Source organism: Mesorhizobium sp. PL10 (assembly GCF_053714315.1).
The window spans coordinates 115,344-229,381 of sequence record NZ_JBSKBR010000012.1; the positions used below are offsets into that span (position 1 = coordinate 115,344).

The 114,038-nt window shown below is 63.1% G+C and carries 105 protein-coding genes, 1 tRNA gene and 1 other RNA gene (2 of these 107 cut by a window edge); 46 read left to right on the forward strand and 61 right to left on the reverse strand.

All coding sequences use genetic code 11. The annotated features are described in order from the left end of the window. Positions 1-618 carry the 5' portion of a ribosome maturation factor RimP gene (gene rimP, locus ACWGTO_RS20355; protein ID WP_454576590.1) on the reverse strand. The gene continues 15 nt to the left of window position 1, outside the view, so only the first 618 of its 633 coding nucleotides appear in the window; it begins with the start codon at positions 616-618; its stop codon lies off the left edge, out of view. 350 nt (positions 619-968) lie between these two features. Between rimP and ACWGTO_RS20360 the strand changes: the two genes are divergently transcribed. After that, entirely contained in the window at positions 969-1,133 is a 165-nt protein-coding gene (locus tag ACWGTO_RS20360; RefSeq protein WP_454576591.1) for a hypothetical protein, read from the forward strand. Positions 1,134-1,177: 44 nt separating this feature from the next. On the opposite strand, the gene ACWGTO_RS20365 is transcribed toward ACWGTO_RS20360, so the two are convergent. From ACWGTO_RS20365 to ACWGTO_RS20460, 20 genes are all read right to left on the reverse strand, one after another. After that, positions 1,178-1,687, reverse strand: coding sequence for a GNAT family N-acetyltransferase (locus tag ACWGTO_RS20365; protein ID WP_454576592.1), 510 nt, complete (start codon positions 1,685-1,687; stop codon positions 1,178-1,180). Positions 1,688-1,690: 3 nt separating this feature from the next. After that, positions 1,691-1,990: a type II toxin-antitoxin system TacA family antitoxin gene (locus tag ACWGTO_RS20370; protein WP_454576593.1), complete on the reverse strand. Its 300-nt coding sequence runs from the start codon at positions 1,988-1,990 to the stop codon at positions 1,691-1,693. Positions 1,991-2,053: 63 nt separating this feature from the next. After that, complete coding sequence (gene trmB / locus ACWGTO_RS20375) at positions 2,054-2,755, reverse strand: tRNA (guanine(46)-N(7))-methyltransferase TrmB (RefSeq protein ID WP_454576594.1); 702 nt, start codon at positions 2,753-2,755, stop codon at positions 2,054-2,056. A gap of 20 nt (positions 2,756-2,775) precedes the next feature. Next, positions 2,776-4,041: a methionine adenosyltransferase gene (metK, locus tag ACWGTO_RS20380; RefSeq protein ID WP_454576595.1), complete on the reverse strand. Its 1,266-nt coding sequence runs from the start codon at positions 4,039-4,041 to the stop codon at positions 2,776-2,778. Between the two features lie 203 nt (positions 4,042-4,244). After that, positions 4,245-4,664 (reverse strand): helix-turn-helix domain-containing protein, encoded by a 420-nt coding sequence (locus ACWGTO_RS20385; RefSeq protein ID WP_112566421.1) that lies wholly within the window; start codon positions 4,662-4,664, stop codon positions 4,245-4,247. Positions 4,665-4,801: 137 nt separating this feature from the next. Next, entirely contained in the window at positions 4,802-6,394 is a 1,593-nt protein-coding gene (gene lnt, locus ACWGTO_RS20390; protein ID WP_454576596.1) for an apolipoprotein N-acyltransferase, read from the reverse strand. Positions 6,395-6,481: 87 nt separating this feature from the next. Continuing rightward, positions 6,482-6,952 carry a VOC family protein gene (locus ACWGTO_RS20395; RefSeq protein WP_454576597.1) on the reverse strand — a complete coding sequence of 157 codons (471 nt, stop codon included), beginning with the start codon at positions 6,950-6,952 and terminating at the stop codon, positions 6,482-6,484. An 11-nt stretch (positions 6,953-6,963) separates the two neighbouring features. Then, a complete protein-coding gene (locus ACWGTO_RS20400) occupies positions 6,964-8,055 on the reverse strand; it encodes a hemolysin family protein (RefSeq protein WP_454576598.1) in 1,092 nt (363 codons plus the stop codon). 28 nt (positions 8,056-8,083) lie between these two features. After that, the gene (gene ybeY, locus ACWGTO_RS20405) at positions 8,084-8,590 is read right to left on the reverse strand and encodes an rRNA maturation RNase YbeY (protein ID WP_454576599.1); all 507 of its coding nucleotides are present in this window, start codon (positions 8,588-8,590) and stop codon (positions 8,084-8,086) included. 18 nt (positions 8,591-8,608) lie between these two features. Further along, entirely contained in the window at positions 8,609-9,601 is a 993-nt protein-coding gene (locus ACWGTO_RS20410) for a PhoH family protein (protein ID WP_235984004.1), read from the reverse strand. A gap of 83 nt (positions 9,602-9,684) precedes the next feature. Next, entirely contained in the window at positions 9,685-11,094 is a 1,410-nt protein-coding gene (gene miaB, locus ACWGTO_RS20415) for a tRNA (N6-isopentenyl adenosine(37)-C2)-methylthiotransferase MiaB (protein ID WP_454576600.1), read from the reverse strand. A 73-nt stretch (positions 11,095-11,167) separates the two neighbouring features. Beyond that, positions 11,168-11,968, reverse strand: a complete 801-nt coding sequence (locus tag ACWGTO_RS20420) for a lysophospholipid acyltransferase family protein (protein ID WP_454576601.1) — start codon at positions 11,966-11,968, stop codon at positions 11,168-11,170. 29 nt (positions 11,969-11,997) lie between these two features. Continuing rightward, positions 11,998-12,492: a ribosomal protein S18-alanine N-acetyltransferase gene (gene rimI, locus ACWGTO_RS20425; RefSeq protein WP_454576602.1), complete on the reverse strand. Its 495-nt coding sequence runs from the start codon at positions 12,490-12,492 to the stop codon at positions 11,998-12,000. Continuing rightward, positions 12,492-13,169, reverse strand: a complete 678-nt coding sequence (gene tsaB, locus ACWGTO_RS20430) for a tRNA (adenosine(37)-N6)-threonylcarbamoyltransferase complex dimerization subunit type 1 TsaB (RefSeq protein WP_454576603.1) — start codon at positions 13,167-13,169, stop codon at positions 12,492-12,494. Before tsaB ends, rimI begins: the two co-directional genes overlap by 1 nt. Before the next feature lie 95 nt (positions 13,170-13,264). Next, complete coding sequence (locus tag ACWGTO_RS20435) at positions 13,265-14,371, reverse strand: DUF1513 domain-containing protein (RefSeq protein WP_454576604.1); 1,107 nt, start codon at positions 14,369-14,371, stop codon at positions 13,265-13,267. Between the two features lie 295 nt (positions 14,372-14,666). Then, on the reverse strand, positions 14,667-15,740 hold the full coding sequence (locus ACWGTO_RS20440) for an imelysin family protein (protein WP_454576605.1): 1,074 nt from the start codon (positions 15,738-15,740) through the stop codon (positions 14,667-14,669). Continuing rightward, entirely contained in the window at positions 15,740-17,341 is a 1,602-nt protein-coding gene (locus ACWGTO_RS20445; protein WP_454576606.1) for a di-heme oxidoreductase family protein, read from the reverse strand. The genes ACWGTO_RS20440 and ACWGTO_RS20445 overlap by 1 nt, the downstream gene beginning before the upstream one ends. A 12-nt stretch (positions 17,342-17,353) precedes the next feature. After that, positions 17,354-17,839: a bacterioferritin gene (gene bfr / locus ACWGTO_RS20450; protein WP_454576607.1), complete on the reverse strand. Its 486-nt coding sequence runs from the start codon at positions 17,837-17,839 to the stop codon at positions 17,354-17,356. After that, complete coding sequence (locus tag ACWGTO_RS20455; protein ID WP_454576608.1) at positions 17,805-18,116, reverse strand: (2Fe-2S)-binding protein; 312 nt, start codon at positions 18,114-18,116, stop codon at positions 17,805-17,807. The genes bfr and ACWGTO_RS20455 overlap by 35 nt, the downstream gene beginning before the upstream one ends. 61 nt (positions 18,117-18,177) lie before the next feature. Then, positions 18,178-19,470, reverse strand: coding sequence for an imelysin family protein (locus ACWGTO_RS20460; RefSeq protein ID WP_454576609.1), 1,293 nt, complete (start codon positions 19,468-19,470; stop codon positions 18,178-18,180). A gap of 492 nt (positions 19,471-19,962) precedes the next feature. Here ACWGTO_RS20460 and ACWGTO_RS20465 point away from each other — a divergent pair, with 492 nt between their 5' ends. The 3 genes from ACWGTO_RS20465 (at position 19,963) to ACWGTO_RS20475 (ending at position 21,917) form a co-directional block, all read left to right on the forward strand. Continuing rightward, positions 19,963-21,216 (forward strand): NAD(P)/FAD-dependent oxidoreductase, encoded by a 1,254-nt coding sequence (locus ACWGTO_RS20465; protein WP_454576610.1) that lies wholly within the window; start codon positions 19,963-19,965, stop codon positions 21,214-21,216. 132 nt (positions 21,217-21,348) lie between these two features. Then, complete coding sequence (locus ACWGTO_RS20470; RefSeq protein ID WP_454576611.1) at positions 21,349-21,606, forward strand: type II toxin-antitoxin system ParD family antitoxin; 258 nt, start codon at positions 21,349-21,351, stop codon at positions 21,604-21,606. Then, positions 21,606-21,917 (forward strand): type II toxin-antitoxin system RelE/ParE family toxin, encoded by a 312-nt coding sequence (locus ACWGTO_RS20475; RefSeq protein ID WP_454576612.1) that lies wholly within the window; start codon positions 21,606-21,608, stop codon positions 21,915-21,917. Before ACWGTO_RS20470 ends, ACWGTO_RS20475 begins: the two co-directional genes overlap by 1 nt. 13 nt (positions 21,918-21,930) lie before the next feature. Here the strand turns inward: ACWGTO_RS20475 and ACWGTO_RS20480 are convergent, their stop codons facing one another. Next, complete coding sequence (locus tag ACWGTO_RS20480) at positions 21,931-23,208, reverse strand: 4-aminobutyrate--2-oxoglutarate transaminase (protein WP_454576613.1); 1,278 nt, start codon at positions 23,206-23,208, stop codon at positions 21,931-21,933. Positions 23,209-23,465: 257 nt separating this feature from the next. Between ACWGTO_RS20480 and ACWGTO_RS20485 the strand changes: the two genes are divergently transcribed. From ACWGTO_RS20485 to ACWGTO_RS20495, 3 genes are read left to right on the forward strand one after another with little or no spacing between them, the layout of a single operon-like run. Next, on the forward strand, positions 23,466-24,596 hold the full coding sequence (locus ACWGTO_RS20485) for an efflux RND transporter periplasmic adaptor subunit (protein ID WP_454576614.1): 1,131 nt from the start codon (positions 23,466-23,468) through the stop codon (positions 24,594-24,596). Then, positions 24,593-25,678 (forward strand): efflux RND transporter periplasmic adaptor subunit, encoded by a 1,086-nt coding sequence (locus ACWGTO_RS20490; RefSeq protein WP_454576615.1) that lies wholly within the window; start codon positions 24,593-24,595, stop codon positions 25,676-25,678. Before ACWGTO_RS20485 ends, ACWGTO_RS20490 begins: the two co-directional genes overlap by 4 nt. Further along, positions 25,675-28,764, forward strand: a complete 3,090-nt coding sequence (locus tag ACWGTO_RS20495; protein ID WP_454576616.1) for an efflux RND transporter permease subunit — start codon at positions 25,675-25,677, stop codon at positions 28,762-28,764. The genes ACWGTO_RS20490 and ACWGTO_RS20495 overlap by 4 nt, the downstream gene beginning before the upstream one ends. A gap of 32 nt (positions 28,765-28,796) precedes the next feature. Here the strand turns inward: ACWGTO_RS20495 and ACWGTO_RS20500 are convergent, their stop codons facing one another. The 8 genes from ACWGTO_RS20500 to ACWGTO_RS20535 all read right to left on the reverse strand — a co-directional run bounded on the left by ACWGTO_RS20500 (position 28,797) and on the right by ACWGTO_RS20535 (position 36,217). Further along, entirely contained in the window at positions 28,797-29,015 is a 219-nt protein-coding gene (locus tag ACWGTO_RS20500) for a hypothetical protein (protein ID WP_454576617.1), read from the reverse strand. Between the two features lie 105 nt (positions 29,016-29,120). Further along, positions 29,121-29,435: a hypothetical protein gene (locus ACWGTO_RS20505; RefSeq protein ID WP_454576618.1), complete on the reverse strand. Its 315-nt coding sequence runs from the start codon at positions 29,433-29,435 to the stop codon at positions 29,121-29,123. 34 nt (positions 29,436-29,469) lie between these two features. Then, positions 29,470-30,219: an ABC transporter ATP-binding protein gene (locus ACWGTO_RS20510; protein WP_454576619.1), complete on the reverse strand. Its 750-nt coding sequence runs from the start codon at positions 30,217-30,219 to the stop codon at positions 29,470-29,472. Continuing rightward, on the reverse strand, positions 30,216-31,064 hold the full coding sequence (locus tag ACWGTO_RS20515) for an ABC transporter ATP-binding protein (protein ID WP_454576620.1): 849 nt from the start codon (positions 31,062-31,064) through the stop codon (positions 30,216-30,218). Before ACWGTO_RS20515 ends, ACWGTO_RS20510 begins: the two co-directional genes overlap by 4 nt. Then, positions 31,061-31,981 carry a nickel transporter permease gene (gene nikC, locus ACWGTO_RS20520; RefSeq protein ID WP_454576621.1) on the reverse strand — a complete coding sequence of 307 codons (921 nt, stop codon included), beginning with the start codon at positions 31,979-31,981 and terminating at the stop codon, positions 31,061-31,063. Before nikC ends, ACWGTO_RS20515 begins: the two co-directional genes overlap by 4 nt. Next, entirely contained in the window at positions 31,978-33,039 is a 1,062-nt protein-coding gene (locus ACWGTO_RS20525) for an ABC transporter permease (protein ID WP_454576622.1), read from the reverse strand. The genes nikC and ACWGTO_RS20525 overlap by 4 nt, the downstream gene beginning before the upstream one ends. Before the next feature lie 18 nt (positions 33,040-33,057). Continuing rightward, positions 33,058-34,695, reverse strand: coding sequence for an ABC transporter substrate-binding protein (locus ACWGTO_RS20530; protein WP_454576623.1), 1,638 nt, complete (start codon positions 34,693-34,695; stop codon positions 33,058-33,060). A 247-nt stretch (positions 34,696-34,942) separates the two neighbouring features. Continuing rightward, complete coding sequence (locus ACWGTO_RS20535; protein WP_454576624.1) at positions 34,943-36,217, reverse strand: lytic murein transglycosylase; 1,275 nt, start codon at positions 36,215-36,217, stop codon at positions 34,943-34,945. Between ACWGTO_RS20535 and ACWGTO_RS20540 the strand changes: the two genes are divergently transcribed. Beyond that, complete coding sequence (locus ACWGTO_RS20540; protein WP_454576703.1) at positions 36,144-36,305, forward strand: hypothetical protein; 162 nt, start codon at positions 36,144-36,146, stop codon at positions 36,303-36,305. The two genes, ACWGTO_RS20535 and ACWGTO_RS20540, sit on opposite strands and share 74 nt — an antisense overlap. A gap of 87 nt (positions 36,306-36,392) precedes the next feature. Here ACWGTO_RS20540 and recR read toward each other — a convergent pair whose 3' ends face one another. The 5 genes from recR to ffs all read right to left on the reverse strand — a co-directional run bounded on the left by recR (position 36,393) and on the right by ffs (position 40,774). Next, on the reverse strand, positions 36,393-36,998 hold the full coding sequence (recR, locus tag ACWGTO_RS20545; protein ID WP_454576625.1) for a recombination mediator RecR: 606 nt from the start codon (positions 36,996-36,998) through the stop codon (positions 36,393-36,395). 103 nt (positions 36,999-37,101) lie between these two features. Continuing rightward, the gene (locus ACWGTO_RS20550; protein WP_454576626.1) at positions 37,102-38,070 is read right to left on the reverse strand and encodes a cell wall hydrolase; all 969 of its coding nucleotides are present in this window, start codon (positions 38,068-38,070) and stop codon (positions 37,102-37,104) included. Positions 38,071-38,286: 216 nt separating this feature from the next. Continuing rightward, positions 38,287-38,610, reverse strand: a complete 324-nt coding sequence (locus tag ACWGTO_RS20555) for a YbaB/EbfC family nucleoid-associated protein (protein WP_454576627.1) — start codon at positions 38,608-38,610, stop codon at positions 38,287-38,289. Positions 38,611-38,640: 30 nt separating this feature from the next. Beyond that, complete coding sequence (locus tag ACWGTO_RS20560; RefSeq protein WP_454576628.1) at positions 38,641-40,473, reverse strand: DNA polymerase III subunit gamma/tau; 1,833 nt, start codon at positions 40,471-40,473, stop codon at positions 38,641-38,643. 204 nt (positions 40,474-40,677) lie between these two features. Further along, positions 40,678-40,774: signal recognition particle sRNA small type (gene ffs, locus ACWGTO_RS20565), an RNA gene on the reverse strand. Between the two features lie 157 nt (positions 40,775-40,931). Here ffs and ACWGTO_RS20570 point away from each other — a divergent pair. The 3 genes from ACWGTO_RS20570 (at position 40,932) to ACWGTO_RS20580 (ending at position 42,771) form a co-directional block, all read left to right on the forward strand. Beyond that, a complete protein-coding gene (locus tag ACWGTO_RS20570) occupies positions 40,932-41,351 on the forward strand; it encodes an HIT domain-containing protein (protein ID WP_454576629.1) in 420 nt (139 codons plus the stop codon). 150 nt (positions 41,352-41,501) lie between these two features. Further along, a complete protein-coding gene (nudC, locus tag ACWGTO_RS20575; RefSeq protein WP_454576630.1) occupies positions 41,502-42,443 on the forward strand; it encodes an NAD(+) diphosphatase in 942 nt (313 codons plus the stop codon). A gap of 22 nt (positions 42,444-42,465) precedes the next feature. Beyond that, positions 42,466-42,771, forward strand: coding sequence for a Dabb family protein (locus ACWGTO_RS20580; protein ID WP_454576631.1), 306 nt, complete (start codon positions 42,466-42,468; stop codon positions 42,769-42,771). Here ACWGTO_RS20580 and ACWGTO_RS20585 read toward each other — a convergent pair. Together ACWGTO_RS20585 and ACWGTO_RS20590 are read right to left on the reverse strand one after the other, a co-directional pair. After that, entirely contained in the window at positions 42,768-43,631 is an 864-nt protein-coding gene (locus ACWGTO_RS20585) for a prephenate dehydratase (protein ID WP_112560690.1), read from the reverse strand. The two genes, ACWGTO_RS20580 and ACWGTO_RS20585, sit on opposite strands and share 4 nt — an antisense overlap. Before the next feature lie 25 nt (positions 43,632-43,656). After that, entirely contained in the window at positions 43,657-44,382 is a 726-nt protein-coding gene (locus tag ACWGTO_RS20590; RefSeq protein ID WP_454576632.1) for a 3-deoxy-manno-octulosonate cytidylyltransferase, read from the reverse strand. 191 nt (positions 44,383-44,573) lie between these two features. Between ACWGTO_RS20590 and ACWGTO_RS20595 the strand changes: the two genes are divergently transcribed. The 7 genes from ACWGTO_RS20595 to ACWGTO_RS20625 all read left to right on the forward strand — a co-directional run bounded on the left by ACWGTO_RS20595 (position 44,574) and on the right by ACWGTO_RS20625 (position 54,045). After that, the gene (locus tag ACWGTO_RS20595) at positions 44,574-45,221 is read left to right on the forward strand and encodes a c-type cytochrome (RefSeq protein ID WP_454576633.1); all 648 of its coding nucleotides are present in this window, start codon (positions 44,574-44,576) and stop codon (positions 45,219-45,221) included. Between the two features lie 152 nt (positions 45,222-45,373). Next, entirely contained in the window at positions 45,374-47,251 is a 1,878-nt protein-coding gene (locus ACWGTO_RS20600) for an extracellular solute-binding protein (protein ID WP_454576634.1), read from the forward strand. Further along, a complete protein-coding gene (locus ACWGTO_RS20605; RefSeq protein WP_454576635.1) occupies positions 47,251-49,119 on the forward strand; it encodes an extracellular solute-binding protein in 1,869 nt (622 codons plus the stop codon). The genes ACWGTO_RS20600 and ACWGTO_RS20605 overlap by 1 nt, the downstream gene beginning before the upstream one ends. 30 nt (positions 49,120-49,149) lie before the next feature. Next, positions 49,150-50,247: a microcin C ABC transporter permease YejB gene (locus ACWGTO_RS20610; protein ID WP_454576636.1), complete on the forward strand. Its 1,098-nt coding sequence runs from the start codon at positions 49,150-49,152 to the stop codon at positions 50,245-50,247. Beyond that, a complete protein-coding gene (locus tag ACWGTO_RS20615) occupies positions 50,247-51,386 on the forward strand; it encodes an ABC transporter permease (RefSeq protein WP_454576637.1) in 1,140 nt (379 codons plus the stop codon). Before ACWGTO_RS20610 ends, ACWGTO_RS20615 begins: the two co-directional genes overlap by 1 nt. Then, positions 51,383-53,011, forward strand: coding sequence for an ABC transporter ATP-binding protein (locus tag ACWGTO_RS20620; RefSeq protein ID WP_454576638.1), 1,629 nt, complete (start codon positions 51,383-51,385; stop codon positions 53,009-53,011). Before ACWGTO_RS20615 ends, ACWGTO_RS20620 begins: the two co-directional genes overlap by 4 nt. Positions 53,012-53,103: 92 nt before the next feature. Further along, complete coding sequence (locus tag ACWGTO_RS20625; RefSeq protein ID WP_454576639.1) at positions 53,104-54,045, forward strand: 2-hydroxyacid dehydrogenase; 942 nt, start codon at positions 53,104-53,106, stop codon at positions 54,043-54,045. 15 nt (positions 54,046-54,060) lie between these two features. Here the strand turns inward: ACWGTO_RS20625 and ACWGTO_RS20630 are convergent, their stop codons facing one another. Then, entirely contained in the window at positions 54,061-54,420 is a 360-nt protein-coding gene (locus tag ACWGTO_RS20630; protein WP_454576640.1) for a hypothetical protein, read from the reverse strand. 108 nt (positions 54,421-54,528) lie between these two features. Continuing rightward, positions 54,529-55,461 carry a methyltransferase domain-containing protein gene (locus tag ACWGTO_RS20635; RefSeq protein ID WP_454576695.1) on the reverse strand — a complete coding sequence of 311 codons (933 nt, stop codon included), beginning with the start codon at positions 55,459-55,461 and terminating at the stop codon, positions 54,529-54,531. A 105-nt stretch (positions 55,462-55,566) separates the two neighbouring features. On the opposite strand from ACWGTO_RS20635, the gene ACWGTO_RS20640 reads away from it, so the two are divergent. Next, positions 55,567-56,577 (forward strand): ligase-associated DNA damage response exonuclease, encoded by a 1,011-nt coding sequence (locus ACWGTO_RS20640; RefSeq protein ID WP_454576696.1) that lies wholly within the window; start codon positions 55,567-55,569, stop codon positions 56,575-56,577. A gap of 1 nt (position 56,578) precedes the next feature. Then, a complete protein-coding gene (locus ACWGTO_RS20645) occupies positions 56,579-58,177 on the forward strand; it encodes a cisplatin damage response ATP-dependent DNA ligase (RefSeq protein WP_454576641.1) in 1,599 nt (532 codons plus the stop codon). A 103-nt stretch (positions 58,178-58,280) separates the two neighbouring features. Here the strand turns inward: ACWGTO_RS20645 and ACWGTO_RS20650 are convergent, their stop codons facing one another. Further along, positions 58,281-59,510 (reverse strand): hypothetical protein, encoded by a 1,230-nt coding sequence (locus tag ACWGTO_RS20650; RefSeq protein WP_454576642.1) that lies wholly within the window; start codon positions 59,508-59,510, stop codon positions 58,281-58,283. A 353-nt stretch (positions 59,511-59,863) separates the two neighbouring features. On the opposite strand from ACWGTO_RS20650, the gene ACWGTO_RS20655 reads away from it, so the two are divergent. The 6 genes from ACWGTO_RS20655 to ACWGTO_RS20680 all read left to right on the forward strand — a co-directional run bounded on the left by ACWGTO_RS20655 (position 59,864) and on the right by ACWGTO_RS20680 (position 66,825). Then, positions 59,864-59,939 (forward strand) — tRNA-Thr (locus ACWGTO_RS20655). A 319-nt stretch (positions 59,940-60,258) separates the two neighbouring features. After that, entirely contained in the window at positions 60,259-60,474 is a 216-nt protein-coding gene (locus ACWGTO_RS20660) for a hypothetical protein (RefSeq protein ID WP_454576643.1), read from the forward strand. A 1,227-nt stretch (positions 60,475-61,701) separates the two neighbouring features. Then, on the forward strand, positions 61,702-62,877 hold the full coding sequence (locus ACWGTO_RS20665; protein WP_454576644.1) for an acyltransferase family protein: 1,176 nt from the start codon (positions 61,702-61,704) through the stop codon (positions 62,875-62,877). Beyond that, entirely contained in the window at positions 62,874-63,986 is a 1,113-nt protein-coding gene (locus tag ACWGTO_RS20670; protein WP_454576645.1) for a glycosyltransferase family 2 protein, read from the forward strand. The genes ACWGTO_RS20665 and ACWGTO_RS20670 overlap by 4 nt, the downstream gene beginning before the upstream one ends. Next, positions 63,983-65,029, forward strand: a complete 1,047-nt coding sequence (locus tag ACWGTO_RS20675) for a glycosyltransferase family 2 protein (protein WP_454576646.1) — start codon at positions 63,983-63,985, stop codon at positions 65,027-65,029. The genes ACWGTO_RS20670 and ACWGTO_RS20675 overlap by 4 nt, the downstream gene beginning before the upstream one ends. Then, the gene (locus ACWGTO_RS20680) at positions 65,029-66,825 is read left to right on the forward strand and encodes an ABC transporter ATP-binding protein (RefSeq protein WP_454576647.1); all 1,797 of its coding nucleotides are present in this window, start codon (positions 65,029-65,031) and stop codon (positions 66,823-66,825) included. Before ACWGTO_RS20675 ends, ACWGTO_RS20680 begins: the two co-directional genes overlap by 1 nt. A 121-nt stretch (positions 66,826-66,946) precedes the next feature. On the opposite strand, the gene ACWGTO_RS20685 is transcribed toward ACWGTO_RS20680, so the two are convergent. From ACWGTO_RS20685 to ACWGTO_RS20705, 5 genes are read right to left on the reverse strand one after another with little or no spacing between them, the layout of a single operon-like run. Then, the gene (locus ACWGTO_RS20685) at positions 66,947-67,777 is read right to left on the reverse strand and encodes a dipeptide ABC transporter ATP-binding protein (protein WP_454576648.1); all 831 of its coding nucleotides are present in this window, start codon (positions 67,775-67,777) and stop codon (positions 66,947-66,949) included. After that, entirely contained in the window at positions 67,777-68,622 is an 846-nt protein-coding gene (locus tag ACWGTO_RS20690; protein ID WP_454576649.1) for an ABC transporter ATP-binding protein, read from the reverse strand. The genes ACWGTO_RS20685 and ACWGTO_RS20690 overlap by 1 nt, the downstream gene beginning before the upstream one ends. Further along, positions 68,622-69,506, reverse strand: a complete 885-nt coding sequence (locus ACWGTO_RS20695) for an ABC transporter permease subunit (RefSeq protein WP_454576697.1) — start codon at positions 69,504-69,506, stop codon at positions 68,622-68,624. The genes ACWGTO_RS20690 and ACWGTO_RS20695 overlap by 1 nt, the downstream gene beginning before the upstream one ends. A 26-nt stretch (positions 69,507-69,532) precedes the next feature. Next, a complete protein-coding gene (locus tag ACWGTO_RS20700; protein WP_454576650.1) occupies positions 69,533-70,540 on the reverse strand; it encodes an ABC transporter permease subunit in 1,008 nt (335 codons plus the stop codon). Between the two features lie 47 nt (positions 70,541-70,587). Then, positions 70,588-72,186: an ABC transporter substrate-binding protein gene (locus ACWGTO_RS20705; protein ID WP_454576651.1), complete on the reverse strand. Its 1,599-nt coding sequence runs from the start codon at positions 72,184-72,186 to the stop codon at positions 70,588-70,590. Positions 72,187-72,665: 479 nt separating this feature from the next. On the opposite strand from ACWGTO_RS20705, the gene ACWGTO_RS20710 reads away from it, so the two are divergent. From ACWGTO_RS20710 to ACWGTO_RS20720, 3 genes are all read left to right on the forward strand, one after another. Next, a complete protein-coding gene (locus ACWGTO_RS20710; RefSeq protein ID WP_454576652.1) occupies positions 72,666-74,654 on the forward strand; it encodes a long-chain-fatty-acid--CoA ligase in 1,989 nt (662 codons plus the stop codon). 38 nt (positions 74,655-74,692) lie between these two features. Continuing rightward, a complete protein-coding gene (locus ACWGTO_RS20715; RefSeq protein ID WP_454576653.1) occupies positions 74,693-75,403 on the forward strand; it encodes a class I SAM-dependent methyltransferase in 711 nt (236 codons plus the stop codon). 321 nt (positions 75,404-75,724) lie between these two features. Continuing rightward, positions 75,725-77,650, forward strand: a complete 1,926-nt coding sequence (locus ACWGTO_RS20720; protein WP_454576654.1) for a TPR end-of-group domain-containing protein — start codon at positions 75,725-75,727, stop codon at positions 77,648-77,650. Between the two features lie 178 nt (positions 77,651-77,828). On the opposite strand, the gene ACWGTO_RS20725 is transcribed toward ACWGTO_RS20720, so the two are convergent. Both ACWGTO_RS20725 and pgi read right to left on the reverse strand, forming a co-directional pair. Continuing rightward, entirely contained in the window at positions 77,829-78,560 is a 732-nt protein-coding gene (locus tag ACWGTO_RS20725; protein ID WP_454576655.1) for an HAD family hydrolase, read from the reverse strand. Continuing rightward, the gene (gene pgi, locus ACWGTO_RS20730; RefSeq protein ID WP_454576656.1) at positions 78,557-80,200 is read right to left on the reverse strand and encodes a glucose-6-phosphate isomerase; all 1,644 of its coding nucleotides are present in this window, start codon (positions 80,198-80,200) and stop codon (positions 78,557-78,559) included. Before pgi ends, ACWGTO_RS20725 begins: the two co-directional genes overlap by 4 nt. Before the next feature lie 380 nt (positions 80,201-80,580). Between pgi and pdxR the strand changes: the two genes are divergently transcribed. Continuing rightward, a complete protein-coding gene (pdxR, locus tag ACWGTO_RS20735; protein ID WP_454576657.1) occupies positions 80,581-82,074 on the forward strand; it encodes a MocR-like pyridoxine biosynthesis transcription factor PdxR in 1,494 nt (497 codons plus the stop codon). A 216-nt stretch (positions 82,075-82,290) separates the two neighbouring features. Beyond that, positions 82,291-83,892: a trimethylamine methyltransferase family protein gene (locus ACWGTO_RS20740; RefSeq protein ID WP_454576658.1), complete on the forward strand. Its 1,602-nt coding sequence runs from the start codon at positions 82,291-82,293 to the stop codon at positions 83,890-83,892. An 18-nt stretch (positions 83,893-83,910) separates the two neighbouring features. Here ACWGTO_RS20740 and ACWGTO_RS20745 read toward each other — a convergent pair whose 3' ends face one another. Further along, complete coding sequence (locus ACWGTO_RS20745; RefSeq protein ID WP_454576659.1) at positions 83,911-84,309, reverse strand: hypothetical protein; 399 nt, start codon at positions 84,307-84,309, stop codon at positions 83,911-83,913. A 144-nt stretch (positions 84,310-84,453) separates the two neighbouring features. Next, positions 84,454-86,256 (reverse strand): IlvD/Edd family dehydratase, encoded by a 1,803-nt coding sequence (locus ACWGTO_RS20750; RefSeq protein ID WP_454576660.1) that lies wholly within the window; start codon positions 86,254-86,256, stop codon positions 84,454-84,456. Between the two features lie 147 nt (positions 86,257-86,403). On the opposite strand from ACWGTO_RS20750, the gene ACWGTO_RS20755 reads away from it, so the two are divergent. After that, on the forward strand, positions 86,404-86,853 hold the full coding sequence (locus ACWGTO_RS20755; protein ID WP_454576661.1) for an SRPBCC family protein: 450 nt from the start codon (positions 86,404-86,406) through the stop codon (positions 86,851-86,853). A 4-nt stretch (positions 86,854-86,857) separates the two neighbouring features. Here the strand turns inward: ACWGTO_RS20755 and ACWGTO_RS20760 are convergent, their stop codons facing one another. Then, on the reverse strand, positions 86,858-88,027 hold the full coding sequence (locus ACWGTO_RS20760) for an Mrp/NBP35 family ATP-binding protein (protein ID WP_454576698.1): 1,170 nt from the start codon (positions 88,025-88,027) through the stop codon (positions 86,858-86,860). Between the two features lie 173 nt (positions 88,028-88,200). On the opposite strand from ACWGTO_RS20760, the gene ACWGTO_RS20765 reads away from it, so the two are divergent. The 11 genes from ACWGTO_RS20765 (at position 88,201) to ACWGTO_RS20815 (ending at position 98,937) form a co-directional block, all read left to right on the forward strand. After that, entirely contained in the window at positions 88,201-88,578 is a 378-nt protein-coding gene (locus tag ACWGTO_RS20765; protein ID WP_454576662.1) for a VOC family protein, read from the forward strand. 95 nt (positions 88,579-88,673) lie between these two features. Further along, on the forward strand, positions 88,674-89,573 hold the full coding sequence (locus ACWGTO_RS20770; protein WP_454576663.1) for a LysR family transcriptional regulator: 900 nt from the start codon (positions 88,674-88,676) through the stop codon (positions 89,571-89,573). A gap of 192 nt (positions 89,574-89,765) precedes the next feature. After that, on the forward strand, positions 89,766-90,245 hold the full coding sequence (locus ACWGTO_RS20775) for a formate dehydrogenase subunit gamma (RefSeq protein WP_454576664.1): 480 nt from the start codon (positions 89,766-89,768) through the stop codon (positions 90,243-90,245). Continuing rightward, positions 90,242-91,798 carry a formate dehydrogenase beta subunit gene (locus ACWGTO_RS20780; protein ID WP_454576665.1) on the forward strand — a complete coding sequence of 519 codons (1,557 nt, stop codon included), beginning with the start codon at positions 90,242-90,244 and terminating at the stop codon, positions 91,796-91,798. Before ACWGTO_RS20775 ends, ACWGTO_RS20780 begins: the two co-directional genes overlap by 4 nt. Positions 91,799-91,808: 10 nt before the next feature. Beyond that, complete coding sequence (gene fdhF / locus ACWGTO_RS20785) at positions 91,809-94,721, forward strand: formate dehydrogenase subunit alpha (RefSeq protein WP_454576666.1); 2,913 nt, start codon at positions 91,809-91,811, stop codon at positions 94,719-94,721. 2 nt (positions 94,722-94,723) lie between these two features. Further along, entirely contained in the window at positions 94,724-95,554 is an 831-nt protein-coding gene (gene fdhD / locus ACWGTO_RS20790) for a formate dehydrogenase accessory sulfurtransferase FdhD (protein WP_454576667.1), read from the forward strand. Continuing rightward, positions 95,544-95,858, forward strand: a complete 315-nt coding sequence (locus ACWGTO_RS20795; protein ID WP_454576668.1) for a formate dehydrogenase subunit delta — start codon at positions 95,544-95,546, stop codon at positions 95,856-95,858. The genes fdhD and ACWGTO_RS20795 overlap by 11 nt, the downstream gene beginning before the upstream one ends. A gap of 138 nt (positions 95,859-95,996) precedes the next feature. Then, positions 95,997-97,550, forward strand: coding sequence for an alpha/beta fold hydrolase (locus ACWGTO_RS20800; RefSeq protein WP_454576669.1), 1,554 nt, complete (start codon positions 95,997-95,999; stop codon positions 97,548-97,550). A gap of 109 nt (positions 97,551-97,659) precedes the next feature. Further along, the gene (locus tag ACWGTO_RS20805; protein ID WP_454576670.1) at positions 97,660-98,139 is read left to right on the forward strand and encodes a carboxymuconolactone decarboxylase family protein; all 480 of its coding nucleotides are present in this window, start codon (positions 97,660-97,662) and stop codon (positions 98,137-98,139) included. A gap of 76 nt (positions 98,140-98,215) precedes the next feature. After that, entirely contained in the window at positions 98,216-98,578 is a 363-nt protein-coding gene (locus ACWGTO_RS20810; protein WP_454576671.1) for a nuclear transport factor 2 family protein, read from the forward strand. Between the two features lie 44 nt (positions 98,579-98,622). After that, positions 98,623-98,937, forward strand: a complete 315-nt coding sequence (locus tag ACWGTO_RS20815; RefSeq protein WP_454576672.1) for a hypothetical protein — start codon at positions 98,623-98,625, stop codon at positions 98,935-98,937. Positions 98,938-99,009: 72 nt separating this feature from the next. Here the strand turns inward: ACWGTO_RS20815 and ACWGTO_RS20820 are convergent, their stop codons facing one another. The 10 genes from ACWGTO_RS20820 to ACWGTO_RS20865 all read right to left on the reverse strand — a co-directional run bounded on the left by ACWGTO_RS20820 (position 99,010) and on the right by ACWGTO_RS20865 (position 108,879). After that, positions 99,010-99,708 (reverse strand): hypothetical protein, encoded by a 699-nt coding sequence (locus ACWGTO_RS20820; protein WP_454576673.1) that lies wholly within the window; start codon positions 99,706-99,708, stop codon positions 99,010-99,012. A 152-nt stretch (positions 99,709-99,860) separates the two neighbouring features. After that, positions 99,861-101,288 (reverse strand): gamma-aminobutyraldehyde dehydrogenase, encoded by a 1,428-nt coding sequence (locus ACWGTO_RS20825; RefSeq protein ID WP_454576674.1) that lies wholly within the window; start codon positions 101,286-101,288, stop codon positions 99,861-99,863. Between the two features lie 104 nt (positions 101,289-101,392). Continuing rightward, positions 101,393-102,208: an ABC transporter permease gene (locus ACWGTO_RS20830; RefSeq protein WP_454576675.1), complete on the reverse strand. Its 816-nt coding sequence runs from the start codon at positions 102,206-102,208 to the stop codon at positions 101,393-101,395. Then, positions 102,198-103,166, reverse strand: a complete 969-nt coding sequence (locus ACWGTO_RS20835; protein WP_454576676.1) for an ABC transporter permease — start codon at positions 103,164-103,166, stop codon at positions 102,198-102,200. Before ACWGTO_RS20835 ends, ACWGTO_RS20830 begins: the two co-directional genes overlap by 11 nt. Beyond that, positions 103,163-104,161, reverse strand: coding sequence for an ABC transporter ATP-binding protein (locus ACWGTO_RS20840; RefSeq protein ID WP_454576677.1), 999 nt, complete (start codon positions 104,159-104,161; stop codon positions 103,163-103,165). The genes ACWGTO_RS20835 and ACWGTO_RS20840 overlap by 4 nt, the downstream gene beginning before the upstream one ends. A 175-nt stretch (positions 104,162-104,336) precedes the next feature. Then, complete coding sequence (locus tag ACWGTO_RS20845) at positions 104,337-105,491, reverse strand: ABC transporter substrate-binding protein (RefSeq protein ID WP_454576678.1); 1,155 nt, start codon at positions 105,489-105,491, stop codon at positions 104,337-104,339. 276 nt (positions 105,492-105,767) lie between these two features. Further along, the gene (locus ACWGTO_RS20850) at positions 105,768-106,679 is read right to left on the reverse strand and encodes a LysR family transcriptional regulator (protein ID WP_454576699.1); all 912 of its coding nucleotides are present in this window, start codon (positions 106,677-106,679) and stop codon (positions 105,768-105,770) included. A gap of 81 nt (positions 106,680-106,760) precedes the next feature. Then, complete coding sequence (locus ACWGTO_RS20855; RefSeq protein WP_454576679.1) at positions 106,761-107,372, reverse strand: DedA family protein; 612 nt, start codon at positions 107,370-107,372, stop codon at positions 106,761-106,763. A 12-nt stretch (positions 107,373-107,384) separates the two neighbouring features. Next, positions 107,385-107,837, reverse strand: coding sequence for a class I SAM-dependent methyltransferase (locus ACWGTO_RS20860; RefSeq protein WP_454576680.1), 453 nt, complete (start codon positions 107,835-107,837; stop codon positions 107,385-107,387). 277 nt (positions 107,838-108,114) lie between these two features. Next, a complete protein-coding gene (locus tag ACWGTO_RS20865) occupies positions 108,115-108,879 on the reverse strand; it encodes a DeoR/GlpR family DNA-binding transcription regulator (protein ID WP_454576681.1) in 765 nt (254 codons plus the stop codon). Between the two features lie 413 nt (positions 108,880-109,292). Between ACWGTO_RS20865 and ACWGTO_RS20870 the strand changes: the two genes are divergently transcribed. After that, the gene (locus ACWGTO_RS20870) at positions 109,293-110,177 is read left to right on the forward strand and encodes a phosphotransferase (protein ID WP_454576700.1); all 885 of its coding nucleotides are present in this window, start codon (positions 109,293-109,295) and stop codon (positions 110,175-110,177) included. Next, the gene (locus ACWGTO_RS20875) at positions 110,174-112,627 is read left to right on the forward strand and encodes a GcvT family protein (protein ID WP_454576682.1); all 2,454 of its coding nucleotides are present in this window, start codon (positions 110,174-110,176) and stop codon (positions 112,625-112,627) included. Before ACWGTO_RS20870 ends, ACWGTO_RS20875 begins: the two co-directional genes overlap by 4 nt. 8 nt (positions 112,628-112,635) lie before the next feature. Here the strand turns inward: ACWGTO_RS20875 and ACWGTO_RS20880 are convergent, their stop codons facing one another. After that, entirely contained in the window at positions 112,636-113,268 is a 633-nt protein-coding gene (locus ACWGTO_RS20880) for a class I SAM-dependent DNA methyltransferase (RefSeq protein WP_454576683.1), read from the reverse strand. A 104-nt stretch (positions 113,269-113,372) separates the two neighbouring features. Here ACWGTO_RS20880 and ACWGTO_RS20885 point away from each other — a divergent pair, with 104 nt between their 5' ends. Beyond that, positions 113,373-114,038, forward strand: partial view of a phosphotransferase gene (locus ACWGTO_RS20885; RefSeq protein ID WP_454576684.1) — the 5' portion only. The gene runs 237 nt beyond the window's last position; the window shows 666 of its 903 coding nt (coding positions 1-666); it begins with the start codon at positions 113,373-113,375; the stop codon falls past the right edge of the window.

The window sequence follows — 114,038 nt, forward strand, 5'->3', positions numbered from 1 at the left end:
TTCTTCCGTGGCGTCTTCGGAAACATCGTCTTCCGGCTCGCCGCGGCGTTTCTTGGCTTCCTTGCGCTCCCGATTGTCCTTTGACAGCGCGTCTCGGATGAGGTCGTCGGTGAGGATCAGCCGCACATCGGCGATCGCGTCATAGGGAACACGCACCGTCGGCTCTTCGCCATAGGCGGCCTTGTCCCGCTCGATCAGCACATCGTCTTCGGCGGCTTCGGCGATCTTGCCCTTGAAGCGCTTGCGGTCGGCGACCAGCACCGAGGTCTCCATCTTCACCAGATGGCCGGTCCAGGTGACGAAATCCGACTTGCGCACCAGCGGCCGGTCAATGCCTGGCGACGACACTTCGAGATGATAGGCCTTCTCGATCGGATCGTCGACATCGAGCGCCGGCGACACCGCGCGGCTGACCTCTTCGCAATCCTCGACGGTCATGGTGCCGTCATCGCGCTCGGCCATGATCTGCAGCGTCAGGCCGTTCTGGCCCGACAGATGCACACGCACGAGGCGAAAGCCGATGCCGCGCAACACCGGCTGAACGATCAGCGCGATGCGCGCATCGATGCCGCTTTCGCGGATGATGCGGTCGTCGGCTTCGCTTGCCGTTGCAGTCATGAGGTTCCTGTCGTTGCTTGCCGGAGCATGATCTTTTCCGAAAACCGGGTCCCACTTTTCGGGATCATGCTCTGATACTGACCGGCAGGTAATAAAAAAGAGCGGGACCGGGTGGACCCACTCTTCGTCATACCGACCAAGAATTTGAGGCTGATATAGACGATCCCGGCCGGTGTTTCAAGTCTGTTAACGGGGCGGGCAAAGCACGGCCGAAGGCAGCCAGGCCAGGATTGCACCGAGCGCATGCAGCCCATGCGGTAACGGCACTGTGATTCCCGGCATGGCGTCCCTATCTATGTTGCAGCGCACAAACAGAGATAGCGCGCGGTGGCGCGCGAAAGGTCAAGACAATGAACAACCGCAATGTGTTTTCCGCCATAGGCGATGCCTTCGCCCTGTTCGGCAGCGCCGTTGCCGCCTCGCGCGCCGTCGAAGCCGGCCGCAAGCCGCGCCGCAGCGACCTGAGAAAGCTTGGTATCGATCCGACGGCTTTCGATCGGATCGGCCACTTCTAGCCACATAGGGAAGCCCTTCCGCCACCGTCGTCGAATGGTGACGCTTACCTTTGGGCCTCAACGAGCGAGGCCGCTATTGCCGCGATTGATCGAAACAAGACAAGCGGATCGTCCCTTGTCGGGAGAAATCCGCGCCGCTGCCAGAACTGCGCCGCTTCCGCATCGACTGCATTGACCATCAGCGCGCGCCCTCCGATCAGTTCCGACGCCTGAACACACCGCTGAAGGGCATGCTTTAGCAAGCCGGTACCGATGCCGAGCCCAGCGCGTCCGATATCGGTCGCAAGCTGGCCGAGCAGCAGGCACGGCACCGGGTCGGGCGGTTGCCCAGTACGGATTGACCGAGGCAGCATCGACGGCACAACGGCCGTCGGGGCCAAGCCATAGTATCCAGCCACTCGGCCGGCTTCGTGGACAACGAGAACTACCGTAAAGCCCTTTTCCTGATTGGAAAGTGCGCGGGTTTTCAGCCAGTGATCAAGCGAAGGCTTCCCGCAGGAAAATCCCGACACGTCGTGAGCAGCGGTAAGCAGTTCGGGGGCTGACAACGCCACTGGTTAGCGCTTCGTCGTGTAACCAGCTTCCCAGGGAGCGGGCCGCTTCGCCAGCTCCACCATGTCGGGAACCGGAGCGGCCGGAGCTGACAGGACCTCGATGAACTCCGCGAATCCTTCCGGGCTCATGCGGACAAGACGGTTATCCATCAGCACATCCTCGGCTGCGCGCACGGCGGCATCGCGCACGAAATCCGTTCGGGACCGGCCGCGCAGAGTGGCGGCGCGGTCAATCATCGCCACGTCCGCTTCCGGCAGGCGCATCGAGATCGGGTATTCCTTGCGTTCGACCTGGGCGGCCATAGCTGTCTCCTTACCGGTGATATAACGATCTGTAGCGCCAAATGCAATACAAAGATCCGCAGGCTATTTCCGGATAAAGGTGAGATAGGCTGGCCGCCGGCCTTCGCGAATGGCTTTGGCCTCGTAGCGCGTGCCCGGCCAGCCTTCATAGGGCCGATGCCAGTCGGCCGCGTCTTGCGCCTGCCATACGAGCGCGCCATGCGCCCGGCAGCGCAACAAGGTCCAGTTCACATAGGTATCGATGTCGGACGCGAAGCGGAATTTTCCGCCTGGCTTCAGGACGCGTGCGAACCGGTCGAGATTGAGCCGACTGACGAAACGCCGCTTCCAGTGCTTCTTCTTCGGCCAGGGATCGGGATAGAGCAGGTCGATGCCGTCGAGCGAGGCCTGCGGCAACCAGTCGAGCAGGCGCGTGGCGTCGTCATTGTGAACGCGCAGATTGGCGAGCGGCTTTTCCCGCACCGCCATCATCAGCTTGGCCATGCCGTTGACGAACGGCTCGACGCCGATGAAGCCGGCCGCCGGGTCCTCCGTGGCGCGATGCAGCAGATGCTCACCGCCGCCGAAGCCGATTTCCAGCCGAACCGTTGAAACATCCGCGGCAAACAGCGTGCGCAACTCTGCCGGTGCTTCCGTGGAGAGGTCGAGGCCATAGGTCCCAAGGCCGCTTTCCAGCGCTGCCGCCTGCTGCGGGCGAATGGTCTTGCCGTGCCGGCGGCCGAAGAACCCTTCGGTCGCGCGGCTCCGCCTGTCCTGTGGATCCATGGCCGGGTCGCGCGCCGCCCTCAGGCGGCTACCGCGTCCTTGAGCGCCTTGGCCAGATCGGTCTTCTCCCAGGAGAAAGACCCGTCGCGACCGGCCTTGCGGCCGAAATGGCCATAGGACGAGGTCTTGGCGTAGATCGGCTTGTTGAGGTCGAGATGACGGCGAATGCCGGACGGCGACAGGTCCATCACGGTGCGCAGCGCATCCTCGAGCTTGGACTCATCCACCTTTCCGGTGCCGTGCAGGTCGACATAGACCGACAGCGGCTGGGCGACGCCGATGGCATAGGAAAGCTGGATGGTGCAGCGGTCGGCGAGCTTGGCCGCCACGACATTCTTGGCGAGGTAGCGCGCCGCATAGGCGGCGGAGCGGTCGACCTTGGTGGTGTCCTTGCCGGAGAAAGCGCCGCCGCCATGCGGGGCCGCGCCGCCATAGGTGTCGACGATGATCTTGCGGCCGGTCAGGCCGGCGTCGCCGTCCGGGCCACCGATGACGAACTTGCCGGTCGGGTTGATGTACCACATGCAATCGTCGGCGATCTTGAGGTCGCCGAGCGCCTCGCGGATGTAAGGTTCGACGACCTTGCGGACCTTCTTGGAATCCCAGGACGAATCAAGATGCTGCGTCGACAGCACGATCTGTGTCGCTTCGGCCGCCTTGCCATCGATGTAGCGGACGGTGACCTGGCTCTTGGCGTCGGGGCCGAGCTTGCCGGCCTCGCCGTTGTTTTCGTGACGGGCGGCGGCGAGAAGTTCGAGGATCTTGTGGCTGTAATAGATCGGCGCCGGCATCAGGTCCGGCGTCTCGCGGCAGGCATAGCCGAACATGATGCCCTGGTCGCCGGCACCTTCTTCGCCCTGGCGGTCGGCGGCATTGTCGACGCCCTGGCCGATGTCGGGCGACTGGCCGTGCAGGAGAACCTCGATCTTTGCCGTCTTCCAGTGGAAGCCGGCCTGCTCGTAGCCGATTTCGCGAATCGCCTTGCGGGCGACCGACTTGAACTTGGCCGGGTTGACGACAGGGTGGCCGGCGGCATCCATCAGGATCTTGCCGGCCTTGTCCTTCTTCAACAGTGTCTCGGGAACACGGACCTCACCGGCAATGACGACACGGTTGGTGGTTGCGAGCGTCTCGCAGGCGACGCGGACTTTCCACGGGTCCATGCCGGTCTTCTTGGCCTCGCGATAGACCAGATCGACGATCTCGTCGGAGATGCGGTCACAAACCTTGTCGGGATGACCCTCAGCAACGGATTCCGAGGTGAAGAAGTAGTTCTGCCGCGTCACGGGTGTCCCCTCTTGAAAAAACGATCGGCAGGGCTGCCGATTTTGGCGCGCCACGTGTTAACGGTGCCGGGCGCCGCTCGTCAAGCGGTGCAGCGGCTTTGGCATGAATGTCGCGGCAATATATCATATACCACCGGCGGCACGTGCCGCCGGCAGTCGAGCCTCGGGGCTACTCGGGCCAATGGGTCAATCGACCCACCGAATCACTCGGCATCTTCGGCAGAAAGGGATTTCACCAGATCGATGATCCGGCGGCGCACCTTCACATCCGCGATCTTGACGAAGGCGCGGTTGAGCTGAAGTCCTTCCGGACTGCCGCAGAATTCGACGGCGAAAGCCATCGAAGCGTCCTCGGCAAATCCTCTGTTACCCACCGGCTCCTGCCCTGGCGCATCTTCGAAAAAGAAGGCGACAGGCACGCTGAGTATCGAGGCTATTGCCTGCAGACGGCTGGCGCCGACGCGGTTCGTTCCCTTTTCATATTTTTGGATCTGTTGAAACGTAATACCGAGATTTTCACCCAGCTTTTCCTGGCTCATTCCAAGCATATTGCGCCGAAGCCGCACGCGACTTCCGACGTGGATGTCGATCGGATTCGGTTTTTTCTTGTTTTCTTCTGTCATTTTTTCCTCGCCGAATTTTTCCGGCCTTTTCTATTTTTCTTGCCCAAACGAAGCCGGAGCCAACTGCCCCAACAGAAACACCAACCGACTTCGAGAAAATTAGGCGATAACAGTATGAGTTTCTAATGTGTCGACTGTCAATTCACCCGTAGCCGTTGCCTTACGTTCAAGCTGAGGGCGATCGCGGCAAACAGGAACATGATCAGCATTCCGTTAACGCGGCGTCGAGCGGCGGAGATGAAAGCCTGGCCGGAGATGGGCACCCGCACGTCGATGGCGCCGCGCGCATCGACCGCCAGGGCGTCAACGATGCGTCCCCGTGTATCGACAACGGCCGAAATGCCGTTGTTGGCTGCGCGCAACAGGGGCAATCCATTTTCCACCGCGCGAATCTGTGCCTGCCTGAAATGCTGGTACGGCCCGGGCGTGTCGCCGAACCATGCATCATTTGTGACATTCACAATAAGCCGAGATGACGTTGCGTCAACTGCCACGAGATCGGGAAAGATCACCTCGTAGCAAATAAACGGCAAGGCGCTGATGCCGCCGGGCAAAACGATCGGATGGCGCTCATTGCCAGCGGCGAAGTTCATCGGCCCGGCGACCAGCTGTTCGATGCCGAAACGGCTGAGCAGACCGGAAAACGGCAGATACTCGCCGAAGGGCACCAGATGGACCTTGTCGACGGCGTCGGCAATCTCACCCTTGTCGTCGATCGCCACCACCGAATTGTAATAGCGGCTGCCGGCATCGGCCCCCGATCCGCCTTCCTCGCGCACGACGCCGGCAATCAGCATCTGCCCGGGTTGCAGCATGTCGCCGAGCGCCGTCAGTGCATCGGGGCGCTCGGTGAACAGGAAGGGCACCGACGTCTCCGGCCACAGGATCAGCTGCGGTTTGTTATGACCGGGATCCGGCGCTGCGGCCGACAGGCCCATCATGGTGGCAAAGATGCGGTCGCGCACCGAGGCGTCCCACTTCTCGCTGAGATCGACATCCGGTTGTACTATGCGGACATCGAGATTTTGCGTTGCCGGCTTGTCGGGGGTCGCCAGCCTGAAATAGCCGAAGCCGGCATGGGCGGTGACGAGCGCGGCAAGCAATGCCAGTCCGAGGCGCAGGTGCCGGCGCGCGGCGAGCAGAGCCGGCAAGGCAAAGACAAAGACCGCCAACGCGTTCATGCCGATCATGCCGGTGACCGACACGCTTTGCATCAGCAGCGGCACGGGCATCGCCGCATAGCCAACGGCATTCCAGGGAAAGCCGGTGAACAGGAAGCAGCGCAGCCATTCCGTCAGGCCAAAAGCAAAGGCAAGGGCGGCGATGCGGCCGATGTCGTTGGTCCATAACAACCGCGCGACGACGGTGGCGAAGCCGTAGAAAAACGCCAGCGCCAAAGGAATGCCGACGACCGCGAAGGGCAAGGCCCAGGCGAAGCTGTCAGCCTCAACCAGTAGCGCCTCGCCGATCCACCACAGGCCGGCAAGGAAATAGCCGAAGCCGAACCACCAACCGATGGCAAAAGCCGGCCGGAGGCGCCGCAGCCAGCTGTCGGAGGCCTCGCCGGTAGCGCCGTCGAGCAGCCAGACCAGCAGCGGAAACGAGACGAAACAGACGGCGAAGAAATCGTAAGGCGCCTGGGCGAGCACCGCCAGCGCACCTGCGAGAAACGCCACCAGCGCGCGCCGCCAGCCCCAAAGCAGAATTATCCGGCCGGCCAGGCGCTCCATGCAGACTTCCCAAGTCGTGCGAATCAGAAGCCAAGATTTATCAGATTTATTGAAACGCGACTCGCTGCGAACCGGCCAATCGCAGCGCTATCGGTGCCAGCCGTCGATGCTGAAGCCGCTCAGCTGTTCGGCCTCCTGGCGCGGAACGGCGCGCAGGGTCTGGGTGAAGGTCCAGACATGGCCTTCGGGATCGCGCGCCCGATATTGCCTCTCGCCGTAGAACTGGTCGGCAGGCTCCTCGACGATCTCGGCTCCGGCCGCCCTCGCCTGTTCGCAATGCGCGTCCAGGCCGTCTTTCAGTCGCACACAGACCGATTGGGTGTTCTTGCCGCCGACACTTGCCGGACTGGCGACGTGATCGGCCCATTCGGAATCGACGATGATGTAGCCGTCGCCGAAACGCATTTCGGCATGGACAAGCCGTCCGTCGGCGTCGCTGACCACCATGCTCGGCTCGAAGCCGAACGCCGCCTGAAGCCAGATCAGTGCCGCCCTTGGATCCCGATAGAAAACCCCGGAACCGAAGGTGGCGTGTTTGAACGGGTCGTCGACCGTCATCCGGCGCGAGATCAGGCCTGCTCGGTGCGAGCGGTTGCGCGGCGGCGGCGCTCGCCCTTCTGGTTCTGGACGATGCGCACGCGCTTGACGCGGCGCGGATCGGCATCCAGCACGTGGAATTCGAAGCCGGGTATCGCCTGCACGACTTCGCCGCGTGCGGGCACGCGACCGAGCGTGTTGAAGATCATGCCGCCGATGGTGTCGACATATTCGCCATGCTCACCGGCGGTGAAATCCTCGCCGATCATCTTGGCGACCTCGTCGATCTCGGCCTTGCCGTCGACGACGAAGACGCCCTCGCCGGTCTGGGTGATCAGCGGTTCGTCCTCGTCATGCTCGTCCTCGATGTCGCCGACGACCATTTCGACGATGTCTTCCAGCGAGGCGAGACCATCGGTGCCGCCATATTCGTCGATGACGAGCGCCATCTGGGTGCGCGTCGTCTGCATGCGGCCCATCAGGTCGGAGGCAAGCATGGAGGGCGGCACGAACAGCACCGGGCGGATCAGATTGAGGTCGCCGATGGTGCGGCCAAGATCGACCTGGGCAAGATCAAGAAGCGTCGTTGCCGGCGTCTTCCTCGATGTCCTGCCCTTCTTGACCCGGGCGACCTTGGTGATGTGCGCCAGCACGTCGCGGATGTGAACCATGCCGCGCGGGTCGTCGAGCGTCTCGGAATAGACCGGCATGCGAGAATGGCCGGACTGCTCGAACAGGCCGAGCAGATCGCCCAAAGTCGTGGTGATCTCGACCGCTTCGATGTCGGCGCGCGGCACCATGACATCCTCGACGCGCACTTCGCGCAGGCGCAATATGTTGTTGAGCATGGCGCGTTCGCCGGGCGAAAACGATTCGACATCGCTGGTGGTTTCGGCAAGCGCGCCGGCGATTTCCTCGCGCAGGCTGGTGCCGTTGCGCTGCCGGAACAGGCCCAAAACGCGGTCGAACAGGGATGGACCGGCAGGCGTTGGCTCGCTGGCGGTGCTGCCAGAAGCGGGGCTGCCGGAACTGGTACTCGGACTCGATCCCTCTTCCTTCGTATCGGAAGGCTTAGGCGCACTGCCAGCCTCGGGGCGGGCGGCAGTTTCTGGTTTGTCGTTCATCGTCGTCCGGTCAATTGGTCTTTTGTCATTACGTGTAGGGATCGGGAATGGCAAGCCTTGCCAGCGCCGCGCGCTCGATGGCTTCCATCTCCTCGGCCTCTTCGTCGGTCTCGTGATCGTAGCCCAGCAAATGCAGCAGGCCGTGGATGACGAGATGGGTGATATGGTTCTCGAATGGCTTCTCTTCCAGGGCCGCTTCACGCGTCACCGTCTCGGACGCGAGCACGATATCGCCAAGCATTGGCGGTAATTTGCCGCCCTTGGGGAAGGGAAAAGCCGGGAAAGACAAGACGTTGGTCGCCTTGTCCTTGCCGCGCCAGCCGGCGTTGAGGGTGCGGATATGGGCATCGTCGGAAAAGACGATGCTTAGCTCGGAATGGCCGGCAGCAGCGGTTTCGGCAAAGGCGGCCGATACGGCGCGGTCGACCAGAAGGGTCAGCGCCACCTCGTCGGGCCAATCGCCAGCATCGACCGACAGGTCGATCTCGATGGGGATCGAACTATCCCCGCCGCCAGGTTTTATGTCTTCAGGCATGAGCCCGCATCGTCATGATCAATTCTCGGCGCCGAGGCCGCGCGCCAGCTTGGCGTCGCGGTCATAGGCCCTGACGATTTCCGCCACCAGCGGATGGCGCACGACGTCGACATCGTTGAAGCGCACGGTTACCGCGCCGGCCACGCCGTCAAGGACACGCAAGGCTTCGACCAGGCCGGATTTGGTGCTTGGAGGTAGATCGATCTGCGTCGGATCGCCGGTGACGATCATGCGCGAATTCTCGCCGAGGCGGGTCAGAAACATCTTCATCTGCATCGGCGTGGTGTTCTGCGCCTCGTCGAGGATGACCGCGGCGTGTGCCAGTGTTCGTCCACGCATGAAGGCCAGCGGCGCGATTTCGATGACTTCGGCAGCGATAGCGCGCTCGACCTTGTCGGCCGGCATCATGTCGTAGAGCGCATCGTAAAGCGGCCGCAGATACGGATCGACCTTTTCCTTCATGTCGCCGGGCAGGAAGCCCAGCCGCTCGCCGGCCTCGACCGCCGGTCGCGACAGGATGATGCGCTCGACCATGCCACGTTCAAGCAGCATCGCCGCATGCGCCACAGCCAGATAAGTCTTGCCGGTGCCGGCCGGGCCGATGCCGAAGACCAGTTCCGAGCGCTCCAGGGCCCGCATATAGGCGTCCTGGTTGAGCGAGCGGGCATAGATCGTCTTCTTGCGGGTGGAGATCTGGGCGGCCGAGACCTTGCCCTTGCGCTCCAGCGTCGGCAGCGTCAGCTGGTCGTCGGCGGCAATCGCCATGCGCACCGCGCCGTCGACGTCGGACTGGCCGATATCGGTGCCCTTCTGGAGAATGCCGTAGAGATTGTCGAGCGCTCGGCGCGCCTGCTCGGCAGCTGAGGCCGAGCCCTTGATGGTCAGCTGGTTGCCGCGCGAGCGGATGTCGACGCCGAGCTTCTGCTCGAGCCGGGCCAGGTTCTCGTCGAACTGGCCGTACAGGGCGCTGGCAAGCTTGTTGTTGTCGAAAGTCAGAACGATGTGCGCCATGTCAGAGGCCCCGGATGCTTGATTCTGGGGCAGAGTCTTCACTTCAGCAGCGCTCAACCGTCTCTCCTCATCTGCCGAGGTCATCAGACCCGTTCGGCGAACAAGCTATTGTAGCCTGTCCTTGTGATTCGCACTTGAATAATGTCACCGATTTCGCCGGCCTTTTCATCAACAATAACCGGCTGCAGCCATGGCGACCTGCCGACCTTCTGGCCGGGCTGACGACCGGGCTTCTCGATCAGCGTATCGATGGTGTTGCCAACCAGGCTCGAGCCGAAATCCTGCTGCTGTTTGAGCAGCAGGGCCTGCAGGCGCTGCAGACGCTCGTCCTTGACCGCCTCCGGCACGTGATCGGGCATCTCGGCGCCCGGCGTGCCGGGACGCGGCGAATATTTGAACGAGAAGGCCGAGGCGTAGTTGACCTGACGCACCAGTTCCATCGTCGCCTCGAAATCCTCTTCGGTTTCGCCGGGAAAGCCCACGATGAAGTCGCCGGACAGCGCGATGTCACCGCGGGCGGCGCGGATGCGCTCGAGAAGCGCCAGATAGTCCCTGGCTGTATGCCTGCGGTTCATCGCCTTGAGGATGCGGTCGGACCCCGACTGCACCGGCAGATGCAGATAAGGCATCAAGGCCGGCAGGTCGCGGTGGGCAGCGATCAGTTCGTCGTCCATGTCGCGCGGATGGCTGGTGGTGTAGCGCAGCCGCGCCAGGCCGGGGATCTCCGCCAGCCGGAACAGCAGGCGGCCAAGCCCCCATTCCGTGCCGTCTTCGCCCTTGCCGTGCCAAGCATTGACGTTCTGGCCAAGCAGCGTCACCTCGCGCACGCCGGCATCGGCCAGCCGCTCGGCTTCAGCGACGATCTGCGCCACCGGCCGCGACACTTCGGAGCCCCTGGTGTAGGGCACGACGCAGAAGGTGCAGAATTTGTCGCAGCCTTCCTGAACGGTGAGGAAGGCGGTGACGCCGCGCTTGATCACCTCGGCGCGCTTCGGCTGCGGCAGATGCTCAAACTTGTCCTCGATGGCATATTCGGTCTCGACGATCTTCTCGCCGCCGCGAGCCCGCGCCAGCACGTCTGGCAGCCGGTGATAGGTCTGCGGGCCGATGACAAGGTCGACGGCCGGCGAACGGCGGATGATTTCCGCACCTTCGGCCTGGGCGACGCAGCCGGCGACGCCGATCAGCATTTCGCGCCCGGCTGCCGCGCGTTCGGCCTTCATGTCGCGAATCCGGCCAAGCTCGGAATAGACCTTTTCCGCCGCTTTTTCCCTGATGTGGCAAGTGTTTAGCAACACCAGGTCGGCCTCGGCGATGACGTCCGTCGCCGTGTAGCCGTCGGCGGCCAGCGCATCGGTCATGCGCTGTGAATCATAGACATTCATCTGGCAGCCATAGGTCTTGACGAAGACCTTCTTGGCCGGGGCGGAGCGCCCTGTCGGCTGTCCGGCCACCGCGCCGATGTCGTCTGTTTCAATCGTGTTCAAGTCCATCCGGCGGCTTCTAACGCCTTTCCGTGACAAAAAACAGACGATTCTGGACATGGGCCTGAGGCGCAGCCCGGGGCTACCGGCTCGGGATCGGGTCGGCGAGTGCGGCTTGCATCATGGTGCGCACCCGGCTTTCCATCAGCCTCGACGTTTCCTTTCGGTTCGAGCCCTTGGAGAAGGCGATGGGCTCGCCGAAATGCACCTCGACGTCGAGCGCCCCTTCGGCCATCAGCACCTTGAGATGCGGCATCAGGTCCTGATCGCCGATCCAGGCGGCAATCGACCTATGGCGACGGCCGAGCGGCACTCCGTGCACCCGTGTGTAGGCGATCGCTACCGGCTGGATGAAGACCTGCTCGGCGGCGCCTTCCGAAATCGCCATCGAGGCGGCGCCGAACAAGGTGCTCTTGAACGGCAGGATGGTGTTGCCATCGCCGGTCGAGCCCTCGGCAAACAGCACCATGGCGTCGCCCTTGGCCATGCGGCTGGCGATCTCGCTGGCCTGGTCGCCGGCTGTGCGCTTGCGCTCGCGTTCGATAAAGACGGTGCGCTGCAGCTTCGACAGCCAGCCGATGAGCGGCCAACCTTCCATATCCGCCCTGGCGATGAACGTGACATCGGCAAAAGAGCCGAGCACCATGATGTCGGTCCAGGAGATATGGTTCGAGGCGACCAGCAGCGGGCGCTGGCTGGACAACGCGCCTTTGACATGGATGCGCAGGCCGAGCGTCCGCACGATAAGCCGGTGCCAGATCTTCAGGATGACTGTCTCGCGCCAGATGCCGGTCTTCATCGACAGTAGCTGCAGCGGCACAAGCACAAGCGAGCCGACGACAACGAGGCTCAGCGCCAGGAAAATCCTGATTTTTCCGATCATGCGCCTAGCCGCCCTATTCCGCGCTCTGGCTAGCGAAGATCGCGCCGCATGACAAGCGCGCCGGTCGGGCCATGCTCGGTCGAGCGGTAATAATTGGCGCGGTGGCCGACCTGGCGGAAGCCGAGCCTGCGGTAGAGTGCTATCGCGGCGACATTGGTCTCGTCGACCTCGAGGAACAGCGCCTCGGCGCGCTGCGCATGCAATTCGCGCAGCACCGCGTCCATCAACTGCCAGCCGAGCCCCTGGCGGCGGTGCGAGCGCGCCACCGCCACGGTCAGGATCTCGCCTTCGCCGGCAGCGAGCCTGGCCAGCACGAAGCCGACCGGCGGCTTGGCGCCGTGGCCGATTTCGCGCGCGGCATAGCCGAATACGGTATCTTGCTCGAGCAGCGCGGCGAACTCGCCATCGGTCCACGGCCGGACGAAATCCTCGCGATGCAGCACCGACACCGCCGGACTATCGGCGATAGTCAGCGGTTCGAGCGCATAGTCCCTGCGGCGCGGCTGGAGGAAAGGAATGCGCATTATTTGTCCTGCCTCGACAGAATGAACCCTGCCTGCGGCTTGGCGTCAGCGCCGCGCAGATAAAGCGGTTTCGGCTTTTCGCCCTCGCCATTTGCCGCAGCCAGCCGAGCGTAGACGGCAATGTCGGCAGTGGCCGATGTCGGACCCATATCGAAATCGCGCCCGACCGTGGCCGCGATCTGCACGGCCGCCGTGCCGGCCAGTACCGGAAAATTGTCAGCCGCCATTCCCGCGGCTTGCGCAAGTGTGGTCACCGCCGGACCATAGCGCAAAATCGCTTCCCCATCGTAAAGCGCGACATGGATCTCCTGGCGGCCGGCGTCGAGCACGGAAAGGACCGGGCGGCCAGGAAATGCCGACCTCGTCTCAGCAGCCAGCGCCTCCAGCGTCGTCACGCCAATCGCCGGGATATTCAACGCCAGCGCCAGGCCACGCGCCGCCGACACGCCAACGCGCAAGCCGGTGAAGGAGCCGGGGCCAACGGAGACCGCGACGGCGCCAAGACCGGTATAGGAAGTCCCGGCCGCCTTCAGTGCCTGATCGATGACGGCCATCAGATGCTCGGCATGGCCCTTGCCGAGATCGAGCACGGAGCGGCCGAGCTCTTTGCCGGCCACTGCATCAAAGACGCAAGCGGCGCAGAGATTGGCGGCACAGTCGATGGCGAGCAGTTTCATGGGCGACCGGTTCGAAAAACAGTCTCCCTCTGCCCGCCATGGCGCGCCGCCGCAAGAGCCAGCGCATAAATTGTTAAGCGGCTTTGCTTCGAACCTTATGCCACTTGCTCAATGCGCAGCATGTGGTTGTCCCAGACATAGTCGGGCTCGGAACGCGTCATGCCGCTGCCTTTTACGATTTCGCCAGCACCCGTGGTTGCCATGAAGCCCGGTCCGTCGGGCGCGAGGCCGCAGACCTCGACCAGCGCCTTGGTGGCGACGATCTTGCCGCTGGCGGCGTCGATCACGGCCAGCGAATTGCCTTCCGGCGAAGACACGGCGATGGTTCCGGCGGCCGGATTTGCAGCGACCGAGCCGATGTAGTTTCTGAAGCCGGACAGCACATCCTGCGGCATGTCGAGCAGCTGCAATTCCTTGCCGCGGGTGGCTCGGCCGACCAGCAGCGGACGGTCGGTGCCCGGTCCGCGATACTGGCAGCCAAACCAGATGGCACCGGACGGGTCGGCGTCCATGTGGCGGATCGACAGCTGGTGGAGAGCCGCCGGCAGTTCGTGCTTTTCGATGAGGTCGCCGGTCACGCGGTCGACCAGCACATAAGACGGCTTCATCGTCGCGATGTTGAGTTCGGCGCGGCCATAGTCGGGATGGGTCTCGATGCCGCCATTGGCGATGGCGATCGTCCTGTCGTCACCGAGCAGGAGAAGCTCGTGCGGCCCCATGCCATAGGTCGGGAACTCGCCGATACGGCTGAATTTGGCGCGTGCGTCATAGACACCGACTACGCCGGCGGCGTTGTCGAAATCATTCTCGGTGGCGTAGAGCAGCGCGCCGTCGGCCGAGAATACGCCGTGGCCGAAGAAGTGGCGGCCGGTGATGCTGGCGATGGTCTGCGGCGCGTCGCGGCCGGTGTGGTCGAAGACCACCGCGAAGGTCCCGGGCTGCCTGGCAAAGACCACCGAGCGCTTCGATACCGGATCGAAGGTGACATCGTGGCCACGGTCGGGCAGGTCGATTGCATGCAATACTTTGCCGGCTTCAGACAACACAGCCGCACCATAGCTTCCGTCACGCTTGACGAAGGCGGTGGCAAAGACAGCGTCCGCGGCCAGCGTATCCGCCAAGGCTCGCGGCGCCATCGCTACGACAAAGCTGGCGCCGGCGGCTGTGAGGAAATCGCGGCGGTCGATGAGGGGCGTTCTCATGCGGCGGCCACTGCTGCCGACCGAGGAAATTGATCATAGGAGACGTTGGCGATTGACCGAAGCCCCCAGAACTTCGTCATCCTATGGCGAAGCAGGAGCGAAGCTCCGTCGCGAAGACCATAGGATCCATTCCGTGACGTCTGATGGAGGGTGCAGCCGAGCAGAATTCTGCACCGTGGTAACGCCTTGATGTCACGGAATGGATCCTCGGGTCTGCGCCGCGTCGCTTCGCTCCTTGCTTCGCCCGTGGATGACGAGTTGAGGGGTGTCCCAGCAGATAGGCTTTTCAACATGCTCAGTCCCCGTCCAGCGACGAAAAGCCAGCGGTCAGGCCGAATTCGGCGGTCAGCCTGGTGCCGATCAGGCCCGACAGGCTGGAAGTGATCAGCGCGAAATGCTCGAGTTTCTCACGCTCGGCCGGATCGGCGAGCGCCTTATTGATCGGACCCTGGATGGATTTGGCGGTGGCAATGCCGTTGGTGAGCTGGATATGGATCGATTCCGCCATCCAGCGCGCATCCTCGGGCAAGGCGTCGCCGAGCTTTGACGCCCCAAACAGCGTATCGATGCCGGAGAGATTTCCAGCCAGCGAGAGGCCCGTGTTTTGCGAGCGCCAGTAGATCGCCTGCCTTGGCTTGTCGCCCTCCGGCTTGACACCGAGGAAGCCTTTGAGGCGCACGTCGCGGACCATATCGAGTTCATTGATGAACACGCCGACCAGTTCGTTCACCGCTTCGGTGCCGTCGCGATAGAGCGCGTTGTCGGGTCCCGGATTGGCCCACAGGGCCGCAAAGCCGTCCGGCTTTTTCCAGGCCGCATCGACCTCGGCCGCCATCGTCTCGATGTTCTTGGCGACCGCCGCGCCATAGGCGCAGCGGTAAGGATCGTCCTTGCCGGCCAGCGCCTCGGAACCGTCGCCGTAAAGCACGAACTCCAGCGCCCCGAACCCCTGCATGGCGACGCTCTTGCCCGCCAGCAGCGCCGGATCGGCGGCGGTCGGGTCCTTGCCGGCGAGCGCCGCCTGCACCTGCTTCAGGCCGATGCTCTTGCGGTCCGGCCAGTAGAGCATGCGCTCCAGCCGGTTGTTCTCCTTGATCGGCCCAAAGCCGATAATTTCGGCCGACGACCAGGCTGCGACCGTGGCCGAGAATTCGGCATGCGCGGCATCGAGATTGCCCCGTGATGGCGACTGGCAGAGCGTGTCCATGGCCTTGGCGAGGTTACCGGTGTGGTCATGCAGGCTGGCATAGGCGGGGCGGACAAAGCCGTCGATCGCTCTTTGGATCACGTCGGACGCTTTCACCGACGCCGATGCCGGGGAGGACATGGTCAGCGCAAGAGCGAGTGCATGCAGAAAACACTTGAGCATCAAAGTGACTCCAGGAATTTGATGAGGGCATCGCGGTCGGCCGTATTGGCGGCAGCAAACCGGTCACGCGCCTTCTGCCCCTCGCCGCCATGCCACAGGATCGCTTCGGTAAGCGTGCGCGCACGCCCGTCATGCAGGAAGAAAGTGTTGCCGTTGACCATCCTGGTCAGGCCGATGCCCCATAGCGGCGGGGTGCGCCATTCGCTGCCCGTGGCATCGCCTACCGCCTGGCCATCGGCGAGGCCGACCCCCATGTCGTGCAGCAGAAAGTCGGAATAGGGCCAGATCAGCTGGAAGGCCTGCGCCTTGTTGGGGGTACCGCGCATGGTGACGAATTTCGGCGTGTGGCATGCAATGCAGCCCATCGCGTAGAACATCTTCTTGCCGGCGAGCACGCCGGCAGCGCCAACCTCGCGCCGCGCCGGCACGGCAAGGTTCTGCGAATAGAAGGTGACGAGGTCCATCACGGGTGGCGGCGCCTCGACCGGGCCAAGCCGCTTCTGCACGCCGTTCGGCATGGCAAGGCAGGCCTTTTCGGCTGCAGTGCAATCGCCCCAATGGTTGGGTTCTTCCGGCGTCGAAATGCCGATATCGCCGGCAAAGGCATCCGCCGCCTGCTGGCGGATCGAGGCGGCCTGCGCCTTCCAACCGAAACGGCCGAGTTTCAGTTCGCCGCTCCTGCTGTCGCGCACAATGTTGGGTCGGCCGGAAATGCCGTCGCCGTCACGATCGTCCGGATCGGCATGGGCAAGGATATCGGCCGGCGCGAGCTGTTCGATCAGGCCAAGCCCGATCATCGGCGGCGTCAGGCGCGGCGACAATGTCGTGAGCGGGTCGAGCGGCCCGTAGCCAAGGCCGTCGGCCGAATAGCTTGGCCTGCGCAGCGAAACAGCGCTGCCGTCGCCAAGCGTCGCTTTTTCCTCGTAATAGTCGACATGCATGCGCCCTTCGCCCTTGAGGCCGGGCACCGCCAGTTCCTGCAGTTGCGTGCCGTAGACCGGATCGGGGAAGTTCAGCACCGTGTGCGCGGCGATCTCGGCCTTCTCCTCAGCCGTACTTGCATCGCGCGCAAGCCGCAGGAACATCGAGGTGGTGCGACTGTCGGCGGGAGGAGGACGGCCACGGCCGTCCTTCAGATGGCAATTCTGGCAGGCGCGCTCGTTGAACAGCGGTCCGAGGCCGTCCGAAGCCTGGGTCGAGGACGGCGACGACACCCAGTTCTTGCGAAACAGCGCATTGCCAAGCTTGAAGGTGCCCTCTTCCTCGAAGGTGATGTTTTCAGCGGGTTGCGAGAAGGCGTCGCGGTCGACCTGCTTGCGCGAGGTACCGGCGCCGCCTTGCATCGTTTCGAAGGCTTCGGGTTTGGAGAAATCCGTGGTCGGCCTGGTAACGGCAATGACACGGGCGTGATCCTTCGGCGTCAAGTCGGTGCGGCTGGCGGCGAGGCCGACCGGTTCCGACGATCCGGCCAGGGCCGGGGCCCAAATTGCCGCCAGGATTACAACCCAAAGCCCGCGAAACGCCTGGCATCGCGGGACTTCGGGGAGCAGCGGGCCGTCGGCCCGCCGCAAGCGGCGCAGAAAATCTATGGGGCGCCGCATTCCTGCATGGTCCTATTCCGCCTCGTCCGCCGATGCGGAGTTGAGCTGGCCGTATTTTTCCTCACCGATCGAGGCCAGCAGGTCGAGCTGCGTCTCGAGGAAGTCGATGTGACCTTCCTCGTCCGACAGCAAGTCCTCGAACAGCTTCATCGTCACGTAGTCGCCTGCTTCTTCACAGATCTCGCGCGAACGCTTGTAGGCGGTGCGTGCGTCGTATTCGCCGGCAAGGTCGGATTCGAGCACTTCCTTGACGTTCTGGCCGATGCGCAAAGGCGCTACGGACTGCAGATTGGGGTGGCCTTCGAGGAAAATGATACGGGCCACCAGCCGGTCTGCATGGTGCATCTCCTCGATCGATTCGGCGCGTTCCTTCTTAGCCAGCTTGGCGTATCCCCAGTCCTCGAGCAGGCGGAAATGCACCCAGTATTGATTGACCGCTCCGAGCTCCAGGAACAGAGCCTCGTTAAGCCGCTCGATGATCTGTGGTTCGCCTTTCATGGGTTCTGCTCCCGTATTGGACGCGCAGGCCTCGGACGCGATCCAGATGTGAAACGATGTCCACGCCGCTCGCCTCCGAGCGGGCGTGGTAATTCTCGGTGACCCGAATGATCGTTTCGACCACATTTGGGAAGCACCCGCAACAGCGGCCGCGCTTGTGCATGGCGTGGTAGACCTTCGCCGGCACGATGAGCTGCCAGGGATCATGATCCAGCAGCTCGACGATCGTCTGCTCGATCTCCTTCTCGGTGATGATGTTGCAATGGCAGATCAGCATGGATTGGCCCTGGCTGACGGCGCCTCCTCCGCGCCGTTTGGCTGGTATTTTCTAGAACGAGTTACTTGAACACCTTGTCCGGTGCGTCGAGGCTGTCGGAACCCTCGAAGGCGATGTTGTTCAGCTTCAGGGCGCCGACGGCGCGTTCGATCGACTTGGTCTGGTCGACAAGCGCGTCGATTGCCGCCTGCACGGTGGCGTTGCCTTCGGTATTGCCCTCGGCGATCTGCTGGTCGTAGGCCTCACCGGCCACGGCCCGCGCCTTGATCGCCTCCATCTTGGCGACCGAGACATCGAGCTTGTCGGACAGTTCCTTGTCGATCGCCGGATCGGCGGCCTTGACCATGTCGTGTGCCGACGGGCCCGAAACGACGGTGCCGTCGAGGCGCGTGTAGCTGGCGAGATAGGCGGCGCGGATGCCGATGGCGTCATTGAGATGGGAGTTGTAGGTGTTGTCGGAGAAGCAGTCGTGCTCCTCTTCCGGATCGTGCAGCAGCAGGCCGAGCTTCATGCGCTCGCCGGCCAGTTCGCCGTAGGACAGCGAGCCCATGCCGGCGAAGATCACCGAGATGGCGGTGTTCGGCTGGCCGTCGACGAGGGTCTTGCGGGCGGCGCCATCTTCCTTCCAGTTGCCGACCATCTCCTGCAGGTCGGAGACGAGCAGGTCGCTGGCCGACTTCAGATACTGCGCGCGGCGGTCGCAATTGCCGCCCGTGCAGTTCTTCAGGTCATAGTCGGTGTAGGGGCGCTCGCCGGCGCCCGGGCCGGTGCCGTGCAGGTCCTGGCCCCAGAGCAGGAATTCAATGGCATGATAGCCTGTCGCGACATTGGCTTCGATGCCGCCGGCTTCCTGCAGCGTGCCGGAGAGGAACTCCGGCGACAGGTTCGAGGCGTCGACCTTCTTGCCGTCGATCTCGATTTCCTTGTTGGCGATGACATTGGCCGTGTAGAGCGCGTTGGCATCGGACTCGGTGCCATAGCTCTTGGCGACGTAGTCGATCAGGCCTTCGTCCAGCGGCCAGGAGTTCACCTTGCCTTCCCAGTCGTCGACAATCTTGTTGCCGAAGCGATAGACCTCGGTCTGCTGGTAAGGCACGCGCGACGCTTTCCAGGCATCGCGGGCGGCGTTCAGCGTATCTGCCGAGGGATTTGCGAGCAGCGCGTCGACAGCCTTGTCGAGCGCCTGCGCCGTGGTCAGCGAATCCTCATATTTGGCCAGCGCGATGTCGGAATAGGTCTTGATGACCGCCTTGGCATCGGTCTCCGCCGCCTTGGCCGGCAGTATGAAAACCGCCGCCGTCAATATGGCCGTGGCACCGATCGCAGCCAGCCTGCCGCCATATCGTGCTGTCATCATCATTCTCCAGTTCAAAGGGAATTCGGTAAAAGGCGCGCGTGCCAAACTGTGCCTGGACATAGGCATGCCGTGGGACACAACGGATGCCGCGCCGCTGCGCGGTTCACGGAAGAAAGACACCAAATGCCTCCAATCGAACGGGTTCAAGGCCCAAACATCAAAGGGATGCGCTGACGCGCGAGCCTCCATAAAGCGATGGCGGGGCTGGAAGTCAACTGGCGTACAGCAGAAAATTCAATTGAAACAATAGTTTAGAATTATTCTAAACTAGGACTATCAACTTTAAATCGGATCGCCAGCCGCCAAGGTGAGAGACGCCGACATTGACAGGCGACCATTCCGGGTGCGACCCGGACCGGGGCTCTTGCGACGGCGGCAGACAATCGCCATCTGGCGGAACGGCTCAAAATCAAAGCATGGTGTCGTCCGAAGACCACTTCGCACTTTTCGGCACCATGCTCTAGATTTGAAACAGGAATTTGGGTTGCGATGAAGAACGGTATCGTCATTGTCGGGGCGGGTCATGCGGGCGTGCAAGCGGCCGCCAGCCTGCGCGAGGAAGGCTATGACGGACCGGTTGTGCTGATCGGCGACGAAACCGAGCTGCCTTATCACAAGCCGCCACTGTCGAAGACCTTCATTAAGGATGCCGAGGCCAAACCGCAGCCATTGCGCGGCGAGGCTTTTTATACCGGCAGCACCATCGACTTCAGGCCAGGCATCCGAATCGACAGCATCGATACGGCAGGCAACAGGCTGGAAATGGCAGGCGGCGGCACGCTTGCCTTCGACCGCCTTATCCTCGCCACCGGTTCGCGGCCGCGGCTTCTGCCACTGCCGGGCGCCGACCTTTCCGGTGTGCTGTCGCTGCGCTCGATCGCCGATGCGCGGCTGATCCGCGAACTCAGCGTAGAGAGCGAAGACGTCGTCATCCTCGGCGGCGGCTTCATCGGGCTGGAGATCGCGGCGACGCTAAGAGCCGCCGGCCGCAACGTCACCGTGGTGGAAGCGGTCGACCGGCTGCTCGGCCGGGCGGTGGCGCCGGTGGTGGCGAGCCATGTCCGCCAGCGGCTCGAAGCGATCGGCGTGCGCATCCTCACCGGCACCACCATTGCCAGGCTCGACGGCGAAAACGGCCATGTCGCGGCTGCCGTCACCTCATCAGGCGAAAGGCTGCCGGCGCGCATGGTCATCGTCGGCATCGGCGCCGTGCCGAATGTCGAACTGGCGCAAGCCGCCGGCCTTGCTGTCGCCAACGGCATCCGCGTCGATCACAGGATGCAGAGTTCGGCGCCGGATATCCTCGCCATCGGCGACGTCGCTTCATACCGACACTGGTTCACAGGCGGCGACGTACGGCTGGAATCGGTGCAGAACGCCACCGACCAGGCGCGCCTTGCCGCGCGCACCATCGTTGGTCACACGGACAGCTATTCGGCGGTGCCGTGGTTCTGGTCGGACATTGGCGACATGAAACTGCAGATGGTCGGGCTGACATCGGGCGGCGACAGCCATGTCGTGTTGGGCGATCTGCCCGACAACAAATTCTCGATCTACCACTATGCCGGCAACCGTTTGCTCGGCATTGAATCGGTCAATCGCCCGGGCGACCATATGCTCGGCCGCAAGATGCTCGGTGCCGGCTTCTCGCCGACGCCGCAGACGGTTGCGAAAGGACCGGATGGGTTGAAGGCGGCACTGGCGGCGTTTCAGCAGAATGAGCCTGCACGGGCTGCGGGTTAGCTGATCGGCCTCCACCATGCGACTTGAGCGCGCAGTGCCGACGAAAGTGGCAGGGCACCCCTGTCCATTGGCAGAACGGCTCGGTTGCGTTATCATAAATTGATAATATCGGATAGGTGAAAGGTCGTTCTTATGCCCGCAAGCTACAGCATTGGCTCCCGCTACGAGGCATTTGTGCGTGAGCTTGTCGACAGCGGCCGCTACGCCAGCGCAAGCGAAGTTGTGCGTGACAGTCTGCGCCTGCTGGAGGAACGTGAGGAGCAGCGACAGGCGAAACTTGCAGCTCTGCGCGAGGACATCCGCAAAGGTGTGGAGAGCGGCCCTGGCATTCCCGCCGACGCTGTTTTTGACCAGCTCGAGAAAAGATACAGCGGTGGAAGCCGCAAATAATGGCTCTCAGTTTCGCGCCAGCCGCTGTGCACGATATCGAAGAGATTGGCGACTACATTGATGCGGAAAATCCGCCCGCCGCTCGCCGGTTTATAGCGGCGCTTCGGGTACGATGTGGCCGCATTGTGGATGCTCCGCGAGGCGGCGCACCCCGCCCTGATCTTTGGCCTGGCCTGCGGTCCGTCGCGTTCCAGAAATATGTGATCTTCTACACTGCCGATGACGATGACGTGCGCGTCGAGCGAATCTTGCACGGCGCGCGCGATATCGAGGGCATTTTCGACGAACGAAAAACGCCCCGAAACCCGTAGCCAGAACGCGTGGTCAGGCCGCGCAGACTTCGCGGATCGAACTTTCCAGAATGTCGAGCGCCTCGTTCATGACGTTGTCCTGGATGGTGATCGGCGCCAGGAAACGAATGACGTTGCCGTAGACGCCGCAGGTAAGCAGGATCAGCCCCTTGTCGAGCGCCTTCAGCCTGATCGCATTGGCGATCTCGGCCGACGGCAGGCCTTTCTTGACGTCGTTGAACTCGACCGCGTTCATGAAGCCGAGGCCACGGATGTCGACAATCTCCGGCACGTCGTCACGGATCGCCTGCAGGCGCTGCTTCAGCCTTGCACCCAGCGTGTTGGCCCGGTCGCACAGCTTTTCGTCCTCGATGACATCGAGCACGGCGTGTGCTGCAGCGACACCGATCGGGCTGCCGCCATAGGTGCCGCCGAGGCCGCCGGGGCCGGGCGCGTCCATGATTTCGGCGCGGCCGGTGACCGCCGACAGCGGGAAGCCGCCGGCCAGGCTTTTCGCCATGGTAGTGATATCCGCGGCGACTTCGTGATGATCCATGGCAAACATCTTGCCGGTGCGGGCAAAGCCGGTCTGCACCTCGTCGGCGATCAGAAGCATGCCGTGCTGGTCGCAGAGCTTGCGCAGCGCCGTCAGGAATTCGCGCGGCGCGTCGTAGAAGCCGCCTTCGCCCTGTACCGGTTCGATGATGATGGCAGCGACACGGGCCGGATCGACATCGGCCTTGAACAGTCTGTCGAGCGCCGCCAGCGAATCCGCAACGGAGATGCCATGCAGCGGCACCGGGAACGGCGCGTGGTAGACGTCGCCCGGCATGGCGCCGAAACCGACCTTGTAGGGCACGACCTTGCCGGTCAGCGCCATGCCCATGAAGGTGCGGCCGTGGAAGCCGCCGGCAAAGGCGATGACCGCTTGGCGGCCGGTGGCGTTGCGGGCGATCTTGATTGCGTTCTCCACCGCCTCGGCGCCGGTGGTGACGAAGATCGTCTTCTTCTCGAACTTGCCGGGCAACATGGCGTTCAGCCGTTCGGCGAGCCGGACATAGCTCTCATAGGGCACCACCTGATGGCAGGTGTGGGTGAAGCGATCGAGTTGCGCCTTGACCGCTTCGATCACCTTGGGATTGCGATGGCCGGTGTTGACGACGGCGATGCCTGAGGAGAAGTCGATATAGCGGCGGCCCTCGACGTCCCAGATCTCCGAATTCTCGGCGCGGTCCGCGTAGATCTGCGTCGTCATGCCGACGCCACGCGAAATCGACTGGTTCTTCCGTTCGGAAATGGCTGCGTTCTTCATTTCATCCCTCGCCGGGCCAGCGCCCGCTCTTGCTAAACTGGTTTCAAACCTCTTCTGACCTTATTTCACATTTTGCTCAAGTCGGCACGGTCGCCCGGCGATTGGGCCTGCCACCGGTCGCGAGATGTTCCATCCACCCACCTTAACCAGACGACCGATACACGTACGAGAGCGGTTTCCTTTTCCTTGGGATCGATTATCCTCCTGACGTCTGTGACAGCTCACCCGTCATGAGCGGTCCGGATCGGTGAGGGACCATGAGCAGGAACGCGACTTCGTCCGCCCCGCAGCCCCCGGCCTCCGATTTTTTTTCGTTTTCCCCAATCCTTCTCATCTGTGCGATCGCACCGCTCATTCTGGCCGGCTGCCAGAAGCAGGAGGCGGCCGCCAAGAAACTGCCGATCATGGTGCGCACCGAGACGGTGGCGGTGGCCGACTATGCGCCGAGGACCTCGCTGACCGGTGTAATCGCGGCGCGCACGCTGAACAATCTGTCGTTCCGCGTCGGCGGCCGCGTCGCCGAACGGCTTGTCGATGTCGGCCAGCATGTCGACAAGGATGCCGTCCTTGCCCGTATCGATCCGCAGGAGCAGGAATCCGATCTGCGCTCGGCGCAGGCCGACCTCGATGCCGCGCAGGCACAGCTGACCCAGGCCGCCGCCGCCTTCGAACGGCAAAAGACGCTGCTTGCTCAGGGCTTTACCACCAGGCGCGATTATGATGCCGCCGACCAGGCGCAGAAAGTGGCGCAAGGCAGTGTCGAACAGGCGCAAAGCGCGCTTTCCAACGCCAGGGAAAACCTCTCCTTCACCGAGCTGAAGGCAGGTGCGGCCGGCGTCATCACGGCCCGCCAGGTCGAGGCCGGGCAAGTGGTGCAGGCGGCACAGACCGTCTTCACAATCGCCGAGGACGGTGACCGCGATGCGGTGTTCAACGTCCAGGAAACGCTGGTCGCCAAAACGGCGCCATCACCCTCGGTGACGATAACGCTGCTGGCCGACCCGCAGGTAAAGGCGACAGGCAAGGTTCGCGAAGTCTCGCCCGCGGTCGATCCGGCTTCGGGTTCGGTCCGGGTCAAGGTCGGTATTGCCGATACGCCGGCCGGCATGCCGCTCGGCGCCACCGTCATCGGCTCGGTCAACGCCATACCGGCGAAAGCAGTCATCCTGCCCTGGCAGGCACTGACCTCGATCGAGGGCAAGCCGGCCGTCTGGGTGGTCGATCCCTCGACCAAGGCGGTGGCGACAGCCCTGGTCAATGTGCTGGCCTTCGATTCCGGCGTGGTCGTCGTCGACAAGGGACTGGAGGCCGGCCAAAGCGTCGTCACCGCCGGCGGTCAGCTGCTCAGCCCCGGACAGACGGTCGAGATTTCGGGAGCAGCACAATGAGGCGGCGGCGTATCCTGCTTTTTGTACCTGCCCTGGTCGCACTGGCGGCACTCACTGCCTGTTCGAAGTCGGAGGAAAAGCCGCCCGAGATCATCCGGCCGGTGCTGTCGATGGTGATCGAGCCGCAGACGACGCAGACCTTCGGCTTTGCCGGCTCCATCGAGCCGCAGGTCAGCGCCGATCTCGCTTTCCGCCTGCTCGGCCGCGTCGTCTCGCGCGACGTCAAGGTCGGCGATATCGTCAGCAAGGGCACGACGATCGCCACGCTCGATCCGACGGCGCTCGAACTTGCGGTACAGGCGGCCAAGGCCGAACTCTCCAATGCAGAGGCGCAATTCACCAACGCCGCCGCCAGCGAGGACCGCCAGCGCCAGTTGCTCGCCGCGGCCAACACCTCGCAGGCCGTGTTCGATGCCGCGCAGCAAGCGCGCCAAGCGGCGGAAGCCGGCGTCGAGCGGGCCAAGGCAGCCCTTGCCAAATCGCAGGAGCAGCTTGGCTATGCAAGGCTGTTCTCGGACTTCGACGGCGTCGTCACCGCCACCGGCGCCGAGGTCGGCCAGACGGTTTCGGCCGGCCAGACGATCGTCACCGTGGCGCGTTCGGATTTGCGAGAAGCGGTGGTCGATATTCCCGACCAGTTGACCGGCGACCTCGCCGTCGGCACGCCGTTCGGGGTCATCCTGCAATCGCTCCCATCCATCCAGACAGAGGCGACATTGCGCGAGATCGCGCCGCAGGCCGATGCGTCGACCCGCAGCCGTCGCGTCCGGCTGACGCTCACCGATCCGCCGCAGGCCTTCCGGCTCGGCTCGACGGTGACGGCGACACGCGTGGCAAAAGTGGCGGCAACGATTGAGCTGCCGCTGTCGGCGCTGCTGCAGAAGAATGGCGGCGACAAGGTCTGGATCGTCGATGAGAAGACATCGAGCGTCTCGACGCGCGACGTCAAGATCGCGTCGAAGAACGGCGCCAGCTTCATCGTCGCCGAAGGGCTCGAAGCGGGGATGCGCGTCGTCACCGCCGGTGTCCACAGCCTGGTGGAGGGCCAGAAGGTCAAAATCCCGCAAGGAGGGGCGTCATGAAGGGGTTCAACCTCTCCGACTGGGCGCTCAACCACCGCTCGCTGGTGTGGTACTTCATGCTGGTCTTCGTCGTCGCCGGCATCTTCGCCTACCTCAATCTCGGCCGCGAGGAAGATCCGAACTTCACCATCAAGACCATGGTCATCCAGGCCAACTGGCCGGGCGCCTCGGTCAACGAGACGGTGCGGCAAGTCACCGACCGCATCGAAAAGAAGCTCGAAGAACTCGACAGCCTCGACTTCACCCGCTCAGTCACCACGGCCGGCAAGACCGTCATCTTCGTCAACCTGAAGGACACCACCAAGGCGCGCGATGTCGTTGCGAATTGGACCCAGGTTCGCAACATGGTCAACGACATCTGGGCGCAGTTTCCGCAAGGCGTGCAGGGGCCGTTCTTCAACGACCGCTTCGGCGACGTCTTCGGCAATATCTATGCCTTCACCTCGGACGGGCTGAGCCCGCGCCAGCTGCGCGACTATGTCGAGGATGTCAGGACCCAGATCCTGACCGTCCCCAATGCCGGCAAGGTCGATCTGGTCGGCGCGCAGGACGAAGCCATCTATCTCGAATTCTCGACCCGCCAGATCGCAGCGCTCGGCCTCAACCAGCAGGCGATCGTGACGAGCCTGCAAGACCAGAACGCCATCACCCCGTCGGGCGTCATCGAATCCGGACCTGAGCGCGTCTCCGTGCGCGTCGGCGGCCAGTTCACGTCAGAAGAGAGCCTGCGCGGCATAAATCTGCGCGTCAACGACCGCTTCTTCCGGCTGAGCGATGTGGCGACGATCCGGCGCGGCTATGCTGACCCGCCAACGGCGCTGTTCCGCTTCAACGGCCAGGACGCGATCGGTCTCGCCATCGGCATGAAGCCCAATGCCAATCTGCTCGAATTCGGCGCCGCGCTTGAGAAGAAAATGGACGAGGTGCTGGCCGACCTGCCGGTCGGCGTCGGCGTGCATCTGGTCGCCGACCAGCCGGTGATCGTCGAGGAAGCGGTTTCGGGCTTCACCCAGGCGCTGTTCGAGGCTGTCGCCATCGTACTTGCGGTGTCCTTTATCAGCCTCGGCATGCGCGCCGGCTTCGTCGTGGCGCTGTCGATCCCGCTGGTGCTCGCCATAACCTTCACAGTCATGGCCTATCTAGGCATATCGCTGCAGCGCATTTCGCTCGGCGCACTGATCATCGCGCTCGGGCTGCTGGTCGACGACGCCATGATCGCGGTCGAGATGATGGTGGCGCGGCTGGAGGTCGGCGACAATCTGCGCAAGGCGGCGACCTATGTCTATACCTCGACCGCCTTCCCGATGCTGACCGGCACGCTGGTGACGGTCGCCGGCTTCATCCCGATCGGCCTCAACAACAGCGCCGCCGGCGAATACACGTTTACGCTGTTCGTCGTCATAGCGGTCTCGCTGCTGGTGTCATGGATCGTGGCGGTGCTGTTCGCACCACTGCTCGGCGTTACCATCCTGCCGGCGACGATGAAGCAAAAGCACGAGCAACCGGGACGCTTCACCAGTCTGTTCCGGCGTGTGCTGGTTGGCTCCGTGCGGTATCACTGGCTGACCATCATCGTCACGATCTTGTTGTTTGCCGGCTCGATAGCCGGCTTCGGCCTTGTCCAGCAGCAGTTCTTTCCGCCTTCGGACCGGCCGGAATTGATCGTCGACTGGAACCTGCCGCAGAATTCGTCGATCACCGAGACGCGCGACCAGATCGAGCGTTTCGAAGGCCGCGCGCTGGCCGGCAATCCCGACATCGACCATTTCTCGTCCTATATCGGCCAGGGAGCGGTGCGCTTCCTGCTTGCCTTCGACGTGCAGCCGGCCAATCCCTATTTCGGCCAGACCGTCATCGTCACCAAGAGCATCGAGGCGCGCAACCGGCTCAAGCCGCAACTGGAAAAGCTGCTGCGCGAGGAATTCGTCGGCACCGATGCCTTCGTCAAGCCTCTCGAACTCGGGCCGCCGGTCGGCCGCCCGGTGCAGTATCGCGTCGGCGGCCCCGATATCCAGACGGTGCGGGATCTCGCGCAGCAATTTGCCGGCCTGATCTCGGTCAATCCGAAGCTGGCGGCGCCGACCTTCGACTGGAACGAGCCGCAGCGCGTGCTGAGGGTCGACGTGCTGCAGGACAAGGCGCGGCAGCTCGGCATAACCTCGTCCGACATCGCCAGCGCGCTCAACAGCACAGTCGGCGGCGTCACCATCACGCAGGTGCGCGACGCCACCTACCTGATCAATGTCGTCGCCCGCTCGCGCGAGGCCGAGCGCGGCTCGATCGACACGCTGCAGAACATGCAGTTGCCGACTGGCAATGGCGAGGCGATCCCGCTCGCGGCGGTCGCCAACTTCCGCTACGACCTCGAACAGCCGACGGTGTGGCGGCGCAACCGCATTCCGACCATCACCGTGCGCGCCGGCCTGGTCGGCGACGTGCTGCCCGCCACCGTCGTCAACGAGCTGAAGCCGTCGGTCGACGCCTTCATCGCCAAGCTGCCGCCGGGCTATTCGGTCGCCACCGCCGGCTCGGTCGAGGAGAGCGCCAAGAGCCAGGGACCGATTGCGGCGGTGGTGCCGCTGATGCTGTTCGTCATGGCGACCATCCTGATGATTCAACTGCAGAGCTTCCAGCGCCTGTTCCTGGTGGTGGCGGTGGCGCCGCTCGGCCTGATAGGCGTGGTCGCGGCCCTGGTGCCGAGCGGCGCGCCGTTGGGCTTCGTCGCCATTCTCGGCGTGCTGGCTCTGATCGGCATCCTGATCCGCAACTCGGTCATCCTGATCGTGCAGATCGAGGACCTCGTCGCGGAGGGCAAGGACCGCTGGGCGGCGGTGATCGAAGCAACCGAGCACCGCATGCGGCCGATCGCGCTGACCGCAGCCGCCGCCAGCCTGGCGCTGATCCCGATCGCGCGCGAAGTGTTCTGGGGGCCGATGGCCTACGCCATGATGGGCGGCATAATTGCCGGTACGGCGATCACGCTGCTGTTCCTGCCCGCGCTTTATGTGACCTGGTTCAGGATCAAGGAGCCGAGGGAAGAGATCCCCATTTTTGAGAGTGGCGAAACAGTAGAGAGTCCGACTTAGGACGTTGCCGGGTCATTCGTTGTCGTTGAAGGCTACCGGCCGCGACTCGGCGCGTCCCGCTGAACCACCTCTTGCAAGCCCACCAGCATTACGTCGCGTTCATCCCAATCCCGATTGTCGCTGCTGTAGAACAGCCAACTACCGTCATCATTCTCATGCGAAACGTATGCGATCCAATCGTCGCTTGAAAATATACTTCGATCAGAAACCACCGCCACATTGGGTGGGTCTTCGAACTTCCATTCGTCCATGGGGTTCCCCTGAAACCAACGGTTCAACGTACAGTGAGAGGGAATTCTAATAAACGCAGACGGTTCGCACAAACCGGCCGCTGGTCCGGTATAGGCTTTGCCGGATCAGTCGTTGTCGTTGAAGCCCACGGGGCGAGACTTGGCACGTTGCCATGGCGACGATTTTGAGCTGCGCCAGGCGTGCCAGCCTTCGGGCAAGTCGGCCAATTCGAGGATGCTCTCATCTCGCGTAACCACTGTCTGCAGGCCGACGATCATTATGTCGTCATCATCGACAGGGCCGGGCTCGCTGGTGTGAAATTGCCAGCTGCCGTCTTCATCGTCATGCGACACATAGGCGATCCAATCATCCCGGCGGAAGATGCCCCTGTTTACAAACACGGCGACATTCGGCGGATCTGAAAACTTCCACTCGCGCATAATAATATCGCCTCCCAACAGTCCGAGCGCGAACTCACGCCGTCCGCACAAACCCCTCACTCGCCCTCAGCAAATTGCGCGTATAATCCTTCTCCACGCGATGCCCGATCAGCTGGCTCGCGGTCAGATTTTCCACTGCCTCGCCGTTCTGCATCACCATCAGCCGCTCGCACATATGGGTGATGATGGCTAGGTCGTGGCTGACCATCAGGAAGGTCAGCTTGCGGCGGCGCCGCACCTCTTCCAGAAGGTTCAGCACCTCCGCCTGCACCGAGGCGTCGAGCGCCGAGGTCGGCTCGTCAAGGAGCAGGATCGACGGCTCCAGGATCAGCGCGCGGGCGATGGCCACGCGCTGGCGCTGGCCGCCGGACAATTGGTGCGCGTAGCGGAAGCGGAAGCCGTTTCCCAGCCCGACCTCGTCCAGCGCGCGCTGAATGCGCTGTTCACTGTCGGCAACGCCATGGATGGCAAGCGGCTCCTGCAGCAGGCGATCGACGGTCTGGCGGGGATGCAGCGAGCCGTACGGGTCCTGGAAGACCATCTGCACCTCGCGGTAGAAGGCCTTGTCACGGTGCCCTCCCAGCGTCTTGCCGTTGACGGTAATCATTCCGGATGCGGCCGGCGCCAGACCGGCAATAGCCTTCAGCAACGTCGACTTGCCGGAGCCGGATTCGCCAACGAGGCCGTAGGACTCCCCTTCCTTGACCTTGAGATCGACGCCTTTGAGCGCACGAAACCGGTCGAACACTACTTCCAGCCCGGCAATGGCGATGGCCGAAGTCATGCCGCCCACTCCGGCTTGCGGTCGAGCACCGGCAGTGGATGGCGCTCGTAGCCGATCCTCGGCATGCAGTTGAGCAGGCCGCGGGTGTAGGGATGCTGGGCGTCGCGCAGTTCCGACGCCTTGAGCTGCTCGACCACCTTGCCGGCATACATGACGACAACCCGATCGCAGAAGGAGGAGACCAGGCGCAGATCGTGCGAGATGAAGATCAACCCCATGCCGCGTTCGCTGACCAGCCGGTCGAGGATGCCGAGCACGTCGAGTTGCACGGTGACGTCGAGCGCCGAGGTCGGCTCGTCGGCGATCATCAGTTCCGGCCCGGCGATCAGCATCATGGCGATCATGGCGCGCTGGCCCATGCCGCCGGAGACTTCGTGTGGATGGAGGTCGAAGACGCGAGCGGGATCGCGGATCTGCACGGCTTCCAGCATAGCAAGCGCGCGGTCGCGGGCTTCGGCCTTCGAGACCTTCTCATGCGTGCGAAGCGTCTCGACGATCTGGCGGCCGATGCTCATGACCGGGTCGAGCGAGTATTTCGGATCTTGCAGGATCATGGCGATGCGGTTTCCCCGCAGAGCCCGGCGCTGACGGGCCGGCATGGCCAGCAGGTCTGCGCCATCGAAGGCGAGTTTCTTGGCCGAGACACGCGCCTGCGGCGGCGTCAGGCCCATGATGGCGCGGCCGGTCTGCGACTTGCCGGACCCGCTCTCGCCGACGATGCCCAGCCGCTCGCGGCCAAGGGAGAACGAGACGCCGCGCACCGCCTGGACGAGGCCGGTGCGCGTGGGAAAATCGACGCGCAGATCGTCGACCTCCAGCAATGCGCCAGTCTCGCCGCCGCTCATTGGTCACCACTCCGGGGATCGAGCGCATCGCGCAGGCCGTCGCCGAGCAGGTTGAAGCCGAGGCTGACGATGAGGATGGCAAAGCCGGGCGCGCCGGCCACCCACCATTGGTCGAGGACAAAGCGGCGGCCGGACGCGATCATCGTGCCCCATTCCGGCAGTGGCGGCTGCGCGCCGAGGCCGAGGAAGCCGAGGCCGGCGGCGGTGAGGATGATGCCGGCCATGTCGAGCGTCACCCGGATGATCAGCGAGGAGATGCAGAGCGGCATGATGTGGCGCAGCACGATGCGGAAGGGCGAAGCGCCCATCAGCTGCACTGCCTTGATGTAATCGGAATTGCGTACCGTCAGCGTTTCCGCGCGCGCGATGCGGGCATAAGGCGGCCACGAGGTGATGGCGATGGCCAGCACCGCGTTCTCGATGCCAGGCCCCAGCGCCGCAACGAAGGCCAGCGCCAGGATAAGCTTTGGGAAGGCGAGAAAGATGTCGGTGATGCGCATCAGGATGGCGTCGGTCCAGCCCCCGGCATAGCCGGCGACGGTCCCGACGAGGAGGCCGATGGGCGCGGCGATGATGGCGACGAGAATGACGACATAGAGCGTCCAGCGCGAACCGTAGAGAATACGGGAATAGATGTCGCGGCCGAGATCGTCGGTGCCGAACCAGTGGGCGCCGCTCGGTGCCGAAAGGCGCGCATTCTTCAGGTCGCCGATGGTTGGCGAATAGGGCGCCAGCACATCTGCAAAGGCCGCCACGACCAGCAGCGCGATGATGATCAACAGGCCGAGGAACGCCAGCCTGTTAGCGGAAAAACGCCGCCAGGCAACATAGGCGCGGCCGAGCCTTGCCTGCATGCGCGAGGCCGGCCGCTCGCTGAGCAGCCACTCGCGACGGCTCTGGATGGTCTGGGCGCTCATCGGACCTTGGTCCTCGGATCGAGCACCTTATAGAGCAGGTCGGACAGGAGATTGATGCCGATGAACACCGAGCCGATAACGATGGTGCCGCCGAGCACGGCGTTCATGTCGGCGTTCTGCAGCGAGTTGGTGATGTAGAGGCCGATGCCCGGCCAGGAGAACACCGTCTCGGTCAGCACCGAGCCTTCGAGCAGCCCGGCATAGGACAGCGCGATCACGGTGACCATCGGCACGGCGGCGTTGCGCAGCGCATGGCCCCAGATGATGCGGGTCTCGGACAGGCCTTTGGCGCGCGCGGCAACGATATATTCCTGCGACAGCTCGTTCAACATGAAGGAGCGCGTCATGCGGCTGATATAGGCAAGCGAGAAATAGCCGAGCAGTCCTGCCGGCAGGATGATGTGGCGGTAAGCGTCGTAGAAGACGTCCCACTGGCCCTGCATGGCGGCATCGAGAAGATAGAAGCCGGTGATCGGCGTGAAAGTGTATTCGTAGACGACGTCGAGACGCGCCGGGAACGCCACCCATTGCAGCTTGGCGTAGAACAGCACGAGCCCCAGAAGCCCGATCCAGAAGATCGGCACGGAATAGCCGATCAGGCCAATGACACGCACGATCTGGTCAATGAGACTGCCGCGTTTAACCGCGGCCAGCACGCCGAGCGGCACGCCGATGACCGAGCCGATCAGCGTGCCCAAAGTCGCGAGTTCGATGGTTGCCGGAAAGGCGCGACGGATGTCGGTCATGACCGGATTGGTGGTCAGTACCGAAGTGCCGAAATCCCCATTCAGCGCATTCTTCACGTAGATATAGAACTGCTCGATGAGCGGCAGGTCGAGCCCCATCTCGCGGCGAGTGCGCTCGACCACATTGAGAGGCGCCCTGTCACCCAGCACCGCCAGCACAGGGTCGATCGGGATGACGCGGCCAATGAAGAAGGTGACCGCGAGAAGACCAAGATAGGTCGTCACCGCAATGACCAGGAAACGGCCGAGCGATGATGCAAGGGCGACGGCGCGGGCGCTGCCGCGCCCGCTTTCGTTTTCAATCGCGCTCATGCGGCGTGTCCGCGAACGCTATTCCTTGGAAACCGGCCCGACAAAGTTGGTGTCGAAACTCGGACCGAGTGCAAAGCCCTTGAGGTTCTTGCGCAGACCCGCGACTTCCAGCTGCTGGTGGATGATGACGAAGGGGCTGGTGTCGAGAATCTTCTTCTCGAGATCCTTGTACATATCGGCGCGCTTGCCCGAGTCCTTCTCCAGCAGTGCTGCTTCCGTTTCCTTGGTCAGGTCCGGAATGTCCCAGCTGTTGCGCCAGGCGAGCGTGTGGGACTTGCCGGCATCCGAATTGTCCGGGTTCGAGGCAAAGGTCTGCGCGTTCGAATTCGGATCGAAATAATCCTGGCCCCACTGGCCGATATAGATGTCATGGTTGCGGGCGCGGTATTTTGTCAGCGTCTGTTTGCCGTCGCCGGGGATGATCTCGAGCTTGATGCCGGCCTGCCCCAGCGTCTGCTGGATCGATTCCGCCATGCCGGTGTACGGCTGGCCGGTGCGCACGTCCATGGTGACGCTGAAGCCGTCCGGCAGGCCGGCCTTGGCCAGTAGTTCCTTGGCCTTGGCGACGTCGAGCTTGAACGGGTTCTCGTCCAGTTCGCCGAGCACGCCCTTGGGCAGGAAGGTCTGGTGGATCTCGCCGATGCCCTTGAGGATGGTGGAGCTCAGCGCGTCGTAATCGACCAGAAATTTGAAGGCCTGGCGAACCTCGGGCTTGGCAAGGTTCGGGTTCTTCTGGTTGAGGCTGATGTAAAAAACTGTGCCTTTCGGCGCGCTGGTGGTGGTGAGATCGGCGTTCTTGGCGATGGCGCCGAGATCGTTCGGCTCGAGATTGCGGGCAACGTCGATGTCGCCGGCCTCGAGCGCCAGGCGCTGGGCCGAGCTTTCCTTCATGTTGCGGTAGATGACGCGGGCGAGCTTGGCCTTTTCGCCGTTGTAATTGTCGTTGCGCTCCATCACGACCGCCTCGTTGGCGCGCCATTCGCGCAGCTTGTAGGCGCCGGAGCCGGCATAGCCGGTCTTCAGCCAGGCGTTGCCGAAGTCGTTGTCGTATTTGTAGTCGGCGCTCGGCGTTACCGCGGCGACATGTTCCTTGACCAGCTTGGCATCGACGACCGAGGCGACCGTTGCCGACAGGCAGTTCAACACGAAGCTCGGCGCATAGGCCTTGTCGACGGTGAACTGGAAAGTCGCATCGTCGACAGCCTTGGCCTTGTCGGTGACGTTGTCACCGCTGATGCCGAACTGGCCGATGATGAAGGCCGGGCTTTTGTCCAGCTTGACGGCACGCTCGAACGAGTAGGCGACGTCGGCCGCCGTGATCGGATTGCCGGAGGCGAATTTCAGGCCGGGCTTGAGCTTGAACGTGTAGACCAGGCCATCGTCGGAGACGGTCCAGCTTTCGGCGAGGTCGCCCTTGACCTTGGAGGTGTCGCTGAGGTCGAGACGAACCAGCAGGTCATAGGTGTTGCCGGTGACTTCCGCCGTCGACAATTCGAACGCCTCGCCCGGATCCATCGAGATGATGTCGTCGATGGCAAAGCCCTCGACCAGCGTGTCGGCGGGCGTCACGGCGAAGGCGGGCGCTACAAGCAACGCCGACAGCGCTGCTCCTGCGAGCAATGCGCGAGAGCGTAGAGCAAACTTTTCCAACATCATGATGATCGTTCCCTGTTTTGTTGATTGTTGACCCAGAGTTCCCGGCTCTGGGCTGCAGTGTTCTTTCGAGGCTGCGGATCGCCGCCGACCGTCTACCGTCGTGGTTTTTGTCCAGTTGGTCAACACCATATCCGGCGGCTTTCGAACCGACAATGCGCATTTGCACGACAAACAGACTTGGCAGGTGGTGTAGCCCAGCGACCGCGAGCGCCGGCTAAATTCCTCGGAAAAAGCGGCGAAGTTTCAGCTACTTGAGGGCAGCGACCAGATCGGCGTCGGGAAAGCAGGTGGCGGCGCGGCCGTTCTTTTCCTGCCAGCTGCCGATCGAACGGCGGGTCTTGAAGCCGGGCAGGCCGTCGGCCCTGCCGACGTCGTAGCCGTTGGCCTCCAGCGCCCGTTGCAAAGCGGCGATGTCGGAGCGGTGCAGGCCACCGACCGGACCCCAACTGCCGGCGAAGGTCGCATCGCCATGGGCGATGCGGTCGGCGCCATGGCCGATGAACAGGGCGTAGAGGTCGCTGGTGTTGTACTCTTTCAGCACATAGAAATTGGGCGTCGCGATGAAGGCCGGTCCGCTGCGCCCGGCCGGCATGAGCAGAAAACCTTCGGCCTTCAGTTCGCTGGCCGGAAATGCCTTGCCGCCGACACGGCTGATGCCCATCGCGGCCCAGGCTGAGATTTTCTTGCCCTGGTCGGGACCTTCGAGCGAGCAAGAGAGGCTTTCCGGCACCGTCACCTCAAAACCCCAGCCACGCCCCTTCACCCAGCCATAGTGGACGAGATAGTTGGCAATCGAGGCCAGCACGTCCGGGGTCGAATTCCAGATGTCGGGGTGACCATCGCCGTCGAAATCTACGGCATGCTTCAGGAACGACGTCGGCATGAATTGCGGCTGGCCGAGTGCGCCGGCCCAGGACGATTTCATGGCGCCGACCGGCGCCAGTCCACGCTCGACGATCTCGAGCGCTGCCAGCACCTCGGTGCGGAAGAAGTCCTTCTTGGTCGACATGAACGCCTTGGTGCCGAGCACTTCGAAAGCATCGTAAGGCATCTTCGCCGTGCCGAAGCCGGTTTCGCGACCCCAGATCGCCAGCAGCACCTCGCCCGGCACACCGTAGCGTTTCTCGATGGCGGCAAGCGTCTTGGCGTTAGCGGCCTCGCGGGCGCGGCCGCCCGATGTGACGGCGCGCACGGTCTTTTCGGCAAAATAGGCGCCGGGCGAACCGAACTCGGCCTGATGCTGCTTTTGCGGGGTTTTCGGTTTCTCGCCGGGTAGGACGAGGTCCGGCAATTTGAGGTTCGGCTTCACGCCGTCGAAGGCCTCGTCGAAGGTGGCTTTGGAGATGCCTTTGGTCTGGGCTTCCGGCCAGAGATCAGTTTGGAGCCAGGCGCGGAACTGGTCGTCGATCTTGGCGGCGGAGGCGGGGGAAACGAAAAGGCTGATCAGCATGATCAGAAAGAACGCAAAACCGAAGTTGCGAAGGCAGCGTTCTGTCGCGCCCCCCTCTGTCCTGCCGGACATCTCCCCCGCAAGGGGGGAGATTGGCAGCGTCGATGTCGCGCTCTTTCTTGCAACCGTGGAGATTGGCGAAAGCGGCGATGACATCTGATCTCCCCCCTTGCGGGGGAGATGTCCGGCAGGACAGAGGGGGGTGTGACGGAACGCGATCATCTCAGAAGCATCCCCGCCAATCGTGTCAAAACGCCGTCCGCGAGCGCAGCGCGGCGGCCAGCGTACCCTCATCGAGATAATCGAGCTCGCCGCCGACCGGCACGCCATGCGCCAGCCTTGTCACCTTGACCTCGAACCCCGAAAGCTGATCCGTCAGATAGTGCGCCGTCGTCTGGCCCTCGACCGTGGCGTTGACGGCGAGAATGACCTCCTTGACCTCGCCACCGGCAACACGGTCGACCAGCGAGCGGATGTTGAGCTGTTCGGGGCCGATGCCGTCGAGCGGCGACAACGTGCCGCCGAGCACGTGGTAGCGCACGCTCATGGCCGCCGCCCGCTCCAGCGCCCAGAGGTCCGATACATCCTCGACGACGATCAGCGTGGCGGCGTCGCGGCGCGGGTCGGTGCAGATCATGCAGGGGTCGGACGTATCGACATTGCCGCAGGTCGAGCAGATGCGCACCTTGTCCGCCGCCTCGCCCATGGCGGCAGCGAGCGGCGACAAAAGCTGCTCCTTCTTCTTGATCAGATGCAGTGCGGCGCGCCGCGCCGAACGCGGCCCTAGCCCCGGCACCTTGGCCAGGAGTTGGATCAGGCGTTCGATCTCGGGACCGGCGATTCGCTTGGACATCGCACTGATCTAGGATTTTTCCGCAAGCTTTGAAACATGCCGCTCATGCAACGGCCCGCCATGCTGCCATGACGGGCCTTGAAATGCTCTTCGTTCGAAACCCTCAGTAGGCTGATGCCGGCCGGGTCTGGTCGACGATCATCGCGCCGATGGCGTCGGTGTTCTCAGGTGTCGACTGGAAGCCCATCGACGCTTCCTGCGACGCTGACGGCACCGAGGTGATGTAGCGGGCGTTCAGCGTGCCGCCGAAACGCGAGGCATCCGGCTCTGCCATCGGCTCCTGCATCGCCACTACCGTCTGCTTGGCAGCGACGCGGCCGCTCTTTGCCGGCGCTGCGGCAGCCGTCATGTAGGTCTGGTCGGCCGGGGCGGCGATTGCCTTGGCCGCGCGAGAAGCTGCGGCCTGCTTGGCAGGATCGGGACGGACAATCGTCTTCACCACCGGCTCGGCATAAGCCACCTGCACCGGCGCTTCAGGCACAGGCGCACGCGGCGTCGCGGAGGCAACCATGGTCGTGGGTTCATCGGGCAGCGGCTGCCAGTTGCGGCCGCGCTTCTCGTAGAAGGCGTTGCCACCGGCAACCATGGTGTAGTGCATGTTCTTGTAGGGGAACTTCAGGCCGGCGGTGTGGAAGTACATCGTGTTCTTCAGCTTGGCCTTGCGCTCGCCCTTGAGCACGGCCTCGGCGGCTTCCTCGACATCGGGCATCGCCTTGGAATTCATCGGCCGCGTCATCACGCCTGGCGCGAACTGGCCCGGTTCGCCGACGACCTCGCAAATGGTGCTGCCATGGTTGCCGGAGCGCAGCCGGTTCATCACCACCGTGCCGACGGCGATCATGCCGTCGCGGCTCGAGCGGTTGGATTCGAAGAACATCGCCCGTTCCAGGCATTCCTTCTCCTTCGGCGTGTGGCCATAGGAGCGCGTCGAGAGGAAGCTGGGGGTGATGGCGTCAGTCAGGCTGGCGACCGACATGCCGTGAGAAGAAGTGGTCTGGCTGCAACCCGCCAGAAACAGGGGGGAAGAGATGATGCCGAGCAACAGCGGCGTCTTCCATCGCGTCGCGATCAACAAAAGTGCCTCATTTTCCAGATGCCACCCGTCCCGAGATGTGGCAAGAATGAGACTCTTAAAGGCAAAAAGATGGCTAAAGGATTAGCATTCGTGCAGCATAGGTAAAACTTTATAAATGCCCGGATATGTCCGCGTGAGCAAAGCCGGGGAAAGTCTTAACAATAGCCCCTGCAGCCGATTTCCGTTCATAATCAATTAACTGGTGAAGCCGGCTCAGAACGGCAATTTCATTCCGGGCGGGATCGGCAAGCCTGCCGTCAGCGCCTTGGTCTTCTCCTGCATAATCTGCTCGACCTTATTTTTGGCGTCATTGTGAGCGGCCAGAAGCAGGTCTTCGAGGATCTCGACGTCGTCCTCCTTGAACAGCGATGGATCGATCTTCAACGACTTCATCTCGAACTTGCCGGTCAGCGTGACGTTGACCAGGCCGCCGCCGGCCTGCCCGCTTGCTTCAAGCGTGGCGATCTCGTCCTGCATGGCCTGGAACTTGGCCTGCATTTCCTTCGCCTTGCCCATCAGGCCGAGAATATCTTTCATGGTCGGGTCCTTTGCGGATTCGTGCTGTGGTCAGTTTTCGTCGTCGTCGGATGGCGGCTCGACTGGCACTTCTGCCTTGTCCGTATCGACTTCCGGCGCATCGGGAATGCGCACGTCGATGATCTTGGCACCGGGAAAACGCGCCAGGATGGCGGCCACCGTCGGATCGCTTTTCGCATCGGAGAAAGCGGTCTCGCGCTTGGTCGATTCCATCTCGGCCAGTGTCTGGCCGCCCTCTTCCTTCGACAGCGACACCAGCCAGTTGCGGCCGGTCCAGGCGCGCAGTTTGGCGGTCAGCTCGTTGAGCAGCATTTTCGGCGCATCGTCGGTCAGACTGACGTCGATGCGCCCAGGTTCGATGCGCACCAGGCGCACGCAGCGCTTGACCTGCACCTTGAAGGCCATGTCGCGGTGTTGGTCGGCAAGGGCGACGATGTCGGCGAGCGATTTCACCGGCACCGGCGGGGTCTCGACCACCGGCTCGGGTGCTGCAACGAAGCTCGCCGGCAGCGGTTCGGGCTCGACCAGCCGCATGGTCTGCGCGCCGCTGCCCACGGAATTCGGCATGCGCGACTGGGCCACGGCACTTGCGCCGCCATTGCCTGGTGCTGCCGGGCCGGGGCTGGCCGGCGCTCCGTTCGGACGCGGCGTGCCGCTCGAAACGGGGGCACCGCTCTCCAGCGATTTCAGCGCCTCATCCAGCGTCGGCAGGTCGGCGGCATGGGCCAGCCGGATCAGCACCATTTCACCGGCACTGACAGGGCGGTTGGAAGACTGCACCTCCGGGATGCCTTTCAACAGCATCTGCCAGGTCCGCGACAGCACCTTGACCGACAGCGTCCTGGCGAAGTCGGCGCCGCGCCGGCGCTCGTCCTCGGACAGAGAGGCATCGTCGGCGGCTGTGGGCACGAAGCGCAGCCGGGTGACGAGATGGTTGAATTCGGCCAGATCGGTGAGCACCGCGGCCGGATCGGCGCCGGTGTCATACTGGGCGCGGAATTCGGCCAGCGCTGAGGCGACGTCGCCTTTCATCACATGTTCGAACAGGTCGACGATGCGGGCGCGGTCGGCCAGCCCCAGCATGGCGCGTACCGCCTCGGCACTGACGGCGCCGCCGCCATGGGCGATCGCCTGGTCGAGGATGGAGAGCGAATCGCGAGCCGAACCTTCGGCGGCGCGTGCGATCATCGCCAATGCGTCGTCGTCGACCGAAATGCCTTCCTTGCCGGCAATCGAGGCGAGGTGCGCAACCAGCGCGCCGGCATCGATGCGCCTCAAATCGAAGCGCTGGCAGCGCGACAGGACGGTGATCGGCACCTTGCGGATTTCGGTGGTGGCGAAAATGAATTTGACGTGCGGCGGCGGCTCTTCCAGCGTCTTCAGCAGGCCGTTGAAGGCCTGGGTTGAGAGCATGTGCACTTCGTCGATGATGTAGACCTTGTAGCGCGCCGACACCGGGGCATAGCGCACGCGCTCGATAATGTCCCTGATGTCGTCGATGCCGGTATGCGACGCCGCGTCCATTTCGATGACATCGACATGGCGGCCTTCCATGATCGCCTGGCAATGCTCGCCCAAAACGGCAAGGTCGACCGATGGCTGGTCGACCGTCGGCGTCTTGTAGTTGAGCGCCCGCGCCAGGATGCGCGCCGTCGTCGTCTTGCCGACGCCGCGCACGCCGGTCAGCATCCAGGCCTGGGCGATGCGGCCGGTGGAGAAAGCGTTGGTGAGGGTGCGGACCATCGGCTCCTGGCCGATCAGCTCGGAGAAATTCGACGGACGGTACTTGCGCGCAAGCACACGATAAGCGGCGGCCTTCGCTATCTCCAGGCTTTTTGGTCCCGAATTTCCGGCTTCGCTCATTCGCCCGTAAAGCTCCAAAGGCCACGTCCGAGGCTGGCCGATTCCTGCTAGAGCGTTTCACCGTTTCTGGAAACGGCGAACCGCTCTATCTCTTTGCTTTAACGCAATTCTGAACGGGAAACCGCTCACACTTTCCCTGGAATTGCACTGATAGTCTCGCCCGCGCTGCAATGCGTCGTCAATGTCGCGAGAGGGGCCGATGAGGTGGGAGGCTGGAACAATGACCCGTTCCGGGCTCGTTAGGGCTGCTTCCTTCCGGACCTGACCCGGTTGGCGAGTGGATCGTCCACCACCAACCTCCCGGGTTCCATATCGGCAATTCAGCGATGAAATGCAAGGGTGCATTGAGAATCGGTCACCCTCGAGCTCCGCCGCTCAATGAATCGCTTGCAGCCCCCGTGCAGCCGCTCTAGCGTTCTGAGTTTGGGAAATAATGCGAGAAACGCAAGGAAACGCCAATGCTGCCGGGCCTCAAGGCCGGATTCACGCTCGACTCCAGGCTGGAGGCGGACAGCGAGCAGCTCATGTGGCTCGGCCTGTGCGAATTGCGCGTGATGAACGACCGCCGCTGGCCATGGCTTGTCCTGGTGCCTCAGCGCCCCGGCATCGAGGAAATCCACGACCTGACACCGCTCGACCAGGCGATGCTGACCTTCGAGACCAACATGGTGGCGCAGGCACTTAAAAGAACCACCGGCTGCGCCAAGATCAATACCGGCGCGCTCGGCAACATCGTGCGGCAATTGCATGTCCATGTCATCGCCCGCTCGGAAGGCGATCCGGGCTGGCCCGGCCCAGTCTGGGGCCACGGCTTGCGCGAACCCTATCAACGCCCCGACATCCGCCGGTTTGCGCAACAGATAAAGGCGGCGCTATAAACCGCGAGTGTCCATCCCTGGAGCCGGATGATTTCAGGTCCGTTCGACCTGAAATCTGAATCCGCCTCCAAATCAAAGAAAGAGAGCATGATGTCGTCCGAAAACCGCTACACACTTTTCGGCATCATGCTCTGGACGTTTTGAGCTTCCATGACCTTTCGCCTATTTGACGCGCCCTTGCGCGAGCCGAGCCACTTCGTCGGTTTCGCCGGCAACACGATCGATCGGCAATCCGAAAATCGCGCCGACGATTCCGTCGAAAAGGCGCTCGCCGACCCTGCCGCCAGGCTATTGCTGATGCATGCTGGCCGTCTGCACCTGAAGTTAAATGACGGCAGCTTCGACCCATGGTTCGATCTGGCTGAAAGCCGGTCGCTGCAACCATCACTCGCACAAGGCGTGCTGCTCGGCTTTTCCGGGAGCGGCCCGGTGTTGGCTGTGCCGGTCGGCATCGAGCCGGAGCAGTTGCCGGAGACCATCAAGGCCATTGACTATCGCTCGGTCTATATGCAGGGGCTGATCGATGAGGCGGCGGCGGGCGCGCTGGCGCAAGGGGCGGCGCTGCTCGCCTGGCATGCCAGCCATCGTTTCTGCAGCAAATGCGGTACCGAGTCCGAAATGCGTGCCGGCGGTTACAAGCGGCACTGTCCGAACTGCGGCACCGAGCATTTTCCGCGCACCGATCCGGTGGCGATCATGCTGACGGTGACAGGCGAAAAATGCCTGCTTGGCCGCGGCCGGCATTTCGGCCCCGGCATGTACTCGGCGCTCGCCGGCTTCATCGAGCCGGGCGAGACGATCGAGGCTGCGGTGCGCCGCGAGACCCTGGAGGAAGCCGGCATAAGGCTCGGCCGCGTCGTCTACCATGCCAGCCAGCCCTGGCCGTTCCCCTATTCGCTGATGATCGGCTGTTTCGGCGAACCGCTCAACGAGGATATCCAGGCCGACCTCAACGAGTTGGAAGATTGCCGCTGGTTTTTCCGCGACGAGGTGCGCTCTATGCTGGAGAGGACGCACAAGGACAATCTGGTCACGCCGCCGAAAGGCGCGATCGCGCATCATCTGATCCGCGCCTGGGTCGATAGCGAGTAAGTAGGGATAACGGGAGCAAAAAATGATCCGTCACACCGTGGTTTTCACGCTGAAGCACCCGCAGTACTCGCTGGAGGAAAAGAGATTCCTCTCCGACGCCAAGCGGATCCTCAGTGCCATCAAGGGCGTCACGCATTTCGAGCCGCTGCGGCAAGTCAGCCCCAAGAACGACTACCATTTCGGCTTCTCGATGGAGTTCGTCGATCAGGCCGCCTACACCAGATACAACGAGCATCCCGACCACGTCGCCTTCGTGCGCGACCGCTGGATCCCGGAAGTCGAAACCTTCCTGGAAATCGACTACGTGCCGCTGACCCTTCTGGTCTAGTCGGCGACCTTCCACTGCTCGCGCGACTCACTGGCGGGATAGACGCCCAGAATGCGCACTTCGCGCGAGAAGAAGCGCAGTTCGTCCAGCGCCAGCTTGACCAGCGGATCGTCGGGATGGCCCTCGATATCGGCGTAGAACAGCGTCGCCGTGAAGGCGCCGAGCTGGTAGCTCTCCAGCTTGGTCATGTTGATGCCGTTGGTGGCGAAGCCGCCCATCGCCTTGTAGAGCGCGGCCGGCACGTTGCGGACGCGAAAGATGAAGGTCGTCATCATCTTGGTGTCGGCCGAGGGACGCTCGGCCCATTGCTTGTTCTTGGTCAGGACGACGAAGCGGGTGACGTTCGAGTCGGTGTCCTCGACATTCTTCTCGATGATATCGAGCCCGTAGAGTTCCGCGGCGAGCGCCGGCGCGAGCGAAGCCATGGTGCGGTCCTTGAGCTCGGAAACCAGCTTGGCGGAGCCCGCCGTGTCCCCGGCAACCACTGGCTTCCAGCCATTCTTGCGGATGTATTTGCGGCACTGGCCCAGCGCATGAATGTGGCTGTGCACCGTCTTGATCTCTTCGCGCTTGACGCCCGGCAGCACCATCAGTTGGAAGTGGATCGGCAGGAAATATTCGCCGACGATGTGCAGCTTCGATTCCGGCAACAGATGATGGATGTCGGCGACACGGCCGGCAATGGTGTTCTCGATCGGGATCATGGCGAGGTCGGCCTTGTTGGTCTCGACCGCGTTGAAGGCATCCTCGAAGGTCGGGCACGGCAACGGTTCCATCGAAGGGAACATGTTGCGGCTGGCGGTGTCGGAATTGGCACCGGGCTCGCCCTGGAAGGATATTCTGTTGGTCTTTTCAGGCATGCCGATATCTCAGGTTGAAAAGGTCTCAGGAAAGAATTCGTCTGGCGCGTTCGAGGTCTTCCGGCGTGTCGACGCCGAGCGGCAGCGATTGCACGACCTCGGCATCGATGCGCATGCCGGCCTCCAGCGCCCGCAACTGCTCCAGCCGCTCGCGCCGCTCCAGCGGCGACGGCTTGAGCTCCACAAAGCGTTCAAGCGCCGCGCGCCGATAGGCGTAGAGGCCGACATGGTGATAGAGCGGCCCCTCGCCCCAAGGCGCGGTGGCGCGGGTGAAATAGAGCGCCTTGAGCCGTGTTGGTGACAACGGCGAACCGACGATCTTGACGACGTTCGGGTTGGTCTTCTCCTCGTCACGCACGATCTCGACGCCGAGCGTGGCGATGTCGACGGCGGTGTCTTCGAAAGGCCGCAGCGCCGCCCCGATGATCTCCGGATCGATGGTCGGCAAGTCGCCCTGGACGTTGACGATGGTTTCGACCTTGTGGCCGGGATCGAGCGCGCTCAGCGCCTCGAAAATGCGGTCGGAGCCGGATTCATGGTCGATGCGCGTCATCACCGCCTCGAAACCGTGCGCGCGCACCGCTTCCGCCACGCCTTGCGTGTCGGTTGCCACCACCACGCGGCCAAGCCCGGCCTCGGCGGCGCGGCGGGCGACCTGCACGATCATCGGGGCGCCGGCTATGTCGGCCAGCGGCTTGCCCGGCAGGCGCGTCGAGGCCATGCGGGCCGGGATCAGGATGAGCGTGGACATTGGGGCTACTGGCGTTTGAAAAGACGATGGGAAAAGTGGCAAAAGGTCTCACTGGAAGCGCCCTTATAGGTGTTGCAACGCTGGAGCAAAAGACCTAGTTTCCGCCCGATTTGACCGGCTCGACGGGGCGGGTCAGGATACCGACGGACGGAATGGACGATCGGTCCGCCGGAAAAGGGAGCAAGGGGCGCATGGATTCCAACGAAGTCAACAAGCTGCTCGCCGGATTGCTCGGAACCTGTTTCGTCGTTTTCTCGGTCGGTTTGGTGTCTGACGCGCTGTTTGCCTCGCCCGCTCCGGAAAAGCCCGGCTACGCAATCGAGGCGACCGAGCCTGCCGAAGGCGGCGGCGCCGGCCCAGCCGTTGAAGCCAAGCCGATTGCCGAGCTGCTCGCCACCGCCAATGCCGAGGCGGGTGCTGCCGTGTTCAAGAAATGCCAGGCCTGCCATTCCGGCGAAAAGGGCGGCCCGAACAAGGTCGGCCCGGACCTGTGGGACATCGTCGACCGTCCCGTCGCCGAGCATGAAGGCTTTGCCTATTCGGCCGGCATGAAGGACTTTTCCAAGGGCGGCGCCGAGCACTGGACCTACGACAATCTCAACCACTTTATCACCTCGCCGAAGAAATTCGTGAAGGGCACGGCGATGGGCTTTGCCGGCCTGCCGAAGGACGAGGACCGCGCCAACGTCATCGCCTATCTGCGCACGCTGTCGGATAGCCCGAAGCCGCTGCCGACCCCAGGTGCCGCCGCTGATGCAACGGCGCCGGCCAAGCCCGCCGAGGGCGCGGCCCCGGCAAAGCCCGCTGAAGGTGCGGCTCCGGCAGCGCCTGCCAAATAACCAAATTGTCATCTCGATGACCTCAGAAAAGCCGGGTTCAGCCCGGCTTTTTTGTTAGGAAAACTGCATATGCGGCGACAAAGCCGGCGCATGGCGGTTTTCACTGGCGTCAAATCATCTAGGATTGCCGGGCATCGCGAAGAGGAGAACGCATGACGGTTGGCCGAACGCTTCTGAGGTCCATGCTGGTTGCATTCGTTGTAGCTGCCGGCCTGCAAGCGGCCGCTGCGGATGAATGGCACACCACCTCTTCACTGATCGGCTCTTCCAAATATGGCGAGAATTTCCAGCGCTACGATTACGTGAACCCGGACGCGCCGAAGGGGGGCACCTACAATTCGGTGGTTTCCGGCACATTCGACAGCTTCAATCCCTACATCGTGCAGGGCTCGCCGGCGGCCGGCTTGCAGCCATTTGGCGGCGGCCTGCTCTACGACACGCTGATGGACCAGGCGACTGACGAAGGCAGCGTCAGCCACCCGCTCATCGCCGATGCCTACAAGTACCCGAACGACTATTCCTCGGCCACCTACCGGCTCGATCCAAGGGCCAAGTGGCATGACGGCCAGCCGATCACCACCGACGACGTGATCTGGTCGTTCCAGGTGCTAAAGGCCAACAGCCCGATGTACAGCCGCTATTTCGAAAATGTCACCGATGCGGTGGCCATCTCCGACCGCGAGGTCGAGTTCCATTTCAGCCAGAAGGGTAACCGCGAACTGCCCAAGATCCTCGGCGATCTCGTCGTGTTGCCCAAGCATTGGTGGGAAGGCACCGACGCCAACGGCAAGAAGCGCGACATCACCAAGGGAACGTTGGAGCCGCCGCTCGGCTCGGCCGCCTACAAGATCGCAAGCTTCAAAGCCGGCTCGGAGATCGTCTGGCAGCGCGTGCCCGACTATTGGGGCGCCAAACTGGCGGTGAAGATCGGCCGCGAGAATTTCGACACCCAGCACTTCACCTACATTCTTGACGACAACGCCTCCTGGGAAGCGTTCAAGAAGGGCGGCCTCGACGACATCAAGCCGGAAAACAGCTCGAAGCGCTGGGCGACGTTTTATGATTTCGCGGCCATCAAGGCCGGCGACGTGATCAAGCAGGAGTTCAAGACCACCTCGCCTGAGCCGATGCAGGCCTTCATGCTCAACCAGAGACATCCGCTGTTTGCCGATCGTCTGGTCAGGGCCGCGCTCACCTACCCCTTCGATTTCGAATCCATGAACCGCACGTTGTTCTTTGGCTTCAACACCCGCACCCACAGCTATTTCCAAGGCACGGAACTGGCATCGAGCGGCCTGCCGCAAGGCAAGGAACTGGAAATTCTGGAGAAGTACCGCGACAAGCTGCCACCGGAGCTATTCACGCAGGAATTCAAGCTGCCCGTCTACGATTCGCCGCAGGCCGAGCGCAAATATCTGAAGCAGGCGGTCGACCTGTTTGCCCAGGCCGGCTGGGTGATCAAGGGCGGCAAGATGGTCAACGCCAAGACCGGCGAGCCATTCAAGTTTGAAATCCTCGGCTCGGGTGAAACCGACCAGGTCATCTCCAGCCCCTGGATCGCCAATCTGCGCAAGATCGGCGTCGATGCGACATTGCGCATCGTCGACCCGAGCCAATACACCAACCGCGTCAGAAATTTCGATTACGACGTCATTACGGGGCAGCTTCAGCAGTCGGAATCGCCCGGCAACGAGCAGCGCGACTTCTGGAGCTCCAAGGCCGCCGACACACCGGCATCGCGCAACTATTCCGGCATCAAGAACCCGGTCGTCGATGCCCTTGTCGACCGCATCATTTTTGCCACGGACCGCGATGACCTCGTCGCCACTACCCATGCGCTCGATCGCGTGTTGCTGTGGAACTACTATGTCGTGCCGCAATACTACCGCGCAGTGGTGTGGCTGGCGTACTGGAACAAGTTCGGCGTCCCTGAAAAGCAGCCCGGCTACCGTGGCGCCGACATTGATTCCTGGTGGATCGATAAGGACAAGGAAAAGGCGCTAGCCGCCAAATACAAGGGCAGCAATTGATGGCGATGCTTTCTCGCCGCGACTTCCTGGCGCTCGGCGCCGCGGCGACCGCAGGCGCGCTGTTGCGCGGCAAGGCCTTCGCCGCCAGCCCAACGGGCGTGAAACTGCATGGATTGTCCGCTTTCGGCGACCTTAGATACAAGCCGGACTTCACCCATTTCGACTACGTCAATGTCGATGCGCCGCAAGGTGGCACTTTCAATTTCCTGCCACGCACCTGGGGCTCCAACCAGACGCCCCTTACCTTCAACACGCTAAATTCGTTCGTCCCCAAAGGCGATTCGCCGCAGCGCATGGAAATGTGCTTCGACTCGCTGATGGTGAGGGCGCTCGACGAACCTGACGCCGTCTACGGGCTGGTCGCGGACGGGGTGACGATTTCCGACGACCGCAACGGTTTCACCTTCTCGCTTCGCCCGCAGGCCCGTTTCCATGACGGCACGCCGCTGACGGCTGAGGACGCCGCCTTCACTTTCAAGCTGCTCAAGGACAAGGGACATCCCGACTATTCGCTGCCGTTGACGCATCTGGATGACGCGATCGCCGTGGACGCCCGCACGGTGCAGCTCAAGTTCTCAGGCAAGCAGACAAGCCGGACCATCCTCAACGTCGTCGCGTTCCCGATCCTGTCAAAGGCTTTCTACACGGCCAACCCGTTCGATTCCTCGCAGATGAACCCGCCGCTGGGCTCAGGCGCCTACAAGGTTGGCCGCTGGTCGGCAGGGGCGTGGATCGAATATGAGCGTGTGGCCGACTATTGGGGCAACGACCTTCCGGTCAATCGTGGTCAAAACAATTTCGGTCGCATCCGCGTCGAGTTCTACCAGGATCGCAACGCTTCCTTCGAGGCGTTCAAGAAGGGAGAGATCCTCTACAAGGAGGAAGCCGTGTCTCGCATTTGGGCGACGGGTTACGACTTCCCCGCCTTCATTGCCGGCAAGGTGGTGAAACATGAATTCCCGGCCGAAACGATGCCATCCATGCAGGCCACCGCCGTGAACCAGCGGCGCGAGCAATTCCGCGACCCGCGCGTGCGCCAGGCGCTCGGACTCTGCTTCGACTTCGAATGGACGCGGCGCAATTTCTTCTACGGTTCGTATGAGCGCTCGCAATCCTGCTTCGAGCAATCCGATTTTCGCGCCGAAGGCATGCCGTCGCCGAAAGAGCTGGCTCTGCTCGAACCGCTGCGCGATCAGATTCCCGCCGAGGCTTTTGGTGAGGCCGTGACCCAGCCCGTATCGAACGGCTCCGGCCGCGACCGTCAGTTGCTTGGCAAGGCGGCCAAGCTTCTGGCTGACGCCGGCTGGAAACGCTCTGGCAATTTCGCCGTGAACGACAAGGGCGGTCGGTTGTCGGCGGAGATCCTTGTCGACGACGAAGTCTTCGGACAGGTTTATTCGCCCTGGGTCGAAAACATGAAGGCGGTCGGCATCGATGCCTCGATCCGGCTGGTGGATGCGGCGCAGTATCAGCTGCGGCAGAATTCGTTCGACTTTGATCTCATCTCGGTTGCGGCCCGGTTTCCGGCGACACCAACCCGTGACGACCTCGAAACCTTTTTCCACTCGCGAACCGCGACCCTGTCCGGCACACGCAATCTGCCGGGAACATCGAGCCCGGCCATCGACGCCCTGGTCGACGCCGCGGGCGCCGCCGAGGATCGCGAAAGCCTGACAATTGCCATGCGCGCGCTCGACCGGGTCTTGCGTGCGCGGCGCGATTGGATTCCAAGTTGGTTCCTGGCGAATCACCGAAGCGCCTACTGGGACATGTTCGGCTTTCCCGAGCGGAAACCTGATTTCGACTTTCCGGTCGAAGCGCTGTGGTGGGTCGACAAGGGCAAGGCGGCAAAAATTGGCAAAGCCTGACATGACCGTTCGCGCAGGATTGGCGGCCTGATGGGCGCCTACATACTGCGACGCATCCTGCTGATGATCCCGACCCTGTTCGGCATCATGGCAGTCGCTTTCGTCGTCACCCAATTTGCACCGGGCGGGCCGGTCGAGCAGGTCATCGCCAGCCTGACCAACCAGGGCGGCAGCGACCGCCTCGGCAGTGGCGGCGGCGATGCCGGCGGCGGCGGCAATTTCGATGTGGCCGGCGACACCGGTTCGAAATATCGCGGCGCGCAAGGGCTCGATCCCGAGTTCATCAAGAAGCTGGAAAAGCAGTTCGGCTTCGACAAGCCACCTCTCGAACGCTTCGGCATGATGCTGTGGAACTATGCCCGCTTCGATTTCGGCGACAGCTATTTCCGTGACATCTCGGTGCTCAACCTGATCCTGGAGAAAATGCCGGTATCGATCTCGCTCGGATTGTGGATCACACTTTTGTCCTATCTGATCTCGATACCGCTCGGCATTCGCAAGGCGGTCAAGGACGGCTCCGCCTTCGACGTCTGGACCAGCGGCGTGATCATCATCGGCTATGCCATACCGGCCTTCCTGTTCGGCATATTGCTGATGGTGCTTTTCGCGGGCGGTTCGTTCTGGGACTGGTTCCCCCTGCGCGGCATCGTTTCGGATAACTGGGACCAGCTTTCGTGGCCGGATAAAATCGTCGACTATTTCTGGCACATGACCTTGCCGCTGACGGCGCTGGTGCTGTCGGCCTTTGCCACGACGACGCTGCTGACCAAGAACTCCTTCCTGGAGGAGATTCGCAAGCAGTATGTGGTGACGGCCCGGGCCAAGGGCCTGTCGGAGCGGCGGGTGCTTTACGGACATGTGTTCCGCAACGCCATGCTGATCGTCATTGCCGGCTTTCCCGCTGCCTTCATCTCGGCCTTCTTCACCGGCTCGCTTTTGATCGAGAACATCTTTTCTCTCGACGGTCTCGGGCTGCTCGGCTTCAGGTCGGTGTTGGCGCGCGATTATCCGGTCGTGTTCGCCAACCTCTATATATTTTCGCTGCTTGGCCTGTTCGTGACGCTGCTGTCCGACCTGATCTACACATGGGTCGATCCGCGCATCGATTTCGAGCGGAGAGACGTCTGATGACGCAGGCCGCAGCCGAGACGACACCGACAAGGATCGCGCGGCCCTGGCTGTCGCCGCTCAACAAGCGGCGCTGGCAGAACTTCAAGGCTAACCGGCGCGGCTACTGGTCGTTGTGGATATTCCTCGCCCTGTTCGTGCTGTCGCTGTTTGCCGAACTGATCGCCAACGACAGACCGATCGTCGCCTACTACAAGGGCGAGATCCTGTTCCCGGTGGCGGTCGCCTACCCCGAAGAAAAATTCGGCGGTTTCTACGCCGTCACCGACTATCGCGACCCGGTGATCCGCGACGAGATCAACGCCAATGGCTGGATGATCTGGCCGCCGATCCGCTATTCCTATCGCACCGTCAACAATGCGATCCCCGACGCCGCTCCGGCAAAACCGTCATGGGAATATGACGCGCAGAAGCGATGCAGCCAGTATCCGCAGGGCGCCACCGATCCTGACTGCATTGTCGGCAACTGGAACTGGCTGGGCACTGACGATCAGGCGCGCGACGTGCTGGCGCGCATCATCTACGGGTTCAGGATTTCCGTGCTGTTCGGACTGATCCTGACCGCGGGCTCGTCGGTGATCGGCGTCGCGGCCGGCGCGCTGCAAGGCTATTTCGGCGGCTGGACCGACCTCCTGTTTCAGCGCTTCATCGAAATCTGGTCGGCGATACCGCTGCTCTATCTCCTGCTCATCGTCGCCGCCATCCTGCCGCCGGGCTTCTTCATCCTGCTCGGGCTGATGCTGCTGTTTTCCTGGACGTCGCTGGTCAGCGTGGTGCGCGCCGAATTCCTGCGCGCCCGCAACTTCGAATATGTCAACGCCGCCCGCGCGCTTGGCGTGTCCAACCGCACAATCATGATGCGCCATCTTCTGCCAAACGCCATGGTGGCAACGCTGACCTTTATGCCTTTCCTGGTCAGCGCCTCGATTTCGACGCTGACCTCGCTCGACTATCTCGGCTTCGGCCTGCCGCCAGGCACCGCGTCGCTCGGCGAATTGCTCAAACAGGCACAGAGCAATCTCAATGCTCCCTGGCTTGGCATATCGGGCTTCGTCGTCATCTCGCTGATGCTGTCGTTGCTGGTCTTCATCGGCGAGGCGACACGCGACGCTTTCGATCCGCGCAAGGCGTTCCGATGAGCGAGCTCCTGCTCTCCGTCCGCGATCTCAGTGTCGCCTTCACCCAAAGCGGCAACCAGTCGACAGCCGTCGACCATATCTCCTTCGACCTCGCCAGGGGCGAGACGGTGGCGCTGGTCGGCGAATCGGGCTCGGGCAAATCGGTCTCGGCGCTGTCGGTGCTGAAGCTCTTGCCCTATCCAACCGCCAGCCATCCCTCGGGCAGGATCTTGTTCCAGGGCGCCGACCTGCTGGCCATGAACGAAAAGCAGCTCCGCAGCGTGCGCGGCAACAAGATCACCATGATCTTCCAGGAGCCGATGACCTCTCTCAATCCGCTGCACACGATCGAGCAGCAGATCGTCGAGATCCTGGCGCTGCACCAGGGCATGGGCGACCGCCAGGCCAAGGCGCGCACGCTGGCGTTGCTCAACGAGGTCGGCATTCGCGAGCCGGAAAAACGCCTCGACGCCTATCCGCACCAGCTGTCCGGCGGCCAACGCCAACGCGTCATGATCGCCATGGCGCTGGCCAATGAGCCCGAACTGCTGATCGCCGACGAACCGACGACGGCGCTGGACGTCACCGTGCAGGCGCAGATCCTCGAATTGCTGGCGGGACTGAAGAGCCGCAAGGGCATGTCTATGCTGTTCATCACCCATGATCTCGGCATCGTCAGGAAGATCGCCGACCGCGTCTGCGTGATGACCAAGGGCAAGATCGTCGAGACCGGACCGACGAAGGAGATCTTCGCCAACCCGCAGCACGCCTATACCAAGCACCTCCTGGCGGCCGAGCCGAAAGGCAAGCCGCCGGCCGCCAACAACGCCGCCAAGCCGGTGATGACCGGCAAGGACATCAAGGTCTGGTTTCCGATCAAGAAGGGGTTCTTCCGCACCACCGTCGACAATGTGAAGGCGGTGGACGGCATCGACGTCACCGTGCGCGCCGGCCAGACGCTGGGCGTGGTTGGCGAATCCGGTTCCGGCAAGACGACGCTCGGCCTTGCGCTGGCGCGGATGATCTCGTCGACCGGCACGATCCAGTTCAACGGCAGCGACATCAACCAGCTTTCCTTCAACGCCATGCGACCGCTGCGGCGCGAACTGCAGATCGTCTTCCAGGATCCGTTCGGCTCGCTCAGCCCACGCATGTCGGTGTCGGAGATCATCGAGGAAGGGCTGAAAATCCACGAGCCGAAGCTGTCGCCCGACCAGCGCGACGACAAGGTGGTCGCGGTGCTGAAAGAGGTCGGGCTCGACCCAGCCACACGCAACCGCTATCCGCATGAATTCTCCGGCGGCCAGCGCCAGCGCGTCGCCATTGCGCGCGCCATGGTGCTCAATCCGCGCTTCGTCATGCTGGACGAGCCGACATCGGCGCTCGACATGAGCGTGCAGGCGCAAGTGGTCGACCTCTTGCGCAATCTGCAGGCCAAGCACGACCTTGCCTATCTGTTCATCAGTCACGACCTGAAAGTCATTCGCGCCCTTGCCAACGACGTCATCGTCATGCGCAATGGCGGGATCGTCGAAGCCGGCCCGTCCGAACAGATTTTCGAACGGCCGCAGACCGATTATACCAAAGCGCTGATCTCGGCCGCGTTCAGGATCGAGACGGCGCCGGTCGGCATCGTCAGCGAATAGATATTTTGTTTTACGCAATTCCGGACGGAAAACCGCTTCACACTTTTCCTGGAATTGCTCAGGCCGGACTAACAGGGAAGAAAAATCCGCAAATGGAAAAAGGCAAAGTCCTGCTTGCCGTCACCGGCTTTCATCCGCAGCGCTGGCGCGAGCTGCTGTCGGCCGAGCGCGAGGTGGTGCTGGAGCCGGCCGGCGCCTCTGACCCATCGATCACCTATGCGGTGGTTTGGAAGCAGAAGCCGAACCTCCTGAAGTCGCTGCCCAATCTGCGCGCCATCTTCTCGATCGGCGCCGGCGTCGACCACATCTTCGCCGATCCCGGCCTGCCCGACGTGCCGATCGTCAAGATCGTCGCCGACAATCTCACCGAGCACATGACCGAATATGTCGTCTGGCGGGTGCTCGATCACCACCGCCAGGGCATGCTCTACCGCGCGCAGCAATCGAAAAAGTCCTGGCACGAGCCGCCGCAGCGGCCGGCAAGCGACATTTCGGTCGGCATTATGGGGCTCGGCAATCTCGGCCGCGCGGCGGCGTCGGTGCTGTTGTCACTGGGCTTTGCCGTCAATGGCTGGTCGCGCAGCGACAAGGCCATGAAAGGCGTTTCGACCTATGCCGGAGAGGCCGGGCTGATCCCCTTCCTCAACGCCACCGACATATTGGTGGTGCTGTTGCCACTGACGCCGGACACGCAAGGCATAGTCAATTACGGCGTGCTGAAGGAATTGCGCAAGCGCAACGGCCTCGGCGGCTCGGTGCTGATCAATGCCGGACGCGGCCGGCTGCAGAAGGACGCCGACATTTTGCGCGCACTCGACGACGGCACGCTGAAGGAAGCGAGCCTCGACGTGTTCGAGGTCGAGCCCCTGCCGAAGACAAGCCCACTCTGGGGCCACCCCAAGGTGTTCGTGACGCCGCATGCGGCAGCAACCTCGGACCCTGTCCACCTGGCGCCGATCATGCTGCGCCAGATGGATGCTTTCGAGCGCGGCGAAAAGCTCGACAATCTGGTGGACCGCAAGGCGGGCTATTGAGGCCGGTGCGCCGGTTCAACCCGGCAGAGCGAACTTCTTCTGCTTGTTGGGCTTGCCGCAGTCGCGACGTTCTATCGAGCGGTTCATGGCGTCGATCTTGCCGCTTGCCAGGTCGGTGTCGCGCTTGCTTTTGGAGCGCATGTCCGGCGTGAACGGGCCGAAACCCATCGCCGGATTGGAGAAGCTCGGCTTGGCGTCCGTCGATAGATGATATTGCTGCGCCAGCCCATTGCGCTGAGCCAGCAACTGGTCGCAAGGCACGCTGTCATACTGCAGTGATGACAGCACGTCCTGGTCCTGCCGTTCGGACATCGAACTGCCCATGCAGCCGGTCATCGCCAGGCAAGACGCCAAGACCATCATGTTCCAGCGCATCTGTTCCTCCTCAATGCCAAACCGAGCGGACTTTCTCTGGGCAGTTAACCTATCTGATGCCGCGCCAGCCGCAAAAATCCTATTCACATTTTCGAACAGGACGAGACATCATGCGTTGGACGGCCGTATCGCCAGCACTGCCAGTCCCTCGACCGGCTGGCGCCGGTCCCAGCGGATGACGGTCGGCTGCATGGACAGGACCGACAGGTCGTTGGCCGCAAGCACCCGTTCGACATAGGGTGGGGAATGGGCGTATCGCCGCGACGGCCGCAATACGAAATCGGCATCGCCAAGCCCCTCGCCTTCGACCGGTGTTTCGACGGAAAAGGCAAACAGGCCATTGCCGGCCAGAATGCCGGCGACGATCTTCACCACACCATCGAGTGCGCCGACATAGATGAACACGTCGGCCGCCACCACCAGATCGGCTTTCGGACCGGCATAGGCAAAATGCTGCAGATCGGCCTTGGCGAGCAGGTCGTAGACGCCCTTGGCGCGGGCCTTCTTCAGCATGGCGGCGGAGATGTCGTAGCCCTCCAGCCGCTCGGCGACCGGACGCAGTCTTTCGCCCATAAGGCCGGTGCCGCAGCCGAGGTCGAGAGCCAGCGAAAAGCGGCCGGGCCTCGCCGCTCGAATGGCGCGATCGAGAAACTCCGGCAGCCGGTAGCCGAGCTTGTCGACCAGGTCACCCTCGAAGCTTTCGGCATAGTGGTCGAACAGCGTTTCGACGAAGGCGCTGGGCGGTGCCGCGGCGACCGGCGCCTGCCCGATCAGCTGCAGCTTCAGCGCCGCACCCAGGCGATCCGCCGGGTCGAGTTTCAGCGCCATCGCCCAGGCCTGCGCAGCAAGGTCGAGACGCTCGGTCGTTTCATGCATCTCGCCGAGACGGAACCAGCCCGCCGCCCATTGCGGCGCCAGTTCCAGCGCGCCGAGCAGCAATTCCGCAGCGGCCACGGGGTCCCCCGAGCCGAAAAGCATCTCGGCATAGTCGGCACGGCGGTCGGCGGTCAGGTTGCCGGACGAGGTTTTCAGCGTTTGCATGGCGATAGTCCGCCGGCTGATGCGGCCGGGTGGCTGGCTGTAGGACGAGTCAGCAGTCTCTTGCAACAGGCTTCCCGCGCCGGAATTAGTCCCTATCTTGGCAGGATGCGCGCCAGCGACCTGCTCAAACCCCGGCCTGAGGGCCTTTACTGCCCGCCCGGCGATTTCTTCATCGACCCGGTGCGGCCGGTGGCGCGCGCGCTGATCACGCATGGCCATTCCGATCATGCCCGCTCCGGCCATCGCTCGGTGCTGGCCACGCAACAGACGCTCGACATTATGGGATTGCGTTGCGGCGAGGATTTTGCCGGGACGACGCAAGCGGCGACTCTTGGCGAAGCGATGGCGCTAAACGATGTCACTGTCGTCTTTCATCCAGCCGGCCATGTGCTGGGCTCGGCGCAAATCGCGGTCGAGCACAAGGGTAAACGCATCGTCGCTTCCGGTGACTACAAGCGCCAGAAGGATGCGACCTGCGCGCCGTTCGAGCCGGTCAAATGCGACGTGTTCATCACCGAAGCGACCTTCGGCCTGCCGGTGTTTCGCCATCCACCCGACACGGAAGAGATCGCCCGCCTGCTCAAATCGGCGGCGCAGTTTCCCGAGCGCTCGCATCTGGTCGGCGCCTATGCGCTGGGCAAGGCGCAGCGGGTGATGCGGCTATTGCGCGATGCCGGCTATGACAAGCCGATCTATATCCACGGCGCGCTGGCCAAACTCAGCGAGTATTATCAGAGCCAGGGCATCGAACTCGGCACTCTGGAGCCGGCGACCGTCGACAGCGGCGGCAAGCAGGATTTCACTGGGGCCATCGTCGTCGGCCCGCCATCGGCCTTCGCCGACCGCTGGGCGCGGCGCTTTCCCGACCCGATCTCGTGCTTCGCCTCGGGGTGGATGCGCATCCGCCAGCGCGCCAAGCAAGGCGGCGTCGAACTGCCGCTGATCATTTCCGACCATGCCGACTGGGACGAACTGACCGCCACCATCAAGGAGACAGGTGCGGGCGAAATCTGGGTCACGCATGGCCGCGAGGAAGCGCTGGTGCGCTGGTGCGAACTGGAAGGCATCGCCGCGCGGCCGCTGCATCTGGTCGGCTATGAGGACGAGGGCGATTGAGTTGAACCGCTTCGCCGAACTCCTCGACCGCCTGGTGCTGACGCCGTCGCGCAACGGCAAGCTGACGCTGCTCACCGATTATTTCCGCAGTGTCGAGGACCCCGATCGCGGCCTGGCGCTGGCGGCGATCACCGGCGATCTCAACATCGCGGCGGTCAAGCCGGCGATGCTGCGCACGCTGGTCACCGAGCGCATGGACCCGGTGCTGTTCGGCTATTCCTACGACTATGTCGGCGACCTCGCCGAAACCGTGTCGCTGGTCTGGCCGCAAACGCCGGGGCATATCCCCAACCGGGAGCCGACGCTTGGCGATGTGGTGGCGAAGTTGCAGGCGGCAAGCCGCTCCGATGGGCCCAAGGTGCTGGCCGGGCTGCTCGACAGTGCCGGCATCTCGGCGCGCTTTGCCATCATCAAGCTGGTCACCGGTGGCCTGCGCATCGGGGTTTCGGCGCGACTGGCCAAACAGGCGCTGGCCGATTTCGGCAAGGTCGATGTCGCCGAGATCGAGGAGTTATGGCACGGGCTGACGCCGCCCTACATCTCGTTGTTCGCCTGGCTGGAAGGCAAGGCCGAAAAGCCGCAGCGGACGGCGCTCGCCCTGTTCAGCCCGGTGATGCTGTCGAACCCGGTCGGCGACGGTGATCTCGAAAAACTCGATCCGGCCTACTATGCCGCTGAATGGAAATGGGACGGCATCCGCGTCCAGGCGGTGTGCGAGGGCGGCGTGCGCCGGCTCTATTCGCGCACCGGCGACGATGTCTCCGGCGCCTTTCCCGATCTCGCCGAAGCGATGAATTTTTCCGCCGCCCTCGACGGCGAATTGCTGGTCGGCGAGCCTGCTGCGACCGGCACGTTCTCAGACCTGCAGCAGCGGCTGAACCGCAAGAGCGTGACGCCGAAGATCCGGCTGCAATACCCGGCCTTCATGCGCTGCTATGATGTGTTGCAGATCGGTGGCGAGGATTTGCGCGCGCTGCCGTTCCGCGAGCGGCGGGCTCATCTGGCGGCCTTCATCAAAACGCTCGACGCCAGCCGTTTCGATCTCTCGCCGCTGGTCGACTTCGCCGACTGGCAGGCGCTGGAAGAACTGCGCCGTGCGCCGCCGCATCCGATCATCGAAGGCGTCATGCTGAAGCGCTGGGATTCACCCTATCTCGCGGGACGGCCGAAAGGCCCGTGGTTCAAGTGGAAGCGCGATCCGCACACGGTCGACGCGGTGCTGATGTATGCGCAACGCGGCCACGGCAAGCGCTCCAGCTTCTACTCTGACTACACGTTCGGCGTCTGGGCGGGGCCTGAAGGCACCGAGGAACTGGTGCCGGTCGGCAAGGCCTATTTCGGCTTCACCGACGAGGAGCTGAAGCAGATCGACAAATTTGTCAGGGACAACACTGTCGAGCGCTTCGGCCCGGTGCGCTCGGTGCGCGCCGACCGAAAGCAGGGTCTGGTGCTGGAAGTAGCGTTCGAAGGCCTGAACCGCTCGACCCGGCACAAATCAGGTGTTGCGATGCGCTTCCCGCGCATTTCGCGGTTGCGCTGGGACAAGCCGACCGCCGAAGCCGACCGCATCGAGACGCTGCAGGCGCTACTGGATCGCTAGAGCGATTCACCGTTTCACGGAAACGGCGAGCCGCTATCTCTTTCGTTACGCAATTCCGGACGGAAACCGCGCACACTTTTCCTGGAATTGCTGTAGGCAACGATTACGGTTCGATCGAGACGCGGATCTCGTAGATATCGACCGCCTTGCCCTGCTTGTCGAAGTCGGAGTTGATGGCGATGATGCCGGCCGCACCCGGGGGCTTGTCGGGGAACTTCACGTCGAACAGATATTCGTTGCGCTGTTGGCCGACCGCATAGCGCTTGCGGCCGCAATCGCCGAGATCGCCGAAATTGCAGTCGATGGAGATCTGCGTGTCCTTGCCGTCCTCGGCGCGGGCGACGATGTCGAAAACGGCATGCTTGCCGACAAGCTTCTCGAGCACGCCCTGCCCGACATCGAAGCTGATGGCCGAGCCGGAAGCGCCGGAACGGATGCGCAGGAAGGAGCCGGTATCGTCCTGCACGACATCGGCCTTGGCGTCGGAGGGCGTCGCCACATGCGTCGGATCGGTGGGCGTAAACACGTTGATCCAGTCACGCGTCTGTTCGGACGCACCAGGCTGTTGCGGCACGCCAGGCTGCTGCGGTGCGTTGGTATCGGCGGGCGGCGTGAAATCATCATCGTCGACCGTCGGCGGCGCCTCGGGCGGGGCCGTGTCGAGCTGCGCCGGCGTCTTGAAGACGCCAGTCTGGACGGCGAAATAGAGGCCTATGCCGGCGGCGGCGAGCAACGTCACGCCGAAGAAGATCGCCGTCAGCGGCAGGCGGCGGCCCCTTATCCGTCTTTCGTCGCGGTCAGGCGCCACTTCCGTCGCGACCTCGGCCGGCGCGGAATCGCCCATATCGATCGCCGGCGCGCCGGGCAGCGTGGCGTCCGGCATGATGTCGGGGACGACCGGCAGGACGCGCGAGCGCGGCGCGTCGGATGCGTCAGGCTCAACCGGTCCATCAACGACGATCGCCGGCGATGGCCCGGCTGCGGCACCTGTCGGGGCGTCGATTGCGGGCGCTTCGTTGGTGCCTGGCGCCTGTGCGGCATCTTGCGTCTGAGCAGCGCCTTGCGTCGCCGCAGCGTCTTGCGTCGGCGCAGGGTCTTGCGTCTGCGCGGCGACCTCAGGGACCGCCGGCAGGAATTCGGATTCGATCTCGGTGATCTTTTCCTGCACCGCCTTTCGGCGCTTGATGGCGGCTTCCACCGTCACCCCGGGATTGGCCTGGAGGACGCGGTCAAGCGCCGCGAAGGCCGATCGATAGACCCTCTCGCGAAACGCCCGGTCCTCGGCATTGCCTTTCTCGAAGGCGTTGCGGATCGCTTTTTCGATCGCGTCCAAGCGAATTTCCCCTGTCCGTTCGCTCACATTGCCATGATCGTTAGCCGCAGGCGACCAATCAATCAACGGGCGAGCATCCGCATTCTGCCTTGGCAGGGCATCGAAAGCCAGTTTAGCGGGTTTTTGACAATAAAATCAGCTTGTTTCACCATCTTCCCGGGCAATTTGCGCGCATACCGCCGAGACACCCCCGCGCCATTGAAAACCGAAACGACACGTGGCTCGCTCCCGCGCCAGCGGGAAATGCCGGGACGAATTGCCGGATACCGCCTTGAAATCGCGGTTGCCCATCTTGAATTAGCGGCCGGTTGAGTCTATCACCCAGCCGATCTTGGAAGCCCCGCGCTTCCCGGGCCGCTTTAGCTCAGTTGGTAGAGCACATCATTCGTAATGATGGGGTCAGGTGTTCGAGTCACCTAAGCGGCACCATATTTTCCAAAGGTTTGCGTTACGCAATCCGTTCAGCTCCCACGCAAAATCTTCGATTAGGACACATTCCGGGACACAAACCGATGACGAAGCGACGGGAGCAGGACCCCAACTATCAGTTCGCCACGCCAAAGTGCTTAGTTGCGCGATTGCTGATATATAATAATTTAAGCAGTGCGGGGAGGGGGTCCAATCACCCGCAGTGACCGGTGCGGCCTGCAACCCAAGTAAAACCCCGGGTCGCACCGGTCATTGTCTCAGCATTTGAAGCCCGCCAGCAATCGCCCTATGTGCTTGCCGCAGAGCATTTGGGATCGGCATGGCTGAACTGACTAACGCCGCAGAAATGGCGAACGCTGCGGGCATTGAACCGGAGGCGTTTCGGGAGGCTTTGCGCGGTTGCGATTTCGTTTGGCACAAGCGCAATGACGACTGGACGGTGGAGGTCGATAGCCGCGAGCACGAGTCAATGCGCACCGTGCTTCTGATACTTCTCTTGGGGCGAAAGAACATGCGTAAGCCTAGGAAGCTGTAACTAGCTCCGGGGCCGTTCACTCTGCACAATCCAGTCCACCAATTGGCAATCGACTGTGGTTGACCCGGTATATGTCGTCACCAACTTGGTAGCGAATTCTCGCCACTGGCTCTCCGGGATGTTCTCGTCCTTGACCGCTTTTTGGAAGGTTGCCCGCAGGATGTCGGCATCGATTGCATTTGGAGTTCGTTTCGCCATGGTTCCCTCGCTCACGTGAGGGCGAAAGCAGCATTCCCCACGCGAGGCGAACATTAGCGATTGCAGATGGTTTAGCGAGTCAAATTTGTCGACCATACAATCGCGTGGGAAATTCCCGAGGCAACCGCCGTGGGCGTCCACGCGGTAGTAACCCGGCAAGTGTCCCAAAGCAGCGGTCGCCCCGCCATCGGGCCGACCAGGCCCTTGCTTTCCGGTCTCCGGTGCGCCGCTGGCACATGATTTGAAATGATGGGGTCAGGTGTTCGAGTCACCTAAGCGGCACCAGTTCCCCATCAGACGCCAGCGCGCGACCGCGGGTGCAAGGCCAGTACAGATCACGCCTACCGCAAACGCCGGCACTTCGTGCCCGCCGCGTCGACATGCGCCATATGGCCGCCGCCACCAAAGGTGCGGATGTCTCCGGTTGTCAGCTCCAGCACCGGAATTGATCGCGCCATCGGGAAGGATTGCGTCATCAGAAGCTTGGACCATCGATTATGCTGCATTGCGCAAAATCGATAGCTTCGATTTTGTCGATCATTCGATAATACAAACTTCGATCATACAATTACACCGCCTCTCATCTTAAGATATCTTTTTTAGTTTAATGACTACGTCAGACATTACAGATTCGGCATGTATAATTAAACCAGACCCTTCCGACACGATACAAATCGTTCGATAGCGTGGCGAGCGTGAAAGACTGTCAGCTAGGCAGTGCGTTTGCGAAACCACATCCATTTTAGCATTCACTCACATAAACATTACAGTGCGATAGATATTTTGTGTTGCACCGCACCATTGCCCGGCTGCACCATTTCATGGGGGATTCAAGACCGGGACGTACGCCGTGGAGGATTCCGCCAAGTTGACCAGCTTGCATTTTTCGCTGGCCGCTGACGATTTCGAGGCTGCCTCGCGCACGAGGTGCGGCTTTGATGCTGTCGGCGCGCTGGCAGGCCTCGACCTGAGGTCCGGAATGGCGGGCCACCGGCTTCACCGGAGATATCAGATCGGCGGAAATGGCTGATGGCGGTCGCGCGCGACAATCAGCTGGACGCTCTGCGCGCCATCGCTGTCACGATGGTTCTCTATTCTCATTTCCTGGCACCTAACGGGTCCTCCTTTTGGGGCCATATCGGCGTGCGGCTGTTCTTCGTCCTGAGCGGCTTCCTGATCACCCGACTGCTGCTCGAAGCCCGCGCTGCGGCCGAATTCGAAGCCGGCCCAGCATTGAGATCGTTCTACATCAGGCGCGCGCTGCGCATATTCCCGCCCTATTTCGCCGTGCTTGGGTTCGTCTGGCTGACCGATCTGGAGCAGTCCAGCGGATCGCTCGTCTGGCATGCGCTTTACCTGTCGAATTTCTGGTACGCGCTGCGCAACGAATGGACGCCCTGGCTACTCTGCCATTTCTGGAGCCTGAGCATCGAGGAGCAATTCTATATCGCCTGGCCGCTGGTGGTGCTTCTCGCACCGCGCCGGCGCGTGGAAGCGATCACTATCGGCGTCATCCTGTTGTCGCTGGCCTATCGCTTCTACTGGCCGATCACCGCCACCCCGGCGCTGGCGCGCGATCTGCTGCCGCCTGCATCGATGGATGCGCTGGCGTTGGGTGCTTTGCTTGCCTGCCGGCGGACTAGAGGCGCTGGCCTGCCGCAGTGGATGCGGCTAGGCTGGCCAGCCCTTGCGGCCGTCTTCCTGGCGATTGAGTGGCTTGTCCCGGCGCCGGCCGATCCGATGCTGGAATGGGCCCGCTGGGCGCTGCTGCAGGTCCTGCCCCTGGTGCCGCTGGTGGCCGTTGTCGCCGCCTGTTCAGCCGGCCTTGGCGGCGCCCTCGGCAGGGTTTTCGAACTGCCGCCGCTGCTGTCACTGGGCCGCATCAGCTACGGCGTCTATCTCTACCATCCGATCCTTCTGTCGCTCGCCGTCAAGTCACAGCCCTGGATTCCACTCAATGTCTCGGAGCAGGGGCCTGGACGGTTCCTGGTCGCGAGCGCCGCCACGATCGCCGTCGCTTCAATCTCGTGGACGGTTTTCGAAAGGCCGCTCAACGGCCTCAAGCGCCGCTTCCCCTATGTCGCGCGCCACCGCTCCCAGGTACGCGCCGGCGATGCCGGCTGGCTCGGCAGGGCGGCGGACGCCTATGCCAGCCCCGATGGCCGCGTCGCGCTCGATCTCCAGCGAACGGATGCGCACAGATGACCGCCGCGCCGCTCGTGTCCGTCCTGCTGCCGGTCTACAATGCCGGGCCTTATCTCGCCGCTGCGCTGGGGAGCATTCTGCGGCAAGACTACGATCGCCTCGAGGTCATCGCTATCGATGACGGGTCGACTGACAATTCGCTCGAGATCCTCGAACGATACCGCCGGGCCGACAATCGCGTTTCTGTCATCTCACGTGAAAACCGCGGCCTCGTCGCCACCCTCAATGAAGGGCTGCGACTGGCCCAGGGCGAGCTGGTTGCGCGAATGGATGCGGACGATGTCGCCTATCCCTGGCGCCTCTCGCGCCAGGTGGCACTGTTCGAGCGGCGGCCCGAGCTCGGCTTCTGTGGCGCCTGCGTCGATACCTTGCTTCACGGCCGTATCGCCAAGGGCAGGCTCGACCCGGTGTTCCGGTTCGGCCGGCTCGATATATTGTCGATGTTCTTTACGATATTCATGCATCCGACGGTGGTCTACAACAGAAAGGTCATAGGGAACGACGATCTCTATTACGATCCCAGATACAGGCACGCCGAGGATTTCGATCTCTTCAGGCGGCTTGCTGCCCGTTTCCCGGCGACCATGTCGCCCGATAACCTGCTCATCTATCGCATCCATGCGGGAAGCGTGACCATGCGGCATGCCAAGGAAATGCGCAGGACGCATTTGCGGATCGTTGCCGAAAATCTCGAGCGTGAGGGGCTAGCGGAAGCCACCGCGGATCTGCGCGACATCGGCGAGGCCGTCTCTTTCGACACGGTTGCGCGCGCAGCCGATTTCATCCGTGCGCTGGAAGAGCGGATTTCCACGCTGCCGCCCGGCACACGGCCAATCTTCGAGGCCGGCGCGCTGAACCTGTTCTATTTCCTCTACCAGCTCGTCAGCGACGAAGGAGAACCGCCCCTGACGCACGAGTTGCTCACGCGGACAGCGAGATGGAACTTCATCCGGCGCCGCGAAAAATATGCGCTGCGTCCCGGCGTCTGGGCGCCTTGGCTCAGCCTGGCCTCGATAGCGGCCGGAAAGCGGGCGGACGCAGTGGCGTACTTCTTCCAAACCACGCCGGCCGAAGCGGTGCTTGCGCGTTATCAGCGGGGACAGATATGACCGACAGGCCCCACCCGCTCCTGCGCGAGCACCCGTTTGCGAGTGCGCCCGTGCCGACATCTCCGCGATCGGAGCGGACGCCTCTCGAGGTCAGCTTCATCGTCTGTACGCGCGACCGCGCCGCTGTACTGGAGGCCTGCATAGCGTCGATCCAGGCTGCATGCCGGGCGCACGCCGCCTTCGCGGCCGAGTTGGTGGTGGTCGACAATGGTTCACGGGACGGCACGTCAAAGCGGCTGGCCAGTATCGCCGAAACATCGGACATCCCGGTCACAGCCGTCTCGGAGCCGCGCCCCGGACTGGCCACTGCCCGCAATGCCGGATTGGCGCGAGCGCGAGGCCGCGTGCTGGTGTTCATCGACGATGACTGCAAGCTCGATCGCGACTATCTCCGCGACCTCGAGCGGCACTACCGGAGCGGCGAGAAGTGGCTGATCCGCGGCGGCCGCGTCGAGCTCGGCGATGCCCGGGACCTGCCCTTCACCATCAAGCGCTGCGAGGCGCGCGAACGGCTGACCCCGGCGGTCCACCCGGGCGGCTTCGTGCTTGGCTGCAACATGACCATGCACCGCGACGTTGCAGCCCGTATCGGGTCGTTCGACGAACGATTCGGCGCTGGTGGCCCGCTACGCTCGGCTGAGGATACGGATTATCTCGTACGGGCGATGCTGCTCGGCATGCCGGTCGAGTATGTGCCCGACATGACGGTCCTGCATCATCACGGCCGGCGAGACCGCAAATCGATCGACAGGCTGCACCGCGACTATAGCCTCGGTAATGGTGCGCTGTGCCTGAAACATGTCCGCCACGCCCCTTGGCTGCTTCGCCATGTCTATTGGTCCGCGCGGGCCGCGTTCAAGGAACTGGCGGGCCGTCCTCGCTTCGACCGCGACCTCGATCTGTCGCACTGGCCTATTGTCGTCATGAATCTGGCAGGTGCCGCCAGATTTGCGCTGCTCGTCATGATGGGATGGCCAAAACGGCTGCCGTTGCGCCAGAACCGGCAAGCCAGCGAAGCCAATGCGGAGGTCAGAGCGCGATAATGTCACTGATTCCGTCAGGCCTGCCGATGCTCCGCCGCGCGCTTGGTGGCAGGCTGTTGCGGCTCGTTCCCGTCGTGGTGGGGCTCGGGCTTGCGGGCGCCGCGCTGGAAGGCCTCGGCATCGGCCTCATCATTCCGCTGCTCGGCATCATTATGGGACGTGGCGAAACATCAGGCATGGCCGGTTTCTCCGCCCTCCTTCAGCAGGTTGGAGCGGACCTCGGAGAGCGCGAGCGGCTGATTGCCATTTCGGCCGCGATCCTCGGTTCGATCGTGCTGAAGAATGTCTTTGCCTTCGCTAACACGCTGCTGACCAGCTTCATCTACGGCAAGGCAGGTTATTCGATCCGTAGCGCATTGTCGGAGCAGTTGCTCAGGGTCGGCTACCCCTTTTTCCTGCAGCAAAGCCCCGGACGGCTGCTCAACATCATCTCCAACGAATCCTGGCGAGCGTCCGACGCTATCCAGGCCCTGCTCGGCGCGATCGTCAGTGCCTCGGCCGCCGTTATCCTGCTCACCTTCCTCCTGCTCCTGTCCTGGCAGATGACGCTGCTGGTGACGCTGGGGCTGGCGCTTGTCCAGCTGGCGCATGGGATTTTGTCGTCCAGTCTGAAGGCGCCGAGCCGCAGCGTCGTCTCGCGCAACAGTGCACTCGCTTCGCAGATGCTGCATCTGGTGCATGCTGGGCGCCTGATCCGCATCTTCGGGCAGGAGAACCGAGAAAAGGCGGTTTTCGCCAAAGCCTCCGACGGCGTTCGGCGCGCGGCTTTCCTGCTTTCAATCCGCCAGGGCGTCTTGCCGCCACTGACCGAGGTGTTGCACGCGATGCTGTTCCTGGCGGTGGTGATCGGAGCCTGGCTGGCGAATGTAAGCTTCCCGCTGACCGTCGCCTTCCTCATCCTGCTCTACCGACTGCAGCCTCATATGCGCGCCTTGCAGATGTCGTGGAGTCAGCTGCAAGGCATGAGCGGCTCGCTGGAGGAGGTGCAATGGCTGCTCGATCCTTCCGACAAGCCCGAGGCACCGCAGGGCAGCCTGCCGTTCGACGGCTTGCGCCAAGGGATCACGTTCGATGATGTGAGCTTCGCCTATTCCGGTGCCCTGTCCGGCCCCGACGCACGCGAGGCGGTGCTGCATCAGGCGATGTTCGACATCCGCAGCGGCCGCTCGACGGCGCTGATCGGCCGCTCGGGCGCCGGCAAGACGACGATCGTCAATCTCCTGTGCCGCTTCGTCAAACCCGATAGCGGCAGAATCCTCGTCGATGGGGCACCGCTCGATGAAATCGAGCCAGACCAGTGGCGGCGGAACATTGCCTTGGCCAGCCAGGAGCTGGAATTGGTCGACGGGACCATTTTCGAAAACATTGTCTACGGCCACGACACCGCATCGCCCAGCGACGCCATGCGCGCCGCAAGGCTGGCCGAGGCACATGAATTCATCGAGCACCTGCCGAGGGGTTACGCGACACTTGTCGGATACCGGGGCATCAACCTGTCAGCCGGACAAAGGCAAAGGATCGCCCTGGCGCGGGCGCTGGTGCGCGATCCCGATATCCTCATCCTCGACGAAGCCACCAGTGCGGTGGATGGGTTGTCGGAAGCCGCTATTGTCGAGACGCTGAAGTCGCGGGCCGGCCGCCGCACCACCATTGTCATCAGCCATCACCACAGCACCATCTCGTTCTGCGACGACGTGGTGATCTTGAGCCGCGGTCGAGTGAAGAAACAGGCTCCCTTCGCAACGCTGGCAAAGCTCAGCATGGACGAGCTTTACCAGCACGGAGCGGGTGAGTGATGGGGCGCACCGGAATCTGCGACACGGCTTGCGCCCGGCAGTTCCCGGATTGCGATCGATCCTGCCGGCAAAACACCGCCGCGACGCATTTCCGATTGTGCAAAAGCAATTGCCAAGGAGGTCAGGCGGCCTTCTTCTTCGCCAGCCTTGCCTTGATCGAGGCGACGTCGGCACGCGGCGTCGCGGCGAAAAGCGTCCTCGTATAGCTGTGCTTGGGGTCGGCAAAGACCTCTTCGCGCGAGCCGTATTCGACGGCTTCGCCGAAATACATCACCATCACGTCGTCGGCGATGTAGCGCACGACGGACAGATCGTGGCTGATGAAGACATAGGTCAGCTGGAATTCGTCCTGCAGGTCGGCGAGCAGATTGAGCACCTGCGCCTGCACCGACAGATCGAGCGCGGAGACCGGCTCGTCGAGGACCAGCAGGCTCGGATTCAACATCAGCGCGCGGGCGATGGCGATGCGCTGGCGCTGGCCGCCGGAGAACATGTGCGGGTAGCGGTTGTAATGTTCAGTTCCGAGGCCGACCTTCTTCAGCATCTTCATGGCCAGGTCGCGCCGCTCTTCGGCCGGCTTGTCGGTGTTGATGAGCAGCGGTTCACCCAGCACATCGCCGATCTTCTGGCGCGGATTGAGCGAGCCGTAAGGGTTCTGGAAGACGATCTGCACCTTGCGGCGCATCTCCTTGGTCAGGCCGTTCCTGGCGATATCGACCTTGTTGCCGTCGATGAACAGCTCTCCGGAGGTCGCCGGGTCGATCAGCGTGATGATGCGCGCCAGCGTGGACTTGCCGCAGCCCGATTCACCGACGATGGCCAGCGTCTTGCCCTTGTCGACACTGAACGAAACGCCCTTGACCGCGTGCACGGTGCGCGCGCCACGAAACAGTCCACCGCCGACGTGATAGTCGCGCTTGATGTTCTTGCCTTCGACGACCTTGATGCTCATCAGGCGACTCCAGCGGCCGGTTCGAACAGCATGTCGGAGACGGTCGGCAGGCGGTCGCCGACGGCGTTGTCCGGCAGCGCCGAAAGGAGAGCGCGCGTGTAGTTGCTCTTCGGCGATTCAAACAGTGACAGCACGTCGGCCTCTTCCATCTTGCGGCCCTTGTACTGGACGATGACGCGGTCGGCGGTCTCGGCCACCACGCCCATATTGTGGGTGATCATGATCAGGCCCATGCCGTATTTGACCTGCAGCGAGACCAGCAGATCGAGGATCTGCTTCTGGATGGTGACGTCGAGCGCGGTGGTCGGCTCGTCGGCGATCAGAAGCTTTGGATTGCAGGCGATGGCGATGGCGATCATGACGCGCTGGCACTGGCCGCCCGACATCTGGTGCGGGAACGAGTTCAGCCGTTCGGCCGGCTCGGCGATGCCGACCTGCGTCAGCAGCTCGATGGCGCGGGCCCGGCGCTGGGCTTTGTCCATGCCCATATGGAAGCGCAGCACTTCCTCGATCTGGAAGCCGACCGTGAAGCAGGGATTGAGGCTGGCCATCGGCTCCTGGAAGATCATCGACATGTCCTTGCCGACGATCTTGCGGCGCTCGGCCGGGCTCATCTTGAGGAGGTCCCGGCCATTGAAGCTCATCTCGTCGGCGGTGACCGTCGCCGTCCACGGCAACAGGCCCATCACAGCCAGCATCGACACCGACTTGCCGGAGCCGGATTCACCGACGATGGCCAGCACTTCCCGTTCGTTGACGTGGAGCGAGACGCCGTCGACGGCGCGGAACGGGCCTGACGCGGTCTGGAACTCGACGACGAGATTGCGGATGTCGAGCAGCGCCATCACGACCTCCTCAGCTTGGGATCGAGCGCATCGCGCAGGCCGTCGCCGATCAGGTTGATGGCGAGCACGGTGATGAGGATGGCGAGGCCGGGGAAAGTGACCACCCACCAGGCGCGCAGGATGAATTCGCGCGCCGAGGCAAGCATGGTTCCCCATTCCGGCGTCGGCGGCTGGGCGCCAAGGCCGAGGAAGCCGAGGGCGGCCGCCTCGAGGATGGCGTTGGAGAAGGACAGCGTGCCCTGGACGATCAGCGGCGCAAGGCAGTTGGGCAGGATGGTGCGCAGCATGAGCCGGATATGTCCCGCGCCGGCGACCTTGGCGGCGACCACATATTCACGGCTCTTTTCGGCCATGACAGCGGCGCGCACCAGGCGCGCGAAATGCGGCTGCAGGACAAGCGCAATGGCCAGCATGGCGTTGAACAGGCCGGGGCCGAGGATGGTGACCAGAACCAGCGCCAAAAGCAACGACGGGAAGGACAGGATCAAATCCATGACGCGCATAATCGCCACGTCGACCCAGCCGCGGAAATAGCCGGCCAGCAGGCCGAGCATGATGCCGCCGGTAAGTGCCAGCGTGACGACGACGGCGCCGATCAGCAGCGAGAAACGCGCGCCATAGAGCAGGCGCGAGAGCATGTCGCGGCCGACCGCGTCGGTGCCGAGCAGATATTCGGCGCTGCCGCCCGCCTGCCATGCCGGCGGCCGCAAGAAAGCAGCCTTATCCTGGATATCGGGCGCATAGGGCGCCAGCAGTGGCGCAAACAGCGCTGCCAGCACCAACAGGATGAAGACGAACAGGCCGATGACGGCGCCGCGGTTCACCGAGAAATAGTGCCAGAAGGTCCTGAAGCCGGTCAGGCGATCAGGATTGCCGGCGGCCATCGGGGCGATTTCGGTCGACTGGCTCATCACGCTGCCCTGATGCGCGGGTTGATGACGGCATAAAGCACGTCGACGATCAGGTTCACGGCCATGACGATAAGGGCGATCAAGAGCAAGCCCGACTGCACGACGACATAGTCGCGCTTGGATATGGAATCGACCATCCACTTGCCGATGCCCGGCCAGGCGAAGATGGTTTCGGTGAGAATGGCGCCGGCGAGCAGCGTACTGACCTGCAGGCCGATGGTGGTGACCACCGGGATGAGCGCATTGCGCAGCGCGTGCACGCCGATGACGCGGGACGACGACAACCCCTTGGCGCGCGCGGTCCGCACATAGTCCTCGCCCAGCACTTCGAGCATGGCCGAGCGCGTCTGGCGGGCGATCACCGCCAGCGGGATGGTGCCGAGCACAATTGTCGGCAGCACCAGATGGCTCAGTGCCGAGCGGAAAGCATCCCATTTGCCGTAGAGCAGGCTGTCGAGTGTCAGGAAGCCGGTGATCGGCTTGATGAAGAACTGCAGGCCGATGCGGCCGGAAACCGGGGTCCAGCCGAGATAGCCGGAGAAAAAGATGATCAGCAGCAGGCCCCACCAGAAGATCGGCATGGAATAGCCGACAAGGGCTGTGCCCATCAGCCCCTGGTCGAACCAGGAGCCGCGCTTGACCGCGGCGAAGATGCCCGCGGGAATGCCCAGCAGCATGGCGAAGATCATGGCGAAGACAGAGAGCTCGATGGTTGCCGGGAAGAGCGTCATGAAATCTTCGATGACCGGGCGCTTGGACGAAATCGACACGCCGAAATTACCGGTCGCGGCATCGCGGACATAATGCGCGTATTGCTGCCAGATCGGCAGATTGTAGCCGAACTGTTCCTTCAGTTCCGCGTAGCGCGCGGGCGACACGCCATGCTCGCCGGCCATGGCAAGGATGGGATCGCCGGGCAGCAGCCTGACGAAAGCGAAGGCACAGATGGTGATGCCGATCAGCGTCGGAAGCACCAAGACGATTTTGTTGAGGAGATATCGGAGCATCTTGAAAAGGGGGCGGCGCTTGATTGCGCGCCGCCCGCCTAACAGTTCTATTCGGCCTTGTCGACGCCGTCGAAGCGATGAATACCGAGCGGGTCCATCATGTAACCGCTGACATTCTTGCGCACGACTGCGTAAACTTGGCTGTGTGCCATGAGGAAGGCCGGAGCCTGCTTGGCAAAGACCACCTGCGCCTGCTCATAGAGCTTGGTGCGTTCGGCCTGGTCGCTGGTCTTCTTGGCCTTCTGGATCAGGTCCTCGAAGTCCTTGTCGCACCAGCTGGAGTAGTTCGACACGCCGATGGCCGAGCAGGCGAACAGCGTGGCGAAGAAGTTGTCCGGATCGCCATTGTCACCGGTCCAGCCGATCTGGAAGGCGCCGGGGCGTTCCTTCTTCTTGCCTTCCTCGCGGTACTTCGTCCATTCGTAGCTGACGATCTCCGCCTTGACGCCGACCTTGGCCCAGTCGGCCTGGATCAGTTCGGCGGCACGCTGGAAGTTCGGGTTGTAGGGACGGACGCGATCGGAGGCCCAGAGCTGGATCTCCTTCAGACCGGCATCGGCCAGCACCTTCTTGGCCGCTTCCGGATCATAGGCGTCGGACTTCACGTCCTTGTCCCACGACCACATGGTCGGCGGGATCAGGTTTTCGGCCGGCGTGGCGCCGGCGTCCTGGAACAGCGACTTGATGAGCGATGCCCGGTCGATCGCCTGGTTGAGCGCGTGGCGCACTTCAGGCTTGTCGAGCGGCGGGATGGTGGTGTTGTAGCTCATGTAGCCGATGTTGAGGCCGGCCTGATCCATCAGGGTCACGTCGGCGTTGGCCTTGATCGTGCCGATGTCGGCAGGATTCGGATAGGGCGCGATGTCGCATTCGCCGGCGAGCACCTTCTGGATGCGGGCGGTCGCGTCAGGCGTGATGGCGAAGACGAGATCGTCGATCTTTTCCTTGCCCTTGAAGTAATCCGGATTGGCCGCATAGCGGATCACCGAATCCAGCTGGTAGTCGACGAACTGGAACGGACCGGTGCCGACCGGCTTGGTCGAGAAGTCGGCCATCTTGCCGTCTTTTTCCAGCTGGTCGGCATATTCCTTCGACACGATCGAGGCGAAGTCCATGCCGAGATTGGCAAGCATCGGCGCATTCGGCTCGGTCAGCGTCAGCTTGACGGTCAGGTCATCGACCTTTTCCCACTTGGCGACGTATTTCGGCATGTCCATGCCGGTGTAGTAATCCCAGGTCAGGTTCGGCAGGTATTTTTCGCCGTTCCAGGGATTTTCCTTGTTGAACTGGCGATCGAAGGAAAAGACGACGTCGTCTGCATTGAAGTCACGTGTCGGCTTGAAGAAATCCGTGGTCTGGAACTTCACGCCCGGATGCAGGTGGAAAGTATAGACCAGGCCGTCGTCGGAGATTTCCCACTTGTCGGCAAGACCGGGCTCGATCTCGGTGCCGCCATGCTTGAATTCGACCAGGCGCGAATAGACGGTACGCGACGAGGCATCGAAGTCGTTGCCGCCCGTCGTGGTACCCGGGTCGAAGTTGGCCGGCGAGGCCTCCGAGCAGTAGACCAGCGTCTTGGCATTGGCCACGCCGCCGAGGACGCTTGCAGCCAGCAACGCGGCTGCAAAAGTCAGTTTCTTTTTCATTGAGCACTCCCTGATGTTCTTCCAAGCCCCTCTAGCAGGCTCGCGAAGCGCGCATATAAGCACCGTTTTTCGGGCTTTGGAACACCCTGTTTGCCTACCCCACCGTAAGCAGAAAATATTTCTCGGCTTTTGCTCGATTTCAGAAAGAAATAGCAAAATCTGCTAATCACGGGATTGTTAACGACCGCATTTTTTCATTGATTGCCGGTATCGTGAGCACAAATATCCACAGGCTCAGGTTTCGCAGCCTGCATGACAGGATGCCCTTTCCGGAGCCGGCGTCGCGAGAAGGATTTCGGCCGCAAATCTTTGCTGTCCTGCCGTTGGGGCAAGACTTGCACGGCCGCCGATAGTCGCAATACATAGATGACACGCCGGATTTCCCGGGAATCCGTGACATCGCTGCAGCGGAGGACGCCTCACCCCTATAGAGGCGGTGCAGCATGGAGCAGGCGACGAACGACTTAGGGAGGCTAGAGGTGGCAAAAGCAACAAAGACAACGGCCCCGGCGAAGGCAAAGGCAGGGACTGCTACAAAGCCGACCGCCGCTGCCGCCAAGCCGAAAGCGCCTTCGGCCAAAGCCGCCGCCAAACCGAAGGCAGCCGGCGCGCCGGCGTCTGCAAGCGTCAAGCCGGCCGGAAAACCTACGGCCAAGCCCGCGGCCGCGAAGACAGCACCTGTTGCAAAGCCCGCCGCCAGCCCTGCATCGAAAACGGCGGCGGCAAAGCCGGCCTCAAAACCGGCGCCGAGCCCGGCCAAGAAGCTGCCGAAGACGCTGACGGCGCTTGCCGCAGGCTTGCCGGACAAGCCGTGGCTGAAAAGCTATTCGAAAGTCGTGCCCGCCGAGATCGGCACCCTGCCCTACGGTTCGATCGGCGACTTCCTGGTCGGCGCCTGCAAGCAGTTTTCCGGCCAGCCGGCCTTCGTTTGCATGGGCAAGTCGATCTCCTACGCCGAACTCGAGCGGCAATCGGCTGCCTTTGGCGCTTATCTGCAATCGAAAGGCCTGCAGAAGGGCGCCCGGGTGGCGCTGATGATGCCGAACGTGCTGCAATATCCGGTGGCGATGATGGCCGTGCTTCGCGCCGGCTATGTCGTGGTGAACGTCAATCCGCTCTACACGCCGCGCGAACTGGAGCACCAGCTCAAGGATTCCGGTGCACAGGCGATCGTCATTCTCGAGAACTTCGCCAGCACGCTGGACGCGGTGATCGCCAGGACGGATGTCAAGCACGTGGTGGTCGCGGCGATGGGCGACATGCTCGGCGGCATCAAGGGCGCGATCGTCAACCTCGTCGTGCGCCGGGTGAAGAAGATGGTGCCGGCCTGGTCGCTGCCCGGCCATGTCAAGTTCAATGCCGCCGTGAAGGCCGGCGCTGGCATCGCCTTCAAGCCGGCCAAGATGGGAGCGAGCGACGTCGCCTTCCTGCAATATACCGGCGGCACCACCGGGATTTCCAAGGGCGCCGTGCTGCTGCACTCCAACGTGCTGTCCAATGTCGCGCAGAATACGCTGTGGCTGCAGGACGCCTACGCGATCAAGCCGAAACCGGCGCATCTCAACTTCATCTGCGCGCTGCCGCTCTACCATATATTCGCGCTGACGGTGAATGCGCTGATGGGGATGCAACAGGGCGCCCAGAACGTGCTCATTCCCAACCCGCGCGACATTCCCGGCTTCGTCAAGGAGCTGCAGAAATATCCGGCGCACATTTTCCCCGGCCTCAACACGCTGTTCAATGCGCTGCTCAACAATGAGGACTTCCGCAAGCTCGACTTCAAACCGCTGATCCTGACGCTGGGCGGCGGCATGGCGGTGCAGAAGGGCGTCGCCGAGCGCTGGAAGGCGCTGACCGGCAACTCGATCACCGAAGGCTACGGCCTTTCGGAGACGTCGCCGGTGGCCACCGCCAACAAGTTCAGCGACGGCAATTTCACCGGCACCATCGGCCTGCCTTTGCCGTCGACCGAGATCGCCATCCGCGACGATGACGGCAACAATCTGCCGCTCGGCGAGGTCGGCGAGATCTGCATCCGCGGGCCGCAGGTGATGGCCGGCTACTGGAACCGGCCGGACGAGACCGCCAAGGTGATGACCAAGGACGGTTATTTCAAATCCGGCGACATGGGCTTCATGGACGAGCGCGGCTACACCAAGATCGTCGACCGCAAGAAGGACATGATCCTGGTCTCCGGCTTCAACGTCTATCCGAACGAACTCGAGGAAGTCGTCGCCCAGCATCCGGGCGTGCTCGAAGTGGCGGCGATCGGCGTGCCGGACGAGCATTCCGGCGAAGTGCCAAAACTGTTCATCGTCAAGAAGGATCCGGCGCTGACCGTCGAGGCGATCACCGCCTATTGCCGCGAAAACCTGACCGGCTACAAGCGGCCGAAATACATCGAGTTCAGGACCGAACTGCCGAAGACGCCGGTCGGCAAGATTTTGCGCCGGGCGCTGCGTGAATAGTGGGGGATTTTCACGACCGCCGTGGCGATGACGGGATCGTGGACATTGGTCGACGTCTCGATCCGGAAGCGTTCATCAAGGCGAACCTGCGGCTAGCGCCCGTTCCCGTGCTTCCTGAAATCCAGCTCTATACGGCTCATCCCGGCAGTGGCTTGAGGCGGCTTGTCGAGCCGCACCAAAGCGGCGACTCTGACGGCGATGCGCTTGAGCCTGTAGACGACGCGCGCGAGCCACCGCCGCCTTACTGGGCCTATGCCTGGGCCGGCGGCACGGTGCTTGCGCGCTATGTACTAGACCATCCGGAAATCGTAGCCGGCCGCCGCGTGCTCGACCTCGGTGCCGGTTCGGGCCTTGTCGGCATCGCCGCCGCCAAGGCCGGCGCCAACGCGGTGATCGCCGCCGAGATCGATCGCAACGGTGTTGCCGCCATCGGCCTCAACGCCGCGGCCAATGGCGTCGAAATCACCAATCTCGACAAGGATATCACCACGGGCCCGCCGCCGGCGGTCGACCTCGTGCTTGCGGGTGACGTGTTCTATGGCCGCGAGGTTGCTTTGCAGTTTATCCCGTTCCTCGACCGCTGCCTGGCAGCCGGCATCGAGGTGTTGGTCGGCGACCCCCGCCGCAACGACCTGCCGCTTCCACGACTGCGGTTGCTGGCTGAATATCAGGTGCCGGATTTCGGCGACGCGAAGGGAGTTGTGACTAGGCCGAGCGGGGTGTTTTCGTTCGAGGCGAAAGAGCGCTGACGCGGAAAAGCCTAATCGTTTGGAGTGACCGGGTTCGACCCAAAAGCTGACTATGCCGACCCCGGCATGAACGAGGGAGCGTTTGCCCCTACGCAAAAGCAGATATCGCCGATGTGGTTAAGTCCTGCAGGCTATCCGCTTGCTCACGCGAAGGCTCGCAAGGGCGTGAAAATACGCCGGTCATTCTGATTCAGACACTTAGCCCCGCAATCTGCTCGGCAGGCTGACATGCCCGATCGGCAAGGCCTCGGAAGACAGGAGACTTGCGGTCAACAAGAGGATAGATTGCCCCGCAGCTTCGGCTGAACTTCAGAGGGAAAGTTGGAACGCAGACTGACCGCTATCCTCGCAGCTGACGTCGTGGGCTACAGCCGCCTTATGGGCCGGGATGAAGAAGGTGCGCTGGCCGCTTTGAACCGCATTCGTGAGGAGTTGTTCAATTCCACCGTCTCGGACCACCGGGGACGCGTCGTTAAACAGACAGGCGACGGCTTCCTCGTCGAATTTCCAAGCGTCGTAAACGCGGTCGCCTGCGCTGTAGCGATCCAAAGCGGCATGCGACAAAGAAATGCAAATGTGCCTATCCCCAATCGCGTCGACTTCCGCATAGGTATCAACCTCGGCGACATTATAGTCGAGGATGGCGATATCTTCGGCGACGGTGTCAATTTGGCCGCCCGGCTCGAGACATTCGCCGAGCCGGGCGGGATTTCTGTTTCTAGTTCCGTACGGGATCACGTCGGAGCCCGGCTCGACCTCACATTCGAGGACATGGGCGAGCAGTTGCTGAAGAACATCGACCGGCCCGTGCGCGTCTACAACATCTCCCTGGGCGCTTCGTCCGGAAGCTTGGACAGCGGCACGGTCGCCTCCGAGAACCGGTGCGAGAAGGACAGGCCGCGGATTGCCGTGCTACCCTTCAACAATATGAGCGGCGACCCGGAGCAGGAATATTTCTCCGATGGCATAACCGAGGACATCATCACCGATCTGTCCAAAGTGTCAGGACTTCACGTCGTCGCCCGCAATACGGTATTCACCTACAAGAGCAAGCCTGTCAAAGTTCAGCAGACAGCGCGGGAACTCGGCGTCCGATACGTCCTTGAAGGCAGCGTCCGCAAAGTGGGCCAACGCGTGCGCGTCACTGGTCAGCTCATTGACGGGAAAGATGGCACACACATCTGGGCGGACCGCTACGACCGCGACCTGACCGACATCTTTGCGATTCAGGACGAGATAACCCACACCATTGTCGAGCAACTCAGGGTCAGGCTTTTACCTGGGGAGAAGAAGGCGATCGAGCAGCCGCCAACCGTGAGTGTCGAAGCCTATACCTATTATCTCAGGGGGCGGGAGTTTTTCCGCGAATGGACTAAATCGTACCTGCTTCTGGCGCGCCGGATGTTTGCCATGGCAGTGGAACTGGACCCCAACTATGCGCGCGCATATGCCGGCATCGCTGATTGCGACTCGGCACTGTTCGTGTGGCATTCCGAGGAGATATCACCTGAAGCAATCATGGAAATGAGTGCCAAGGCGCTCACGCTCGATCCTGGTCTAGCGGAGGCTCATGCCTCACTCGGGTTGGCACTTCTGCATGACAGGCGCCCGGAGGAGGCTAATGTAGCCTTTCAGCGTGCACTCGTCCTAGACCCTAATTCCTATGAGGCGAACTTCTTCTACGCCAGGCACTTTTATGTGAAAGGCGACTTCGAGGCGTCAGCCAAATATTTCGAACGCGCTGCGAAGATTCGTCCCGATGACTATGTCTCGGCGATGTTCCTGGCGGGTATATTTCGCCGACTCCGGCGCTTCGCGGATGCCGAGAAATGGGCGCGCGCGGGGATCGTGTTGGCCGAAGGTATGCTTGAACTGCATCCGGAAAATGCCGGGCCTGCGCACCGCGGAGCGCTTTTGCTGGCGTATCTGGGCGAACGCAAGCGGGCAAGGGAGTGGGCCGCCCGCGCCTTGGCGATCGATCCGGATGACCTTGTCGCCCACTTCAACATCGCGTGCGCGTATTCGGTCATGGGGGATCCCGACAAAGCACTGGGTCTTCTTGGGAAAATCCTCCCGCATAGTACCTGGTATCAGCGGAGCTGGTTTGAAAACGAGCCGGACCTCGACCCGATCCGCGAGCATCCCCAATTCGGAAAATTATTCGCGGCTTTTGCCGGGCAAGCAACAGCCGTCGGTGGGGCTGATCCTGGAGAATCAGCCGAAGTGGACCGTCCTCCTGAACAATGAGACGCGGGCAAACGACTGATATAAAGGTTGGCGTTGAGGCGGACCACTTCCGACCAGTCGAGCTATCCAAATGCGAAGCGTAAGTCCGCTTCCGCATTTCGTGCGCCAAAAAGCGGTCAGTCCGCAAACGGCCAATCTCGGCCATTGACGGCAAGTGCCGTTTTGCCAGGCCTTCCCCTCAGACCGTCTCCTTGACCCGCGCCGACAGAAAGTCGGGGAGGTCGGCAACCGAATCCAGAACGACATCGGCGATCGCCGACAGCGATTCGCGCGTGCCGGTGCCGGAGAGCACGCCGACCGCCAGCCCGCAGCCGCCGGCCCGCGCCATCTCCAGATCGTGGCGGTTGTCGCCGACCATGGCGATCTCGGCCGGCCGCAGCCCGGTCAGGTCGCAGAAGGCGAGGATGGTGTCCGGTGCGGGTTTCGGATTGGCCACCGCATCATAACCATAGGCGGCGTCGAAGAGCTGGGCGACGCCGAGCGTGACCATGGTCTTCTCCGCGCCGGCGGTTGAATCGTTGGTGGCGACGCCGAGCCGGTAGGATCGTTTGTGCAGCGCCGTCAGCGCTTCGACGATGCCCGGCAGGCCCACCGCCAGAGATGAACCCTGCACCGAGGTGATCTCGTTGAAGCGGGCGACGGCCAGCATCTGGTCCTCGTCGGACAGGCGCGGGAACCACAGTTCGACGACATCCATGTTGGTGCCGGAAGCGAAAATGGAATCCGGTTTGAAGCGCTTGGCGACAAAATCGAAGCCTGCCGCCGAAAGCAGCCTGTCGGCCTTCCAGCGATCGCCCTCGGCGGCATCCATGGCCATGAAATCGGCAATGCCGAGCCATGTCGCATTGAAATCGACGAGCGTGCCGTCCTTGTCGAACAATATGCCCTTGATATCCGCCGGGTTTTTCATGCCGCACCCCGCAATTGCTGGATGCGCGCCACCAGCCCGGCCGTCGAGGCGTCGCGCTTGGCGGCGCTCTCCTTGCCTTCCACAACCGGCAGCAGGCCGGTCGCCAGCTCCTTGCCGAGCTCGACGCCCCACTGGTCGAAGGAGTTGATGTTGAACAGAGTGCCCTCAACAAAAACGCGGTGCTCATAGAGCGCGATCAGTCGGCCGAAGGTGCGCGGGTCGAGCTTGCGATAAAGGATAGTCACCGACGGACGATTGCCGGAGAAGACGCGGTGTGGAGCGATCTTGTCGACATCGGCGGGCTTCATGCCCTTGGCCAGCATCTGCGCGCGCGCCTCATCCAGCGTGCGGCCCTTCATCAACGCTTCCGACTGCGCCAGGCAATTGGCGAGCAAGAGATCGTGCTGGTGCTTCAGATCAGGCTCGTGCCCGACAGCGGCGGCAAGGAACTCGACCGGGATGAAATCGGTGCCCTGGTGCAGCAGCTGGAAGAAGGCGTGCTGGCCATTGGTGCCGGGCTCGCCCCAGACCAGCGGTCCGGTCGGCGTCGTCACCGGCGTATCGTCAAGGGTGACGCCCTTGCCGTTCGATTCCATGTCGAGCTGCTGCAGATAGGCCGGCAGCCTGGACAGACGCTGGTCGTAAGGGATGACGGCACGCGCCGGATATCCGCAGACCACGCGATGCCACCAGCCGACCAGTCCCAGCAGCGCCGGCAGGTTCTTCTGCAGGGGCGCGGTGCGGAAGTGCTCGTCCATCTCATGCGCGCCGTCGAGGAAAGCGCGGAAATTGCGCGGGCCAATGGCGATCATCACCGGCAGGCCGATGGCGCCCCACAGCGAATAGCGGCCGCCAACCCAGTCCCAGAAGCCGAACACGCGATCGGCATCGATGCCGAACTTCTTCACAAGGTCGAGTGCGGTCGAGACGGCGGCGAAATGCTTGCCGACGGCTTCCTTGCCCAGTGCCTTCTGCACCCATTTGCGCGCAGTCTCGGCATTGGTCATCGTCTCGACCGTGGTGAAGGTCTTCGAGGCGATGATGAACAGGGTGGTTTCCGCCGACAGGCCCTTCAGCGTGTCGTGAATATGGGCACCGTCGATGTTGGAGACGTAGTGCGCGCGCGGGCCGTCATGATAGGGCGCCAGCGCCAGCGTCGCCATGGCCGGGCCGAGATCGGAGCCGCCAATACCGATATTGACGATGTCGGTGATTTTCTTGCCGGTGGCGCCGGCGGCCTTGCCGGAGCGAATGGCATCGGCAAAGGCGCCCATGGCGTCGAGCACGGCAAGAACATCTGCCTTGACGTCCTGACCGTCGACGGTGATGCCCTTGCCCGAGAGGTTGCGCAGCGCCGTGTGCAGCACGGCGCGGTCCTCGGTGATGTTGATCTTCTTGCCGGAGAACATCGCGGCGCGGCGTCCCTCGAGGTCGGCGGCGCCGGCAAGTTTTTCGAGCAGTTCCATCGTGCGCTGGTCGACCGCGCATTTCGACCAGTCGAGCAAGAGGTCGCCGTCGCTGGCCGAGAATGTCTCGAAGCGCTTGGGGTCGGCGGCAAAAGCCTCGCGCATCGTGCCCGATGCGGCCGCTCGCTCAGCGCGCAAGGCGGCAAGCTGTTTGTCGAAGGACGAGTGATCCAATGCCGGGCTCCTGACGCTTTTTCACGACATCTTATCAGACCGGATGTTTCCGGCGCGTGTCGCGCTGGAGTTATTGAGCCGAATTCCATTTGTTTCAATGCGTGGGGATGACGCAGCGAGGTAGAAAGCGGCGACGACGCTGCGCGCCGCGCCTTGGTTAACCTCATGCCTGGGTGCGTACACGCGACGACGCTTCGCGTCGCGCCGGTGGCCAACCTCACGCCTCGGGTGCGCACACGCGACGACGCTTCGCGTCGCGCATAGATCACTGGCATAAATCCCAGCGATCAGAAAAATTGATTGGCGCAACCCCTTGTGCCACGGTTACCTTCCGCTGGTCCAGCCAAGCAAAAAAGTTTGGCCATCGAGGAACATCTTCCATGCCACAGCGTAACGACACGGCCATATGGTCCGGCCTGTTCCGGATTTCGGCGGAATCGGGCCAGACACTGCAGGCGCAGATCCGTCAGGCGATCGTCGCCGCCATTCTCGACCGGCAGATCGCGGCTTCGATGCCGCTTCCGTCCTGCCGCATCCTGGCAGAGAAACTCGGCGTCGCGCGCGGCACAGTGGTGCTGGCGTTCCAGCAGTTGGTCGATCAGGGTTTCCTGGTGGCGCGAGAACGGCGCGGCCATTTCGTCAATCCGGACGTGCTGGCCACCCCCGCCAAGCCGCACCAGAAGGCACCGGACCAGCAGAACGAGATCGACTGGAAGGCGCGCCGGCAGATCGCCGCCAGCGACATGCCGCCGCCGGCCAAGCACGACAACTGGATCAAGTCGTCCTACCCGTTCGTCTATGGCCAGTTCGACCCGGCGCTGTTCCCGACCGCCGAATGGCGCGAGTGCAACCGCATGGCGCTGGCCGTGCTCGAGATCCGCAACTGGGCCTCGGACATGGTCGACCGCGACGATCCGCTGTTGATCGAACAGATCCAGGCGCGGCTCTTGCCACGGCGCGGCATCTTCGCCAATCCGGACGAGATCATCGTCACGCTGGGCGCCCAGAACGCGCTCTACATGCTGGCGACGCTGCTGATGACCAAGGGCTCGAAGGTGGCAATGGAGGATCCGGGTTATCCCGATGCGCGCTCGATCTTCAGGCTGGCGGGCGCCGATATCCAGCCGGTTCCGGTTGACCAGTCCGGCATCGTGACGTCGTCCATTCCGCAGGATTCGGGCTTTGTCTTCGTCACCCCCAGCCACCATTGCCCGACCATGGTGCCGCTGTCGGCGGACCGCCGGCAGGACCTGTTGGCGCGCGCCAACCGCCACAACCAGATCATCATCGAGGACGGCTATGACAGCCAGCTTCTCGACGAGGCGCCGCAGCAGGCGCTGAAGAGCCTCGACCGCTCGGGCCGCGTCATCTATGTCGGCTCGATGTCGAAGACGCTGGCTCCGGGCCTGCGGCTTGGCTACATCGTGGCGTCCGCTGGACTAATCGCGGAGCTCAGGGCACTTCGCCGCTTCATGCTGCGGCATCCGCCTGCAAACAACCAGCGTGCCGTCGCCCTGTTCCTGTCGCTCGGCCATCACGAGGCCCTGGTGCGGCGTCTGTCGTCGGCCTTCGACGAACGCCGTAAGCGTCTGGTCCATGCGATTTCCGCATTCCTGCCGGAATGGCGTTCGACCGACTCCGCCGGTGGCACATCGCTCTGGCTCGAAGGGCCGCGCGGAACCGATTCCCGCGGACTAGCCGAAGCCGCCGCGTCGCGCAGCGTCATTATCGAGCCCGGCGACCGCTTCTTCGACCGCACCGAAAAGCCGTCGCGTTTCATGCGCTTGGGCATTTCCTCGATCGCGCTGCAGCACATCGAACCAGGCATTCGCGAGCTGGCCACCGCAGCCGGACGCAGGCCGGCAGCAGCCTGATACACGGCTTGACTTTGTGAAGGGAGCCGGCGCAAGCCGGCTCCCTTTTGCTTGGCACCATCGCCCCGCTTTAGCTCTCTGGCATATTCGACCATAGCAGCTGGCCCATAGGCTGGGCCAATACCGGCGGCATAGTCGGCTGACAGAGGGGACGAAGCAGGCGACGGTGGACCAATCACCGCGTCCGGTTTCGCAAGATAAGGTGGAGTGCCTCCCATGTCAGTGGCTCTTGAGAAGCAGGATGCGCCCGAGAAGCAGGAGGCTGACCAGCGCTCGCGCCGATCCGGCGGGCGCGAAGCGCGCCGCGCGATGCGGGCCGCACCCTTGGCCGACGACATCAGGCCGGTGCGCGCCGGGCTTGAAGGCGGCAGCTACGGCCCACTCAGCCGGAACGATCAGGAGCGCATCCATGAAGCGGTGCTGACGCTGCTGGAGACCGTCGGCTTCGCCAATGCCATTCCCTCCTGCATCGAGGCGCTGACCGGGGTCGGCGCCATCTACGGCGATGATGGGCGTATTCGCTTCCCCCGCGCACTGGTGCTGGACACGATCAAAAAAGCGGCGCGGAATTTTACGCTGCACGGCCAGGATCCGAGGCATGACATGCTGATCCAGGGCAAGCGGGTGCACTACGGCACCGCAGGTGCCGCGGTGCATCTGGTCGATGTCGAAAAGCGCGAATACCGCGAGTCGCTGGTGCAAGACATTTACGACGCAGCCCGCCTCGTCGAAGGGCTCGACAACATCCACTTCTTCCAGCGGCCGATGGTGCCGCGCGACATTCCCGATCCGCTCGAGATGGACTTCAACACGCTCTACGCCTGCGTGATGGGCACGTCGAAGCATGTCGGCACCTCGTTCACGGTGCGCGAGAACGTGCAGCCGGCGCTGGAGATGCTCTATGCGATCGCCGGCGGCGAGGAGAATTTCCGCGCCCGGCCCTTCGTCTCCAACTCAAACTGTTTCGTCGTGCCGCCGATGAAATTTGCCGAGGACGCCTGCGGCGTGCTCGAAGCCTGCGTCGAAGGCGGCATTCCGATCCTGCTCTTGTCGGCCGGCCAGGCCGGCGCCACCGCCCCGGCGGCGATTGCAGGTGCTGTCGTGCAAGCGGTGGCGGAAGTGCTTGCCGGCCTCGTCTATGTCAACGCCATCAAGCCCGGACACCCCGCGATCTTCGGCACCTGGCCATTCGTCTCCGACCTCAGGACCGGCGCCATGTCGGGCGGCTCGGCCGAGCAGGCGGTGCTGACTTCCGCCTGCGCGCAGATGGCGCAATTCTATGACCTTCCGGGTGGTTCGGCCGCGGGCATGACGGATTCCAAACTGCCCGACATCCAGTCCGGCTATGAAAAGGGCATCACCGATGTGATGGCCGGCCTTGCCGGCCTCAACCTGGTCTATGAATCGGCCGGCATGCATGCCTCGCTGCTCGGCTTCTGCCTGGAAAGCCTGATCATCGACAACGACATGCTGGGCCATTGCCTGCGTTGCGTGCGCGGCATCGAGGTGACCGACGAAGCGCTGTCGATCGAGACCATCGCTGAAGTCTGTATGAACGGCCCTGGCCACTATCTCGGCAATGAGCAGACGCTGCGCCTGATGCAGACCGAGTACTTTTATCCGGCCGTCGGCGACCGCTTTTCTCCCAAGGAATGGAACGAGAAGGGCAGGCCCGACATCCTGCAGCGGGCGATCATCGAGAAGAAGCGGGTGCTTGCCGAGCGCTTCCCTCGCCATGTGCCGAAGCTGCTCGACGACAAGTTGCGCGCCCGCTTCGGCGAGATGATCAAGTTGCCGCGCAGCGGCATGGGCGGGTAAGTCTAACCTTACAAAACATTAGCCCGCGCTTAGCCCAAAACGCTCGACGACCTCAGCGCTGATCAGCTTGCCATGCAGCGCCATCAGCACGACCTGTGCATCCAGGCTGTCGCCGGTCTCAAGCGCTGCTTCGATGCGGCGCTCCGCGTCCAGCCGCTTGTCCGGGCCGTTGGCCTGTTCGAAAGTCAGCGGCCCCGCAATACAATAACTGAAAAGCTGCGCCACGGACCGGTAGGCGTCCGGTGGCGGTTCGTCCGGCCAATGGTCCTTCATCAGGTTGACGATGGTGAGCTTGACGCCCTCGGGAACAAGGGCCGGATGGAGGTCGGCGCCGCGTAGTGCTGCGTCAAGTTCCCGCAAGTCGCCGGAGCGGCCGAACATGCCGAGAAAACCGAAGGAAGAGCGCCGTTTCGCCATGAATCGTCTCGTTCCCGCAGCTGAACCCATAGAGATCAAGCTTATCTGTAGGTCCGGTCGGGTCGAAACAAGGGGCTGGTCATGACAAAGGGCGGTCCGCTCGGCAGCGGACCGCCCTTTCGATCTTGGCGACCAATTTAGCGTTCAGTGATTGTCCCTCGGCACGCCCTTGGTGTGCGCCACATCCTGGTATTTCACCGCCGGCTTCAGCACCATTCCCTGGTCGAACTGGTCGACCATGCCGCGCTGGATTTCCTGCCATGGCGTCTGGTGCTGCGGATAGTGGAAACCGCCATTGCCCTGGAGTGCTGCGCGCCGCTTGGCGATTTCGTCGTCGCTGACAAGGATGTTGGCGGTGCCCTTGTTCAGGTCGATGCGCACGCGGTCGCCGGTCTTGAGCAGCGCCAGGCCGCCACCGATAGCCGCTTCCGGCGAGGCGTTGAGGATCGACGGCGAGCCCGACGTGCCAGACTGGCGGCCGTCGCCGATGCAGGCCAGCGCGTGGATGCCCTTCTTGATGAGGTAGGCGGGCGGCTGCATGTTGACGACCTCGGCGCCGCCGGGATAGCCGATCGGGCCGGCGCCGCGCATGAACAGGATGGTGTGCTCGTCAATGCCTTGCGACGGATCGTCGATGCGGGCGTGGTAGTCCTCCGGCCCGTCGAAGACCATGGCGTTGCCCTCGAAGGCTTCCGGGTCCTTCGGGTTGGACAGATAGCGCTCGCGGAATTCCGGCGAGATGCCGCTGGTCTTCATGATCGCCGAATCGAAGAGATTGCCGCTGAGGTTGATGAAGCCGGCATTGGCCTTGAGCGGCTTGTCGGCGCTGCGGATGACATCCTGATTCTCGTTGGCCACGCCGCGGCAATTGTCGCCGATCGACTTGCCGTTGACGGTCACAGCGTCGGGGTGCGGCAAAAGTCCGGCCTTCAAAAGCTCGGCCACCACGGCCGGCACGCCGCCGGCATGGTGGTAGTCCTCGCCGAGATACTCGCCCGTCGGCTGCAGATTGACGAGCAGCGGCACGTTGAGGCCGACCTTCTCCCAGTCGTCATTGTCGAGCGGCACGCCGAGATGGCGGGCGATGGCATTGAGGTGGATCGGCGCGTTGGTCGAGCCGCCGATGGCCGAATTGACGACAATGGCGTTCTCGAACGCATGCCGGGTCATGATGTCGGACGGCTTCAGATCCTCATGCACCATCTCGACGATGCGCTTGCCCGTCTCGTAGGAAATCTGGCCGCGCTCGCGGTAGGGCGCGGGGATTGCGGCCGAGCCCGGCAACTGCATACCGAGCGCCTCGGCCAGCGAGTTCATCGTGGTGGCGGTACCCATTGTGTTGCAATAGCCGGTGGACGGCGCCGAAGAGGCGACAATGTCCATGAACTCGTCATAGTCGATCTCGCCGGCCGATAGCCGCTGGCGCGATTCCCAGACGATGGTGCCGGAGCCCGTGCGCTTGCCCTTGTGCCAGCCATTGAGCATCGGGCCGACCGACAGCGCGATCGCCGGAATGTTGACGGTGGCCGCCGCCATCAGCAGCGCCGGCGTGGTCTTGTCGCAGCCGATAGTCAGCACGACGCCGTCGAGCGGATAGCCGTAAAGCACCTCGACGAGGCCGAGGTAGGCAAGGTTGCGGTCGAGCGCCGCGGTCGGGCGCTTGCCGGTTTCCTGGATCGGATGACAGGGAAATTCAAAGGGAATGCCGCCCATCGAGACGATGCCTTCGCGCACGCGCTTGGCCAGCTCGATATGGTGGCGGTTGCAAGGCGACAGATCCGAGCCTGTCTGGGCGATGCCGATCAGCGGTTTGCCCGACATCAGTTCGGCCCGCGTCAGCCCGTAGTTCAGGTAGCGTTCGAGATAGAGCGCGGTCATGCCCGGATTGTCGGGATTGTCGAACCACTCCTGCGAGCGAAATTTCTTCTTGGTGGGGGCGCCTGCCATCGTGGTCTCCGTATTTGTAAGACAAATCGATATGGCAACGCGCGGAAGCAGGCAAGAGGGCGCACCGTCGCAACCGGACTTTGGTGCGATAGACATGCATCGAGCGCTGCGTTAGGCCTTTGAACAATCTGGTGCGGGGAGGTTTGCATGGCTTTGGTGATCGAAGGCGAGGAACGCATTGTCGCACCTCTGCAGAAAGTGTGGGAGGCGCTGAATGATCCGAACGTGCTGCGGGAGAGCATTCCCGGCTGCCAGAGCCTGGAGATGAAATCGCCGACCGAAATGGCAGCGACCGTGGTGCTGAAGATCGGGCCTATCAAGGCGACGTTCAACGGCGAAGTGACGCTGAAAAACCTCAAGCCACCGCACGCCTACACCATACAGGGCGAAGGCAAGGGCGGCATTGCCGGCTTCGCCAAGGGCGGCGCCGATGTGACGCTGACGGCAGACGGGCCGGATGCGACGGTGCTCAAATACGCGGCCAAAGCCGATGTCGGCGGCAAGATCGCCCAGCTGGGCAGCCGGCTGATCGAATCGACGTCGAAGAAACTGGCGGGTCAGTTCTTTTCGACGTTCGGCGAGAAGGTGGGCGGCTGAACCCTCACTCGAACACGATGCTCGGCACCGCTGCTTCGGCCGCGCCGCGTTCTTCGTTGACCCGGTCCCAGACCTTCGAAGCAATATCGCGATAGATCTTCGCCTCGGGGCTATCGGGTTTCGACGCCACCACGGGCGCACCTTCATCCGAGCTTTCGCGAATGCCCATTTCCAGCGGCACTTCGCCAAGGAAGGTCACGCCGAGGCGCTCGGCTTCGCGCCGCGCCCCGCCATGGCCAAAAATGTCGTAGCGCTTGCCGGTGTCGGGCGCGACGAAATAGCTCATGTTCTCGACGATGCCGAGCAGCGGTACGTCGACCTTCTTGAACATGTTCAGCCCCTTGCGCGCGTCGATCAGCGCCAGATCCTGCGGCGTCGAGACGATGACGGCGCCGGCCAGCGGCACCTGTTGGGCCATGGTCAGCTGGGCATCGCCGGTGCCGGGCGGCATGTCGACGACGAGCACGTCGAGCCGGCCCCATTCGACCTCGCGCAGCATCTGCGTCAGCGCCGACATCACCATCGGGCCGCGCCAGATCATCGGGGTTTCCTCATCGACGAGGAAGCCCATCGACATTACCTTGAGACCGTAATTCTCCATTGGTTTCAGGATCTTGCCGTCGACGGTCTGCGGTCGGCCATGGATGTTGAGCAGCCTGGGCATTGACGGGCCATAGATGTCGGCATCGAGCACGCCGACGCGCAAACCGTTGGCGGCGAGCCCGAGCGCGATGTTGACGGCGGTGGTCGACTTGCCGACGCCACCCTTGCCTGACGCAACCGCAATGATCGCCTCGATGCCGGGCACGCCGCGCTTGCCCGAGTTGTGCGAGGCTGGGGCGTGCGGAGCCGCGCGTGGCGCAGTTGGCGGAGCCGGTCTGGGTGCGGGGCGCGCCGGAACCGGCGCCTCCATGCCGCCGCCCTTCTTTTCAGCCGTCAGCGCGACGACGGCGCCGGCGACACCGGGAATCGCCTTGACGACGCGCTCGGCTGCGGCGCGCAGCGGCTCCATCTCCTGCGCCCGGGCAGCCGGAACCGTGATTGAAAAGAACACTTTCGAATCGGCGATGAAAATCTCGGAGACCATGCCGAGGTCGACGATGTTGCCGGTGAAATCCGGTCCGTTGACCGTCTTCAGGCGCTCGATGACGGTTTCCTTGGTGACGGCCATGATCTTTTCCTCAGCGTTCGGCACCTCAGATAATGTAGTTTTCGGAGAGAACCAAGCAGCCGCCTCGACGCACCCTTGGCTTCTGCGAGCGAGAGTTCCGGCGGACGTCGCCAAACAGGGCGCGCGACCTATTTCAATGACCAGCATGAGGGAGACAATCAGGGAAGGATACGATTATGCTCGCAAACAGCAACGCAACGGCCAACATCGCAGTGAAGGACTTGGCGAGAGCAAAGGCCTTTTATGAAGGAACGCTGGGCCTCAAGCAGGTGGACAACATTGGCGATGAGTTGGTCGTCTACAAAAGCGGCGACACGGTCATCAATGTCTATCACTCGCAATTCGCCGGAACCAACAAGGCGACGGTGGTGACCTGGACGGTCGGCGACCAAATCGAAGCTATTGTCAAATCGCTAAGATCGAAGGGCGTCACCTTCGAACATTACGAGATGCCTGGTCTTTCGCTCGAGGGCGATATCCATGTCGGCTCCGGCATGAAAGTCGCCTGGTTCAAGGACCTGGACGGCAACATCCTGAACGTCGTGGATAAATAGTCCCGGCCAACGATTTCCAGGCTGCGGGCAAGATTGTGTTGTTGTGGCGCCGGCACCATCTGGCGCAGCCGTCCCGCGCTGGCTAGCCTGCAGGCATGATCGACAAACTGGAATTCTTCATCGCGCTGGCCAGGGAAGAGCATTTCGGCCGGGCGGCGGAGGTGTGCGGCGTCACGCAGCCGACGCTGTCGGCGGGGATCAAGCAGCTGGAGGGCCAGCTCGGCGTCATGCTGGTGCTGCGCGGCTCGCGCTTCCAGGGACTGACGCCAGAAGGCAAACAGGTGCTGGTGTGGGCGCGCCGCATCGTCGGCGACACCAGGACCATGCGCGAGGAGATGAGGGCGGCGCGCTATGGCCTGTCGGGGCGCATCCGCATCGCCGCCATCCCGACGGCACTGGCCATGGCGGCGCGCCTGACGACACCGTTCCGCGAAAAGCACCCTGGCGTCACCTTTTCGGTGCTATCGCGCACCTCAATCGAAGTGCTGTCGCTGCTCGGCAATTTCGACATCGACGCCGGCATCACCTATCTCGACAATGAGCCGTTGGGACGGGTGATCAGCGTGCCGCTCTATGACGAGCGCTACCAGCTGATAACAGCTGTCGGAAATCCCTATTCCGACCGCGACAAAGTGACATGGGCCGAACTCAGCAGCCTGCCGCTCTGCCTGCTGACGCCGGACATGCAGAACCGGCGCATCATCGACCAGCATCTGGCGGAAGCCGGCGTGCAGATGCGGCCGACGCTCGAATCCAATTCGATGATCGTGCTGTTCTCGCATATCCGGACCGGCAAATGGTCATCGATCATGCCGCTCAACCTCGCGGAAACATTCGGCTTTTCCGAACCGATCCGGGCCATCCCGATCGTCGAACCGGACGCCCGCCACACGGTGGGGCTGGTGGCGGCGCCGCGCGAGCCGCACACGCCGCTGGTGCAGGCGCTGTTGGACGAGGCGATGGCGCTGGCAGACGATTTCCGCGCCCACCGCTAGGCTAGATATCGCAGGCTGTAGCGGCTCGATAGAAGATTTCTATCGAGCAACGATGCAGCTTTATTGATTCCAGGGGTTTCCTCTGATTTCCTAAGAACTTAGCGATATTGCGCCTATGCACGTCGCTGCCCCAAAAACGCTTCACACGTTTGGGCGATATGCATTGGACGCCACGACAAGGGAGGGCGCTGCATGACGATGCAGCCTGCAAGTACCGAGATCGCATCGCGCACGGCGGCGATCATCCAGGAGTTGAAGGACCTCGAGGGTCCGCTGCTGCCGATCCTCCACGGCATCCAGGAAGAATTCGGCCACGTACCGCAGGACGCGGTGCCTGTCATCGCCGATGGCCTGAACCTGTCGAGGGCCGAGGTGCACGGCGTCGTGACCTTCTATCATGATTTCCGTGCCCGGCCGGCCGGCCGGCACGTGCTCAAGCTCTGCCAGGCGGAAGCTTGCCAGTCGATGGGTTCGGATGCGGTGGCCGCAAAGGTCAAGCAGTTGCTCGGCATCGATTTCCACGAGACCACCCGCGACGGATCGGTTACACTGGAGCCGGTCTATTGCCTCGGGCTTTGCGCCTGTTCACCGTCGGCGATGCTGGATGGTGAGGTGATCGGGCGGCTCGATGACGAGAAGATCGAAGAGATCGTCGCGGAGGTACGCTCATGATCCCGCGCATCTACATTCCAGCTGACTCCGGCGCGCTGGCGCTCGGCGCCGAAAAGGTCGCCAAGGCGATTCGTGCGGAGCTGGCCGAACGGGGCATCGAGGCCAAAATCGTGCGCAACGGCTCGCGCGGCGCCTATTTCCTCGAACCTATGGTCGAGGTCGCGACCGCCGAGGGCCGCGTCGCTTACGGGCCGGTGAAGCCTTCCGATGTCAAGAGCCTGTTCGACAGCGGCTTCCTCAAGGGCGGACATCACAAGCGCTGGCTGGGCGCACCGGACAAGATCCCGTTCCTGGCCAAGCAGACGCGCCTGACCTTCGCGCGTTGCGGCATCAACGACCCGCTGTCGCTCGACGCCTACAAGTCGCTCGGCGGACTGAAGGGCCTGCAGAACGCGGTGGCCATGGCGCCGCTCGACATCGTCAAGCAGGTCACGGAATCGGGCTTGCGCGGTCGTGGCGGCGCTGGCTTTCCGACCGGCATCAAGTGGAAGACGGTGCTCGATACCGCCGGCGAGCGCAAGTACATCGTCTGCAACGCCGACGAAGGCGACAGCGCGACCTTCGCCGACCGCATGATCATGGAGGGCGACCCCTTCGTGCTCATCGAAGGCATGGCGATCGCCGGCATCGCCACCGGCGCGACCAAGGGTTTCGTCTACATCCGCTCGGAGTATCCGCATGCGGTGGCGACGATGAACAAGGCCGTCGAGATTGCCCGCAAGCACGGCGTGCTCGGCGTCAACGTGATGGGTTCGCCGAACGCCTTCGACATGGAAATCCGCGTCGGCGCCGGCGCCTATGTCTGCGGCGAGGAAACCTCACTGCTGAACAGCCTTGAAGGCAAGCGCGGCGTGGTGCGGGCCAAGCCACCGCTGCCCGCGATCCAGGGATTGTTCGGCAAGCCGACGGTGATCAACAATGTCATCTCGCTGGCTTCCGTGCCGATCATCATGGACAAGGGCGCGGCCTTCTACAAGGATTTCGGCATGGGCCGCTCGCGCGGTACGATCCCGATACAGATCGCCGGCAACGTCAAGTTCGGCGGCCTGTTCGAGGCTGCCTTCGGCATGACGCTGGGCGAAATCGTCGACGATATCGGTGGCGGTACGGCCACCGGTCGCCCGGTGAAGGCGGTGCAGGTCGGCGGCCCACTCGGCGCCTATTTCCCGCGCGCGCTGTTCGACACACCGTTCGACTATGAAGAATTCGCCAAGCGTGACGGGCTGATCGGCCATGCCGGCCTCACCGTGTTCGACGACACCGCCGACATGCTGAAGCAGGCGCGCTTCGCCATGGAATTCTGCGCCATTGAGAGCTGCGGCAAGTGCACGCCATGCCGCATCGGCTCGATACGCGGGGTGGAGACCATCGACAGGCTTGCTGCCGGCATCGAGCCGGAAAAGAACCTGGCTCTGGTCACCGATCTCTGCAACACGATGAAGTTCGGATCGCTCTGCGCGCTGGGCGGCTTCACGCCTTACCCGGTGATGAGCTCGATCACCCATTTTCCCGAAGATTTCAAGCCCGCGCCGGCGCGCGTGGCTGCCGAATAGGAGCTGGCAGATGAATATCAAGGCCGACTTCCCGACACTCATCGAAGAACTCGACTACGGAACCCCGGAATCGAAGGCGCAAAAGCAGGTCACGCTGATCGTCGACGGCCGCAGCATCAGCGTGCCGGAAGGTACGTCGATCATGCGCGCGGCGATGGAAGGCGGGGTCGAGATTCCAAAACTCTGCGCCACGGACATGTTGGACTCGTTCGGCTCCTGCCGCGTCTGCCTGGTCGAGATCGAAGGGCGCGGCGGTACGCCGGCATCCTGCACGACTCCGGTCGGCGAAGGCATGGTGGTGCGCACGCAATCCGAGCGGCTCGATGCCATCCGCCGCGGTGTCATGGAGCTTTACGTTTCCGACCATCCGACCGGCTGGAACGAGAAGGCCGGTACCGGCGCCAGCGAGTTCGACGTTGTGGCGAAGTCCGTCGGCCTGACCGAGAACCGCTTCGGCATCGAGGGCCGCAACCACGTCAAGCAGGAAAACGGCGTCGCGCCGGGCCATGGCTCGCTGGCGGTCGACTACATCGCCCGCGATGAATCCAACCCCTATTTCACCTATGATCCGGCGCAATGTATTGTCTGCTCGCGCTGCGTGCGGGCCTGTGAGGAGGTGCAAGGCACCTTCGCGCTGACGATCGAGGGTCGCGGTTTCGAATCGCGCATGGTCGCCGGCATGCATGAGGATTTCATCGCCTCCGAATGCGTGTCCTGCGGCGCCTGCGTGCAGGCCTGTCCGACCGATGCGCTGCGTGAAAAGGCCGTGCTTGAGAAAGGCATGCCCGAGCGCTCCGCCGTCACGACCTGTGCCTATTGCGGCGTCGGCTGCTCTTTCAAGGCCGAAGTGAAGGGCGACGAAGTCATTCGCATGATGCCCTACAAGGACGGCAAGGCGAACCATGGCCATTCCTGCGTGAAAGGCCGTTTCGCCTATGGCTACGCGACCCACAAGGACCGCATCCTGTCGCCGATGATTCGCGAAAAGGTCAGCGATCCCTGGCGCGAGGTGAGCTGGGAAGAGGCGATCGCCCATACGGCCAAGGAATTCCGTCGTATCCAATATCAATACGGACGCACCTCGATCGGCGGTATCACGTCCTCGCGCTGCACGAATGAGGAGACCTATCTGGTCCAGAAGCTGGTGCGCCAGGGCTTCCGCAACAACAATGTCGACACCTGCGCCCGCGTCTGCCACTCACCGACCGGCTACGGTCTCGGCCAAACCTATGGCACCTCGGCCGGCACCCAGGATTTCGATTCCGTCGACTTCACCGATGTCGCCGTCATCATCGGCGCCAATCCGGCTTCCGCCCACCCTGTGTTTGCTTCGCGGCTGAAGAAGCGGCTGCGCCAGGGCGCCAAGCTGATCGTGCTCGATCCGCGCCGTACCGAAATGGTCAAGTCGGCGCATGTCGAGGCCGACTACCACCTGCCGCTGAAGCCCGGCACCAACGTGGCTGTGCTGACGTCGCTCGCCCATGTCATCGTCACCGAGGGGCTTTTCGACGAAGCCTTCATCCGCGAACGCTGTGACTGGACGGAGTTCCAGGACTGGGCCTCGTTCGTCGCATTGCCGGAGAACAGCCCTGAGACCGTCGGCAAGCTTTCCGGCGTCGACCCGGAGCTGATCCGGGGTGCTGCGCGGCTCTATGCCAAGGGTGGCAACGGCGCGATTTACTACGGCCTCGGCGTCACCGAACACAGCCAGGGCTCGACCACGGTTATGGCTATCGCCAACCTTGCCATGGCGACCGGCAATATCGGCCGCCCGGGCGTCGGCGTGAACCCGCTGCGCGGCCAGAACAATGTGCAGGGCTCATGCGACATGGGCTCATTCCCGCATGAACTGCCGGGGTACCGCCACATCTCCGGCGAAGCCGTGCGCGACATCTATGAGAGCCTGTGGGGCGTGAAGCTCGACGACGAACCGGGCCTGCGCATCCCCAACATGCTGGATGCCGCTGTCGATGGCTCCTTCAAAGGCATCTACATCCAGGGCGAGGACATCCTGCAGTCCGACCCTGACACCAAGCATGTCGCGGGCGGCCTGGCGGCGATGGAATGCGTGGTCGTGCACGACCTGTTCCTGAACGAGACAGCGAACTACGCGCATGTCTTTCTGCCGGGCTCGACCTTCCTGGAGAAGGACGGCACCTTCACCAATGCCGAGCGCCGCATCAACATGGTGCGCAAGGTCCTGGAGCCGAAAGCGCGCTACGCGGACTGGGAAGCGACGCAGGAGCTTGCCCGTGCGATCGGGCTTGACTGGAACTACCAGCATCCCTCCGAGATCATGGACGAGATCGCCAAGACGACGCCAAGCTTCGCCGGCGTCTCCTTCGATCTGCTTGACCGTGTCGGATCGGTGCAATGGCCCTGCAACGAGAAAGCCCCGCTCGGCACGCCGATCATGCATATAGACGGCTTCGTGCGCGGCAAGGGCAAGTTCATCCGCACCGAATATGTGACGACCGACGAGCGGACCGGGCCGCGTTTCCCGTTGCTGCTGACCACCGGCCGCATCCTTAGCCAGTACAATGTCGGCGCACAGACAAGGCGCACCGAAAACGTCATGTGGCACAGCGAGGATCGACTGGAGATCCATCCGCACGATGCCGAAAATCGCGGGGTGCGCGACGGCGACTGGGTGCGGCTGACCAGCCGTTCGGGCGAGACGACGCTGCGTGCGCAGATCACCGACCGGGTGTCGCCCGGCGTGGTCTACACGACGTTCCACCATCCCGACACCCAGGCCAATGTCATCACCACCGACTTCTCGGACTGGGCGACCAACTGTCCGGAGTACAAGGTGACGGCGGTGCAAGTAGGCGCCTCCAACGGGCCTTCGGACTGGCAGCGCGACTATGACGAGCAGGCGCGCAACAGCCGCCGCATCGCTCCGCTGCAGGCGGCGGAGTAGTCTTGGCCGCGCGCCGCAAAGCAACGACGCAGACATCGCGGCTGGCGCACCGCGCCAGCGGCACTGCGGCCGCGAACCGCATGGTGCCGGAGGAGACGCCGGTGGCGTTCTCCTTTGCCGGCACCACACATGCGGTGATGATGGCGAGCCCTGCCGACTTCGAGGATTTTGCACTCGGCTTCTCGCTGACCGAAGGCATCATCGCGCTGCCTGACGAGATCGAAGCCATCGAGGTCGAGGATCATGGCGCCGGCATCGACATCCAGATCCGGCTGAAGGACCAGGCCAATACGCGCTTCGAGGCGCGACGCAGGCGCCTGGCCGGGCCGGTTGGCTGCGGGCTGTGCGGCATCGAATCCATCGAGGAAGCAATGCGCTCGGTCGACAAGGTTGGTGCGTCGGAGCTTACGCTTGAAGCCGACGACATCGTGCGGTCGGTCAGGCTGCTGTCGAAGGTGCAGCCGCTGCATTCCGAAACCGGCGCCGTGCACGCTGCGGGTTTTTATGTGCCGGGCAAAGGCATCGTCATGGCGCGCGAGGATGTCGGCCGCCACAATGCGCTGGACAAGCTGGCCGGCGCGCTTGCCAAGGCCGGCATTGACGGCGCATCGGGCGCTGTGGTGGTCACGTCACGCGTCTCGGTCGAGATGGTGCAGAAGACCGCGGCCATCGGCTCGGCTTTCATCATGGCCGTCTCGGCGCCGACTGCACTTGCCATCCGCACTGCCGAAGAAGCCGGTATGACATTGGTGGCGCTGGTGCGCGGCGACGATTTCGATGTTTTCACCCACCCGGAACGGGTGGCCTTGGGAGTTGCCCAGCATGTCGCATGACGAAGACCACATCACGAGCACCAGGGAAAAGCTGGTGCGCATGGCCAACCAGATTGCGGCCTTCTTCCATTCAAGGCCGCGCGAGGAAGGCGTGGCGGGTGTAGCCGAGCACATCAACAAGTTCTGGGAGCCCAGGATGCGCCGCCAGTTCTTCGAGATGCTGGACAGCGGCGGCGAAAATTTCGACGAGCTTGTCGTCGTGGCTTCGGCCAGAATCAAGCGGCCGAAGACCGAGGAGCAGGCCGATATCAGCATCGGCTACGTCCAACCCACGGGTGCAGAGAGCGCCGCTCCCCAGAAATAGTCGACCGCCGGAACAACCGGGCGAGCGCGGTTCGGGTCGCCAGGCTATATTGCTGTCTTCTAAAGTTTGACTGCCGCATCCCGCAGGTGTCTGCTATGGTCGACGATCAGAAGTCGTCTGGCCGGGCGGGATGCAGTCGTGAGGCCGATCGAGACGCGATATGCCCTCAGCGGCGACGTGCGGATCGCCTATCAGGTGGTCGGCCAGGGATCGTTCGACCTGGTTTTCGTGCCCGGCTTCATTTCCAATCTCGACCTGCATTGGGAAGACGAAGGTTATACCAGGCTGTTGAAACGGCTGTCGGCGTTCTCGCGGCTGATCCTGTTCGACAAGCGCGGCACCGGCCTGTCCGACCGGGTCGACCCGCGCCATCTGCCCAGCCTCGAAACCCGCATGGACGATGTGCGCGTGGTGATGGATGCCACCGGCAGTGTCCGTGCGGCCTTGCTCGGCGCCTCGGAAGGCGCGCCGCTGGCAATGTTGTTCGCCGCCACCTATCCGGAGCGGACACGGGCGTTGGCACTTTATGGCGGCTATGCGCATTTTCACAAATGGGTAATGCCGCCCGAACGCCTCGAGGCCTTCGTCGCGACCGCGGGCACAGAGTGGGGCACCGGCGCCACTCTGCCCAGCTTTGCGCCGGGCCGCGTCGATGACGCGCATTTCACCCAGTGGTGGGCGCGCTTCGAGCGGCTGTCGGCCAGCCCGACGGCAGCGGCCGCCCTGACCCGGATGAATGCCGGGGTCGACGTGCGCGGCGTACTTTCGGCGATCGGCGCACCGACCCTGCTCATCCATCGCCGCAACGATGTGCGCGTGGATCCCGACGCCAGCCGCTTCCTGGCGAAAAAGATCGCGAATGCGCGATTGATCGAAATCCCCGGCCGCGATCACCCGATCTGGACCGGCGATGTCGACCGGGTGGCAGACCTGATTGAGGAATTCCTGACCGGCGAGCGCGCCGTAATCGAAGCGGAGCGCGTGCTTGCCGCTCTTCTGGCGACACGCATCTACGACACGGCGCGGGTGGGCGACCGCATGTGGAGCGAACGCAGCGAGCGCTTCCAGGAGAGCTGGCGGCAGCTGGTCGGCCGTCATGGCGGACGCGCCGCCGGCCTCCATGGCGAGCTGATGGTCGCGCGCTTCGACGGGCCGGCGCGGGCCATACGCTGCGCAGGGGCGCTGCGCGATGCGGCGCAGCATATGGGCATTGCAAGCGCCCAGGGCGCGCATGTCGGCGAGGTCGAAATGCGCGGACCGCCGATGGGGCTGATGGCACGGGTGACGATGCAGATCGCCGCCCATGCCGGGCGCGGCGAGATACTGGCGTCGCGGCTGGTCGCCGACCTCGCCGCTGGTTCCGGCCTGCATTTCGTCGATGCCGGCCGTGTCGCGCTGGATGAACTGGACGAGCCGCTGGCGCTGGTCCAGGTGACGTCGGAACAGCATCTCGAGCCCGCTTGCCGTCCCAAGGCCAGGCCTGCCGAGCCTGCTCAACTGACGGCGCGCGAAAGCGAGGTGGTCAGCCTGATCGCCGACGGCAAGAGCAATGCCGCAATCGCTGCCGAGCTGAGGCTCAGCGAGCATACGGTCAAGCGTCATGTGGCCAACATATTGCTGAAGCTCGACCTGCCGTCGCGGGCGGCGGCGGCGGCATTCTCCGCCAGGCACACTGGCCCGGACGGGCCATAGGAGCCATGGCGCTTTCGGGCGAAGCGACCAAGGGCGCGCAGGGGCTACGAATTCTCTCCATGCAGCCCAGGCGGATGTCGCCGGGAAGGCGCTGCGAACGGAGGATGCAATGCTGAAGTCAAACAGGTCGATCAAATCGCTGGTGATAGCGGCAGGCGTTGGCGCACTGTTCACGATCGCCCCTGCCAAGGCCGAGGACGCCACGGCGGCGGCCGCCTACAAGGACATCGAGGCGACACTCGGCTCGGTGCCGGACATGTTCAAGACGCTGCCGGATGTCGCGGTTGCCGGCGCCTGGGCCGAGATCAAGGGCGTGCAGCTCAACCCCAAGACCGCGCTCGACGGCAAGACCAAGGAGCTGATGGGGCTGGCCGTCGCCTCGCAGATCCCTTGCCAGTACTGCATCTATTTCCACACCGAGGCCGCCAAGCTCAATGGCGCGACCGATGAGGAGATCAAGGAGGCGATCGCGATGGCGGCCATCGTGCGCCACTGGTCGACGATGCTCAACGGCAGCCAGGTCGATTTCGCGACCTTCAAACAGCAGACCGACGGCGTGTTCGCGGCCGTCAAAGCCAAGTCGCAGTGAAAGACCCTGCCCGGCGATGGGCGCCGGGCAGCCCTTTAAGTCATCAACCGCCCATCGAGGGGCCATGGAGGAAAAGATGCTGACCAAGACGCAAAGCGTTGACGGCGCGGCGATCAAGAAAGCGATCGAAGGACGGGACGGCAGGACGCTGGCGAGCTTCTACGCCGACGATGCGCTGGTGCGGGTGATCGATCGCAACAACCCGCCGAGCAAGCCGCGCGAGATCCGTGGCCGGGCGGCGATCAGCACATTCTGGGACGACATCTGCAGCCGGGCAATGACCCACAAGGTCGACACCACCATCGCCGATGGCGACAACCTCGCCTTCACCCAGGCCTGCGCCTATCCGGACGGAACCAAGGTGTTCTGCGCGGCGATGCTGGAGTTGAAGAACGGACGCATTGCACGACAGACCGTCGTGCAGGCCTGGGACGAGTAGGCCACCTAACCGCGGCCTGGGCCGCAAAGCCGGAGGAGACAAAAATGTTCAGCGCCAGATGGCAGATCGACGCCAAATTCGGACACAAGCAGACCGTGCTTGAACTGCTCAAGAAATGGGAACGCGAGATCGGCTCTCAGGTCGGCATCGCCGACCTGCAGTTCCAGATCATGACCGGTTCGATCGGCGCCCGGGAAGCGACGGTCGAATCGCATCATCAGGTCGAAAGCCTTGCCAAACTGGAGAGTTTCTTCGCCAAGATCGGCAAGATCGACGCGCACGCCAAATGGGGCAAGGAGATGGAGCCGTACGTCGTGTCGGGCACCAGCCTTTGGAACATCTACCGCATCGTGGAGTAGGAGCAATTCCAGGAAAAGTGTGAGCGGTTTTCCGTCCGGAATTGCGAAAGAGGATGCTGCGAATTTCGGCCGTCAGTTGCGGCGGCCGAAATTCGTTTTCTGCCCGGCGAAGCGGCCTTCCCTGGCCAATCCGGCCCCTGCGACACGCGACGGCTGATTGGGTAGCGTTGCCTGTTTGGCAAGCGCGGCCGCTATCAGGGCGTCGGCCTGGCGGGCGCGCTGGTCTTTACCCGCATCCCCGGTAAGGTTGCCGGCCGCAGCGTAGGCCTCTGGCTGCCGGCGGGGTCTGAAAGCAAGATAGAGAAGCAGCGCGCCGAGCAATCCACCGCCGATGACGATCGTCAGACGCGCGCCGGTCATGCCGGTGCGCTCGATCTGGGTCGGGTTGGCGGGGTTCTGGACGACGGTGAGCTTGTCGCCGACCTGCGGCTCGCGGCCACCGTCCTTGTTCAGCTGCATCGTGGCTTCGACGGCATCGGCGCCGGTGCCGACGCGCAAGGTGCCGGTGAATTTCTGCTTCACCTTCCATTCTTTGTCCGCGTGCACTGTCTTGAACGCCTCAACCAATTCGCAGGGGATCGTGGCAGTGCTGACAGTCTTGTAGACGATCTTGTGGGCAGTCGATTCCATGTCGCATTCGACGTTGACCGCAATGACTTCAGCCGGCATTTCCGGCCAACCGCCTTTCTTCAGCATGTCCTTGCCGCCGAAGAAGGCCATCACCAGGCAGAAGACACCAATCATGACCAGCTTGATCTTGGTCGTATTCATGTGCAAACCCCCTCGCCGCGCGGTTTCTCGGCAAGGAGGCTGCTCGTTCAGGTTGAATATTCAGTAAATTGTGAACACTCGTCGTGCTGCAAAAGTAACTTACGCTTAATATGCAAAAAACGGCACGGCGAATATTTTAGAGATATTACCCGCTACCCGTGAGCCACCATGACGTGACGCACGGCGGTGTAGTCCTCCAGCGCGTAGAGCGACATGTCCTTGCCGTAGCCGGACTGTTTCAAGCCGCCATGCGGCATCTCGTTGGTCAGCATGAAATGGGTGTTGATCCAGGTGCAGCCATATTGCAGGCGGGCGGCCGTCGCCATGGCGCGCGAGACGTCCTTGGTCCACACCGAGGACGCCAGGCCGTAGTCGCTGTCATTGGCCCAGTTCACGGCTTCGTCGACTTCCGAGAAGCGGGTGATCGAGACGACCGGGCCGAACACTTCGCGGCGCACGATTTCGTCTTCCTGCAGCGCGCCGGCAACGACGGTCGGCTGGTAGTAGAAGCCGGAGCCCTCGCCCGGTCTGCCGCCGGTGGTGATCTCGATGTGCTTCAGTTCGGAAGCGCGCTCGACGAAGCTCGAGACGCGGTCGCGCTGCCGGCGCGAGATCAGCGGGCCGATCTCGTTCTCAGTGTCATCTGGCTGGTTGTATTTGATGGTCGAGACCGCAGAGGACAGATCGGCAACAAGCTTGTCGTAGATCTTCTTGCCGGCATAGATGCGGCAGGCGGCGGTGCAGTCCTGGCCGGCATTGTAATAACCGAAGGCGCGCAGACCGTTGACCACGGCGCCGAGATCGGCGTCGTCGAAGACGATGACGGGCGCCTTTCCGCCGAGTTCCAGATGCGTGCGCTTAACCGATTTGGCGGCGGCCTGCAGCACCTTCTTGCCGGTGGCGACGTCGCCGGTGATCGAGATCATGTTGACCTTGGCGTGGTTGATCAGCGTGTTGCCAACGCTGTCGCCGCGGCCGAGCACGACGTTGACGACGCCCTCGGGCAGCACCTCTGCCAGGATCCTGGCCAGCTTAAGCGCCGTCAGCGGCGTCTGTTCCGACGGCTTGAAGACGACGGTGTTGCCGCCCGCGATCGCCGGCGCCAGCTTCCAGGCCATCATCATCAGCGGATAGTTCCAGGGCGCGATCGAGGCGACGATGCCGATCGGGTCGCGCCGCACCATTGAGGTGTGGCCGGGGAGATATTCGCCGGCGACCACGCCGGGCATCGAACGCACCGCGCCGGCAAAGAAGCGGTAGCAGTCGACGATCGCCGGGATTTCGTCATTGAGCACGGCATTGATCGGCTTGCCGCAGTTCAGCGCCTCGAGCGCGGCGAACTCCTTGGCCTCGGCCTCGATGCGGTCGGCAATCTTGAGGAGATAGCCGGAGCGCTGCGCTGGCGTGGTGCGCGACCACAGGACGAACGCCTTTTCCGCCGCCGCCACCGCCGCCTCGATCTGCGCAGGGCTGGCTTCCGGCAGGTTGAGAATGGTCGCCCCGGTCTTTGGATTGAGGATCGGCTCCTCGGTCTCGGTGCCCTTGTCGAAGATCGCGCCGATAAGCATCTGGGTGTCCATGCAGGTTCTCCTTGGTCAGGAGCGAGTAGCGAATAGCGAATAGCGAATAGGGCTGGTCGTGCATCTCCCCTATTCGCTATTCGCTACTCCCTATTCGCTGTTCTTCATTTGCCGGAACCAGCGATCTGGTCGCCGTCGCGGGTCAGATAGTAGGCAAACAGGATGGGCAGCAGCGTCACCAGAACCACGACCATGGCGACGACATTGGTGACCGGGCGCTGGCGCGGGCGGATCAGCTCCTCCAGCATCCAGATCGGCACGGTCTGCTGCTGGCCGGCGGTGAAGGTGGTGACGATGACCTCGTCGAAGGAAAGCGCGAAGGCCAGCATGCCGCCGGCAAGCAGCGCGGTCGCGATGTTGGGCAGCACGACGTGCCGAAAGGTCTGGAAGCCGTCGGCGCCAAGATCCATCGAGGCCTCGATCATCGAGCCCGAGGAACGGCGGAAGCGGGCGACCGCATTGTTGTAGACGACGACGACGCAGAAGGTGGCGTGGCCGAGCACGATCGTCCAGAACGAGAACGGGATGTCGGCGAGCGAGAAGGCCGAGCGCAGCGCGATGCCGGTGATGATGCCGGGCAGCGCAATCGGCAGGATGACGAGCAGCGAGATGGTCTCGCGGCCGAAGAATTTAGTCCGCGACACGGCGGCGGCGCACAAAGTGCCGAGGATCAGGGCAATCGCGGTCGAGATGGCGGCGACGCGGACGGAGAGCGACAGCGCCTGCCAGACATCCGGCCGGTTCCAGGTGACAGCGAACCATTGCGTGGTCAGCCCCGGCGGCGGCCAGACGAAGCTCTTTTCTTCCGTGGTGAAGGCGTAGACGAAGATCAGCAGGATCGGCAGATGCAGGAAGAGCAGGCCGCAAGCTGCTGCGATCTTGAGGCCGAGCGGGGCGGATTGCGAGCCGTCAGAGCGCATCGAAGGCCCCCATGCGCTTGGCGCCCCAGAGGTAGAAGCCCATGATGACGATGGGCACGACGGTGAAGGCCGCAGCGAGCGGGATGTTGCCGGCGGTGCCTTGCTGCGAATAGACGGCCTGGCCGATGAACAGGCGCGACGTGCCGATGATCTGCGGGATGATGTAGTCGCCCAGCGTCAGCGAGAAGGTGAAGATCGAGCCGGCGACGATGCCGGGCAGCGCCAGCGGGAACAGCACGTTGCGGAAGGTCTGGCCCGGCGACGCGCCGAGATCGGACGAGGCCTCGACCAGATTGCCGGGCACGCGTTCCAATGCCGCCTGCACCGGCAGGATCATGAAGGGCAGCCAGACATAGACGAAGGCGATGAAGGTGCCGGTTGCGGAGACCGATAGTGAGTTTCCGCCGACGACCGGAAGCGACAGCCAGCCATCGAGCACCCAGAGCAGATGCAATTTGGCGAGCAGCCAGGTCAGAATGCCTTCCTTGGCGAGGATCAGCTTCCAGGCATAGATCTTGACCAGGTAGCTCGACCACAGCGGCAGCATGACGCCGAGATAAAACAGCGCCTTCCAGCGGCCGCGTGCATAACGCGCCGCGTAATAGGCAATGGGGAAGGCGATGATGGCCGAAGCCAGCGTGACCAGCACCGCCATCGTCACTGTGCGCAGGATGATGTCCAGATTGGCGGCCTGGAACAGGTCGCCATAGGTCTTCAGCGTGAACTCATGATTGATAAGGCCGGAGAATTCGTCGATCGAGAAAAAGCTCTGCGCCAGGAGGGCGAACAGCGATCCGATATAGACGACACCCAGCCATATCACCGGCGGCAGCAGCATGAGGAACAGCAGCAATCGCGGCCGGCGCCAGAACAGGTCGGACAACGCACCGCGCATGCCACCGCTGCCGGGCAGGATAGCGGGGGCCGTCGCGCGCGGCATGGCGGCGTCGAGGCTCATGCCGGCTCATCCATCAGATGCAGGTGCTCACGGTTGAAGGTGAGCACCACCGCTTCGCCTTCCGCCGGCAGTTTCGTGCCGGCCGGCACGATGGCGTGCAGCCGCAACCCGTCGGCGTCGAGCGCCAGCCTTGTCGTAGCGCCGAGATAGTTGGCTCCGACCAGGCGCGCGGCAACGCCATCGCCTTTCGCGGCGCGGCCGATGCGGATGGATTCAGGACGCAAGCTGCCCCAGCGATGCTGGCCGGAATAGCGCTGGACGAAATCCGGCGGCAACACGTTGGAGGAGCCGACGAAATCGGCCACGAAACGTGTCTTCGGCCGCCGGTAGATGTCTTCCGGCGTGCCGATCTGCATGATCTTGCCATCGTTGAAGACGGCGACGCGGTCGGCCATCGACAGCGCTTCACCCTGGTCGTGGGTGACGAAGACGAAGGTGATGCCGAGCGCCTTTTGCAGCGACTTCAGCTCTTCCTGCATGTTCTCGCGCAGCTTGAGGTCGAGCGCGCCGAGCGGCTCGTCGAGCAGCAGCACCTTGGGCTGGTTGACCAGCGCACGGGCAAGCGCGACGCGCTGGCGCTGGCCGCCGGAGAGTTGGCCGGGACGGCGGGCGCCATAGCCGGGAAGCCGTACCAGCGACAGCGCCTCTTCCGCCGCCTTCTGGCGCTCGGCCTTGGCGACGCCCTTGACCATCAGCCCGTAGGCGACATTGTCGAGGACGTTGAGATGCGGGAACAGTGCGTAGTCCTGGAACACGGTGTTGACGTTGCGGCGATAGGGCGGCACGCCTTCGGCGCGCTCGCCGAAGATCGAGATCGAGCCCGAGGTCGGCTGCTCGAAACCGGCAATAAGGCGCAGGCACGTCGTCTTGCCGGACCCCGACGGACCGAGCATGGCGAAGAATTCGCCCGGCACGATGTCGAGATCGACCGCGTCGACGGCGCGAACGCTGCCGAAATGGCGTGAGACTTTCTGGAAGGAAACGGCCGAGGTCATGGGCTGCCAGTCTGTTTTTGGATCGCGTTGTGGCGAGTTCGCGCGACGCCTCACCTCCCCCTTGTGGGGAGGTCGCGGCGAAGCCGCGGGTTGGGGGTGGCCTAGCACGAACCGCGCTGTCCCCCACCCCGACGCTGCGCGTCGACCCTCCCCACATAGGGGGAGGGTAAGGCGATCAACGTCCGCCGATGACGCCGATATAGTCCGACACCCAGCGGTAATAGGGCACGCACTGGTCGTTCTGGGTGGCGCATTTCGAGACCGGGGTCTTCCAGAACTTGATCTTGTCGAAATTATCGTAGCCGTTGGTCTTGCAGCCTTCGTCGGTCAGAAGCTCGTTGCCCTTGCAGGCGGCGGGCACCACGGGAAGCGAGCCGAACCAGGCAGAGACGTCGCCCTGGACCTTGGGCGACAGGGAGTGTTCGAGCCACATATAGGCGCAGTTCGGATGCGCGGCGTCGGCCTCCATCATGGTGGTGTCGGCCCAGCCGGTGACGCCTTCTTCCGGCACCGTCGAGGCGACCGGCTTCTTGGCGGCGACCAGCGTGTTGACCTGGTAGGGCCACGAGCCGGAGGCGACGACGCCTTCATTCTGGAAGTCGTCGACCTGGATGGCGGCGTCATGCCAGTAGCGGCCGACCAGCGTGCGCTGGACGCGCAGCAATTCGAGCGCCGCCTTGTACTGGTCTTCGTTCAGCTCGTAGGGATCCTTGATGCCGAGTTCCGGCTTGTGGAACATTAGATAGTTGGCGGCATCGGCAATGTGGATCGGGCCGTCATAGGCCTGGACGCGGCCCTTGTTCGACTTGCCGTCGGGCAGGTTCATTTCCTCGAAGACGATGTTCCAGCTCTTGGGCGCTTCCTTGAAGACATCGGTGTTGTACATCAGGACGTTCGGGCCCCACTGATAGGGAACGCCATAATGCACCTTGTCGACGGTGAACCAGGGCGCGTCCTTCAGGCGGTCGTCGACGCTCTTCCAGCTCGGGATGAGATCGGTGTTGATCGGCTGCACGCGCTTGCCGGCAACGAGGCGCAGCGAGGCGTCACCCGAAGCGGTGACCAGATCGAAGCCGCCCTCATTCATCAGCGAGACCATCTCGTCGGAGGTGTTTGCGGTCTTGACGTTGACCTTGCAGCCGCTCTCCTTCTCAAAGGCGGTCACCCAGTCATAACCCTTGTCGGTTTCGCCGCGCTCGATATAGCCCGGCCAGGCAACGATGCTGACCTCGCCTTCGCCCTTGCCAAGCTCCTTGACCTGGGCGACGGCCTGACCGGAAAAGGTCAGCGCGACCGTCAGAGCCGTGCACGTCTTCAGAAATGAATTCATCGTCAATCTCCCATTTTGGCGCCTGACTGCGAAGCCGGTCTTCGCTGCGGTCAGCCGCAGGCTGAAAAGCGTCAGTTCGTCCGATGGACATGTCGCCGCTCTGATGGCGGCTTTCGTCTCTGAAATGAAAAGTGCTTGGAAAATTCCGGTTTCGCAAATTCATTTATCAGAAACACGATATCGGTTTTTCCGATAGATAGGTAGCAAATGCATGTCACTCAAAAGTGGCCCCGGTTTTGAGAGAACGACATGCATCAAGACAAAGACTTTACCCGATCAGCGCTGCTGGCGCACCGTGCGCTGCGACTGGGCGAGGCCGATGAAGTCGCGCGCCGCCTGTGGCAGGCCGGAGCCGCGGCGCCAGACCATGCCGACCTGGACCACCGGCAGAGTGCCGGAAATATCGCGCGATTCGATGCGGTCGCCTTCCAGCGACCATGGCCGATAGACGAGGTCAGGCAGCAGCGCCACGCCGGCGCCGGTGGCGACGAGGCTGCGCACAGCTTCCACGGAGCGGGTGCGGAAGGCGACATACGGCTTGGCGCCGATCGCCGCCAGAAGCTTGCCGGTGCTTTCCTCGATCTCGTCGACAGTGAGCATAATCAGCGGTTCGCCGGCAATATCGCCAATGCCGATAATGTCGGCGCTGGCCAGCTTGTGGCTGAGCGGCACCCACAGCCGGTACGCCGAGACTTCGAGGATTTCCGACTGCAGCGCCGTGCGGTCACGCAAATTGGATGTGACCATGACGGCAATGTCGAGCTTGCCGCCGATCAGGAGGTGCTCGAGATAGTCGCCATTGTCTTCGATGGCCGAGACTTCGACACCGGGATAGGCGCGGCGATAGCGGGAAAGCAGATCGGACAGCACATAGCCGGCGACCAGCGAGGTGACGCCGAGCTGCAGGCGCCCGCCGGCCACCACCTGGTCGTCGGAGAAAGCGCGGCGCGCGTCGGAGACATCGGCCAGGATCTTGGTCGCATGACGCAAGAACTGGTGGCCTTTGTGGGTGATGTTGAGGCCGCGTGGATGGCGTTCGAACAATTCGACGCCGAGGTCGCTTTCCAGCTCCTTGATCGCCTCAGTGACCGAGGATTGCGAGATGGACAGGTTTTGCGCTGCGCCCGACACCGTGCCCTGCTCGGCGACGGCAATGAAGAACTGCAGCTGGCGGATGGTAAAGGCCATGGCCGGACTAAACACTGGCGCGGCCATGAAGGAAAGCCGACGGCGGAGCTTATCCCGAGAGGGCTGCCTGGTGCCTCGCGCTTAGCTGAGCCTGAGACGCTGCCGCAATGCCGGACCGTAGCGCAGCGCGAGCATGAACGCCGTCTCCAGGGCCAGGACGATAACGATGATACGAAAGCCGATGGCATAGGAATCCCGTCCGCTGCCGCGCATGAGATAGCCGGTGATGAGGAAGCCCGTATTCCACAGCGTGGCGCCGAGCAGCGTCACTGCTGCGAAGGGCAAGAGCGGCAGACGGAGCGCACCGGCCGCGATCGGCAGGTAGTTGCGCACCGTCGGGATGAACTGCGCCAGCAAGGAGACCCGCACATGATGGCGGCGATAGGCCTCGCCGAGCCTGGAATAGGTCGCATAGCGCAGGCAGACATATTTGCCGAAACGCTCGACCAGCCTGTCAGCGCGATCCAAACCAATCCGCCGTCCCACCGCATACCAGACAAGGCAGCCAGTGATGGCGGACAGCGTCGTCACCAGGAGCAGGATCGCCAGCCTCGAGAGATCCGGGGCTGCCGTCATGCCGAGGAACAACAGCAGCACATGCGAGGGCGGCAGCGGCAGGATCTTTTCGGTAAAAGCGAGACAGGCGACGCCGAGCAGCCCGAGGCCCAGGATCGCCGGCAGCGGATCGGTCATGAGAAGCGCCAGTCATAGGTTTTTGAGGTTCTTGATCCTGGACACCTTATACACCGTGGCCGGCGGGAAGTTGCGAAAGGTCCGGCCAAGCCGGGTCGCTTCCAGGTCGAGCCTGTCGAGCAATGTCTGGTCGAAGGGGCAGCTTCTGCCCAATGTGTACTGGTAAAGCGCCGCGCCCGGCCGCAGAGCGTCGAACACGCCTTCCAGTATAGCGAAAGCCTTGCGCGGCGACATCAGCCGAATCGACAATCCGCTTATGACGGCTCCCGCCACCGGACTGTCGAACAGAGGCGGATGGCGCAGACCGGCTGCATCCATCGCGAAGATGCGCGCGGCGGGAAAGCGCCGCGTCAGAAGCGAGGCGAAGTCTGGGTCGGCTTCGACCAGGGTTAGATCCCGCTCCCTGACACCGCGCTCCAGCAGCGCCTGCGTGAACAGGCCGGTGCCCGGTCCAAGTTCCAACACCTGACCGGTTTCAGGACCGATCTCGCGCGTGATCAGAGCCGCGAGGTGGAACCGGAGGGCGTGACCGAGCCGATCCGGAGCGGCGCCAGCGTCCAGGCCATGAGAAAAGACAAGGCATCGTTTGCAGGCATGATGACCTCACTGGTGATGCGGGTGATTCGCCTAGCCCGCATTCTGATGAGGCGCTGTTTGCGGCGACCACATTTCATGGACATTGCGAAGAGCTGCCTTGACCGAAAGATTTGTCGGGAGGCGGTGCTTTGGGGATCAGAACTCGCTAAGTCGCCGCGATGCTAAGGCGTGCCCCAGCCTCTGCCAGCGCAGCGGCGATATCATGCGGTGGTGCCCGGTCGGTGGCCAGTTCAGAAAATCCGTCAAAGCCGCAGACCTGGACCAGACCCTGGCGACCGAATTTTGTGTGGTCGGTGATAACAAGGGAACGCTGGCCGCGCGACAGCACCATGCGGGCGAACTCCGCCTCTTCAAGATCATAGTCCGCCAGCCCTGCGGCGGCGTCCACCGCGCCGATCGAAATCACCGCGTGGCTGACCGAGAAGCGGCTGACGAAGTCGATTGCCGAGACGCCGAAGGCAGCACCGGAATCGCTGCGCAGTTCGCCGCCTGCCATATAGACCTTGTTGCCGTTGACGGTGGCCAGCGTGCGGGCGATGTCGGACGAGTTGGTGACCACCGTCAGCCGCCGGTGGCCGAGCAACTCGCGGGCCAGGAACGAGGTCGTGGTGCCGGTGTCCAGCATCACCGACTCGCCGTCGCGGATGGTGGCGGCGACCATGCGGGCAATCAGCCGCTTGGCTTCGGCATTGTCGCGCATACGCCGTTCGAACGGCGCCTCGCCGGTCATCGACGGCAGGCCGATGGCGCCATGCATCTTCAGCACCGAGCCGTTACCGGTTAGCGGCTTGACATCACGGCGCACGGTTTCAAGCGAGACCCCCAGCCGGTCCGCCAAGCTGGCAATGGTGACGGTGCCCTCTTCCTTCAGGAGGCGGAGGATTTCGCCATGCCGTTTCGAATGGATCATGTGGCCTCCCGAATTCTGCGAACTGCCCGATTTTAGGGCAATACAGACGTTTTTAAAGGAATTGCAGGTGGTTTCGGGCAAAACACCCAAAAAAAGTCACAACATTTGATTGACAGTCGGGCGGCACTGGCATGACATTGATCGCGTGACAGGCTTCGGAACTGCCACGGGAGGGTGATGGCAGAGCCGCAATTTCACGGACCGGACCGTCTGGCCAGACCGTCTGGGATTGATCTGGCGCAAGGACTTTTCAAATCCGCGGGGGCGGAGACCGGGTATCGAAACCTGGCCAAAGGGGCTCGTCGGTGCGGCGCGGGAGAGTCCGGCGTCCCGCACCGACGAGATTTTTGCATTCCCCTCGTTGCGCGACGGAGGGCGCCTTGTCGAAGCTCCGCCAAATCAGGGATGGCCTCGTGACTGCTGAAGACCGGATCCGGGCCTTGCCCTGCTGGAATGGCAGCGTCGACATTGCACCGCTGCCGGGCGGCCTCAGCAACGCCAACTATCTGGTCAAGGACGCCACCGGGCGGCACGTCGTACGCTTCGGCCAGGACTATCCGTTCCACCACGTCTTTCGCGATCGCGAGGTGATGACATCGCGGGCTGCGCATGAAGCGGGCTTCGCGCCGGCAGTCCGCTATTCCGAGCCCGGCATCATGGTCACGGAATTCCTCGGCGCAAAAACCTACGTCGCTGCAGACGTGCGCGCCAATATCGGCCGCGTCGCTGCACTGATGCGCGGGTTCCATCGCGAGATGCCCAATCACATCTCCGGCGCCGGCTTCATGTTCTGGGTCTTCCATGTCATCCGCGACTATGCGCGCACACTGAACGAAGGCGGCAGCCGCAAGCGCGACGAGCTGCCACGGCTTTTGGCGCTGGCCGACGAGTTGGAGCGGGCGCAGAAACTGCTGCCAATCGTCTTCGGCCACAATGATCTTTTGCCGGCAAATATTCTTGACGATGGCGACAGGCTATGGCTGATCGACTTCGAATATGCCGGCTTCAACACCGCGATGTTCGACCTTGCCGGTGTTGCCTCCAATGCCGAGATGAGCGACGCCGACTCCTTCGCCTTCCTCACCGCCTATTTCATGCGCGAGCCGGATGAGGCGATCCGCCGTTCGCACGCGGCCATGCAATGCGCGTCGCTGCTGCGCGAGGCGATGTGGAGCATGGTTTCCGAGCTTTATCTCGATGCGCCGGGCATCGACTACGTCGCCTATACCGCAGAGAACCTGACGCGGCTCGACGCGGCGCTGGACAATTACCGCACGAAGTACGGGACACAGCCATGACCTTGCCCACCCATGCCGGCATCGTCGTCATCGGCGGTGGCATTATCGGCTGTTCGACAGCCTATCATCTGGCGCGTGACCACAAGGCCGATGTCGTCCTGCTGGAGCAGGGCAAGCTGACCTCCGGCTCGACCTGGCATGCGGCCGGGCTGGTCGGCCAATTGCGCTCGTCGGCCTCGATCACCCGGGTGCTCAAATATTCGGTCGAGCTCTACAAGGGGTTGGAGGCCGAGACCGGCCTCGCCACCGGGTGGAAGATGACCGGGTGCCTCAGGCTCGCCACCAACGCCGACCGCTGGACGGAGTATAAACGACTGGCGACGACCGCCAGGAGCTTCGGCATGGACATGCAGCTGGTGTCGCCGGACGAGGTGAAAAAGATGTGGCCGCTGCTGGAAACCAGCGATCTCGTCGGCGCCTCGTGGCTGCCGACCGACGGCCAGGCAAGCCCCTCCGACATCACGCAGTCGCTGGCCAAGGGCGCGCGCATGCATGGCGCCAAGCTGTTCGAGGATGTCCGCGTTACCGGCTTCGACATGAAGGATGGGCGCATCACCGCGGTGAAGACCAACAAGGGCGACATCGCCTGCGACAAGGTGGTGAACTGCGCCGGGCAATGGGCGCGTCAGGTCGGCGCCATGGCCGGCATTTCCGTGCCGCTGCAACCGGTCAAGCACCAGTACATCGTCACCGAAAAGATCGAAGGGCTGGCGACCGACGCGCCGACCATCCGCGACCCCGACCGACGAACCTATTTCAAGGAAGAGGTCGGCGGGCTGGTGATGGGCGGCTATGAGCCGAACCCGCAGGCCTGGGCGACCGGCCTGCCTGGCGGCAATGTGCCTGACGAATGGGAATTCCGCCTGTTCGACGACGATTACGATCACTTCGAGCAGCATATGAGCCAGGCGATCGCACGCGTACCGGCGCTCGAGACCGTCGGCGTCAAGCAGATGATCAACGGGCCGGAGAGCTTCACGCCGGACGGCAACTTCATTCTCGGCAGTGCGCCCGAATGCGCCAACATGTTCGTCGGCGCCGGCTTCAACGCCTTCGGCATCGCGTCGGGCGGCGGCGCCGGCTGGGTGCTGGCGCAATGGGTGGTCGACGGCGAGGCACCCCTCGATCTCTGGGTGGTCGACATCAGGCGCTTTTCCAGCATGCACCGCGACCGCCAATGGGTGAGCGAGCGCACGCTGGAGGCCTATGGCAAGCATTATACGGTCGGCTTCCCGCATGAGGAATATCTCAGCGGTCGGCCACGCATCGTCTCGCCGCTGTATGACAGGCTGAAAGGCCATGGCGCCGTGTTCGGCTCGAAGCTCGGCTGGGAGCGGCCGAGCTGGTTCGCGCCGCAAGGCGTCGAGCCGCAGGACATCTATTCGATGGGCCGGCAGAACTGGTTCGCCGCGGTCGGCGACGAACATCGGCATGTGCGCGAACATGTCGGCATCTTCGACCAGTCGTCCTTCGCCAAATACGAATTGAGCGGGGCCGATGCGCTGAAGGCGCTGGACTGGATCTGCGCCAACGACGTCAACAAGCCGGTCGGGCGATTGACCTACACGCAGCTTCTCAACACACGCGGCGGCATCGAAGCCGACCTGACCATATCGCGGCTGGCGGAGGAGACATTCTACATCGTCACCGGCACCGGCTTTCGCACCCATGATGCGTCGTGGATCAGCGACCATGTCGGCGAAGGGCTCGATGCGCGGCTCATCGATGTCACCGAGGCTTTCGGCACGCTGTCGCTGATGGGACCGCGCGCCCGCGACGTGCTGTCCGCCGTGACCGATGCCGACGTCTCCAACACCGCTTTCCCGTTCGGCCATGCGCGCGAGATCGGCATCGCCGGACACACGGTGCGGGCGCTGCGCGTCACCTATGTCGGCGAACTCGGCTGGGAGCTGCATGTGCCGATCGACGCCACCGGCGAGATCTTCGACGCGCTGATGGCCGCCGGCAAGAGGCATCACATTCGCCCGATCGGCTACCGGGCACTGGAATCGCTGCGGCTTGAAAAAGGTTACCGCGCCTGGGGCTCCGACATTACCCCCAACGACACGCCGCAGGAGGCCGGCCTCGGCTGGGCGGTCAAGCTCAGGAAGAACACGGATTTCGTCGGGCGCCGGGCTTTGGAGAAAGCCGGCGGTGCGGCGCTGAAGAAACGCTTTGCCGGCTTCACGGTCGACAATCCCGACATCGTGCTCGTCGGGCGCGAGACCATCCTGCGCAATGGCGAACCGGTCGGCTATCTCACCAGCGGCGGCTATGGCTACACGATCGGCAAGAGCATCGGCTACGGCTATGTGCGCAACCCTGACGGGGTGAGCGACGACTTTCTCGGCTCAGGCGACTATGAACTGGTGGTGGCGATGCAGCGGACGCCGGCCAAGATCCATCTCGAACCGCTGTACGACCCGGCAGGAGCAAGGATCAAGGCCTGACGTCCCGATCACGTCACGCGCAGGACAACGCCGCGACTTGGTCCGGTATCCTCCTCGCCGGGCATGGAGACATAAGGGAGCGTCTCCTCGATGAGCGTGAGCACTCCCTGCGCCTCCAGCTCGGCGATACGCGCGGCAAAGCCCGCTTGCAGCAGTGCTGTCTTGACCGTGAGGACGATCACGCCGCCCGAGCGACAGACGCGGATCAACTCATCCAGCCCTTCGACGCCGACATGACCCAAGGTGAAGACGCCGGCCGAAATGATGCCGGCATAGGCACCGTCGGCGAAAGGCAGGCTTGTGCCGAGCGCCAGACGGTGAAGCGCCGAATAGACGTTCTTCGCGGCCGCCCTGTCCAGCATGCCTTGCGAGATGTCGAGCGCCTCGACCTCGGGAAAGCCGGTGATGGCGAGCCACTCGCCAATGAGCCCTGTGCCGGCGCCGGCATCGAGCAACGGCGCGGCCCCGCGCGGCAAATGGCGGGCCAGGAGAGCGAGGCAGATGGTGGGATGGCGGTAACCGACAGCGGACATGTCGGCGTCATAGGTCCGCGACCAGCTGTCGTAGAGCGCCGCCACCTCTTCCGGCCGCTTTGCCGCGTAGACCGCGCCAAGCGCGCCTTTAAGTGTGCCATCCGTCATCGCTGCTTCACCCGCCAACGCACCTATCCATTGGATCATAGCCAAACGTCAAAAATTGTGGAACCGTTGCGGCCATAAATAACCGCGCCAAAGGGGGGAGAGGCATGGTGAGCGACGAGGTACGAGCAACGCTTGCGGCCATTCCGGCGCTGGCCGGGCATCACGGTCCGCTGGAACGGCTTGGCGGCCTCACCAATCTCGTCTTCCGGGCCGGCGATTTCTGCCTGCGCATTCCGGGCAAGGGCACCGAGGAATACATCAATCGCGCCAATGAAGACGTGGCGGCGCGCGAAGCGGCGAAAGCCGGCGTCAGCCCGGAGGTGCTGCATTTCGTTGCCGGCACCGGCGTGATGGTGACGCGCTTCATTGCCGGCGCCGAGACCATGTCGCCCGAGAAATTCAGGACAAGGCCAGGCAGTCCGGCCCGGGCGGCCGAGGCTTTCCGCAAGCTGCACGCGTCCGGCGCGGTGTTTCCGTTCCGGTTCGAACTGTTCGCGATGATCGACGACTATCTCAAGGTGCTGTCGACCAAGGCGGTCGCCCTCCCCGCGGGATACCATGACGTGGTGCGTGAGGCGGAAAGCGTGCGCTCGGCGCTCGCCGCCCATCCGCTGCCGATCGTCGCCTGCCATTGCGATCCGCTGTGCGAGAACTTTCTCGATACGGGCGAGCGGATGTGGGTCGTCGACTGGGAATATTCGGGGATGAACGACCCGATGTGGGATCTCGGCGATCTCAGCGTCGAAGGCAAATTCGACACTGCGCAAGAG

Excerpts from the sequence above, each read along its gene's own strand:
- ACWGTO_RS20360 (WP_454576591.1), top strand. The coding sequence starts at position 969 with ATGAACAACCGCAATGTGTTTTCCGCCATAGGCGATGCCTTCGCCCTG.
- ACWGTO_RS20370 (WP_454576593.1), bottom strand. The coding sequence starts at position 1,990 with ATGGCCGCCCAGGTCGAACGCAAGGAATACCCGATCTCGATGCGCCTG.
- trmB (WP_454576594.1), bottom strand. The coding sequence starts at position 2,755 with ATGGATCCACAGGACAGGCGGAGCCGCGCGACCGAAGGGTTCTTCGGC.
- ACWGTO_RS20385 (WP_112566421.1), bottom strand. The coding sequence starts at position 4,664 with ATGACAGAAGAAAACAAGAAAAAACCGAATCCGATCGACATCCACGTC.
- lnt (WP_454576596.1), bottom strand. The coding sequence starts at position 6,394 with ATGGAGCGCCTGGCCGGCCGGATAATTCTGCTTTGGGGCTGGCGGCGC.
- ACWGTO_RS20395 (WP_454576597.1), bottom strand. The coding sequence starts at position 6,952 with ATGACGGTCGACGACCCGTTCAAACACGCCACCTTCGGTTCCGGGGTT.
- ACWGTO_RS20400 (WP_454576598.1), bottom strand. The coding sequence starts at position 8,055 with ATGAACGACAAACCAGAAACTGCCGCCCGCCCCGAGGCTGGCAGTGCG.
- ybeY (WP_454576599.1), bottom strand. The coding sequence starts at position 8,590 with ATGCCTGAAGACATAAAACCTGGCGGCGGGGATAGTTCGATCCCCATC.
- ACWGTO_RS20410 (WP_235984004.1), bottom strand. The coding sequence starts at position 9,601 with ATGGCGCACATCGTTCTGACTTTCGACAACAACAAGCTTGCCAGCGCC.
- miaB (WP_454576600.1), bottom strand. The coding sequence starts at position 11,094 with ATGGACTTGAACACGATTGAAACAGACGACATCGGCGCGGTGGCCGGA.
- ACWGTO_RS20420 (WP_454576601.1), bottom strand. The coding sequence starts at position 11,968 with ATGATCGGAAAAATCAGGATTTTCCTGGCGCTGAGCCTCGTTGTCGTC.
- rimI (WP_454576602.1), bottom strand. The coding sequence starts at position 12,492 with ATGCGCATTCCTTTCCTCCAGCCGCGCCGCAGGGACTATGCGCTCGAA.
- tsaB (WP_454576603.1), bottom strand. The coding sequence starts at position 13,169 with ATGAAACTGCTCGCCATCGACTGTGCCGCCAATCTCTGCGCCGCTTGC.
- ACWGTO_RS20435 (WP_454576604.1), bottom strand. The coding sequence starts at position 14,371 with ATGAGAACGCCCCTCATCGACCGCCGCGATTTCCTCACAGCCGCCGGC.
- ACWGTO_RS20440 (WP_454576605.1), bottom strand. The coding sequence starts at position 15,740 with ATGCTCAAGTGTTTTCTGCATGCACTCGCTCTTGCGCTGACCATGTCC.
- ACWGTO_RS20445 (WP_454576606.1), bottom strand. The coding sequence starts at position 17,341 with ATGCGGCGCCCCATAGATTTTCTGCGCCGCTTGCGGCGGGCCGACGGC.
- bfr (WP_454576607.1), bottom strand. The coding sequence starts at position 17,839 with ATGAAAGGCGAACCACAGATCATCGAGCGGCTTAACGAGGCTCTGTTC.
- ACWGTO_RS20455 (WP_454576608.1), bottom strand. The coding sequence starts at position 18,116 with ATGCTGATCTGCCATTGCAACATCATCACCGAGAAGGAGATCGAGCAG.
- ACWGTO_RS20460 (WP_454576609.1), bottom strand. The coding sequence starts at position 19,470 with ATGACAGCACGATATGGCGGCAGGCTGGCTGCGATCGGTGCCACGGCC.
- ACWGTO_RS20465 (WP_454576610.1), top strand. The coding sequence starts at position 19,963 with ATGAAGAACGGTATCGTCATTGTCGGGGCGGGTCATGCGGGCGTGCAA.
- ACWGTO_RS20470 (WP_454576611.1), top strand. The coding sequence starts at position 21,349 with ATGCCCGCAAGCTACAGCATTGGCTCCCGCTACGAGGCATTTGTGCGT.
- ACWGTO_RS20475 (WP_454576612.1), top strand. The coding sequence starts at position 21,606 with ATGGCTCTCAGTTTCGCGCCAGCCGCTGTGCACGATATCGAAGAGATT.
- ACWGTO_RS20480 (WP_454576613.1), bottom strand. The coding sequence starts at position 23,208 with ATGAAGAACGCAGCCATTTCCGAACGGAAGAACCAGTCGATTTCGCGT.
- ACWGTO_RS20485 (WP_454576614.1), top strand. The coding sequence starts at position 23,466 with ATGAGCAGGAACGCGACTTCGTCCGCCCCGCAGCCCCCGGCCTCCGAT.
- ACWGTO_RS20490 (WP_454576615.1), top strand. The coding sequence starts at position 24,593 with ATGAGGCGGCGGCGTATCCTGCTTTTTGTACCTGCCCTGGTCGCACTG.
- ACWGTO_RS20495 (WP_454576616.1), top strand. The coding sequence starts at position 25,675 with ATGAAGGGGTTCAACCTCTCCGACTGGGCGCTCAACCACCGCTCGCTG.
- ACWGTO_RS20500 (WP_454576617.1), bottom strand. The coding sequence starts at position 29,015 with ATGGACGAATGGAAGTTCGAAGACCCACCCAATGTGGCGGTGGTTTCT.
- ACWGTO_RS20505 (WP_454576618.1), bottom strand. The coding sequence starts at position 29,435 with ATGCGCGAGTGGAAGTTTTCAGATCCGCCGAATGTCGCCGTGTTTGTA.
- ACWGTO_RS20510 (WP_454576619.1), bottom strand. The coding sequence starts at position 30,219 with ATGACTTCGGCCATCGCCATTGCCGGGCTGGAAGTAGTGTTCGACCGG.
- ACWGTO_RS20515 (WP_454576620.1), bottom strand. The coding sequence starts at position 31,064 with ATGAGCGGCGGCGAGACTGGCGCATTGCTGGAGGTCGACGATCTGCGC.
- nikC (WP_454576621.1), bottom strand. The coding sequence starts at position 31,981 with ATGAGCGCCCAGACCATCCAGAGCCGTCGCGAGTGGCTGCTCAGCGAG.
- ACWGTO_RS20525 (WP_454576622.1), bottom strand. The coding sequence starts at position 33,039 with ATGAGCGCGATTGAAAACGAAAGCGGGCGCGGCAGCGCCCGCGCCGTC.
- ACWGTO_RS20530 (WP_454576623.1), bottom strand. The coding sequence starts at position 34,695 with ATGATGTTGGAAAAGTTTGCTCTACGCTCTCGCGCATTGCTCGCAGGA.
- ACWGTO_RS20540 (WP_454576703.1), top strand. The coding sequence starts at position 36,144 with ATGATCAGAAAGAACGCAAAACCGAAGTTGCGAAGGCAGCGTTCTGTC.
- ACWGTO_RS20535 (WP_454576624.1), bottom strand. The coding sequence starts at position 36,217 with ATGTCCGGCAGGACAGAGGGGGGCGCGACAGAACGCTGCCTTCGCAAC.
- recR (WP_454576625.1), bottom strand. The coding sequence starts at position 36,998 with ATGTCCAAGCGAATCGCCGGTCCCGAGATCGAACGCCTGATCCAACTC.
- ACWGTO_RS20555 (WP_454576627.1), bottom strand. The coding sequence starts at position 38,610 with ATGAAAGATATTCTCGGCCTGATGGGCAAGGCGAAGGAAATGCAGGCC.
- ACWGTO_RS20560 (WP_454576628.1), bottom strand. The coding sequence starts at position 40,473 with ATGAGCGAAGCCGGAAATTCGGGACCAAAAAGCCTGGAGATAGCGAAG.
- ACWGTO_RS20570 (WP_454576629.1), top strand. The coding sequence starts at position 40,932 with ATGCTGCCGGGCCTCAAGGCCGGATTCACGCTCGACTCCAGGCTGGAG.
- nudC (WP_454576630.1), top strand. The coding sequence starts at position 41,502 with ATGACCTTTCGCCTATTTGACGCGCCCTTGCGCGAGCCGAGCCACTTC.
- ACWGTO_RS20580 (WP_454576631.1), top strand. The coding sequence starts at position 42,466 with ATGATCCGTCACACCGTGGTTTTCACGCTGAAGCACCCGCAGTACTCG.
- ACWGTO_RS20585 (WP_112560690.1), bottom strand. The coding sequence starts at position 43,631 with ATGCCTGAAAAGACCAACAGAATATCCTTCCAGGGCGAGCCCGGTGCC.
- ACWGTO_RS20590 (WP_454576632.1), bottom strand. The coding sequence starts at position 44,382 with ATGTCCACGCTCATCCTGATCCCGGCCCGCATGGCCTCGACGCGCCTG.
- ACWGTO_RS20595 (WP_454576633.1), top strand. The coding sequence starts at position 44,574 with ATGGATTCCAACGAAGTCAACAAGCTGCTCGCCGGATTGCTCGGAACC.
- ACWGTO_RS20600 (WP_454576634.1), top strand. The coding sequence starts at position 45,374 with ATGACGGTTGGCCGAACGCTTCTGAGGTCCATGCTGGTTGCATTCGTT.
- ACWGTO_RS20605 (WP_454576635.1), top strand. The coding sequence starts at position 47,251 with ATGGCGATGCTTTCTCGCCGCGACTTCCTGGCGCTCGGCGCCGCGGCG.
- ACWGTO_RS20610 (WP_454576636.1), top strand. The coding sequence starts at position 49,150 with ATGGGCGCCTACATACTGCGACGCATCCTGCTGATGATCCCGACCCTG.
- ACWGTO_RS20615 (WP_454576637.1), top strand. The coding sequence starts at position 50,247 with ATGACGCAGGCCGCAGCCGAGACGACACCGACAAGGATCGCGCGGCCC.
- ACWGTO_RS20620 (WP_454576638.1), top strand. The coding sequence starts at position 51,383 with ATGAGCGAGCTCCTGCTCTCCGTCCGCGATCTCAGTGTCGCCTTCACC.
- ACWGTO_RS20625 (WP_454576639.1), top strand. The coding sequence starts at position 53,104 with ATGGAAAAAGGCAAAGTCCTGCTTGCCGTCACCGGCTTTCATCCGCAG.
- ACWGTO_RS20630 (WP_454576640.1), bottom strand. The coding sequence starts at position 54,420 with ATGCGCTGGAACATGATGGTCTTGGCGTCTTGCCTGGCGATGACCGGC.
- ACWGTO_RS20635 (WP_454576695.1), bottom strand. The coding sequence starts at position 55,461 with ATGCAAACGCTGAAAACCTCGTCCGGCAACCTGACCGCCGACCGCCGT.
- ACWGTO_RS20640 (WP_454576696.1), top strand. The coding sequence starts at position 55,567 with ATGCGCGCCAGCGACCTGCTCAAACCCCGGCCTGAGGGCCTTTACTGC.
- ACWGTO_RS20660 (WP_454576643.1), top strand. The coding sequence starts at position 60,259 with ATGGCTGAACTGACTAACGCCGCAGAAATGGCGAACGCTGCGGGCATT.
- ACWGTO_RS20665 (WP_454576644.1), top strand. The coding sequence starts at position 61,702 with ATGGCGGTCGCGCGCGACAATCAGCTGGACGCTCTGCGCGCCATCGCT.
- ACWGTO_RS20670 (WP_454576645.1), top strand. The coding sequence starts at position 62,874 with ATGACCGCCGCGCCGCTCGTGTCCGTCCTGCTGCCGGTCTACAATGCC.
- ACWGTO_RS20675 (WP_454576646.1), top strand. The coding sequence starts at position 63,983 with ATGACCGACAGGCCCCACCCGCTCCTGCGCGAGCACCCGTTTGCGAGT.
- ACWGTO_RS20680 (WP_454576647.1), top strand. The coding sequence starts at position 65,029 with ATGTCACTGATTCCGTCAGGCCTGCCGATGCTCCGCCGCGCGCTTGGT.
- ACWGTO_RS20685 (WP_454576648.1), bottom strand. The coding sequence starts at position 67,777 with ATGAGCATCAAGGTCGTCGAAGGCAAGAACATCAAGCGCGACTATCAC.
- ACWGTO_RS20690 (WP_454576649.1), bottom strand. The coding sequence starts at position 68,622 with ATGGCGCTGCTCGACATCCGCAATCTCGTCGTCGAGTTCCAGACCGCG.
- ACWGTO_RS20695 (WP_454576697.1), bottom strand. The coding sequence starts at position 69,506 with ATGGCCGCCGGCAATCCTGATCGCCTGACCGGCTTCAGGACCTTCTGG.
- ACWGTO_RS20700 (WP_454576650.1), bottom strand. The coding sequence starts at position 70,540 with ATGCTCCGATATCTCCTCAACAAAATCGTCTTGGTGCTTCCGACGCTG.
- ACWGTO_RS20705 (WP_454576651.1), bottom strand. The coding sequence starts at position 72,186 with ATGAAAAAGAAACTGACTTTTGCAGCCGCGTTGCTGGCTGCAAGCGTC.
- ACWGTO_RS20725 (WP_454576655.1), bottom strand. The coding sequence starts at position 78,560 with ATGAAAAACCCGGCGGATATCAAGGGCATATTGTTCGACAAGGACGGC.
- pdxR (WP_454576657.1), top strand. The coding sequence starts at position 80,581 with ATGCCACAGCGTAACGACACGGCCATATGGTCCGGCCTGTTCCGGATT.
- ACWGTO_RS20740 (WP_454576658.1), top strand. The coding sequence starts at position 82,291 with ATGTCAGTGGCTCTTGAGAAGCAGGATGCGCCCGAGAAGCAGGAGGCT.
- ACWGTO_RS20745 (WP_454576659.1), bottom strand. The coding sequence starts at position 84,309 with ATGGCGAAACGGCGCTCTTCCTTCGGTTTTCTCGGCATGTTCGGCCGC.
- ACWGTO_RS20750 (WP_454576660.1), bottom strand. The coding sequence starts at position 86,256 with ATGGCAGGCGCCCCCACCAAGAAGAAATTTCGCTCGCAGGAGTGGTTC.
- ACWGTO_RS20755 (WP_454576661.1), top strand. The coding sequence starts at position 86,404 with ATGGCTTTGGTGATCGAAGGCGAGGAACGCATTGTCGCACCTCTGCAG.
- ACWGTO_RS20765 (WP_454576662.1), top strand. The coding sequence starts at position 88,201 with ATGCTCGCAAACAGCAACGCAACGGCCAACATCGCAGTGAAGGACTTG.
- ACWGTO_RS20770 (WP_454576663.1), top strand. The coding sequence starts at position 88,674 with ATGATCGACAAACTGGAATTCTTCATCGCGCTGGCCAGGGAAGAGCAT.
- ACWGTO_RS20775 (WP_454576664.1), top strand. The coding sequence starts at position 89,766 with ATGACGATGCAGCCTGCAAGTACCGAGATCGCATCGCGCACGGCGGCG.
- ACWGTO_RS20780 (WP_454576665.1), top strand. The coding sequence starts at position 90,242 with ATGATCCCGCGCATCTACATTCCAGCTGACTCCGGCGCGCTGGCGCTC.
- fdhF (WP_454576666.1), top strand. The coding sequence starts at position 91,809 with ATGAATATCAAGGCCGACTTCCCGACACTCATCGAAGAACTCGACTAC.
- ACWGTO_RS20795 (WP_454576668.1), top strand. The coding sequence starts at position 95,544 with ATGTCGCATGACGAAGACCACATCACGAGCACCAGGGAAAAGCTGGTG.
- ACWGTO_RS20805 (WP_454576670.1), top strand. The coding sequence starts at position 97,660 with ATGCTGAAGTCAAACAGGTCGATCAAATCGCTGGTGATAGCGGCAGGC.
- ACWGTO_RS20810 (WP_454576671.1), top strand. The coding sequence starts at position 98,216 with ATGCTGACCAAGACGCAAAGCGTTGACGGCGCGGCGATCAAGAAAGCG.
- ACWGTO_RS20815 (WP_454576672.1), top strand. The coding sequence starts at position 98,623 with ATGTTCAGCGCCAGATGGCAGATCGACGCCAAATTCGGACACAAGCAG.
- ACWGTO_RS20820 (WP_454576673.1), bottom strand. The coding sequence starts at position 99,708 with ATGAATACGACCAAGATCAAGCTGGTCATGATTGGTGTCTTCTGCCTG.
- ACWGTO_RS20825 (WP_454576674.1), bottom strand. The coding sequence starts at position 101,288 with ATGGACACCCAGATGCTTATCGGCGCGATCTTCGACAAGGGCACCGAG.
- ACWGTO_RS20830 (WP_454576675.1), bottom strand. The coding sequence starts at position 102,208 with ATGCGCTCTGACGGCTCGCAATCCGCCCCGCTCGGCCTCAAGATCGCA.
- ACWGTO_RS20835 (WP_454576676.1), bottom strand. The coding sequence starts at position 103,166 with ATGAGCCTCGACGCCGCCATGCCGCGCGCGACGGCCCCCGCTATCCTG.
- ACWGTO_RS20840 (WP_454576677.1), bottom strand. The coding sequence starts at position 104,161 with ATGACCTCGGCCGTTTCCTTCCAGAAAGTCTCACGCCATTTCGGCAGC.
- ACWGTO_RS20845 (WP_454576678.1), bottom strand. The coding sequence starts at position 105,491 with ATGAATTCATTTCTGAAGACGTGCACGGCTCTGACGGTCGCGCTGACC.
- ACWGTO_RS20850 (WP_454576699.1), bottom strand. The coding sequence starts at position 106,679 with ATGGCCTTTACCATCCGCCAGCTGCAGTTCTTCATTGCCGTCGCCGAG.
- ACWGTO_RS20855 (WP_454576679.1), bottom strand. The coding sequence starts at position 107,372 with ATGACCGATCCGCTGCCGGCGATCCTGGGCCTCGGGCTGCTCGGCGTC.
- ACWGTO_RS20865 (WP_454576681.1), bottom strand. The coding sequence starts at position 108,879 with ATGATCCATTCGAAACGGCATGGCGAAATCCTCCGCCTCCTGAAGGAA.
- ACWGTO_RS20875 (WP_454576682.1), top strand. The coding sequence starts at position 110,174 with ATGACCTTGCCCACCCATGCCGGCATCGTCGTCATCGGCGGTGGCATT.
- ACWGTO_RS20880 (WP_454576683.1), bottom strand. The coding sequence starts at position 113,268 with ATGACGGATGGCACACTTAAAGGCGCGCTTGGCGCGGTCTACGCGGCA.